A 113461-nucleotide genomic window follows, 5' to 3' on the forward strand; every position below is an offset into this window, starting at 1 on the left:
CACCACCCCCCAGGTCATCCGTTCGACAGGGGGGAACAGTCATGCCGGGCCCGGAGGCCAGCGGCCCTCTTGCAGGACCGCGAAGAACATAACGGGGCACGGGCTGAGCCTGGAGGGTCACACGGACTGCTCCTGAGGCTGTGCCGCGTGCGCGACCGCGGCTCGTGCCAGCGCCCGGACCATCGGGTGCGGGCGCGAGCCGTCGCCGGCCAGCTCCGGCTGGAACAGCGAGGCCAGGAAGAAGGGATGGCCGGGGAGTTCGGCGATCCGGACGTGTCCGTCGGCGTCGTGCCCGGAGAAGCGCAGACCGTGGGCGCGCAGGGTGCCGAGGTGCCGGGAGGGGCCGTAGGCGCAGAAGTAGCGCTCGACGGTCCGCTCCGAGCCGACGACCGCCTGGGCGAGCGTGCCCGGCTCGATGACGACCGTGCCCTCGTGGCCCACCAGCGAGCAGGCCAGCGGCTCGATGAGCGGGTCCTCGGCCTCGGGGTCGTTCTCCGCGTGCGCGGCGCGCGTCAGACCGCAGACGTTACGGGCGTACTCCAGCAGCGCGTGCTGGAAGCCGCCGCACGTGCCCAGGAACGGGACGCCCCGCACGCGCGCGGTACGGATCGCCGACAGGACGCCCGCCTCACTGCGGTACGGACTGCCCGGCACCACCCACACGGCGTCGAAGCCGTCCACCACGCCGTCCCCGGCCTCCTCGGACGGGAGCCAGTAGGCGTCCAGCACGAGCCGGTCGCGGGTGGCGAGGGCGTCGAGCAGGAGCGGGATGCGGGTGTGCGACGCGACGGTGGGGGAGCGGTCGCCGACCAGGGCGATCCGGGCGGTCGAGGCTGGGGTGTTCGTCATGGCGCTCATCCTGGGCGCGCCCCGAGGTTCACGTCCAACGATGATTTCTGCACTCTCGATAAGGGAAGCTGATGCGGTGCGCGATGCTGGCCCGCATGGATCCGCACCTGTTGCGCACGTACGTCACCGTCGCCCGCCTCGCCTCCTTCTCGGAGGCCGCACGCGAGCTGGGCTACACCCAGTCGGCGGTGTCCCAGCACATCGCGGCGCTCGAACAGGACCTGGGCCTGCCGCTGCTCACCCGCCGTCCCGTCGCGCCCACGCAGGCCGGTGAGCGGCTCCTCGAACACGCGGGTCCGCTGCTGCTGCGCCTGGACGCGGCTCGCGCCGACGTCCTGCGCATGGCGGCCACGCCGGCGCACGGCCTGACACTGGCGGCCACGCCGACCGCGCTCGGGCCGCGGGCCGTCGCCGCGCTCCCGGCCGCGGGCGTCACCCTGCGGGTGCTGGCCCGGGACGAGATCCCCGCGGCCGTCGCCACCGATGCGGCCGACCTGGGGCTGGTCGACGGCCTGGCCGCGCCCAGCGACCCACTGCGGCTGCCCGACGTGGCACCGCTGACCACGCACGGCGTGGCGGAGGAACCCCTCGGGGTGCTCCTGCCCGCCACGCACCCCCTGGCCCGGCGCCCCGGGCTGCGCCTGGGTGACCTGGCGGACGCCCGCTGGCTGGACGCGCCCGACGCGGGCCTGCCACTGAGCCAGCTGCGCGCCGCGAACGGCGGCCACGGCTTCCGCCCGGCACTGCGCTACGAGGGCACCGACGTCCGTACCCTCACCGCCCTGGCCGCCGCCGGCCACGGCCTGACCCTGCTGCCCCTCTCCACCGCCACCGCAGTGCCCGGCACGGCCGCGGTCCCGGTCACCGGCCCCCGGCTGGTGCACCGCACGGAACTGGTCCACACGGGCTCGCTGCGGGGCGCCGCGGCGGCTCTGGCGGAGGTGTTGCTCGAACAGGCGTGAGCTGGTGGGCGGTTCACGCCGGTCCGAGGCGGCGGGCTCGTGCCGGTCCGGGGCTGGGCCTGCGCATCCGCTCCCACCCGCCGTGCGCGCAGGCCCGTACACCGGTCCGAGGCGGCGGGCGGGCTCGGACCGGTGTACGGGCCGGTGGGCTTGCCCGGGCCCGAGGCCGCGGGCTCGCCGCGGCCGCACGCGACGGACCGCGAGGCCCCCCATAATCCCCCCGCCTCAGAGCTCACAGCGATCCCTATGGCTTCCCGTTCCTGACCACCGGTCAGTCTCACTCGTTCGTGGCTCGTCGCCCGCCAGTGCGCCGGGTAGAGCACCAGCCGGAGGCGATCCATGGAACACACTGCGTTGCGTCCCAAGCCGATGCCCGGTCAGGACCCCGGCGCTACAGCCGGTACCGCATCCGAACCCGCCCGGCGGTGCCCGCACGCCGCGCGGCGGCTCGGCCGGCGGCTCATGGGCGTGCTGCTGGTCGTGCTCGCCGCGCTGGTCCTGCTCCTGTCCGGGATCGGCCTGGGAACGGTGGGTGCCACCGTGATCGGCATGACCCGGCTCACCGACCTGCCGCGGCATTCGGCGCAGCCGGTCGGCCCGTCCCCTTCGGCACGCCCCAGCCCCTCCCCGTCGACCCCGCCGCCCGCGCCCGTCCGCGCGAGTCTCGGCCTGGAGGTCGCGGACGCCGGGAAACCGGGGGCGCTCGTCGTCGGCGTCCACATCCCCGGCCCGGGATTCGCGGCGGGCCTGGTCCGGGGCGACGTACTCCTCGCCTTCGGCACGACCCGTATCGACTCGGCCGCCGACCTCGTCCGCGCCGTCGCCGCCGCCCGCCCCGGTACGGCGGTCAAGCTGACGGTGCGCCACCGAAGCGGGGGCTATCAGCAGTTGACGGTCGTACCGGGTGTCGTCACGTGACCCCCTGGAAGCGGCTGGTGGTCACCAGCGGCGCGTCGACCCTGCCCCAGGCTCTCGGCTCCACTCGACCAGGGGAACCCCCAGCGTCCGCTCCCTTCGAGTCCTTAATGGCTTCTGCGAGTCCAAGCATTAGACATAACGGTCGAGCCATCGATATCCGTTGACAAGAATGCCCGGACGAAGACGGCGAACCGGCTCGCGCCGCCCCCGTCAGGCGGGCAGGATGCTGCCCGTAGTCCCTTCGCCGCCCCTGGAGGCCCGGATGACCGGCACCGCGCCCGCGCCCTTCACCGCCGACGACTACCAGGCCCGCATGGAGCGCGCCGCCCGGGCGGCCGCCGAGGCGGGACTCGCCGGGCTGCTGGTGGCGCCCGGCCCGGACCTGGTGTGGCTCACCGGCTACACGCCCACCGCCGTCACCGAACGCCTCACCCTGCTGGTCCTCGCCGCCGGGCAGGACCCCGTCCTCGTCGTCCCCACGCTGGAGGCCCCGGACGCCGAGAAGGCGGTCGGCGCGGCCGTCCTGACCCTGCGCGACTGGACCGACGGCAAGGACCCCTACGCCGCCACCGCCGCCCTCCTCGACGCCTCGGGCCGTTACGGCATCAGCGACAACGCCTGGGCCATGCACCTGCTGGGCCTGCAGAAGGCGCTGCCCGGCACCTCCTACGCCGCCCTCACCGAGGCCCTGCCGATGCTGCGCGCGGTGAAGGACGCGGCGGAACTCGACCTCCTCGCGGCCGCGGGAGCGGCCGCCGACAGGGCCTTCGAGGAGATCCGGAAGGTGCCCTTCGCCGGCCGCCGGGAGTCCGACGTCGCCGCCGACCTCGCCGACCTGCTGCGACGGTTCGGGCACTCCCAGGTCGACTTCACGATCGTCGCCTCCGGCCCGAACGGGGCCAACCCGCACCACGAGGTGGGCGACCGCGTCATCGAACGCGGCGACATGGTCGTCCTCGACTTCGGCGGCCTGAAGGACGGCTACGGCTCCGACACCTCCCGCACGGTCCACGTCGGCGAACCGACGGACGAGGAACGCCGCGTCCACGCCGTCGTGCGCGAGGCCCAGGAGGCGGGCTACCGGGCGGTGCGGCCCGGCGTCGCCTGCCAGGAGGTCGACCGGGCTGCCCGCGCCGTCATCGCGGAAGCCGGGTACGGCGAGTACTTCATCCACCGCACCGGGCACGGCATCGGCGTCACCACGCACGAGCCGCCGTACATGATCGAGGGCGAGGAACAGCCCCTTGTGCCCGGCATGTGCTTCTCCGTGGAACCCGGCATCTACCTGTCCGGCCGTTTCGGAGTGCGGATCGAGGACATCGTGACCGTGACCGAGGACGGCGGGCGGCGCCTGAACAACACCACCCGCGAGATGGTCATAGTGGAGTGAGCGGCCCCCGATGACCCCACCACGCCTCCCGAACGGCAACGGCGCGATCATGACCCAGGCACCGACACCCACCGCGGACACCGTCCGCCGGCTGGTCCGTTCCCTGCTCAAGGAGGGCAAGCAGAGCAAGGAGGGCAAGGAGGGCAAGGAGAGCCAGGCAGGCGGCAAGGCCGGCACAGGCGGCGCGGGCCGCAAGGGCGGTCCGGACACCGCCGCCGGACCCGACGTCCGGCCCGTCGCCGAGGACGCCGGGTACGCCACGTGGTGGGTCGGCACCCGCCACGTCCTGCGCCTCGCCCCCGACCGTGAGGCCGCCGCGCGCCAGCGCCGCGAACTGCGGCTGCGCGACCTGGTCCGCCCGCACGTCCCGGTCGCGGTGCCGACCAGCGTGGCGCACGGCGAGTGGGCGCCGGGACTGACCTACACGCTGGACACCAAGTTGCCCGGCGGCTCGGGGGAACGGCACGACGTGTCCGCCGTCGGCGAGGCCGACCTGGCCGGGCTGCTCACGGGGCTGCGCGAGGTGCCGGTCCGCCAGGCCGAGGCCCTCGGCGTGCCGCGCACCGCCCCGCGCTCCCTGGAGGGGCTGCGCCGGGCCGCCGTCCAGGCCGCCGAACGCCTCGCCGAGGCCGATGAGTTCGACCCCGTACGCCTGAACCAGCTCACCCCGCCGGCCGCGATCCAGCTCGCCGCCCAGCCGGGCGCGGCGGTCCTCGTCCACCACGCCCTCACCGGTGACCACCTCCTGGTCAGCGCCGACGGTCGGGTACGCGGCGTCCTCGGCTGGGCCGACGCGGTCGTCGGCGACCCCGCCGAGGACATCGCGGGCCTCGCCCTGGCCGTCGGCTCCCCGGCCGCCGTCCGCGCCGCCACCCTCGCCGGCTACGGCGCCCGCCCCTGCCTGCGCGGCCTGTGGCTGGCCCGCTGCGACACCGTCATCCATCTCGCCGAGGCCCTCGCGGGCCGCACCCCCGGCCCCCTGCCCGTCCTGCGCACCCACCTGCTCCGCGCCTGGGAGCCGATCCTGCTGGAACGCGTGACGGACCTGCGGGACGACGCCACGGACGACGCCCTGTGACGGGCCGGGTCCCGTGTCACTGCTGAACGTGTCCGCACCTGACCGGGCCCGGCCCCGTGCCCACCCCTGACCGGGTCCGGCCCCCTGCTCACTCCTTGACCGGGCCCGGCCCCCTGCTCACTCCTTGACCGGGCCCGGCCCCGTGGTCACTCCTGGACGAGCACCACACCCGACTCCCCGGGCACATGCAGCACGCCGTCCGCGTCCGGCGCTTCGACGGGCTCCCACGCGGCGAGCACGCGCGCGTGGGGGCCGCCCAAGGGGATGGCGGCCGGCTCCTCGCCGAGGTTCACCGCCACGACGACGTCCCCGCGCCGGAAGGCGAGCCAGCGTCCCTCCTCGTCATACGCCACCTTGGTGTCGGCGAGGTCGGGGTCGGTGAGGTCCGGCTGCTCGTGGCGCAGGGCGATGAGCCGCCGGTACCAGGCCAGCACGCGCGCGTGAGGCTCGCGCTCCGGCTCGGACCAGTCCAGGCAGGAACGGTCGCGGGTCGCCGGGTCCTGCGGGTCGGGTACGTCCTCCTCCTTCCAGCCGTGCGCGGCGAACTCTCGCCGCCGGCCGCGCCGTACCGCCTCCGCGAGCTCGGGATCCGTGTGGTCGGTGAAGAACTGCCAGGGCGTGCCCGCCGCCCACTCCTCGCCCATGAACAGCATCGGCGTGAAGGGAGCCGTCAACACCAGCGTCGCCGCGCAGGCCAGCAGGCCGGGGGAGACCAGGGCCGACAGCCGGTCGCCCTGCGCGCGGTTGCCGACCTGGTCGTGGGTCTGGCTGTAGCCGAGCAGCCGGTGCGCCGCCACGCGCGTACGGTCCAGGGGACGGCCGTGGCGCCGGCCCCGGAAGCTCGAGTACGTGCCGTCGTGGAAATAGCCGCCGGTGAGCGTCTTGGCGAGCGCGGCGAAGGGCGCCCGCGCGAAATCGGCGTAGTAGCCCTGTGACTCGCCGGTCAGCGCGGCGTGCAGCGCGTGGTGGAAGTCGTCGTTCCACTGCGCGTCCAGCCCGAAGCCGCCCTCCTCGCGCAGGGTGATGAGGCGCGGATCGTTCAGGTCCGACTCGGCGACCAGGAACAGCGGCCGGCCCACGTCGGCGGCCAGCACGTCCACGGCCGTCGCGAGCTCCTCCAGGAAGTGGTACGCGCGCGTGTCCGCCAGCGCGTGCACCGCGTCCAGGCGCAGCCCGTCGATCCGGTAGTCGCGCAGCCACGCCAGTGCGCTGCCGATCAGGTACGCGCGCACCTCGTCCGAGCCGGGCGCGTCCAGGTTGACCGCGGCGCCCCAGGGGGTGTGGTGGGTGTCCGTGAGGTAGGGCCCGAAGACGGGCAGGTAGTTGCCGGACGGCCCGAAGTGGTTGTGCACCACGTCGAGGACGACGCCGAGCCCGAGTTCGTGGGCCCGGTCGACGAAGCGTTTCAGCCCCTCGGGCCCGCCGTACGGCTCGTGCACGGCCCACAGCGACACCCCCTCGTAACCCCAGCCGTGCGTGCCGGGAAAGGGACACACCGGCATCAACTGGACGTGTGTGACGCCCAGTTCGGCGAGGTGGCCGAGCCGCTCGGCGGCCGCGTCGAAGGTGCCCTCGCGGGTGTACGTGCCCACGTGCAGCTCGTACAGGACCGCGCCCGGCAGCGGCCGCCCGGACCACTCGGCACGCCACGCGTACCGGTCGTGGTCCACGACCGCGCTCAGCCCGTCCGGGCCGTCCGGCTGCCGGCGCGAGCACGGATCGGGCAGGACCGGGCCGTCGCCCAGCGCGAAGCCGTACCGGGAGCCGTCGTGCGCCTCGGCCTCCCCTCGCCACCATCCCGCCCGTTCGGGATCGCGCTCCAACGCGCGCGTGATGCCGTCGCACTGGAGCGTGACACGGCCGGCCTGTGGTGCCCACACCTCGAACTGCACGGACGGTTCCCCTTCGTCTGCTCACCGTGATGTAGCCCGTCCATGCTTGCGTCAAACGCGATCAATCCGCTTTTGAATCTTCCCTTTTGCGGCAGGTGTCGCGGAGTGTGTCGCGTCCGGCCGCGCCGGGCACGCGCGTGTGGCCGCCGTTTTCCCGTTTTCTGGACACCCGGGGTTCACTGACCGACAATCACGAGCGTGACGTCGTCTTTCGAGTTCAACACGTACCCCGCGCGGCTGTCCGACGCGGAGCGCGACAGGGCGCTGAAGGTGCTCCGGGACGGCGTCGCCATGGGCCGGCTGTCCCACGACACGTTCATCCGCCGCATGGAGCTGGCGCTCGCCGCCCGCCGCGCGGACGAGCTCGCCGCGCTCACCGCCGACCTGCCCACGGAGGGCCGCTTCTCACGCGCGCTGTTCGGCACCGTCGAGGCGGTCTCCGGGTTCACGATACGGCTGCGCAGGGCATGGCAGGCCGAGCGGCTGCCCAAGCTGCTGCTGCCCCACCCGGCGAGCGGCCACCCGCTGCGCATCGGCCGCGACCCCGCCAGCGGGCTGCGCCTCACCCACGAGACGGTCTCCCGCGTGCACGCCGAACTCCGCCACCAGGGCGGCCTGTGGGTGCTGCGGGACCTCGGCTCGACCAACGGCACCACGGTCAACGGGCGGCGGGTCGTCGGCGCGGCCGTCGTCCGCGAGGGCGACCAGGTCGGCTTCGGGCGGGTGACGTACCGGCTCGCGACGCACTGAGCCGGACCGCGTCGGGCCGCGTCGGGCCGCGCCCAACTGAGCCGGACCTTAGCTCTGGCCTGGGCTTAACGTCGTGTGAGTGTGATCGGGTGGCTGAAATCCCTTTCCCCGCCGTGGTGTTGACGTACCACCGAACTCGTGACTGACTGTGCGTACACCATGCACACCAAGTGAACCGACGGCACCGCATCGTGGAGGTGTGCCCTGCCGCCCCTCCTGCGCTATCCGACCGTCGACGAGCTGGGCGCCCGGGCCGCCGCCCTGGTCGCCCGGCATCCTCGCAGCGCCCGGCTCCGCCGGGTCGGCACCTCCCGCGCGGGCACGCCGATGTGGCTGCTTTCCGTCGGCCACGGCAGCCGCCAGGCCCTGGTCGTCGCCGGACCGCACGCCAACGAACCCGTGGGCGGGGCCACCGTGCTCCGTCTGGCCGAGCGGGCCCTGGCCGACCCCCGGCTCACCGAGGGCGCCGACGCCACCTGGAACCTGCTGCTGTGCCTCGACCCCGACGGCCTGCGCCGCAACGAGGGCTGGCTGACCGGCCCGTACACCCTCGGCCGGTACTTCCGGAACTTCTTCAGGCCCGGCTTCCTGGAGCAGCCCGAATGGCTGCCCGAGGGAGCGGCCGCCGCCACGCTGCCGGAGACCCGCGCCCTGCTCGACCTCCAGGACGAACTGAAGCCCGTCCTGCAGTGCTCCCTGCACGGCGTCGACGTCGGCGGCGGCTTCGTCGAACTCACCCGCGACCTGCCCGGTCTCGCCCGGCGCCTCGCGCACACCGCGGCCCGCCTCGGCATCCCCCGCGAACTGGGCGCGTACGACGCCCTGTACTGGCCGGGCCTGGGACCCGCCGTCTACCGGATCCCGCCGCCGCGCCGGGGCGACCTCGCCGCGGCCATAACGGAGGCCGCCGTCGAGTCCACCTGGTTCCATCCGCACCGGCACGGCACCGTCACGGCGATCGTCGAGGCGCCCATGTGGGGCGTGGCGGCCGTGGCGGACGGCTCGCCGCCCGCCGACCGGGACGCGGTGCTGCGCGCCGTGAGCCGCGCGCTGCGCCACGACACCGGGCTCCTGCGGCGCCTCCTCGCCCGGCTCCGGCCCCACCTGGCCGCCGTACCCGACGCGGCGCGCCTGCTCGCACCGGTGGACGACTATTTACTGGTCTGCCCGGGGCTGGCCGACGCGTGGGACCCCGACACCGGGGACGGCTCGGCGCACCCCCTCCCGCCGCTGAGCACCGCCCATCTGGCCGCGCTGCGCATCGCCGGGCGGCGCCTGGCCCTGCGGACCGCGGGACTGCTGCACCAGCTCGTGACGCGCGCCGGCCACGACCCGGCCGGCGTGCTGCCGGAGCTGGACCGGCTCATCGACGCCTGGTGCGCCGACTACCGCGACGGCTGCGGGGCGCGCTGGATTCCGGTCGCACGCCAGTCCGAGTACCAGGTGCGGGTCGTGCTCGCCGCCTTCGAGCTGGCCGTGCGGGACACGCGCGCGTGCTCCCGTTCGGGTGAGCCGGGGTGGGGTTCCGGGGCCGCCGTGCCGATGCATCGGGAATGACGCACACCTCAGCGAAAGCGGTACGGGCCGGTCTGCTGGCGGCGGCCGTCCTCGTCGTCGCCTGCGCCACCCCCGCACAGGCGACCGCCCGGCACCCGGTCCCGGGCAACTGGCTCTTCCTCACGGTCACCCGGGGCGACGCCCCCTCCGCCGTCACCCACGGCACCCTGCTGGTCTGTGACCCGCCCCGCGGCCACACGCGAGCGGCCGACGCCTGCGCGGAGCTCGACGCGGCGGGCGGCGACATCGGAGGCATCCCGCCGAAGGACGGCTACTGCCCGATGGTCTACGCGCCGGTGACCGTGCACGCGCGCGGGCAGTGGCGCGGACGGCCGATCGCGTACCGGCAGCAGTTCCCGAACCCGTGCGTGATGGCGGCGCGGACGGGAACGGTGTTCGCGCTCGACGCCACCACCTGACCCCGGGCGGGGTGGCTCACAGCACCCCCTCGCGCGCGTGGAGCGCCGCCGCGACGACCGTGCGGGACTGGTGCTCGACCTGGTGTTCCAGGGGCACCCAGCGGGCGCGGAAGCGCTCGGCGAAGGCGTCGCTCCACAGCGCGACGAGCCGTTCGAGACGGGCCGCCGCGGCGTCGTCGGTCCGCCGCAGCACCCGCCGCAGCATGGCCGCCGCCCGCAGCGGCACCCGGCGCGCGAACGCGTCCACACTGCCGACGTACGCGCGCGTGCCGTCGGCGGGCGGGGTGTGGACCAGGTCCGCAGCCAGCCCCGGCGCCAGCTCCAGGCCCCACCTGGCGGCCCGCAGCAGCGGACCGTCGACACCCTCCAGCCGGGGCCGCGCGTCCTCGAGGACCTGCCGCACCTCCCGCGTGTCCCGCTCCAGCCGGTGCGCGAGCCGCCGGATCTCCGCGGCCGGGGCCGGATGCGACGCCGGGTCGCCACCAGGTCGCTCGCCCACATCGGCACCTCGACCACCGCGGTCAGGTCGCCGTACCGGTGGACGTGGTACCAGGTGCTGTGCCGCGGTTCGTCCGGCAGGCTCGGGTACGCCGGTCCGGCCTGGGGCGCGGGCATCACGTGCACCCCGGGCCCCGACGCGGGCCAGCCGGCGGCGTCCGCGGCGCCCGTCTCCACCGGGATGTGCAGCTGCGCCGCGGACTTGGCGAACGGTTCGGCGAGCCCGGGCACGTCCTTCGTCAACTGCACCCAGCTGCCGCCCACTTCGGTGCCGTGCAGGGACACCTGGAGATAGGGCCGCAGCTCGTCGATCACCCGCGTCAGGGCCCGGGTCTCGGGGCCGGCAGCTGGTCGGGTGGCAGCACGGACGGCGCCCACTCCGGCTGCTCCGGGCCCGCGGGCCGGAAGAAGCCGAGGTGGTGGTCGAACAGGCTGCGCGGCGACGGCGTCACATGCAGGCTCGCCCCGTCGGGGTCCGCGCACAGCAGGCAGTGCCAGGACGTGCCGTTCCGCAACTCCCGTTTCGCCAGAACCTGTTCGGCGACGGCGAGGAGGGTGCAGGCGCCGGTCGGCTCGTTGGCGTGCGCACCGGCCACCACCAGCACGGCGGGTCGGGCGCGACCCACCGACAGCAGGTACAGGGGCCTGCCCGCGCGGGACGAGCCCACCTGCCGCACCGTACACATGCCGGGCCGCTGAGCGGCCAACGCCCTGGCGGAGGCGACCAGTTCGGCCACCGTCGGATAGCACGCGGCTCCGCCAGCAGACTCACCCCCGTCACGTCCGCCCGACATCGCAACCCGCAGTACCCCATGGCCACGGTGCGGTGTCAAGGGGCGCGAGGGGGAGGCCCCAGGGGGCGCCACCTCGCCACGACCGACCTGATGGCCCGCCGCCTCACCGGCTAAGCCACCATCTCCCGCCGCGCCCCGACACCCGGGGATCAAACGCCGCCGTCGGCGACCCGCTCCAGCAACGCCACCGGCAGCCGCCCGAACAGATCCTCCACGCGCGTGTGCCCCGTGAACTCCCGCCCCGGATCCAGCACATCGGCCCACCGCCCCGGCGGCAGCGGCAGCCGCGTCTCCCGCCAGCCGCCCGCCTCCGTCAGCCGCAGCGACAGCCGCGTCACGGCCGTGAGCACCTCCCCGGAGCGCACGAACGACACGCAGTGCGCCGCCGCCGGCCCCTCGGCGGGCAGTGGCTCGTACGTCGCCGAGTCGCCGAAGACGTCGGGCCGCCGCGCGCGCAGGCCCAGCGCCGCCCGCGTCACGGCCTGCTTGTCCGCGGACGTCACGCCGGACGCCTCGGGCGGGAAGCGCACGGCCCGCCGGTTGTCGGGGTCCACCAGCGCCCGGTACTCGCCCTCCGTGCCCTGGTAGACGTCCGGGACGCCCGGCATCGTCAGATGCACCAGAGCCGCCCCCAGGACGTTGGCCCGGACGTGCGGCTCCAGCGCGTCCCGGAAAGCGGTCACCCGCTCGCCCGGCACCCCGCACGGCCCCGCCGCCACGAACCGCGCCACCGCCTCCTCGTACGGCGGCTCCTGCTCGGTCCAGCTCGTGTACAGCCCCGCCTCGCGCACGTGCTTCAGCAGCGCCCCCTGCACGCGTTCCTCGGCCGCCGGCCCGAGCCCGAACACCGTCTGCCAGGCCGCCCACGCCAGCTGCGCGTCCGGCACCCCCTCGCCGGTGCGGGTCACCTCCGCCAGGACGTCCGCCCAGCGGTCCGGGCACTCGGTGAGCACGTGCAGCGCCGCCCGCACGTCGGCACTGCGTTTGGTGTCGTGCGTGGACACGACCGTCCCCGTCACCGGCCAGTCCCGCTGCACGCGCGCGCAGTACGCGTGGAACTCCTCGGGGGACACCGCGGGACTGCCCGGGTTCCCGCCCACCTCGGTCGCCGACAGCAGCGGCACATAGCGGTAGAAGGCGGTGTCCTCCACGGACTTGGCGCGCAGCGCGGAAGCGGTCTGCGCGAACCGCGTCCGGAACTCCACGTGCGCCGGCTCGTCGCCGTACCGCCCGAGCACCAGGTCCCGTACGACGTCCACCGCACCGGCCTCCTCCGGGACGACGAAGGCGAGCCGGGCCTCGGCCGCGGCCTCCTCGGTGACCACGGAGGCCGCGTCGACGGAGGCGTACGGCCGGTAGACCTCCAGCCGCACCAGGAGCTCCTGCAGCGCGGTGCGCAGCGCCCAGGGCGCGCGGTCGCGCAGCGCGGGCTCCGGGGAGGTGGCGCACAGCCGGTTCGCCACCCGGGTCAGCCGGTCGACCTCGGCGGCCAGCTCGTGCGTGAGCACCTTGTACGCGGCCCGCCGTACGGTCGACTCCCACTCGCCGCCCCGGTCCGTCTGCGGGGCCGCGAACCGCCGGTACTGGCCCAGGAGCTCCCCGAGCCCGGCCGGGTCCGTGAACAGCCCGTCGACGTGCCGCAGGGCGTCGTAGCCGGTGGTGCCCGCGACCGGCCAGGAGGCCGGCAGGTGCTCGCCGTCGGACAGGATCTTCTCCACGACGGTCCAGCGGCCGCCGGTCGCCTCGTGCAGCCGCTGGAGATACCCGTCCGGGTCGGCGAGGCCGTCGGGGTGGTCGACGCGCAGCCCCTCGATCACCCCCTCGTGCAGCAGTCGCAGGATCTTCGCGTGGGTGGCCTCGAACACCTCCGGGTCCTCCACCCGCACCCCGATGAGCTCCGAGATGCTGAAGAACCTCCGGTAGTTGATCTCGGTGCGGGCCAGCCGCCACCACACCGGGCGGTACCACTGCGCGTCCAGCAGCTGCGGCAGCGGCAGGTCCCCGGTGCCCTCGCGCAGCGGGAAGGCGTGGTCGTAGTAGCGCAGGACGTCACCGTCGACCCGCAGCTCACCGATCACCTCGCCCAGCGGCCCGCCGAGCACGGGCAGCAGCACCTGGCCGTCCTGCGCCTCCCAGTCGATGTCGAACCACCGCGCGTACGGCGACTTCGGGCCCTCCCGCAGCACCTCCCACAGGGCGCGGTTGTGGCGCGGGGCCATCGCCATGTGGTTCGGGACGATGTCCACCACCAGGCCGAGCCCGTGCTCCCGCGCGGTGCGCGCCAGCGCCCGCAGCCCCTCCTCGCCGCCCAGCTCCTCGCGCACGCGCGCGTGGTCCACCACGTCGTAGCCGTGCAGCGAGCCCGGCACGGCCTCCAGGACGGGGGACAGGTGCAGGTGCGAGACGCCGAGCGAGGCCAGGTACGGCACCACCGCCGCCGCGGCCCCGAAGGGGAAGTCGGGCTGCAGCTGCAGCCGGTACGTGGCCGTGGGCACCGCCGGGTCAGGTCGCTCAGGTGTCATGGAAACGTACGTACCCGCCCCGCCGCCTTTCGTGTCATCGCCCGCGCCGGGCGCGCCACGCATCGCCCGGACGAGTGGCACCCCGGCCGCCACTCGTCCGGGCGGCCGGCGGCCCCGAAAAAGCCCTCCTACGCGCGCGTGGCCGATCCGCGCTCCACACGCGCGTGCACCCGCACGCGCCCTCCTAGACCGGCCGCTGGAGCACGGTCAGGCTCCGGTCCGTCAGGGTCAGCCGGTCCCCGGCCTGCACCTTCGGGCCCGTGCCCGGTGGCACGCCGTCCGCACGGGCCGTGTCCACCACCACCTGCCACTGCCGGCCGTGGTCGACCGGCACCACGAAGTCCAACGGCTTCGGGGAGGCGTTGAACATCAGCAGGAACGAGTCGTCGGTGATGCGCTCCCCGCGCGGCCCGGGCTCGGAGATCGCGTTGCCGTTGAGGAACACCGTCAGGGCCGACGCCTGCGCAGAGTCCCAGTCCCGCTGGGTCATCTCCCGGCCGTCCGGGGTGAACCAGGCGATGTCGGACAGATCATCATGCGTGCCCTCCACGGGACGGCCGTGGAAGAAGCGCCTCCGGCGGAAGACCGGGTGGTCCCTGCGCAGCCACACCATCGCGCGCGTGAAGGCCAGCAGCTCCCTGCGGAGGTCGCCCTCGGCCGCGTCCCCGGGGTCGTCGAGGTTCTCGGGCCAGTCGACCCAGGCCAGCTCGTTGTCCTGGCAGTAGGCGTTGTTGTTGCCGCGCTGCGTGCGCGCGAACTCGTCGCCGTGGCTGATCATCGGCACGCCCTGGGACAGCATCAGCGTCGCGATGAAGTTCCGCATCTGCCGCGCCCGCAGCCGCAGCACGTCCGGATCGTCGGTCTCGCCCTCGACACCGCAGTTCCAGGACCGGTTGTGGCTCTCGCCGTCCCGGTTGTCCTCGCCGTTGGCCTCGTTGCGCTTGTGGTTGTACGACACCAGGTCGTGCAGCGTGAACCCGTCGTGGCAGGTCACGAAGTTGATCGAGGCCAGCGGGCGCCGCCCGTCGTCCTGGTACAGGTCGGAGGAGCCGGTCAGCCGGGAGGCGAACTCCGCCAGCGTGCGCTGCTCGCCCCGCCACAGGTCCCGCACGGTGTCCCGGTACTTGCCGTTCCACTCGGTCCACAGCGGCGGGAAGTTCCCGACCTGGTAGCCGCCCTCGCCGACGTCCCACGGCTCGGCGATCAGCTTCACCTGGGAGACCACCGGGTCCTGCTGCACCAGGTCGAAGAACGACGACAGCCGGTCCACCTCGTGGAACTGCCGCGCCAGGGTCGCCGCCAGGTCGAAGCGGAACCCGTCGACGTGCATCTCGGTGACCCAGTACCGCAGCGAGTCCATGATCAGCTGCAGCACGTGCGGCGACCGCATGAGCAGGGAGTTCCCCGTCCCTGTCGTGTCCATGTAGTAACGGGGGTCGTCGGCCAGCCGGTAGTAGCGCGGGTTGTCGATGCCCTTGAAGGACAGCGTCGGGCCCAGGTGGTTGCCCTCGGCGGTGTGGTTGTAGACCACGTCGAGGATCACCTCGATCCCGGCCTCGTGCAGCGCCTTCACCGCCGACTTGAACTCCAGGACCTGCTGACCGCGGTCGCCCCAGGAGGCGTACGCGTTGTGCGGGGCGAAGAAACCGATCGTGTTGTAGCCCCAGTAGTTGTTCAGGCCCATGTCCACCAGGCGGTGGTCGTTCACGAACTGGTGCACCGGCATCAGCTCCAGCGCCGTGACCCCGAGCTCCGTGAGGTGCTCGATGATCGCCGGGTGCGCGAGGGCCGCGTAGGTGCCGCGTAGCTCCTCCGGCAGCCCCGGGTGCCGCATGGTGAGGCCCTTGACGTGGGCCTCGTAGATCACCGTGTGGTGGTACTCGGTGCGCGGCAGCCGGTCGTCGCCCCAGTCGAAGTACGGGTTCACCACGACCGACGTCATCGTGTGCGGCGCCGAGTCCAGGTCGTTGCGCTTGTCGGGTGCGTCGAAGTGGTAGCCGTACACCTCCTCACCCCAGCGGATCGAACCGCTGATCGCACGCGCGTACGGGTCGAGCAGCAGCTTCGCGGAGTTGCACCGCAGCCCGCGCTCCGGGGTGTAGGGCCCGTGCACCCGGAACCCGTACCGCTGCCCCGGCATGACGCCGGGCAGGTACGCGTGCCGGACGAACGCGTCGGACTCCCGCAGCTCGATCGCGGTCTCCGAGCCGTCGTCGTGCAGCAGACACAGCTCTACTCGGTCCGCGGCCTCCGTGAAGACCGCGAAGTTCGTGCCGGCGCCGTCGTACGTGGCACCGAGTGGATACGCCTCTCCAGGCCAGACCTGCATGGATACGACTCTTTCAGGTGTACGGCGCCGGTGGGGACGCCTTGGCCCCGAGTCTCCCCGAAAGTGATGGAACCACCTATGACTTACATCCCTCTTACCGAATGACCAGCGCATACGCGGTATGCCGAACTTTATGGGGCAAACACATACTCCCGGGGCTTGTGTGGGAGTAGGGGGAAGATGTGCGCACGATAGTGCACCGTCATCTGGGCAAGGTCATGGCGGGTGCGGCCATCGCGGTGGCCGGAACCGCCGTGATGATCGGCATCACCCTGCCGGGCACGGCGGGAGCCGACGACACGGGGAAGGCGGGCGGCCAGACCTCGCAGCAGGCCGCTCAGCGGACAGGGCAGGGCCAGGGGCAGGAACAGGGCCAGGTCGCGCCGGGGGTCGTCGAGCAGGCGCCCGAGCAGGGAGAGGAGGGCACGGGCCGCGACCCGCTCACCGACGACGAGGTCGAGCAGGTCGAGAAGATCGCCCTGAACCGGCAGCTGTTCAACGCCAGTGAGGACGTCGACGGGGACCGCGGCCCGCAGCGCCTCGGTGTCGACCTCGCCGAACCGGACGCGGACGAACTGGACGATCCGGACGCGCCGCGGCGCGCCGACGTGACGTTCTACGACTACAAGGACGACACGCTCGTCACGAAGACCGTGAACCTCGACACCGGAAAGGTCGAGGCGACGACCACCCAGCGCGGTGTCCAGCCGCCGCCGAGCCGCGCCGAGACCATCGAGGCCGCCGGGCTGCTGATCGCCGACCCGCTGGGCGCGGGGCTGAAGGCGGACTACAAGGACGCCACCGGCAAGGAGCTCACCTCCCCGGACCAGCTGCACGTCACCGGCGGGGTGTACAGGGCAGCCCCCGGTGCCCGGCCGGCCGTCCTCGCCCAGTGCGGCGAGCACCGCTGTCTGCGGCTGTTCACCAAGGTCAGGAACGGGCCGTGGATCGACACCCAGAACCTGGTGATCGACCTGAGCGCCCGCAAGGTCGCCGAGCTCGGCCGCTGAGCCGCCCTCCGTTCGCTTTTCCCACCTTCACCTCCTGCAAGGGAGCCACTTCTTCATGCGCACGAAGAGCTTTGTCGGCGGCCTCCGGCCGCGCAGCACCAGCCGGGTCCGCACGCGGACGGCGGTGGGCCTGTCCCTGGCCGCGCTGGCCGCCGGCGCGACGACCGGGACGGGGCCGGCCGTCGCCCAGCCCGAGGCGGCGCCCGCGCCGGCCGCCGGCTGCAGCGCGGCCTACCGCATCGAGCAGAAACTCACCGGCGGCACGACCTGGCGGATGTGCTGGCGCTACGACAGCATGGCCGGGCTCGTCCTGGAGGGCGTCTCCTACCAGCCGAAGGGCGAGCCGAAGCCGATCAAGGTCCTCACCAGCGCCAGACTCGGCCAGATCCACGTCCCCTACGACGACGGCCGGCGGGAGTACCACGACCTCACGGACGAGGGCTTCGCACAGGGGCTGGTGAACCTGGCGCCCGCCGAGTGCCCCGGCGGCACCATCAAAACGATCAAGGTCCGGGACGCCGACTACTCCGACACCCCGAACATCAAGGGCCTGTGCACCACCACGCGCGCGCGTGGACACGCGTACCGCATGCAGTCCGAGGAGAACTTCAGCAAGCGCTACCAGGCCCAGGGCAAGGACCTGCTCGTCTACACCGTCAACAAGGTCGGCTGGTACGAGTACATCACCGAGTGGCGTTTCCAGGACGACGGCGCGATCACCATGAACGTGGGCGCCACCGGCAGCCTCTCGCCCTCGGACTACGCCGCGGACGACGGCCACGGCTGGCCCATCGGCAAGGGCGCCAGGGCCAAGGCCACCAGCCACAGCCACAACGTGTTCTGGCGGCTCAACTTCGCCCTCGACGGCTCCTCCAAGAACCGGATCGAGCAGTACGACTCGAAGGTCAGCCCGCCCGCCCGCGGCCAGGAGGCCCCGACCAACAGGACCACCCGCACCAAGATCACCAAGGAACTCGCGGGCGACGCCCGGAACATGCGCTGGTGGCGCGTGGTCAGCGCCACCGGCAAGAACAAGGACGGGCACCCGCGGTCGTACGAGATCGTGCCCGGCGCCACCAGCAAGTACCCCGGCCGCGGCTTCACGAAGCACGACGTCTACTTCACCGAGTACAACAAATGCGAGCTGTTCGCCAGCCACAACACCCGCTGCGGGACCGGCCGCCCCGGCTCCCTCGACAAGTGGGCGAACGGGCAGAACCTCACACGCCCCGTGGCCTGGGTGAACATCGGTTTCCACCACATCGCGCGCGACGAGGACCAGCAGCCCATGCCCGTCCACTGGCAGGGCTTCTCCCTTGCGCCCCGCGACGTCACCGCTATGAATCCGCTCACTCCGAAGGAGCTCGCGGACGAGAACGGGCGCCTGGACGAAGGTAGTTGAGAACGACCCTGTCCATCGGGCTGCACCGCGCACCGCTCCCGGAGTACCCTTCCTTGATCGTTGAGACGGCGGGTGCTCGGGGGAGCGGAAGGCGGTGCGCGGGTGGGCTCGGGAGGGCTGGAGCTGCCCCCTGGTGACGAGGGTCACGAGGGGAACTCAGCGGACGTCCCGCCCGGTGCCGTGTCCCTGGCACGGCCGATGGACGCGGGCTCGATCGGTCCGGAACTGGACTGGGACGCCGACGCCTGGCGCGAGGTGCGCACCCGGGCCCAGCGGGCCGGCCGGGCCTACATCTGGCTGAACCTCGTCGAACAGCGGCTGCGCGCGGTCGTGGCCGCTGTTCTGCGCCCCGTCTACGAACCGGTGCACGGCGACGAATGGGTGGTCGCCGCCGCCGGGCCCGCCGGCCAGGAATGGGTGCAGCGCGCGGTCGCGGTCCGCGAGGTCAGCCGACGCAAGGGCTATCTCCTCGACCCGGCCGACGACAACGTCCTCAGCTTCCTCACCCTGCCGCAGCTGCGCGAACTGATGGTGCAGCACTGGCCGTGCTTCGAGCCGTACTTCGACGACCGCCGGGATGTCGAACTCGCCCTGGACGAGCTGGAGGTCACCCGGAACGTGGTCTCCCGCAACCGGGCCCTGTCCGAGGCCGTCCTCGCCCAGGCCGAGCGGGCCTCCGCACGGCTGCTGGAGATGCTCGGCGCGGGCGGTGACGTGCCCTCCGCGCGCCGGCTGCCCGTCGACGCCGTCGAGGACCTGGTAGGCGACCGGTACGCCGACGTCGTCGCCGTGCACCCCGACCGGGTCCGGCTGCTGCGCCAGTTCCCGGCCGAGGACATCTTCGGCGGCGCCCGCCGCCTCGACGCCCTCGGCATCGGGCTCAACCTGCTCGTGCAGAACTTCTCCGGGCGGCGCCTGGTACGCCTGGCCGAGTCCGGCTGCCGGGTACGGCTGCTGTTTCTGAACCCGGCCTCCAGCGCGGTCAAGCGGCGCGAGCGGGAACTCGGCATCAAGCGCGGCGAGCTCAGCCGCGCGGTCGAGATGAACATCCTGCACATGCGCCGGGTACGCGCAGCGCTGCGCGACCCGGGCGCCTTCGAGATCCAGGTCTACGACGAGACGCCCCGCTTCACCGCGTACCTCGTCGACGGCGACGGGGCCGACGGCATCGCGGTCGTGCAGAACCATCTGCGCCGGACGCGGGGCATGGAGGCGCCGGTTCTCGTCCTGCGGAACGGGAGCAAAGTCGTCAGGTCGGGCGAGATCGACGAAGGTGGCCTCTTCCCCACCTACCGCGAGGAGTTCGAGGTGATGTGGGCGGATTCGCGGCCGGTGTCGTGAACTGTCCCTTGTGCTGGGGTCGTCCCGGAACCTAAGCGGAACGGGTTCCTCTGATTGTCAGTGGCTCGTGGGAAGGTGGAGGCCACTGGGGGAACGCACCACCAAGAAGGGGGACCCGCCCATGGGCTGGCACCGGGAGCTGCTGATCGGCTTCGACCTGGAGACGACGGGGACCGATCCGCGCGAGGCGCGCATCGTCACGGGGGCCGTGATCGAGGTCAGGGCAGGAGAGCCGATGGGCCGCCGGGAATGGCTGGCCGATCCCGGAGTCCCCATCCCGGCGGACGCGGTGGCGGTCCATGGCATCAGCAACGAACGAGCGGCCACCGAGGGCCGCCCGGCCGACCAGGTGGCGGACGCGATCGCCGACGTCCTCGCCGCCCACTGGAAGACGGGCGTGCCGGTCGTCGCCTACAACGCGGCCTTCGACCTGACCCTGCTCTCCGCCGAGCTGCGCCGCTACGGACTGCCGTCCCTGCGCGACCGACTGGGCGGTGTGGACCCCGCCCCGGTCATCGACCCGTACACGATCGACCGCTCCGTCGACCGCTACCGCCGCGGCAAGCGCAACCTCGAAGCGGTCTGCGCCGAGTACGGCATCGCCCTCGACTCCGCCCACGACGCCACGGCCGACGCCCTCGCCGCGGCCCGCCTGGCCTGCGCGATAGCCGGCCGCCACCCCAAGATCGCATCCCTCGGCCCGGCGGAACTGCACCGCCGCCAGATCGAGTGGTACGCCGAGTGGGCGGCGGACTTCCAGAGCTTCCTGCGCCGCCGGGGAGAGGCCGACGCGGTGGTGGACGGGGCTTGGCCGCTGCGGGAGTTGGCGAACGAGCCGGTGTGACCGGCAGGCGGGGGGCGGTCGGCACTCGCCGGCCGGGGGGTTTCGTCGGCGCAACGGGCAGCCACCCCCCGCAGCGCCGAACTGCGCCACCCATCCGGCGTCGGCACCAGCGCCGAACTGCGTCACTCACCCGGTCTGTCGGCACCAGCGCCGAGACCAAGCCGGCCCGGTCTGAACAACCGCGCCTCAGAACGGAAACCACCGCACCGTCGCATCCCCGTTCCGCAACGACCCCACCCGCCGCTCGAACTCGGCCAGCGCCTTCGGATTGCTCGGCGCATGCTGGGCAACCCACGCGCAACTGGCCGTCTCCCGGGCGCCGCGCAGCACCGAGCACCCCTCCCACTCCCGCACGTCCCAGCCGTAGGCCTGCGTGAAGGACTCGTACGCCTCCGCCGGGAGCCCGTAGCGGTCACGGGAGAGGGCCATGACCACCAGGTCGTGCTCGCGCAGGTCGGCGGAGAAGGTCTCCAGGTCCACCAGGACCGGCCCGTCCGGACCGACGTGCGCATTGCGGGGCAGCGCGTCGCCGTGGATCGGCCCGGGCGGAAGGTGCGGCGTCAGGGCGGCGGCCGCCGCCGCGAAACCGTCACGGCGCTCGCGCAGATACGCCGCGTCCGCGGGGTCGATCGCGTCACCCGCGAGTCGCAGCCAGCGTTCCACACCGCCCAGCAGATCGCGGGGCGGCAGCTCGAAGGGAGGAGTGGGCAGTGCGTGGACGACCCGTAGCAGTTCGGCCAAATCCCGGGGCTCGGCCGGCCGTACCGGATCGGGCAGCCGGTGCCACACGGTCACCGGATGGCCGTCGACCAGCAGCGCCTCGGGCTCGGCGGCCCGCACCGCCGGCACACCCGCCTCGGCGAGCCACACCGCGATGGCCAGCTCACGCCGCGCCCGGGCCAGGAGTTCGGCGTCGCGGCCCACCTTGACGACCAGGTCACCGGCGGCGAACACCGCGTTCTCGCCCAGGGCGAGCAGCCGCGCGTCCCGTGCCGCACCGGGCAGCACCCCTGCCGCGGCCAGTACGTCTAGCGCCCGTGCCTCGTCCATCCGTCCGCCTCCGTGTCCGTACTCGTCCGTCCGTGCGCGGCCGCACGCGTTCCCGTCCGCCCGCACGAGCCGCCGTCGACCCGCCCGGGCGGGCGCGCGCAGCCGCCGTCGGGTTCCGGCCATCCGCCCGTCAGTGTCGCATTCGCACAGGTCGGACCGTGTGCGCGGTGCCTTGACGCGGCACACCGCCTTCACGACCATGACGTGGCCACTGGAGCCGTGCAAAGGGGCTGATTCCGTGACATCGGTGACCGAGGTGAGGCGACCGGCCGGGCGGGTGCCCGTCCCGGGCCGCCGGCGACGGGCCGTCGACCACGGTGCCTGGTTCCTGGTGCTGCCCGCCCTGCTCCCCATCCTGATCCTCAGCGTCGGGCCGCTGCTGTACGGGATTCTGCTGGCCTTCACCGACGCCCAGTCGGGCCGCACGGAGCCCACGCAGTGGATCGGCGGCCTCAACTTCCGGGACCTGCTGCACGACACGCTGTTCTGGGAGTCGTTCCGGATCGGGCTGGTGTGGGCGGTCGGGGTGACCGTGCCGCAGTTCCTGCTCGCGCTGGGCCTCGCCCTGCTGCTCAACCAGGACTTACGTCTGCGCTGGCTGGCCCGCGCGCTGGCGATCGTCCCCTGGGCGATGCCCGAGGTCGTGGTCGGCATCATGTGGCGGCTCGTCTACAACCCGGACGCGGGCATCCTCAACGAGACCCTGCGCGACCTCGGCCTGGGCGCCGGCCGCGACTGGCTCAGCGGCCTGGCGACCGCCCTGCCCGCCGTGATCGTGGTCGGCGTCTGGGCGGGCATGCCCCAGACGACGGTCGCCCTGCTCGCCGGGCTGCAGAACACCCCGCGTGAACTCCACGAGGCGGCCGCGGTCGACGGCGCCGGAGCCTGGCGCCGCTTCCGCACGGTCACCTGGCCCGCCCTCAGGCCGATCGCCCTCGCGATCACCGCCCTCAACCTGATCTGGAACTTCAACTCGTTCGCCCTGGTCTATGTGCTGACGAACGGCGGCCCCGGCGGCCGGACCCGCCTGCCGATGCTCTTCGCCTACGAGGAGGCCTTCCGTTACGGGCAGTTCGGCTACGCGGCGGCGATGGGCTGTGTGATGGTCGCCGTGATCTCGGTCCTGCTGGCCGTCTTCCTCGTCGGCCGCCTCAGGGGAGGTGACGAGGTGTGAGGACCGTTGTGAGGAGCACCGCGCGGACCAGTCCCGTCGCCCGCGTCGGCCAGTACGCCGCCCTGCTCGCCTACCTCGTCTTCCTCGCCTTCCCGTTCCTCTGGCTGGTCTCCACCGCGTTCAAGCCGCCGCGCGAGCTGGGCAGCCTGCACCCGACCTGGATCCCGAAGGACCCCACGCTCGCCAACTTCCGGCAGGCCTTCGACGAGCAGCCGCTGCTGCACGCCACGGCCAACTCCCTGCTGGCCGCGTTCGGGGCGGCGCTGATCGCCGTGGTGATCGCGACTCCGATGGCGTACGTCATGGCCCGGCACCGCACCCGGCTCGCGAAGGCGGCCACGGGGTGGGTGGTGGTCAGCCAGGCGTTCCCGTTCGTGCTGCTGATCATCCCGCTGTTCCTCGTCCTCAAGAACCTGCGGATGATCAACTCGCTGCCCGGTCTGGTCATGGTCTACGTCGTGTGGGCGCTGCCGTTCGCGCTGTGGATGCTCGCCGGGTACGTCCGCGCCGTACCGGTGGAGCTGGAGGAGGCCGCCGCCGTCGACGGGGCGGGGCGGCTGCGGACGCTGGTGTCCGTCACCGCGCCGCTGCTCGCCCCGGGGATCGCGGCGACGGGACTGTTCGCGTTCATCACGGCCTGGAACGAGTTCTTCTTCGCGCTCGTTCTGCTGAAGACACCGGAGAAGCAGACCCTGCCGGTCGTTCTCACGCACTTCATCGGCGCCGAGGGCGTCGCCGACCTCGGGCCGCTCGCGGCGGCGGCGTTCCTCGCGACGCTGCCCTCGCTGGTCGTCTTCGCGGTCATCCAGCGGCGGATCACGGGCGGCATGCTCGCCGGGGCGGTGAAGAGCTGATGCGTACCAGGCTGCTGACCATGACCGCCGTCGTCCTCCTACTGCTCGCGGGCTGCTCGTCCGATGGCGCGCGCGACGACGGCCGGATCACGCTGCGCTTCCAGTCGCTGGCCTGGCAGGAGGAGTCCGTCGAGGCCACCAAGGAGCTGGTGGCGGAGTGGAACGCCGCCCACCCGGACATCCGCGTCGAGTACGTCCAGGGCACCTGGGACAGCGTCCACGACCAGCTCCTCACCTCCTTCGAGGGCGGTGCGGCGCCCGACATCATCCACGACGCCTCGGACGACCTCGCGGACTTCGCCTACGGCGGCCACCTGGCCGACCTGACCGACCTGCTGTCCGAGCGACTCAAGTCCGATATTCCGCAACGCAGTTGGGAGACCACCACCTTCGGGGACGGCATCTACGGCGTCCCCTTCCTCCAGGAACCGCGCGTGCTCATCGCCAACGCGGCCCGGCTGAAGAAGTCGGGCGTGCGGATCCCCACGCCCGAACGGCCGTGGAGCTGGGCCGAGTTCCGCCAGGTGACGAAGCAGCTCAGCGGGAAGGGGACGTACGGCGTCGCCTGGCCGCTGAAGGAGCCCGTGTCCGCCACGCTCAACCTGTCGCTGACGGCGGGCGGCCGGCTCTTCCACCGGGGCGCGGACGGCAAGGTGAGGGTCCGCTTCGAGACGGTCGACGAGGTGGTGCCGCGGACCATCCACGACCAGGTCACCACCGACCGCAGCGCCTCGCCGTCGACGCTGGGCAGCGGCGGCTCCGACACCCTGCCCGGGTTCTTCGGCGGCCGGTACGCGATGGTGCCGCTCGGCTTCTCCTACCGTCAGCAGATCGTGCAGCAGGCGCCGAAGGGCTTCGACTGGCAGGTGCTGCCCGCCCCGGCCGGCGCCGGCGGACTCACCCAGGGCGTCAGCCCGCAGACGCTGTCCATCGCCGAGGACTGCCCGCACAAGAAGGAAGCCGCCGCCTTCCTCGACTTCCTGCTCCGGCCGCAGAACATGGTCCGCCTCGCCCTCGGCGACTGGATGCTGCCCACCGGCACCCGGGCACTGAAGGACCCGGCCCTGCGCACGGCCGAGCGCGGCTGGGCCACCGGCACCGCCCTCGCCGCCCACCTACGCCCGGCACCGGCGCAGACCGTACGCGGCTATCCGGAATGGAAGGACAAGGTGGCGACGCCCGCGTTCCAGGAGTACTACAGCGGGTCGATCGGACTCGGCGAACTACGCGAACGACTGGAGGAGGACGGGAACCTGGTACTCGCCCGCTACCAACGCTGAGGCCCCCGGCCTGGGTCGGCGCCTTCGGGTCCCCGTCACCGGGCCCAGCCCCGGACCGCGGGCCCAAGACCCCGGTCCCCGGCCCCCCAACCCATGCAAAAACCCGTTGTCCGCCCACCCCAGCCCCGCCTAACGTCCCTCCCATGGGAGCCTTCAACGCGATCTACATCTCCGGTCACGGCCGGGGCTGCACGTACGCCATGCGCATGCGCCGCGGCCCCGGTGCCCTGACCGGCCCGGGGATCGACGCCCGCTGACGGCACTGCCGCAAGGGCGCCTCTTTCACCGACGTACGCCGTGACACACAGGCACGCGGTCGACGCGTGCCCGCTCGGTGTGCCGTTCTCCTGTCTTCCGGTCGGGGCCTTCGTCTGCCCGTCACGCCCCTCACGGAAGACAAGGACCGCAGGCCATGGCCCGCTCCACCCGCCCCTCCCAGCGCGCTCGCGCGCTCTCGCAGAACTTCCTCGCCGACCGCACCGCCGCCCGCCACTTCGCGCGCCTCGCCGTCCCGCACGGCCGCCCGGTGCCGCTCCTGCTCGAAGTCGGCGCGGGGAAAGGCGCGTTGACCGAGACACTCGCCCCGCACTGCGGGGAACTGCACGCGTACGAGATCGACCCGCGGCTGGCAGCCGTGCTGCGCGGCCGCTTCTCCGACGCACCCCACGTCCGCGTCGTCGAAGGGGACTTCCTCGCCGCGCGACCACCGCGCACCCCGTTCTCCGTCGCGGGGAACGTGCCCTTCTCCCGCACCGCGGCTGTCGTCGACTGGTGCCTGCGCGCGCCCGCCCTCACCGACGCCACCTTCCTCACCCAGCTCGAGTACGCCCGCAAACGCACCGGGGACTACGGGAGGTGGACCCTGCTGACCGTCCTGACCTGGCCCCGCCACGAGTGGCGGCTGCTCGGCCGGGTCGGCCGGCACAGCTTCCGGCCCGTGCCGCGTGTCGACGCAGGCGTCCTGCGCATCGAGCGCCGCGGCATCCCGCTGCTCGACGCCGCCGCCCACCAGAGCTGGCGGCACCTCGTCGAGCTGGGCTTCTCGGGGGTCGGCGGCTCGCTGCACGCCTCCTTGCGCCGGGCCCACCCCAGGCGGCGGGTGGACGCGGCGTTCCGGGCCGCGCGCCTGGACCCCGGCGTTCTCGTGGGGGAGGTGCCACCGGGGCGGTGGCTGCGGCTGCACGAGGTGCTGACGTCGTAGGGGCTGACAACCGCCGTGCAACACCGCACGCGCGGTGCAACGCCTTGCACGCGCCGCGCACCCGCCATGCGCACAGGTCACCCAAAAGGAGTTGTACGAGACGTCTCGTCTCGTCTACTGTCGGGCCATGACCAGTCCCGCTCACATCGCCATGTTCTCCATCGCCGCCCACGGACACGTGAATCCGAGTCTCGAGGTGATCCGCGAGCTTGTCGCGCGCGGGCACCGGGTCACGTACGCGATCCCGCCCCTCTTCGCGGACAAGGTCGCCGCGACGGGAGCGGAGCCGAAGCCGTGGAACTCGACCCTGCCCTCGCCCGACGACGACCCGGAGGCCTGGGGGACGACGCTGCTGGACGACATGGAGCCGTTCCTCGACGACGCGATCCAGGCCCTGCCGCAACTGATCGCGGCGTACGAGGGGGACGAGCCGGACCTGGTGCTGCACGACATCACCTCGTATCCCGCCCGAGTCCTCGCCCACCGCTGGGGCGTGCCCGCGATCTCCCTGTCGCCGAACCTCGTCGCCTGGGAGGGGTACGAGGAGGAGGTCGCCGAACCGATGTGGGAGGAGCCGAAGAAGACCGAGCGCGGACGCGCCTACTACGCCCGCTTCCAGGCGTGGCTGGAGGAGAACGGGATCACCCGGCACCCGGATCCGTTCGTGGGCCGTCCCGCCCGCTCCCTCGTCCTGATGCCCAAGGCGTTGCAGCCGAACGCCGACCGGGTCGACGAGACCGTGCACACCTTCGTCGGCGCCTGCCACGGCGACCGCACCGCCGAGGGCGACTGGCAGCGGCCCGCCGGCGCCGAGAAGGTCGTGCTCGTGTCGCTGGGGTCGGCCTTCACCAAGCAGCCCGGCTTCTACCGGGAGTGTGTGAAGGCGTTCGGCGACCTGCCGGGCTGGCACACGGTGCTCCAGATCGGCAAGCACGTCGACCCGGCCGAGCTGGGGGACGTACCCGCGAACGTCGAAGTGCGGCCCTGGGTACCGCAGTTGGCGGTTCTCAAGCAGGCCGACCTGTTCGTCACCCACGCCGGCGCGGGCGGCAGCCAGGAGGGGCTGGCCACCGCCACACCGATGATCGCCGTACCGCAGGCCGCGGACCAGTTCGGCAACGCGGACATGCTCCAGGGCCTCGGTGTCGCCCGCCGCATCTCCACTCAGGAAGCGACGGCCGAGACCCTGCGCGAGGCGGCGCTCGCGCTCGTCGACGACCCCGAGGTCGCCCGCCGCCTGAAGGACATCCAGGCGGAGATGGCCGAGGAGGGCGGCACCCGGCGGGCGGCCGACCTCATCGAGGCCGAGCTCCCGGCCCGGGACGCGTAGCAGAGGGCCCGTTGGCTCCCCCGGGATGCCAACGGGCCCTCGTGCCACGGTGGTCAGACCCTCACGGGCTCACCCTCGTCGTCCCGCACCGGCGGCGCCACCGCCTCCGGTGCCTCGTCGTGCGTGAGGTCCGGCAGCCGGTGCAGCCACCTGGGCAGGTACCAGTTGCGCTCGCCGAGCAGTGCCATCACCGCCGGCAGCAGCACACCCCGGATGATCGTCGCGTCGATGAGCACCGCGGCCGCGAGACCGACACCCATCTGCTTCATGGACTGCATGGACAGCGTCCCGAAGATCGCGAACACGGCGACCATGATGACCGCGGCACTGGTCACGACCCCGGCCGTGGTGACCACCCCGTGCTGGATCGCGTCCTTCGTCGTACGGCCCCGCAGCCGCGCCTCACGGATCCGGGACACCACGAACACGTGGTAGTCCATCGACAGGCCGAACAGGATCACGAAGAGGAACAACGGCAGCCAGGTGATGATGGCGCCGACACCCTCCGCGCCCACCAGGGACGCGCCCCAGCCGTGCTGGAACACGGCGACGAGGATGCCGTACGCCGCGCCCACCGACAGCAGGTTGAGCACGATCGAGGTGATCGCGATCGTCAGCGAGCGGAACGACAGCAGCATCAGCAGGAAGGCGAAGACCACGACGAAGGCGAAGACCGGGATGACGGCTCCGGCCAGCTGGTCGTTGAAGTCCTTCGAGCCGGCGACCTGTCCGGTGATCGGCGCCTCGACGCCGTCGACCTTGCCGAGCGTGGCCGGACGCACCTCGTCGCGCAGCTTGTCCAGGCTCGCGCCCGACTTGTCGAGGTCGGAGCCGCCGACCAGCGGGACGTAGACGAAGGCGACGTTCTGCGCGTCGTGCAGCTTGATCTCGACCGGGCCGCGCGAGGCACCCGAACTGATCGCCCGCTCCCGGAAGTCGGCGAGCGCGGACTTCACCTCGGGCGCGTTGATGTCGTCGGCCTTGACGACCACCTCGGCCGGCTCGGAACCGCCCGGGAACGCCTCGTTGACCCGGTTGTACGTCTGCACGATGGGCAGCGAGTCGCCGAACTCCTGGTCCAGCGTGAGGTTCTGCGTCTTCATGCCGAGCGCGGGAGCCGCGACCGCCAGCAGCGCACCGGCCGCCACCGCGACGGAGAGCACCGGCCTGGCGAGCACGCCCCGCAGGACGGCCGTCCAGAACCGGCTCTCCCCGTTGCGGCCCGCCTTGCTCCGGCGCAGGAACGGGATACGGCCCTTCTCGACGCGCTCACCGAGCAGCGACAGCAGCGCGGGCAGGACGGTCACGGACCCGATCATGGCGACCGCCACGACCATCAGCGAGGCCAGACCCATCGCCTCGAACTCGGCGAGCCCGGTGAACAGCATGCCCGCCATCGCCACGCACACCGTGACCCCGGAGACGACGATCGCCCGGCCACTGGTCGCGGCGGCGATCCTCAGGGCCGTCTGCGCGTCCCGGCCGGCCTCGCGCTCCTCGCGCTCGCGGCGCAGATAGAACAGGCAGTAGTCCACGCCGACGGCCATACCGACCAGCAGCATCACGGAGTTCGCCGCGTCGGTCATCGGCACCACGTGGCTGACGACGCCCATCAGGCCCATCGTCGCCATGATCGCGGTGATCGCCAGCAGCACCGGCAGCAGGGCCGCCACCAGCGCGCCGAAGGCGATGAGCAGAATGCCGAGGGCCACCGGCACCGCCGAGTACTCGGCCTTCTTGAAGTCGTCCCCGAACGCGTCGTCGAACGTCTTCGTCATGCTGGCGCCGCCGATCTCCTCGATCCGCAGCGACTCGTGGTCTTTCTGGACCTCCTCCACGGCCTTCAGCACGGGCTCCACCCGCTCGCCCGCGGTGTCCGCCTCGCCGCGCATGTCGAACTGCACCAGCGCGCTGCGCCCGTCCTTGGAGATCGTGTCCGTCTCGTACGGCGTCGTCACGTCCGTGACCTCGCCGGTCTTCTCGACCGCCTGGACGACCGCCGTCACGGCGGCCCGGAACTCGGCGTCCGTGGCCTTCAGCCCGGCGTCCTTCGCCTGGATCAGGACGGTCTCACCGGCCGGTTCGTCGATGCCGGCGTCCTCGACGATCCTGGCGGCGGTGTGTGTCTCCCCCTTCAGCTGGTCGCTGTCCTTGACGTCGACCCGGCCCGCCGCCGAACCGAGCCCCATCGCCAGGACGACGAACAGCACCCAGAGCCGACGGCCGCCCATCGGTGCCGGGCGCTCCAGCCGCCGGCCCGCGCGGCGATGCCCCGCACCCGTGTTTCTCCGTTCCCCATGACGGGCTTGCCCCCTCGTATGCGGTGGCGGCCCCCTGCCGCCCCCTTTCGTTTCGAAGGTATGGGCCGAATAAAGGCATCTCATCGTGCTGCCCGGTGAGGTGCCTCGGCCGGAATTCATCCCCTCGGCCCTCGCGGCCTCACCACTGGGGAGGACAGCGGCCCCTTACATCTACCTGGCGGTCTCGGGGACGGAGCTCATCTGTGTCCTCGGGCAACCTTGTTGAATGAGTCACAGGTGCGTGTAGCGGTTGATCCACACCCCGCCGTTCGGCCAGAGTTTCGCCAGTCCGCCCACCGCGGACGCGCGGCCGTCGTGCCCGCCCCCACGGGGCACGACGGCCGCTTATCGTGTGCGGATGACGACGACGTACGCGGCGCTGCTGCGCGGAATCAACGTGGGCGGCAAGAAGCTGCCGATGGCCGGACTGCGCACCGTTCTCGAAGGCCTCGGCTACGACGACGTACGCACCTATCTGCAAAGCGGCCAGGCCGTGTTCGTACCGGACCACGGCGACGAGGAGTCCCTGGCCGCCGAGATCACGCACGCCATCGAGAAGCACGTCGGCTTCGGCGTCGACGTAATCGTCCGCGACCACGCCTACCTGAAGGCGATCGCCGAGTCCTGCCCGTTCCCGGCCGCCGACCTCGAGCCCAGGCAACTCCACGTCACCTACTTCTCCGCACCCGTCGACGCCGGCCGCTTCGCGGAGATCGACCAGGCCGCCTACCTCCCCGAGGAGTTTCGCCTCGGCGACCGCGCGCTGTACCTGTACGTCCCGAACGGCCTGGGCCGCTCCAAGCTCGCCGACCACCTCGCCAAGCCCCGCATCAACAAAGGGCTGATCGCCACCACCCGGAACTGGAACACGGTGGTCAAGCTGGTGGAGCTGACCGCGCCGTTCCCGCCCGGCGCACAGTGACCTGCCGTGCGTCGGCGTAGGTGGTGTACGAGGTGACCACGTCCGGCACGGTCAGCCGCGGGTCCTCGTACAGCCGTCGCCGCTCGTCGTCGGTGCCGGCCGCTGCGACCGCGTCGATCAGCGCCAAAGGTCAAGCCCGCCCCGGGGAAGAAGCCGTACAGGACTGTGCGAGGCTCCTCCCATGCGCTACATCATCATCGGAGCGGGGGCCGTCGGCGGTGTCGTCGGCGGGCGGCTGGCCCAGGCCGGGCACGAGGTGGTCCTGGTCGCGCGGGGCGCGCACCACGACGCGCTGCGGGAGCACGGGCTGCGCCTGCGGGTCCCGGAGGGCGAACTGACGTACCGGCTGCCGACGGTCGACGGGCCGGCCGCACTCGGTGAACTGCGCCCCGACGACGTCCTCGTCCTCGCCGTCAAGACACAGGACACCGAAGCGGCACTCCGGGCGTGGGGCCCGGCCCCGGTGGCGCACGGGACTACGGCCGCCATGGGGGTCTCCCCTGCTCGAGCGGAGTCGAGAGCTTGGGAGAGGCTGCCGCTGGTGTGCGTGCAGAACGGCGTGGAGAGCCAGCGCCTGGCCCTGCGCCGCTTCCGCCGGGTCTACGGCGTCTGCGTCTGGCTGCCCGCGACCCACGTGGAGCCGGGCGTCGTCCAAGCGGCCGGCGACCCGCTCACCGGCATCCTGCACCTCGGCCGCTACCCGCACGGCACGGACGACACCGCCCGGCTGATCGCCGCCGACCTGGAGACGGCGCGGTTCGAGGCCCCGGTCGTGCCGGACGTGGCGCGCTGGCAGTACGCCAAACTGCTCGCCAACCTCGCCAACGCCCTGGAGGCCGTCACCGGACCGCTCGACAGCGAGGAGGCCCAGGCCCTGTACGCGCGCGTGCGGGCCGAGGGCGAAGCGGTGCTCGACGCCGCCGGCATCCCCTACGTGAGCGCCCAGGAGCAGCAGGAGGTGCGCGGCGACAAGGTCCGCCTGGTGCCGCTGGACGGCGCCCCGCGCGGCGGGGGCTCCTCCTGGCAGTCCCTCAGCCGCGGCACCGGCACCATCGAGGCCGACTACCTCAACGGCGAGATCGTCCTCCTCGGCCGGCTGCACGGCGTCCCGACCCCGCTGAACGAACTGCTGCAGCACCTCGCGAACACCTTCGCCCGCGAGCGGCGGGCACCCGGCTCGATGCCGGTGGAGGAACTGGCGAGGCTGGCCGACGAAGCCGCCGCCACAGCCGGATTGGACCACTGAAAATCCACCGGATTGGGCCGGGACGCCATGCCACTCCCGCACTACCGTCACCGGCATGACGAACACCGCCGCGCCCACCCGCGTGGACCTCTCCTTCGACCCCGCCTGCCCCTTCGCCTGGATCACCTCCCGCTGGCTGCTGGAGGTCGAGCGCGAACGCCCGCTCGACCTCCGCTTCCACGTGATGAGCCTGCACCTGCACAACACGGGCAACGAACTGCCCGACCGGTACCGCGACCTGGTCGAACGGTCGATCGGCCCGGTGCGGGTGGCCGTGGCCGCCGCCGAACGCCACGGCGAGAAGATCCTGCGCGACCTGTACACCGCCTTCGGCACCCGCATCCACGAAGGCGACACCGACGACTTCGACACCGTGATCGCCGAGTCCCTCACCGAACTCGGCCTCCCCGGCGACCTCGCCGCCGCCGCGCACGACCCGTCGTACGACGCCGCCGTGCGCCGCAGCCACGAGGCCGGCGCGGAACCCGAGTCGGGCGGCTACGTGGGTACGCCGACCATCCACGTCGACGGAACGGTGTGGTTCGGCCCGGTTCTGCGGGCCATCCCCCGAGGGGAGACGGCGGCCCGGCTCTTCGACAGCTTCCGGGTGCTGGCCACCCACCCCGACTTCTTCGAACTGAAACGGACCCGCACGGGCGGGCTGCGCTTCGACTGAGCCGGACCCCCGGGACGGGCTGGCCCGCGGCAGGGCGCTCAGGCCCCGATCGCCGCCAGCACCGGCACCCGCGCCGCGTCGTACCGCTCCAGCAGTACCCGCGCCACCTCTGGCGCGGGACCGAGCACGTCGGCCAGGACGTCCGCCTCCGCCGCGCCCCGCGCGATGCGGTCCGGCAGGAAGCCGGGGGCCAGGACGTACGGGGCGACGGCGACACGCTCGCAGCCCCTCGCCCGCAGCTCCCGTACGGCATCCTCCGTACGCGGAAGGGATGCGGAGGCGAACGCAGGTCGCACGGCGCACCAACCGGTGTGCCGCCACTCCCGCGCGATATCAGCGATCACTGCGATCGCCTCCGGGTCGGTGGACCCCGCCGAGGCCAGCACGACCCCGGTCGAGGACTTGTCGGCAGGGCTCAGCCCCGCCTCGTACAGGCGGCGTTCCAGCGCCGACAGCAGCAGCGGGGACGGGCCCAGCACCTCCGCCTGGCGGATACGCAGCTGCGGTGGCGCGTCCGCGAGGACCGCCGGGATGTCCGCCTTCGCGTGGAACGCGCGCGTCAGCAGCAGGGGCAGGGCGACGACGTCACGGACGCCCTGCGTCGCCAGGGACCCCAGTACGCCCTGCGCGGACGGCACGTTGAAGTCCAGGAAGCCGGTTTCCACGCGCAGCCCCGGCCGCAGGGACCGTACCCGCCGTACCAGGGCGTGCACGGTCGCGGCATGGCGCGGGTCGCGGCTGCCGTGCGCGATGACGAGGAGAACCGGAGTCCGCATGCCGTGCCTCAGCTCCTCACCAGCAGGCCGCGGCTGCGCAGCACCCACCGCTCCAGCGGGCTGAAGATCAGCAGATCGATGGCGATGCCGACGATGAGGATGAGCAGGATGCCCTCGAACACCATGGCCATGTCGCTGGCGTTGCGGCCGTTCTCCAGCAGCTGACCGAGGCCGACGCCGAGATCGGGGAAGGACGCGATGATCTCCGCGGCCATCAGGGAGCGCCAGGAGAACGCCCAGCCCTGCTTCAGACCGGCGACGTAACCGGGCAGCGCGGCCGGCAGCACGATGTGCCAGGTGCCCTTCAGGCCGGTCGCGCCCATCGTGCGTCCCGCCCGGAGGAAGAGCGGGGGGACCTGGTCGACGCCGGAGACCAGGCCGTTGGCGATGGACGGGACCGCGCCGAGCAGGATCACCGCGTACATCATCTGGTTGTTCAGGCCCAGCCAGATCACGGCCGGCGGCACCCACGCCACCGACGGCAGCGACTGCAGGCCGGACAGGATCGGGCCGATCGCCGCGCGCACGAACTTCACCCGGGCCACCAGCAGCCCCAGCGGGGTGCCGATGAGCAGGGCGAAGCAGAAACCGAGCAGGCCGCGCGAGACGCTGGTCCAGATGTAGCCGAGCAGTTCGCCCTGCAGCCACGCCTGGTGGACGACGTCCCACACGGCGCCCGGCGAGGGCAGCTTGGTCGGATCGTCGACGACCTTGAAGGAGACCAGGGCCTGCCAGACCACCAGCACCAGCGCGATGGCGATGATCGGCGGCAGGATCTTCTCGACGAAGGTCTGCCGGAACGGCTTGCGGGTCTGCTGCCGCGTCTCCAGCGCGTCGAGGCCCGCCTCCAGACCGGCGAGATCGTTGCCGTCCTTGAGGTCCTTGGTGGTGGCCGTGGTGTCAGTGCTGGCCATGTCGGCGGATCTCCCCCCGCAGTTGTTCGGTGATCTCGACGGACAGCTCCGCCACCGCGGTGTCCTCGATGCGGCGCGGCTGCGGGATGTCGACCCTCCACTCGCGCGCGATGCGCCCCGGACGGGACGACAGCAGCACCACGCGCTGCGCGAGCCGGACCGCCTCGCGCACGTTGTGCGTGACGAAGAGGACGGACAGCTGTGTCTCGCGCCAGATGCGGGTGAGTTCGTCGTGGAGCACGTCGCGGGTGATGGCATCGAGGGCCGCGAACGGCTCGTCCATCAGCAGCAGCTTGCTCTCCTGGGCGAGCGCACGGGCCAGGGCGACGCGCTGGCGCATACCGCCGGACAACTCGTGCACCCGCTTGCCGTACGCGCCCTTCAGCCGGACGAGCTCCAGCAGCTCCTCGGCCCGCTCGCGCCGCTCGGTCTTCGCCACACCCCTGAGCTTCAGGGCGAGTTCGATGTTCTTGCCCGCGGTCAGCCACGGGAACAGGGCGTGCTCCTGGAACATCAGCGCGGGACGCCCGTCCGTGGTGATCTCGCCGGCGGTGGGCCGGTCGAGGCCCGCCACCAGGTTGAGCAGCGTGGACTTGCCGCAGCCCGAGGCCCCCAGGAGGGTGACGAACTCGCCGGGCGCGACATCGAGGCTGATGTCGTCCAGCACGAGCTGCCCTCCGGCGGGGCCCGCGAATGACTTCGAGACGTGCTCGATCCGCGCGGCGTGCGTGGCCGTCTCGGTGCCGTCGGCGGCCTTGGCGAGGGTCGTGGCCATGGTCGTCACCTCCTGGGACTGTTCGGATGCGGGCTCAACTGGCGCCGAGGCCAGCGTCGTCGACCGGGCGTGCGCCCTCGGCCTTCAGGACCTTGTTGAGGAGAGTGAGGTCGTAGATGCCGTCGAGGTCGGGCTTGTCGAGCAGACCCGCCTTGACGGCGTGCTCCGCCTCGGTGTTGAGGGTCGAGGCCAGCGGGTCGTCGGTGAACGTGATCGACTTCCACGCCGGGTCGAGGACATCGGCCGGCAGGGCCTTGCCGGAGTCGATCTCCAGCTGCTTGTTCGCCGCGGCCTTCGCCTCGTCCGGGTGGGCGTTGATCCACTTGTTGGTGTCGACGGAGGCCTTCAGCACGGCCTCGACGGCCTTCGGGTGCTCCTTGAGGAACTTCTGCGACACGATGATGTTCGTGATCACGAACTTCCCGTCGGGCCACAGCGAGGACTCGTCGAGCAGCACCTTGCCGCCCTCGGCGACCAGCTTCGACGCGGTCGGCTCCGGCACCCACGCGCCGTCGATGGACCCGGCCTTGTAGGCGTCCGGGGTGACCTTGTTGTCACTGCGGACGACCGTGACGTCGCCCTTGCCGCTCTGCGGGTCGACCTTCCAGCCCTGCTCGGCGGCCCAGTTGAGGAACGCCACGTCCTGCGTGTTGCCCAGCTGCGGGGTCGCGATCCGCTTGCCCCTGACGTCCTTCAGGGACGTGATCTTCTCCGGGTTCACCACCAGCTTCACCCCGCCGGAGGCCGAACCGCCGATGATGCGCAGGTTCTTGCCGTTCGACTTGGTGTAGCCGTTGATCGCGGGGGAGGGGCCGATCCAGCCGATGTCGATGGAACCGGAGTTCAGCGCCTCGATCTCGGAGGGACCGGCGTTGAAGACGGCGGGCTTGACCACGGTGGCCCCCAGCGCCTTCTGGAAGAAGCCCTTCTGCACGCCCACCAGCGCGGTTCCGTGGGTCAGGTTCCCGAAGTAGCCGATCCTCACGGAGTCGAGACCGTCGGTCTTCTTCGCCCCGGCGGCGACCTTGGCGGTGTCGCCGCCCTTGGCCTGGGAGCCGTATCCGCAGGCGGTGAGGGCGAGCAGAGGGAGGGCTGCTAGGGCCGCGAAGGTGCGGCGGAGGGCTTTGCTGGCAGGCACGGGAGGTGTTCCTCTCGTTGGCCCGGCGTCACGTTCTGTCAGGTCGTGGCCGGGAGGTCGGCAGGTCTGCGTCTACGGCGGTGGGGGGTGCGGGCGCGCGAGCGGTGCGCGGACGTCAGCGCACACATCGCGCGACTCCGCCCTGCCCGCTGCCGAGCGCACCGCTGCCGACGCGGCCGCCCTCCTTCGCGAACATCGAGTAGAAGTCGGGGGAGTTCATGGTCAGAAGTCCCACCCGTCGTCGTCGGCCTCGTCCTTCACCGGCTCCGGGGAGGCGAAGGACTCGCCGACCATGCCCGCGGTGAGCGTGGTGCCGTCGTTCGGGTCGATCAGGATGAACGATCCGGTGCGCCGCGAGTCGGCGTAGGAGTCGACCGGCAGCGGCTCGGCGGTACGGATCTTCACCCGGCCGATGTCGTTGGCGACGAGCTGTCCCGGGTGCGGGTGCAGGGACAGGTCGTCGAGGGTGAGCCGGGACGGGATGTCCTTGACGATCGCCTTGACCGTGCGGGTGCCGTGCTTGAGCAGCACCCGGTGACCGACCGTCAGCGGCTCGTCGGCCACGTGGCAGACGGTCGCCTCGATGTCCTGCGTGGTCGGCGGCGCGTCCTTGCTCGGCACGATCAGGTCGCCGCGCGAGATGTCGATGTCGTCCTCGAGGACCAGGGTCACCGACTGCGGGGTCCAGGCCACGTCCACCGGCTTGCCCAGCAGGTCGATGCCGGCGATCTTCGTGGCCCGGCCGGACGGCAGCACCGTCACCGAGTCGCCCACGCGGAACGTACCGGCCGCGATCTGGCCCGCGTAGCCCCGGTAGTCCGGATGCTCGGCGGTCTGCGGCCGGATCACGTACTGCACGGGCAGCCGGGCGTGGCAGTGCGCCAGGTCGTGGCTGACCGGGACGGTCTCCAGGTGCTCCAGCACGGTCGGGCCGCCGTACCAGTCCATGTTCGCGGACGGCTCCACCACGTTGTCCCCGGCGAGCGCCGAGATCGGGATCGCGGTGACCTCCGGGACGCCGAGCTCGGTGGCGTACGCCGTGAACTCCTCGGCGATCGCCGCGAACACCTTCTCCTCGTACCCGACGAGGTCCATCTTGTTGACGGCGAGGACGACGTGCGGGACGCGCAGCAGGGCGGCGATGGCGGCGTGCCGGCGGGTCTGCTCGACGACGCCGTTGCGGGCGTCGACGAGGATCACCGTCAGCTCGGCCGTCGAGGCGCCCGTGACCATGTTGCGCGTGTACTGCACATGGCCCGGCGTGTCGGCCAGGATGAACCGGCGGCGGGGCGTGGCGAAGTAGCGGTAGGCCACGTCGATGGTGATGCCCTGCTCCCGCTCGGCACGCAGACCGTCCGTCAGCAGCGCCAGGTCCGGGCCGTCCTGGCCACGGCTCGCGGAGACGCGCTGCACGGCCTCCAGCTGGTCGACGAGGACCGACTTGGAGTCGTGCAGAAGACGGCCGACGAGGGTGGACTTGCCGTCGTCGACGGAGCCGGCGGTGGCGAACCGCAGCAGGGTGGTGGCCGAGAGCTCCTCGGTCGTGATCGTGCTCATGCTTAGAAGTACCCCTCGCGCTTGCGGTCTTCCATCGCGGCCTCGGAGAGCTTGTCGTCGGCGCGGGTGGCGCCGCGCTCGGTGAGCCGGGAGGCGGCGATCTCCGTGATCACCTTCTCGATGGTGTCGGCGTCCGAGTCGACGGCACCCGTGCAGGACATGTCACCGACGGTGCGGTAGCGGACGAGCCGCTTCTCGACGACCTCGCCGTCCTTCGGCCCGCCCCACTCACCGGCGGTGAGCCACATGCCGCCCCGCTGGAACACCTCCCGCTCGTGCGCGAAGTAGATCTCGGGCAGCTCGATCTCCTCGCGGGCGATGTACTGCCACACGTCCAACTCGGTCCAGTTGGACAGCGGGAACACGCGCACGTGCTCACCGGGCGCGTGCCGGCCGTTGTACAGGTTCCACAGCTCGGGCCGCTGGCGGCGCGGGTCCCACTGCGAGAACTCGTCGCGCAGCGAGAACACCCGCTCCTTGGCCCGGGCCTTCTCCTCGTCGCGGCGCCCGCCGCCGAACACGGCGTCGAACTTCTCGCTCTGGATCTTCTCCGTCAGCGGCAGCGTCTGGAGCGGGTTGCGGGTCCCGTCCGGACGCTCCTTGAGCACTCCCCGGTCGATGTAGTCCTGCACGGAGGCGACATGCAGCCGCAGCCCGTGCTTGGCGACCGTGCGGTCCCGGTAGTCGATGACCTCGGGGAAGTTGTGCCCGGTGTCCACGTGCAGGAGCGCGAACGGCACCGGCGCCGGGGCGAAGGCCTTCAGCGCCAGGTGCAGCATGACGATGGAGTCCTTGCCGCCGGAGAACAGGATCACCGGGTTCTCGAACTCGCCCGCCACCTCGCGGAAGATGTGCACCGCCTCGGACTCGAGGGCGTCGAGGTGCGAGAGGGCGTACGGGCTGTCGGTCTCCTCGGACACGGTGGCGACGGTCGTCGTCATGCCAGTCCCCTTTCGCTGAGCAGGGCGTACACCGACGCCGCGGACTCCTGCACGGTCTGGTTCTGCGACTCGATCCGCAGATCGGGCGACTCGGGCTCCTCGTACGGGTCGTCGACCCCGGTGAGCCCCTTGAGCTCGCCCGCGGCCTGCTTGGCGTACAGGCCCTTCACGTCGCGCACCGAGCACACCTCGACCGGAGTGGCCACGTGCACCTCGATGTACGGCGTGCCGTTCGCCTGGTGGCGCTTGCGCACCGCCTCACGGCTGTCGGTGTACGGCGCGATGACCGGGACGAGGGCGAGAACGCCGTTGCGGGCGAGCAGTTCGGCGACGAAGCCGATGCGCTGCACGTTGGTGTGCCGGTCCTCGCGGGAGAAGCCGAGGCCCGCCGAGATGAACTCGCGGATCTCGTCGCCGTCGAGCACCTCGACGCGGTGGCCCTCCGCGCGGAGCCGGCCGGCCAGCTCGTACGCGATGGTGGTCTTGCCGGCGCTCGGCAGACCGGTGAGCCAGACGGTGGCTCCGCTCGTCACGTGGTTCTCCTGGGTCGCAGTGGTCGTCGCGTCCGGAACAGCGGTAGCAGCGGGAGCTGTGGACGCCGTGTGCGTGGCGGTGTTCGCCCGAGCGGCCTGCGCGGTCATGCGTGCAGCCCGCACTCGGTCTTGGCCCGGCCCGCCCAGCGGCCGGCGCGCGCGTCCTCGCCCGCCAGGACGCGGCGGGTGCAGGGGGCGCAGCCGACGGAGGCGTAGCCGTCCATCAGCAGCGGGTTGGTCAGCACACCGTGCTCGGCGACGTAGGCGTCCACGTCGTCCTGGGTCCAGCGGGCGATGGGGGAGATCTTGACCTTCTGGCGCTTGTCGTCCCAGCCGACGACCGGGGTGTTCGCCCGGGTCGGGGACTCGTCGCGGCGCAGGCCGGTCGCCCAGGCGAGGTAGCCCTTCAGGCCCTCCTCCAGCGGCTGGACCTTCCGGAGCTTGCAGCACAGGTCGGGGTCGCGGTCGTGCAGCTTCGGGCCGTACTGGGCGTCCTGCTCGGCGACCGTCTGCTTCGGCGTCAGCGTGATGACGTTGACGTCCATCACGGCCTCCACCGCGTCCCGCGTACCGATCGTCTCGGGGAAGTGGTAGCCGGTGTCGAGGAACACCACGTCGACGCCGGGCATCGCGCGGGAGGCGAGGTGGGCGACCACCGCGTCCTCCATCGACGAGGTCACGCAGAAGCGCTTGCCGAACGTCTCGGCGGCCCACTGGAGGATCTCCAGCGCGGTGGCGTCCTCCAGGTCGCGGCCCGCCTGCTCGGCGAGCGCCTTCAGATCCTCGGTCGAGCGCTCTTCCTGAATCGCGGTCATATCTGCTGTGCCCCTCCCGTGTCGGATCGCTGGAGCCCCCGGGCCAGCAGCCCGAGGAACTTCAGCTGAAAGGCTCGATTGCACGCCGCGCATTCCCACGCGCCATGGCCCTGCTCGCTCGGACGCAGGTCCTCGTCGCCGCAGTAGGGGCAGTAGAAGGGGGCCGCACGCTCCGTCATGACAGCGACTCCTCACTGGCACGCGCCGCCCAGGTGGCGAACCGCTCACCCTCCTCGCGCTCCGCCTGGAACCGCTTCAGGACGCGCTCCACATAGTCGGGCAGTTCCTCGGAGGTGACCTTCAGACCGCGCACCTTGCGGCCGAAGCCCGCCTCCAGGCCCAGCGCACCGCCCAGGTGCACCTGGAAGCCCTCGACCTGCTCGCCCTTGTCGTTGAGGACCAGCTGGCCCTTGAGACCGATGTCCGCGACCTGGATACGGGCGCAGGCGTTCGGGCAGCCGTTGATGTTGATGGTGATCGGCTCGTCGAACTCCGGGATCCGGCGCTCCAGTTCGTCGATGAGGGAGGAGCCGCGCGCCTTGGTCTCGACGATGGCGAGCTTGCAGTACTCGATGCCGGTGCAGGCCATCGTGCCGCGCCGGAACGGGGAGGGATTCGTCGTCAGGTCCAGCGCCTCCAGGCCCTCGACCAGCGAGTCGACCTGCGACTCCTCGACGTCCAGCACGATCATCTTCTGCTCGACGGTCGTACGGACCCGGCCCGAGCCGTGCGCCTCCGCCAGCTCGGCGATCTTCGTGAGGGTGGCGCCGTCGACACGGCCGACGCGCGGGGCGAAACCGACGTAGAAGCGGCCGTCCTTCTGCCGGTGCACGCCGACGTGGTCGCGCCAACGCTCCACGGGCTGGGCGGGCGCCGGGCCGTCGACGAGCTTGCGCTTGAGGTACTCGTCCTCCAGGACCTGCCGGAACTTCTCCGCGCCCCAGTCGGCGACCAGGAACTTCAGGCGGGCGCGCGTACGAAGGCGCCGGTAGCCGTAGTCGCGGAAGATCGAGATGACGCCCTCGTAGACGTCCGGGACCTCGTCCAGCGGCACCCAGGCGCCGAGCCGGACGCCGATCTTGGGGTTGGTGGACAGGCCGCCGCCGACCCACAGGTCGAAGCCGGGGCCGTGCTCGGGGTGGTTCACGCCGACGAACGCGACGTCGTTGATCTCGTGCGCCACGTCGAGCAGCGGCGAGCCGCTGATCGCCGACTTGAACTTGCGCGGCAGGTTCGAGAACGCCTTGTTGCCGATGATCCGGCGGTGGATCTCCTCGATGGCCGGGGTGCCGTCGATGATCTCGTCCGCGGCGATGCCGGCGACGGGCGAGCCGAGGATCACGCGGGGCGTGTCACCGCAGGCCTCGGTGGTGGACAGGCCGACCGCCTCCAGGCGGTCCCAGATCTCGGGCACGTCCTCGATCCGGATCCAGTGGTACTGGACGTTCTGCCGGTCGGTGATGTCGGCCGTGCCGCGCGCGAACTCCTGGGAGATCTCACCGATCACCCGCAGCTGCCGGGTGGTGAGCCGGCCGCCGTCGATACGGACGCGGAGCATGAAGTACTCGTCGTCCAGCTCCTCCGGCTCCAGGACCGCGGTCTTGCCGCCGTCGATGCCGGGCTTGCGCTGGGTGTACAGACCCCACCAGCGCATGCGGCCGCGCAGGTCGTTGGGGTCGATCGAGTCGAAACCCCGCTTGGAGTAGATCGTCTCAATGCGTGTCCGCACATTGAGACCGTCGTCGTCCTTCTTGAACTGCTCGTTGCCGTTGAGCGGGGTGAAGTGACCCGCGGCCCACTGACCCTCACCGCGGTGACGGCTCACCTTGCGGCGGGGAGTCGCGGCGGCAGGGTTCTGCGGGGTGGCGGCCATGGTGGATACGTCCTTCGGGACAGCGATGGGAAGGGGGCGGCGCGCAGCGCCGTCGATGAGGGGTGGCGGGCGGGAGGCTCTGACCTGCGCGTACGGGCGCATGGGCATACGTGCGCGTCATTGCGCAGGGAGGCTGTAGGGGGGTGTCGGGCGCTGCTGGATCCGTGGCCCGAGGCCACAGACGGATACGCTCAGCGCGCCGGACAGATGGCGCTGGACATGCGGCCGAGATCGACGTGCCGCCGACTCACCAAGGCAATTCCAGTTCCAGACATGACGGAAGCGTGTCATGGCGATCTGGACACAGTCCAGCTTCGTCCATCATGCGGACACCCTTGTCCCGGAATGTGGGACAAGGGTGGCGTTGGTCACATGCCGTGCAGGTGTCTTGTCCGTGCAGGTCAGCCGGGGGTCAGTCGGGGTACGCCCCGGGCCACGGGCCGGGTGCGGTCCCCTCGTGCTCCTCCTCGACCTTGGTGTCGAACAGCGTGAAGCCGCGGCGCTGGTAGTTCCCCATCGCGTGCTCGCCGTCCTTGCTGCACGTGTGCAGCCACACCCGCTTCGTCGGCGCCAGCTCGGGCCAGCGCTCCGCGAGGTCCCAGGCGCGGGCGGTGCCGTACGACAGCAGGTATCCGCCGATCCGCCGGCCCCGGAAGGCGGGGAGCAGCCCGAAGTAGACGATCTCCACGACCCCCTCGTCCTGCGCCTCCAGCTCCACGTACCCGGCGGGTGTGCCGCGGTCGTAGGCCACCCAGGTCTCCACCCCGGGCCGGTCCAGGTGCTCCAGCCATCGCGCGTACGTCCAGCTCAGCCGGTCGGTCCAGTGGATGTCACCGCCGACCGAGGCGTACAGGAAGCGGCTGAACTCGGGCGAGGGCACCTCGGAGCGGACGATCCGGACGTCCCCCTCGGGCGCGGCGGCCGGCACGAGGTCGGTCGGCGCGGTCTGCTCCAGGGACCAGGTGGTCACGGTGATGGTGGTCATGCCGGTCAGGGAACCACCCGGCCCGCAGATCTGTCGAACGGCTGTCCAGGGAACGGGCGGCCCGTCCAGGGGGCGAGAGGTCAGTCCGCGGAACGGTCGATCGAGTCCAGCGGCAGCGCGAAGAGCATCCGCCCGGACTGGGACCAGACCTCGCCGGTCTCCTCCCAGTAGGAGAGAGAGCCCGACTGTCCGCTCCAGCAGCGGCGGGTCTCGTCGGCGCCGCACTCCGTGGCCCGCGCGCCGCCGGTGTCCTGCCGCCACAGCGTGCCGTGCCCGTCCGGGGTGCGGGCGGCGCGGGCGAGGTACCAGGCCGAGCCGTACGACAGCACGCCCCGCACGTCGGCCGTCTTCGTCCGGTACGCCTCGACTGCCGGGGCGTGCCCGGTGCCGTCGGTGGTGAGCAGGCCGGAGCGGGCCGGGTCCGCGCTGAACTCGTAGCGCCACAGCCGGGTGGGCCGGTCGGCGTCCGCGGGCACCCGCTCGCCGGCGACCAGGCTGTCGGGTGCCGTGCTGCGGTCCAGGGAGATGCCGCCCAGCCGCGGGGCGTCCGCGCCGCCGGGCAGCCGGTAGGTGGCGACGGCGGGCAGGACGAACCGGGAGCCGCCCGCCGACCAGCCGGCGGACACCCGGCCGACGGCGGCGGCGTCGACGGTGGCGCGCTGGATCCGGTCCAGGTCGTACACATACAGGGCGTTCCGGTCGCCCGCACCGGCGGTGACCAGCAGCTTGTCCTGGTACCAGACCATGCCGGACACCGGCGAGACGAGCCCCCGGTAGTCGCGGCCTCCGTCGACGGGCACGGCGAGGAGCGCCGAGGCGGAGGTGAGGCGCGCCGGGTCGTTCGCGTCGACGAAGGCGACCGTGGCCAGGCCCCGGTCGATGGCCGATGCGCTGCGCGAGCCGGTCGGTGCGGCGTCGTCGGTCGTCCCGCTGTCGCCGCTGTCGTCCGCCGGGCCGTCGTCGTGGCTCCAGGCGGCCAGGATCACGCGGTTGCCGCCCCAGCGGCCGTCGTCGTCCGCGTCGCCGGAGGTGGTGACCGCGCCGGGCCGCCGGTCCTCGGTGTCGGCGGCGTCCCAGCAGTACGCGCGCGTGGCCGCCGGTTCGACGGGCAGGGCGTGCCTCTCGGCGGTGGAGCAGTCGGCCGCCTCGCGCAGGGGGCGGTCGGCGGCCGCCAGGACGGCACCGACCCCGACGGGCCGGCCCATCGCCGAGGCGAGCCGGTCGAGCCAGGGCCGCGGCACGCGGTCCTCGGTCAGCGCCAGGGCGGCGGTCTCGGCGGACCGGGTGAGCGGCTTGAGCGCCCCGGGATCGTCGGCGATCGTGGCCTGCGAGGCGCTGATCATGGTGGCGGCGGCGGTGAGTGCGAGGGCGGTCCCGGCCAGGGCAGCGCGCAGCGCCCTGCCCCGCCTGCGTCGGCGGTGTCTGCCGCGATGCTTCATCGATCCTCCCGAGGCGGGCCAACTGCGCCTGATGATCCGTGGGTTGACCAAGGAGTAGGTGGGGTGGCCCGTAAGGGGGATGCTACGGCAGGCGGGCGGGGCCCGGGACGAAGACTCCGCACATATGCGGAAGATGCCACCCTTCGCCACCCCGCACGCCAGGGTGTGACGGCACGCGCGTGTGCCGCTCGTCAGGGCATCCGGACGGAGGACGCCCGGTGCCCCAGCACCGCCGGTGCCGTCGAGTGGGGAAGCAGGTCCTGCGGCTGGTCGGGCAGGAGCACCTCGACCTCCGCGTCGTCGCGGAAACGATAGGGCCGGTGTTCCAGAAACGCCCCGAGGTACCGCCGCACCCTCGACATCTCCGCGCGCACCGTCACCGTGCGCGCCGGGTCGCCGAACACGTCCTCGGCCAGGCCCGCGGCACTGCGCCCGCAGCGGTGCACGGCCAGCAGATACAGCAACTCGGCGTGCCGGGGGCTCAGTTCGCGGCTCCAGGCGCCCGCGCTGCCGCCGACCCGCACCGACCAGCGGCGCGGCTGCCTCAGGTCCAGCACGATCCGGGCGGCGCCGTGCGGCCCGGGCTCGTCGGCGGGCCGTACCAGCCAACCGTCGGCCAGCGGCTCCACCGCGCACAGCCCGAGCGCCGGCAGCCGGCTCAGGCCGGCCGACAGCGACCCGGGCAGCGCGATCCGCTTCGTGTACGGCATCCCGGTCACCGCGGCGGTCCAGCCGTCCCCGTCCACCACAAGGGCGCGCCCGCCGAGTCGTGCCAGCACCGGCGCCGCCACCGCGCGCAGCCGCTCCAGCGACTCCACGTGCATCTCGCGCAGCCGCGCCTCGGCGAGCTTGGCCACCGAGTCCACCCAGGCGAGCGTGGCCGGGTGCATGGTCTGCACCGGCCCGCTGATGTCCACGACGCCGATCAGCCGGCCGTCCCGCGGATCCGTCAGGGGCGCTCCGGCGCAGGTCCAGGTGGTGTGCGAGCGCACGAAGTGCTCGGAGGCGAAGACCTGGACGGGCCGGCGCACCACCGCCGGAGTGCCCACGCCGTTGGTGCCGACGACGTCCTCCCGCCAGTCCGCGCCGAGTTCGAAACCGAGCCCGTCGGCCTTGCGCAGCACCGGCGCGCTGCCCTCCCGCCACAGCACCCGGCCCTCCTCGTCGGCGACCACCATGATGTGGTGGGCGACGTCCGCGACCGACAGCAGCCCCTCCCGCAGCACCGGCAGCACATGCCGCAGCACCGACGTCTCGCGCCGCCGCTGCACCTCCTCACGGGACAGCAACCCGGATCTGAAGTCGTGGTCCGGATCGACACCGCTGCGCAGCATCCGCTCCCAGGACTGGCCGATCACCGGGCGGGGCGCCACCGGCGCGCGCTGCCCGGAGAGGGTGGCGGAGCGGACCTCGCTGAGTACCCGGGCCGCCCGCGCCGTGTCGACGGCGGCGAGCTGCATCACGTTCATCTGCCCCCCGAAGTCCGTTCTGACTGTCCGTCTCATAGTGCCGTCTGCCCGGGACGCGTGCGCACAGTCAGCACACAGTCATCAGCAAGTTGCAACCCTTTGCAACCCTGGTGGTCGGCCCGGCCCTGGTTGAAACTTGAGCGACGCCGTCCTGAGCGGCGTTCACGGCTCTCACGGGCCAGTGCCGCGGGGGTGGTGCCGTGTCGGCGCAGCACCACCCCCGCACCCCGACGGACAGGCCGAACGCCGGGTCAGGAGACGGGCCGGGCCCGCTCCACCACCGAGGCCAGATCCAGCGTGTGGGGCAGCGTGCCGAAGGCCGCGCCGCCGTCGCCGCCCAGGCGGGCCGCGCAGAACGCGTCGGCGACCTCAGGGGGCGCGTACCGCACGAGCAGCGCGCCCTGGAGCACCAGCGCGAGCCGTTCCACGAGCCGCCGCGCGCGCCCCTCGACGCCTTCCAGATCGGCGAGTTCGGTCAGCAGGTTCTTGATGGCGCCGTCGAGGCGGTGGTCGGCGCCGCGCGCCTGCCCGACCTCCCGCAGATAGGCGTCCAGCGCCCGCGGTTCCCGCCGCAGTGCCCGCAGCACGTCCAGCGCCTGGACGTTGCCCGCGCCCTCCCAGATCGAGTTGAGCGGCGACTCGCGCACCAGCCGGGGCATCCCGGACTCTTCGACGTACCCGTTGCCGCCCAGGCACTCGGACGCCTCCACCGCGACCGGCGCGCAGCGCTTGGTCACCCAGTACTTGGCCGCCGGCACCGCGATCCGCAGCAGCGCCCGCTCCTGCTCGCCGCCGTCGTCGTACGCGGCGGCCAGCCGCAGCGCCAGCGTCGTCGCCGCCTCCGACTCGATCGCGAGATCGGCGAGGACGTTGCGCATCAGCGGCTTGTCGACGAGCTTCCCGCCGAACGCCTCGCGGTACGTGCAGTGGTGCACGGCCTGGGCGACGGCCTGCCGCATCAGCCCCGCCGAGCCCAGCACACAGTCCAGCCGGGTCGCCGCCACCATTTCGATGATGGTGCGCACCCCGCGCCCCTCCTCGCCGACCCGGCGCGCCCAGGTCCCGTCGAACTCGACCTCGGCGGAGGCGTTGGACCGGTTGCCCAGCTTGTCCTTGAGCCGCTGGATGAGGAACACGTTGCGCGAGCCGTCCGACAGCACCCTCGGCACCAGGAAGCACGTCAGCCCCTCCGGCGCCTGGGCGAGGACCAGGAACCCGTCCGACATCGGCGCCGAGCAGAACCACTTGTGCCCGGTCAGCTCGTACGTGCCCGCCTCGGCGAGCGGCCGGGCGGTCGTGGTGTTCGCGCGTACGTCGCTGCCGCCCTGCTTCTCCGTCATGCCCATCCCGAACAGCGCACCGGCCTTCTGGTGGGCGGGCCTGAGGCCACGGTCGTACACCGTCGACGTCAGCAGCGGCTCCCACTCGGCGGCCAGGTCCGGGTCCGTGCGCAGGGCGGGCACCGCCGCGTGCGTCATCGACAGCGGGCAGCCGTTGCCGGCCTCGACCTGGCTCCACACCAGGAAGGCGGCGGCCCGCCGCACATGCCCGCCCGGTCGTGTCCAGGCCGAGGTCAGACCGGCCGAGACGCCCTTGCCGAGCAGCCGGTGCCAGGCCGGATGGAAGTCGACCTCGTCGACGCGGTGGCCGAAGCGGTCGTGCGTGCGCAGCCGGGGCGGGTTCTCGTTGGCCTGCGCACCCCACTCCTGAGCCTGGAGGGAGCCGGAGGTCCGGCCGAGCGCCGACAGCTCCGCCAGGCCCTCGTCGAGCACGTCGGGGTCCAGGTGCCGTTCGACCGCCGCCACCAGGGCCCGGTCGGCGGTGAAGACGTCGTATCCGACCAGCGGCGGCGGCTGGTTCGTCACGGTGTGGGTGGTGCCTGCCATGTCTGCGAACCTACCCCGCGGTACGGCATGGGTCACCACGACAGGACGAGCAGACCTGAGGGTGAGTGCGACCAGGCACGACGGATACCTTTAGGGCGTGCAGCCAGCAAGTGAAACCCCCGACAGGCCTTCCGGCCGCCTCCACCGGGCCCGAGCCCTCTACCGGAACGTCTCCAAACGCAGGACCGCCTGGCTGTTGCTCAAGGACACCGTCAACTCCTGCATGGAGTACCGCATCCTGGGCCTGGCCGCCGAGGCCGCGTTCTTCACGCTGCTGTCCGTGCCGCCACTGCTGCTGAGCATGATCGGCCTGCTCGGCTACGTCGACGCCTGGACCGGCGCCGACACCATCGAGAGCCTGCAGACCAACATCCTGGAGGCCTCCCGCACGGTGCTCTCCGACCGGGGCGTCAGGGAGATCGCCGAGCCGATCCTGCGGGACGTGATCAAGGGCGGCCGGCCCGACGTCATCTCCATCGGCTTCCTGTTCGCCCTGTGGTCCGGCTCCCGCGCGGTGAACGTCTTCATCGACACCATCACCGTGATGTACGGCCTCGACGGCGTCCGCGGCATCGTCAAGACCCGCCTGCTCGCCTTCCTGCTGTTCATCGTGGCCCTGCTGATCGGCTCGGTCGCGCTGCCGCTGATGGTGGCCGGGCCGGACGCGGTGGTGCGGATCGTGCCGTGGTCGACGACGGTGGTCCAGGTCCTGTACTGGCCGGTCGTCATCCTGCTGTCGATCGCCTTCCTGACCACGCTGTACCACGTGTCCGTCCCCGTGCGCTCCCCGTGGATCGAGGACGTGCCGGGCGCGCTGGTCGCCCTCGGCATGTGGGTGCTCGGCAGCTTCCTGCTGCGGATCTACCTGACCAGCACGGTCGAGGGCCCGACCATCTACGGCTCGCTGGCCGCGCCCGTCGCCGTGCTGCTGTGGATCGGCGTGTCCGCGTTCGCCGTGCTCGTCGGGGCCGCCGTCAACGCCGCCATCGACCGGGTCTGGCCGGCCGCCGCCACGGCCGCGGCCCGCGAGGCCAACGAGCGGCTGCGGCAGGCGCAGGTCGCCGAGTACGTGGCCCGCGCCGCGGCCGCCGGGGAGGCCGACCCCGACATGCCCTCCGAGTTCCCCGAGCGCTGGTCGCGCTTCCTGCCGCCGGAGGACGTCACGGCGCGGCTGCGGACGCACGTCAAGAGCACGCATGCGAAAAGCGCGCATATGAAGGGTGCGCACATGAAGGACACGCAGGTGAAGAGCGCGCCGGGCAACGGGGGCGAGGAGCCGCCCGCCGAGCAGTGAGCGCCGGCGCTCAGCCCTTCCAGACGCCCTCCGCTGCCGTCTGGTGCGCGTAGTCCGTGAAGTCGCGCGGCTCGCGGCCGAGGACCTGCCGCACACCGTCCGACAGGTGGGCGTTGCGGCCGTCCAGGAGCTCCTCGAACAGCCCGACCAGCCAGTCCACCTCCTCGGGCGGCACCCCGAAGCCGAGCAGCCGCTCGCCATACGCGCGCGCGGGCACGGACCGGTACGTCAGCTCACGCCCCGTCGCCTTCGCGATCTCGGCGACGGCCTCGCCCCAGGTCAGCAGCCGGGGCCGGCTGCTGGACGTGCTGCCGCCCCTGATCACCTTCACCTCCGACGTGTGGGACTGCTCGCTCACGCCGTACCTCATGGCGGAGATCGTCCGCGACGAGCCGGGCCAGGAGGTCGTCCTGGACCGCCTGCTGGACCTGCTGGTGATCGCCGCACTGCGGGCCTGGTTCGCCCGCCCCGAGGCGGAGCCACCCGCCTGGTACCGGGCGCTGGCCGACCCGGTCGTGGGCCGGGTCCTGCGCCTGGTCCAGGACGACCCCGCCCACCCGTGGACGATCGCGGCGCTGGCCGCCAAGGCCGGGGTGTCCCGGGCGGCCCTGGCCCGCCGGTTCACCGAGTTCGTCGGCGAGCCCCCGATGGCGTACCTCACCGGCTGGCGACTGGCCCTGGCCGCCGACCGGCTGCGCGACACCGACGAATACGATCGGCGCGATCGCCCGCCAGCCGTGGCAGGCCGTATGCCTCCGTGGCAAGCCGTACGCCGCCGTGGAAAGCTGGCGTACATGTACGCGGAACGGGCGTCGCGGCTGGCAGGTGCCGTCGTGTGGACCAACACCCTGTCCGGGCCCGGCCCGGGCCGGGTGCTGCCCGACGGCTGCATGGACCTGCTGTGGCACGAGGGGCGGCTGCTGGTCGCGGGCCCCGACACGCGCGCGCACGTCACCGAGGGCGGTCCCACCACCTGGGCCGGTGTCCGCCTCTACCCCGGAACCGCGCCCGCCCTGCTCGGCGTACCCGCCCACGAACTGCGCGACCGCCGTGTGCCGCTCGCGGACCTGTGGCCCGCCTCGGACGTCCGGCGTCTCACCGCCCGCGTCGACGCGGCCCCCGACCCGGCGGCCGGCCTGGAGGAACTGGTGCTGCGGCGGGCGGCCGAGACCGACCCGCCCGACCCGCTGCTGCGGCAGGTCGTCTCGGGGCTGTCCGCCGGCCGCCCCGTCGCCGCGACGGCCGACGAACTCGGCCTCAGCGCCCGCCAGTTGCACCGCCGCTCCCTGGTGGCGTTCGGGTACGGCCCCAAGACGCTGGCCCGCGTGCTGCGGCTGCGACGGGCCCTCACGCTGGCCCGCTCGGGTGTGCCCTTCGCGGACACGGCGGTCCGGTCCGGTTACGCGGACCAGGCCCACCTGGCGCGGGACGTACGGGAGTTGACGGGACTGCGACTGCGGGACCTACTGGCCCGCTAGCGGCGCGAACGGGTCCACGCCGTTGCCGTCCGGGTCGTGCAGGGTGGCGTACCGCTGCCCCCAGAAGGCGTCCCAGGGCTTGAGCTCACCGTGGTACCCGGCGCCCACCAGCTCCTCGTACAGGGCGTCCACCTCACCGGGGCTGTCACACCGCAGGGCCAGCGAGGCCCGGCTCCCTCCGGAGGGCGGCTGCCACCCGGCGTGGAAGGACCGGACGGTCTCCTCGGTGTCGAGCAGCAGCCGCAGCCCGCCGGGCAGTTCGGCCTCGACGTGCGGCTGCTCCTCGGAGCCCTCGGGGAAGGCGAACCCGAGGCGACGGTAGAAGGTGACGGAGGCGGCCATGTCGGAGACGACCAGGCCGATGGCATCGAATCGTGCGGTCATGCGGCCACCGTAGGCAGGGCCGCGGCGGCCGGTCTTGAAGGAATCGGACAGGGCTTGATCGGACAGGGCTGTCCAGCAGCGGGGGAACGGTGTTCATCGCGGCGGAGGCTACGCCGGAGCCGGAGCGGGGCCGGAGCGGGTGGCTACGCCGTCCCGAAGTGGATGGTCCCGTCCTCGTCCATCGTCGGGTGCATCTTCATCGGGCCGTACTCGTCGACGTCCGAGGGCCGCGGCATCTCCGGACCGTCGGGGCCCATCCGGACCATGCGTTCGACGCGGCAGATCCGGAACAGACGGTCGTCGACGCGGTACTCGTCGGCGCGGTCGAGCGCCCGGTACTCCTCGGCGGCCTTCGCGTACCGGGCCTTCGTGGCGTCGTCGTACTGGTACAGCATCGCCCAGATCTCGGACATGCCGTTGTAGAGCAGGCGGCGGGCGTCGTGCGGGGTGGCCGTCAGGACGCCACGCGGCTGCCAGCCGTGCTCGTCGCGCTCGACCACCGCGAAGCCGGTCGGCAGCAGCACGACCTCCGGGTGCGTGGCCACCGCCCGCTCGGAGTCCGCCCGTACGCCGGAGGGGAAACGGGAACCCGTGTACGCGAAGTCGCGCAGCCCCATCTTCATGGCGCCCGCGAGCAGGCCGTCCGAGCGGGCCGGGTCGAGGGCGAAGCCGACGTCCGGGGACGGGGAGTCCTTCGCCCGCCTGTCCCACGACCGCTCCACCGGCTCCGGGTCGGTGGGCCGGGGCGGCTCCAGCCCGTCGTCGTTCATGCGCGCGAACTCGTCCCCGCGCACCACCCGGTAGCGCACCCCGCACGCCTCCACCTCGTTCACCGGCTCCCGCTCCAGCACCGACACGGCCGCCAGCAGTTCACGCCGGACGGCCGGGTCGTCGGTACCGTCCTTCGCGGTGAACCACAGGTGCGAGTTCAGCCCGTCCCGGGCCATCTGCGGCATGCCGTCCACCACCGGCTTCAGCAGCCGCCAGGCCGGCCCCTCGGCCGGATCCTGTGCGGCGATCCCGAAGACCGGCCCGCGCATCGCCAGGTAGGGATAACGCCGGGAGGCGTCCACCGCGTCGGCCTCCCGCACCCAGGCGGCGGGGTCGTCCCGGCGGACCAACTCTTCGTGGAGCGCGTGGATCTGTTGCTGCCAGTCATCGGTCATGCGCGCATTGTCACTCAACTGGCGGTGCAGGTGGGCGATTTCGGGAAGACGGTGAAGCGGTGGGGGAACCGGCGGGCACTCCGGGGGAGGAGGATCGGCGGATTCCCACCCTCGCCCAGCAGTCCGTCGGCGTGTACGGCGGCGACGGTTTCTCCGCGACGTACGTCCCAGAGCAGGGTGGCGGGCAGCTCCACCTGCGCGTCGACCGGGGCACGATGACCGCCGAGAGCTGTCCGCGGCAGCCGGTCGGCGGGGCGTCCGGGACGCGGACCACCTGCGAGCGCGACGGTGCGGCCTGGTACCGCAGCGGCGGCGGACAACGCGAGTACGCCGTGCCGAAGAAGGGCCATGCCGTACGCATCACCGGTGAAGGAGTCCAGCGCGACGTCCTGCGCCAGGCGGCCCGAGCCGTGCGCCGCCCGTCCGGTGCCGAACTCGACAGCCTCCTGCCGCCCGCCTCCGCCGCGACCGGGCCCGTCGAACGCGGCGACCTGCCTCCGGCCGGTGACGGAGCCCCCGACAACGACGCGGACGCCGGCGGGTGACGACCAGCGGTGATTCCGAAATTTTCGGGCCTGATCACTCCCCTGGGACTCCGCCCACCGTCGGCATAGGGTCGGCGGCATGGCGCCCCGACTCCTCGTCTACACCCGCACCACCGCCTACCGGCACGACTCGATACCCGCCGGGATCGCCGCCCTGCGCACCCTCGGCGCCTTCGAGACCGACGCCACCGAGGACCCCGCGGCCCTCGAAAAGCCCCTGGACGGGTACGCGGCCGTGGTCTTCCTCTCCACCAGCGGCGAGGTGCTGACCCCGGCCGGCCGGGAGCGGCTCGCGGCGTACGTCGAGTCGGGCGGCGGCTTCGTCGGCGTGCACGCGGCGGCCTGCACCGAGTACGACTGGCCGTACTACGGCGAACTCCTCGGCGCCCGCTTCGCCGGACACCCGCTCTACCAGCCCGGCAAGGCCCTCATCGAGGACCGCGACCACCCGGCGACCCGGCACCTGCCCGCCGTCTGGGACTTCACCGACGAGTGGTACGACTTCCGCACCAACCCCCGCGGCACCGTCCGCGTCCTCGCCCGCGCCGACGAGTCGTCGTACGACGGCGGCGCCATGGGCGACGACCATCCGCTGGTGTGGTGCCGCGCACAGGGCGCCGGCCGCGTCTTCTACACCGCCCTCGGCCACGCCCCGGAGGCGTACGAGGACCCCGACTTCCGGGCCCACCTGCGGGGCGGGATCAGCTGGGCGGCGGCCGTTTAGCGGACTTGGACGGGCCGTACGGCGACCGCGTCCACCTCGAACAGCATCCCCGGCAGTGCGAGGGAGGCGACGCCGCTCAGGGTCTGGGCCGGCAGCCGGTCACCGAAGCGTGCGTGGAGTTCCTTGCCGAGGACGTCCAGCTTGTCGAGGTCGTGGTCGACGATGAACGTACCGAGGCGGACGACGTGTTCGAAGCCGAGACCGACTCCCTCCAGCGCCGACCGCAGCCGGTCGAAGGCCAGTGCGACCTGGGTGGCGAAGTCGCCCGGCACCGGGGTACCGGTGTCGTCGGAGGCGTACTGGCCGCCGATGAAGACGAGTTCGCCGGGAGCCGAGACGGCGTGGCTGTAGCCGAACGGTGTCGGGTCGTGAAGGGTGGCCGGATTGGTGATCGTGCGCTCGTCGCGCGTCATGACCGGTACGTCCTTCCGTGGAGTACGGCCGCACTGGGGCGGCGGGGGACTCGGGCACTCACTCCCAACACCCCGTCGCCGCCTGCTCATTCCACCGGACCGGCCCACTCCGTCTGGGAGGGCGTGTTGGACCGCCGCACGCGGGGCTGCCGACGACCGCCGCCGACAGCCCCGGGCCTACCAGGTGCCGGGTCCCACGCACCAGGAACCCCGCGGACCCTCGAACGGACTGTCGGAGCAGGGCTCTTGGTGTTCCGGGCAGCGGCGCGCCGCCCGGCGCGGCTGGGGCACTCAGGCGCGCGGCGGGGCCGTGCTCGCCCGTTCGACCAGGCGGGTGGAGAGTTCGGTACGGGTGCCCTCGGGGCGGCTGCCGTCCATCATCCGCACCAGCAGACGCAACGCCGTGGCCGCCATCTCCGACAGCGGCTGGCGGACGGTGGTCAGGGCCGGGGTGACCCAGCGGGCCTCCGGCAGGTCGTCGAAACCGACCACGCTGATGTCGTCCGGGACCGTCAACGCCCGCTCGGCCAGCGCCTCGTACACCCCGAGCGCCATACGGTCCGAGCAGACGAACACGGCCGTCGGCGGCTCGGGCAGGTCGAGGAGTTCGCCCATGCGGCGGCGCGCCACCGCCTCGTCGAAACCGGCGTGCCGGACGTACTCGGCGCGGTGCCGCACACCCGCCGAGGCCAGGGCCGAGCGGTAACCGGCGACCCGCGCGCTGCTGCTCATGGTGTGCCGGTGACCGGCGACGACGGCGATCCGCTCGTGGCCCAGCGCCAGCAGATGCTCGGTCGCCGTCACCCCGCCCTGCCAGTTCGCCGCGCCCACCGACACCACCCCGGGCGGCGGTTCGAGGACCGGGTCGATCATCACGAACGGGATGCGGTGCTGCTCCAGCCAGGCGTACTGCGACTCGCTCAGCTCGGCCAGGCTGAACAGCACCCCGGACGAGCCGCGCGCGACCAGCTTGTCCAGCCAGCCGCGTTCCGGGCGCCCGCCCCGGCTCCGGGTCAGGGCCGCGGAGACGACGACCTCCAGGCCCGCGTCGTGCGCCGCCTCCTCCACGCCGTGCAGCACCGCACCCGGCCAGGAAGTCTCCAGCGAGTGCACGACGAGGTCGACGAGTCTGGGCGCCTTCGCCGCGTCGAAACGGGGTCTGCGGACGTAACCGAGCCGGTCCAGCGCCTCGGTGACACGCCGACGGGTCTCGGGTGCCACGTCCTCCCGCCCGTTGACGACCTTCGACGCGGTCGGCACGGACACACCCGCCTCGCGGGCCACGACCGCCAGCGTCGGACCGGCCGCCACGCTCGCACTCCCCGTACGGACCATCGGGAACCCACCTCTCCGGCCCGCCCGAGGGCCGTGGAAAGTTTCGACCAGCGCTGCCTTCCGCGGTCCAGGCGAACGAGCCGACCAGAATGACAGAAAGCGCTTCCTACTCTAGGTCTGGCTCAACACGGCGGGAAGTCAGAGGAATCCACGGGATTCCATCGGGCAAAACTTTCGAAACCTCGAACAGTCGGGAATCGATGCGATCAACCGCAGTGAGGCGGCTGATCAACCGCAGTGAGGCGGCCGATCAGCCTCAGTGACGCGGGCTGTGGTGCTCGCTCTAGGCTCGGCGCATGACGATCACGGTGCGGGCGGCAGCCGAGGCGGACCTGCCTGCGGTGCTGAGCCTCTACAGTGAGTTGAACCCGGACGACGCGCCGTTGCCCCGGGCGTTCGCGGACGCCATCTGGGCCGCCATATCCAGGCAGCAGGGACGGACCGTCCTGGTGGCCGAGACCGGTGGCGGCGTGGTCGGTACGGCGGACTGCGTGGTCCTGCCGAACCTCACCCGCGGCGGCCGGCCCATCCTCTTCGTGGAGAACGTCGTGGTGTCCGGCTCCTTCCAGCGGCGCGGCGTCGGACGTCGACTGATGGATGCGGCCGTGGAACTGGCCGAGTCGGCCGGCTGCTACAAGGCGCAGCTGCTGGCGGCCGACGACGCCTACGTCCACACCTTCTACGAAGCGTGCGGCTTCACGCCCCTGGCCCAGGGGTTCCGCCGTTACATCGCCCAGGCCCCGACACCGGATGCGGCTACGCCGGTCACGTCGGCGTACACGCCAGACGAAAGCCGGTGAAGTCCGCCGTCCACGCCGCGTCGACGAGATCCATCGCGTGGATGCCGACCAGTGTGCCGGTGAAGCGCAGGCGTGAGCCGTGGTCGTCGGACAGGTGGCTGATGTCCAGTGTGGGGCCGACTGTCGTCCGTATACCGTCTGCCGCGTACCAGAAACGAGCGGCGGTGCCGTCGACCGTGACACCGAGGGTGACCTTCGTCGTCCCGACGTCGACGACGGCGACCTGCCGCGCGGCCGACTCCTCGCGTTCCACCAGACTGAGCACCGTACGGCCCTCACCCCGCCACTGCTGTCCGCGCTGCGGCTCGCCCTCGGGCTCAGCCCAGGTCACGTCCAGACTGAGATAGGCCTCGGTGTTGTACCAGAGCACCAGTCCCGCGGCCTGGGTGAAGGTGGACGGCCGTGCCTCGACGGTGACCTCGGCCTCCGCGTGGTGCTCGGTGACGCGCCGCGCCAGCAGGCTGTGCGCCCAGCGCGACTCGGGACCGTGCCGGCCACGCAACCGGATCCAGCCCGGCCGGCTGCTCGTGTCCGCCCATGAGGGATCCACCGGTTCGCGCAGGGTGCTCCACGGCCACGACAGTCCCTCGGGCGGGATGTCCGACGACAGGGGCAGGGCTGACAGTGGCACGACTGCTGTCGGTACCTCGACCTCGACCGCGGGGTGCCGGCCCCCCTGCCGCAGCCGGGGCCAGCCGTCCGCGTCCCAGACGACCGCCTGGATCGCGGTCTCCCGGCCGAGGGTGCAGCGGCGGCCGTGCGGTGTGCGCAGGGGACGGGCCGTCAGATGGCTCAGCACCCACGTCCCGTCCGGCGTCTCGACCAGCTCCCCGTGCCCGGCCTTCTGCAACGGCACACCGGGGTCGTCCCGGGTGGTCAGCAGAGGGTGTTCGTCCAGCTCGTACGGGCCGGTCAGCGCACGGCCCCGCGCCACCCGCACCCCGTGCTCCCACCCCGTGCCGCCCTCGGCGAGGACCAGGTAGTACCAGCCGTCGCGGCGCAGCAGCTTCGGCCCCTCGACGAGCCGGTCGTGCTGGAGCAGCAGGTGGGTGTCACCGACGGGTGTCAGCGTGTCCCGGTCCAGTTCCGTGGCGACGATCCCGGCGAAGCGCTGTCCGCCCGGGCGGTGGTCGTTCTGGAGGTTGAGCAGCCACAGGCGGCCCGCCTCGTGGAAGAGGGCCGGGTCGAAACCGTGGCTCGCGACCCGGCGCGGAGCGCTCCACGTCCCGCTCACGTCCCTGGCCGTGGAGACGTACGTGTCCGCGTCGAAGTACGGCGTGCCCACGGAGCGCACGATGGAGTACGTCACCCAGAACCGTTCCCCGTCCCAGCTCAGCGACGGTGCCCAGATGCCGCCCGAGTCGGGCACACCGGCCAGCGAGTCGCCGGGGGCCGCGCCCCGGACGTGGCCCGCGTACTCCCAGTGGGCCAGGTCGCGGGAGCGGTGGATCGGGATGGTGGGGAACCACTCGAAGGAGCTCGTCGCCACGTAGTACCACTCGCCGACCCGCACCAGTGACGGGTCGGGGGCGAAGCCGCGCAGGACGGGATTGTGCAGGACGGTCACGTCGGGACTCCGGAAGGGTGGATCGCCGAAGGGTGGATCACCTGGGGGCCGCGGGGAGTCAGGGTCACCCGCGGCCACCAGGGAGTCGAGGACGGCGGAACCCGCGCGGGTGCCGTCACTTGAGCGCCCCCAGCGTCACCCCGGTCCGCCAGTACCTGCGCATCGCCACCATCATGATCGCCATCGGGATGATGGACAGCAGCGCGCCCGTCAGGACCAGACTCGTCACGTCGACACCCGACTCCAGGCGTTTGCCGGTCCAGTTGTACAGCCCCAGGTTGAGCGTCCAGTTCTCCTCGCCCCGCAGCACGGTCAGCGGGAGGAAGAAGGCGTTCCAGGTGTTGACGAAGGCGAGCAGGAACACCGTCGCGCCGCCCGTGGTCATCATCCGCAGCACGATGCTGAAGAAGATCCTCAGCTCACCGGCGCCGTCGATACGGGCCGCCTCCAGCAGTTCGAACGGGATCGTGGCCTCGGTGTAGACCTTGGCCAGATACACGCTGAAGGGGTTGATCAGGCAGGGGATCAGCATCGCCCAGGGGGTGTCGACCAGCCCGATCGCCGAGAACAGCAGGTACAGCGGCAGGGTGAGCAGGGCGATGGGGATGAGGAAGGAGCCCACCACGCAGGCGAACACCACGCCCCGGCCGGGGAAGTCGAAGCGGGCCAGGCCGTAGCCCGTGGCGAGGGCGACCAGGGTGCCGCCGAGCGAGCCGACACCGGCGTACAGGAACGAGTTGGCGGTCCACCGCAGGAAGATGCCGTCGTCGTAGGTGAAGACCTGCTGGACGTTGTCCCACAGGTGCCAGCCGGAGAACCACAGCCCGTTGCTCTGGTACAGGCCCACGCGGTCCTTGGTCGCGGCGACGATCAGCCACCACACCGGGAACAGGCTGTAGACGCTGGCCAGGACCAGACCGAGGAGGAGGAAACGCTGAGCGCCCCGGGAACGCGCGGCCGCGTCCGGCCGGGTGAGCCGCCGCACGGTGCCCGTGCGAGACGGCCCGGCGGCGGTTTCCACGCCGTTTTCCTTACGGTTTTCCGTCAGGGCCATCAGTCCGCCTCCCTCGAGGTCAGCCGGTAGAAGAGGAAGGACGCGACACCGAGGATCAGGGCGAGCAGCACCGACAGGGCCGCGGCGTAGTGGTAGTTGCCGGCGTTGAACGCCTGGTTGTAGATGATCATGATCGGGGTGAAGCTGTCGCTGACCGTCTGCGGGGTCACGTTCCGGAACAGCGCGGGCTCGTTGAAGATCTGCAGCATCTGGATGATCGACAGCAGCGCGGTCAGGACGAGTGCCCCGCGCACGAACGGGATCTTGATGCTCAGCGCGATCCGCCACTCCGAGGCGCCGTCCAGCCGCGCGGCCTCGAACAGCTCCCGGGGCACGCCCTGCAGGGCCGCGTAGATGATCACCATGTTGTAGCCGATGCCGTGCCAGGTCAGCAGGTTGCCGATGGCCGGCCACACCATGGAGGGCGCGAAGAAGTTCCAGTCGAACCCGAACAGGTCGCCGAGCGGCGTGAGAGGACCGACGTCGGGGCTGTACAGGTTGATCCACACGATGGCCGCGACCACCCCGGGGATCATGTACGGGACCAGCAGCAGGATCCGGAACCGGCCGGCGGCCCTCGCGGTGACCGCGTCCAGGAAGAGCGCCAGGACCAGGCTGATGAGCAGCATGAACGGGATCTGCACGCAGGCGAACAGCACGACCCTCAGGATCGAGGTCATGAACGCCGAGTCGGTCAGGCCCTGCTCGTAGTTGTCCAGCCCGACGAACTTCGTGGTCGCACCGCCGAGACCGAGCCCGGACTGCTGCTGCAGGAACAGCGACTGGTAGACCGCGTAGCCGATCGGCAGCAGGTAGAGGAAGAGGAAGCCGAGCTGGAAGGGCACCGTGAACGCGGCACCCTTCCAGCGCAGTGAGCGAATCATCGGGTCAGCCTCAGCCCTTGACGTTGATGCCGCGCTGCTTCAGGTCGTCGACCGTCCACTGCTGCATGTGCGCGAGCAGGTCGGTGACCTTCTGCTTCTTGCTGACGACCTTGGCCCACTCGTCCTGCATCTGCGTGAACATCGCGGTCCAGTTCGGGCCGAAGGTCCAGCCGGTCCTGATCGTGCTCAGGCTGTCGGTCACGACCTTCTTGGCCGGCTCGTAGTTCTTGCCGAGCAGCTTCTCGGAGATCGCCTCGGACACGTACGACTCGCTGTCGGCCAGCGCCGGCATCACACCGCTGCCGGTCTCCGGGCTCGCCATGGTCTTCACCGCCCCGGGGTCGGTGGACATCCACAGCGCCGCCTCTGCGGCCTGCTCCTTGTGCTTGCACTGCTCGCTCACCAGCGTCAGGTTGCCGCTCTGGTTGGTCCCGGCCGGGGTGCGCGGCGCCTCGCCCTCGAAGGCCGGCCACGGGGCGAGCGCCCAGTCGCCGAAGGACTTGGTGAAGTTCTGCACCATGCCGGACATCTGCCAGGTGGAGATCTGCCGGGTCGCCGTGCCGCCGTTGTCGTAATTGCGCTGCACGGCCGCGTAGTCGGCGAAGGAGAGCTTGGAGTTCAGGTCGTTGTCGATGATCTCCTGGATCACCTTGGCCGCCTTCAGGGTGCCCTCGTCCTGGAAGTTCACCTTCCAGGCGTTGCCCTCGATGCTGTACCAGTTGGCACCGGCCTGCATGGCGAGGACTTCCAGGGTGCTCGGGTCCTCACCGGCGTAGTTGGTGATCTTGATGTTGTGCTTCTTCAGCACCTTGCCCGCGGCGATGAAGTCGTCCCAGGTGGCGGGCGCCTTCAGGCCGTACTTCTCGAAGATGTCCGTGCGGTAGATGGTGAAGGCGGGCGCCGAGGCGGTGGGCACGCCGTAGACCTTGCCCTGGACCTGGCCGACCGCCCACGAGCCGGGGTTGAACTTGTCCTTGCTGGACTCGACGTACGGGGTGATGTCGGCGAGCGCGCCCTGCGAGACCCAGCTGGTGACGTACTCGCCGGTGTTCTGCAGCAGGCAGGGCGCGTTGCCGGCCTTGACGGCGTTCGTCAGCTGCTTCTGCATGGTCAGCTGGTCGGTCACCTTCGTGTACTTCAGCTTGACGTCCTTGTGCGAGGCGTTGAACGCCTTGACGACCGCCTCCTGGCCGTTCGCCCAGCCCCAGAAGTCGAGGGTGACGGGGCCGGACGGCTTGGACGCTTCGTCGCCCGAATCGGACCCGCCGCAGGCGGAGAGCAGACCGGTGAGCGCGATACCCGCGACGGCGGCGGAGGCGAACCTTCTCCGGGGGCTGAGGGAGTTCATCTGACCGTGATCCTTCGGAATAGGCGTTCTCAGAGTTCTCAGAACGACAGGACGGCGGCTCGGTGCTGGCCAGGAACGGCGGCCGGAAACCGTCGGCTCGCGGTTGCGGGGGGTAGGGCCAAGCAGAAGCTGTAGTAAGCGGTTGCTGGGACGGTAGGCGAGGCGTGCGCCCATATCAAGAGGTGCGGAAAAATTTGTTACGGCGGATCGTCCGTGAGGCGACGCGTCCGAGGAGTGTTCGGCGGGCCGCACAAAGTCGATGTCGCCGCAGGTCAGACGCCTGCCTGCGAGGGCCGGAGGAGTGCCGGGGCAGAAGGTCCGGCGACACGCGGGCGACCGCCCACGACGTGGTGAAACCGTTTACGTAACGATCGCAGCGCGTTACCCGCGCCGGGCGGGTGGCTGCACGGAGTTGCGGACGACGACATGGGTGCCCAGCACGAGATGCTCGCCGTCCCCGCTCCTGCGGCGGCCGGCACCGCCCTCGCGCCGGTCGGCCACCGCGCGCAGCGCGACCCGGCCCATCTCCTCGTACGGCACGTGCACGGTGGTGAGTTGGGGCGTGAGCTGGGAGGCGAGCGGAATGTCGTCGTAGCCGACGATCGAGACGTCCTCGGGCACCCGCAGGCCCGCCGCGCGCAGGGCCTGCATGGCGCCCGCGGCGACCACGTCGGTCCCGGCGAGCACGGCGGTGAAGTCCGGCGTTTCGCGCAGGGCCGCCTCGACGGCCTCGTAGCCGTGCTCGTAGTCGTACGGCCCGTGCCGCACCATGCCCGGGTCGAACGGCACCCCGTACGCCTCGAAGGCCCGCCGCGCTCCTCTCAACCGGCCCTGAGCGGTGCTGAGTTCGGCGTGCCCCGGCAGGACGAGAACGCGCCGGTGGCCGGCCGACAGCAGATGGCTGGCCATGGCGTAGGCGCCGCCCTCGTTGTCGTAGTCGACCGTCGTCGCCGGGACGTCGCCCTCCAGGGGCGGCCTGCCGACCAGGACGAGGTGCGAGCCGGCCGCGTCCAGGGAGCGGGCGAAACGGGCCATGCGCAGCTGGTACTCGTCGTAGTCGTAGGCGCCGCCGAGCAGCACCACCGCGGCGACTCCCTGCTGGCGCATGAGGTTGACCAGGGCCAGTTCGCGTTCGGGGTCGTCGCCGGTGGTGCCGACCAGGGAGAGCCAGCCGCGCAGCGTGGCGGCCCCCTCGACCCCCTTGGCGACGTGGGCGAACGCGGCGCCGGTGATGTTGTTGATGAGGATCGCGACCGTGGGCGTGCCGCCGCCGGCCAGGGAGCGGGCGTGGGCGTTGGTGACGTAGTCCAGGTCGCGGACGACCTTCATCACCTTGCGGCGCAGCTCCTCCGACACCGGATAGTTGCCGGACAGCACCCGCGAGACGCTGGCCACGGAGACACCCGCGCGTTCGGCCACGTCACGGATGGTCGCCCGCCCGGCGTCGCCCGGTGCCTTGCGCTGACTCACCGTTGCGGCTCCTTCGACGTAGTGGCCCGATCCCACCGGTGGCCGGGGCCCCGCCCCGCGCCGGTGCGGAAACCGTATCCCATCGTTACTCCAGCCTGGAGAGCCTGTGGACAACGGGGATCAGGCGACCCGGGCGAGATCCGCGTGCCGCACCTCGTGGACCGGCGGCAGGCCCGCGACCAGGCGTTCCAGCTCGTCGACGACGATGGCGCCGAGCCGTTCCAGCTCGTTGCCGAGCGAGCCGGCGATGTGCGGGGTGAGGAAGACGTTGGGCAGCTGGTACAGCGGGGAACCGGCGGGCAGCGGCTCGGGTTCGGTGACGTCGAGGACCGCGTGCAGCCGGCCGGAGACCAGCTCGTCGGTGAGTGCCTCGTGGTCGACCAGGGCACCGCGGGCGGTGTTGATCAGGACGCCGCCGTCCCGGATGAGGGAGAGCCGGTCGCGGTCGAGCATGTGATGGGTCTCGGGGATGACGGGGGCGTGCAGGCTCACGATGTCGCTGTGCCTGAGCAGGTCCTCCAGCGACAGCGGCTCGGCGCCGAGGGCGGCGGCCTCGGCGGGGGACACGTACGGGTCGTGCAGCAGGACGGTCAGGTCGAAGGGCCGCAGCAGTTCCAGCAGCCGACGGCCCACGCGGGAGGCGCCGATGACGCCGACGCGGCGGCCGAGGTTGCCGGTGGCGGCGGTCTCGGCGGGGCCCGGATAGGTGTGGCTGCGGCGGTAGCTCTCGCGGTGGTCGAAGGCGTCCTTGCCGCACAGCAGGATCATCGCGAGCGTGTACTCCGCGACCGGAACGGCGTTGCCGGTCACCGCGCTGGAGACGGTGACGCCGCGTTCCCACAGCGCCTCGCCGACCAGGGAGCGCACCGAGCCCGCGGCGTGCAGGACGGCACCCAGCTTGGGGGCCGCGGCCAGGACACCGGCGTCCAGGTGCGGACAGCCCCAGCCGGTGATCAGGAACTCGGCCGTGGCGAGGGTGTCGGCCGCGGCCGGATCGGCGAAGTCCCGTACGACGAGCGCGGGGTCGATGTCGGCCGTACGCCTCAGCCGGGCCATGAGCGGCGGAGGGAACAGCAGCGGAAGGTGCACCGGGTCCATCGCGAACACGGCCCGCGGCAGCTGGGGGCTGGGCATGACTCTCCTGGAGCAGTGGCGGAAACAAGCGGACGGAAACATTTTCAGAAAGCGCCTTCTACCGTAGATCCGGCAGGAAGCGGCGGTCAATCGACGCGCCGCCGCCGGTGTGCGGGCGGCTCGTTCACGGGTCAACGGACCGGGTGCGCCCACGTTGTGCAGGAGACGGACGGGTGGGGGCGGTGACGCGAGGGTGGGAGAGGGCGTCTGGGCCGGGCGCGTCGGGTCGGTGTCGCAGGGCCCGGATGGGCCTGCTCTAGAAATCGGTTACTGAGCTTTCGGTGCGTGGGGGAGGGCGGTGCGGTCGCCGGTGCCGACCCCGTGCCGACCCCTGCGCTGCCACCTGTGTCGTCCAGCGACCGGTTCGACAACCGGTTGCCGAATGATAGCCGCGCCTGACTCCTGTGAGCCCCTGGTTGCGGTGACCGGTCCGTGCCGCGTCACCTCATCCTCGCCCCTCGAATCCAGGACCTACCGACCGGTTCGTCCATGACGTCGACGTTACATCGACTTCTCGAAAGTTCGTCAAGGCTCTTGACGCGCCTATCGGACCGGAAGAAGCTCTGCCCCACACACAACAACCGGTTGCCAACGATGGGTTCCGGTCGATGCGCCGATCCTCGGCCGATATGTCGAACAGCAAGTTCAGGAGGTGGTGCGTTCATGCACCCACGTGCTGGTGCTGCCCTGAGCCGCCGCCGATTCCTCGCCCTCTCGGCGGCCGGCGCCGCGACCGGCGCGACGGCGCTGAGCGGTTGCGCGATGCGGGTGTCCAGCGGGATCAGCGGATCGGGCGAGACCATCACCGTGATGGTCAAGCCCGGGGAGATCACTCCGGATGACGTCAAGCAGGCCCACAGGGACCTCGGCATCAAGATCGTCCTGGTGAAGTACGACATCACCAAGCTGATCGCGATGATGACCACCGGCAGCCCGCCCGACCTGGTGCGCGGCGTCGGCGCCATCGACGCACCGTATTTCGCGGCGCGGAACGTGATGGAGGACCTGGACCCGTACTTCGCCACGAGCAGTGTTCTCAGGCCCGGCGACCTGGACCCGGTCAACGACCTGTGGCGTTACGACGGCCGGACCCAGGGCAGGGGCCCGCGCTACGGCATGGCGAAGGACTTCTCCCAGGACTCCATGTACTGGTACAACACCGCCCTGTTCGACAAGGCGGGCGTCGGCCTGCCCCCGGAGCTGGATCCGGTCACCTTCGAGGAGTGGCTGGAGAACGCGGGGCGCCTCACCCGGCGCAGGAACGGCCAGACGACCGTCTTCGGCGGCAGCTACAACGGCCTGATGAAGTCGAGCCTCCTCGCCTGCCTGACGGCGGCGGCCGGCGGCAGCCTCTTCACCGACGACTTCACCCGCGTCGACTTCACCACCCCCGAGGCCCGCAAGGCCCTGGGCTGGTACATCGACTACTGCAAGACCAGGGTCGGGCCGAGCCCCATCCAGCCCGATCCCAACACCTGGGACGGGCCCACGTACCAGGCGAACCGGATGGCCATGTCGAACGCGGGCTACTGGCTCGGCGGCCTGATCAACACCGACAGGAAGCTGGCGCAGGTGTCGCGCCTCGCCCCGGCCCCGGTCTTCGAGGGTGGCCCGCGGATCAGCCCCTGCCAGGGCGGCACCGGCCTGTGGATGCCGGCGAAGGCACGGAACAAGGACGCCGCGTGGCGGGTCTTCGAGTGGTTCTTCGGCGAGGGGCCGGCCAAGGCGCGTGCGTCCGGCGGCTGGGGCATCCCGACCCTGAAGTCGTTGCGCTCGATGATGCCGGCCCAGGAGGAGTACCAGAAGCGGGTGCTCAGGGTGCAGGAGGCCGAGCTGAAACACTTCTCGGTGATCTCCTTCACGCCGTACGCCACGGCGGACGCGCTCGACGCCCTCTTCAACCAGATCGCCCCGGCGGCGATGACCGGCCGGATATCCATCGACACGCTCGCCGGACGCCTCAGCTCCGCCATGAACGAGCAGCTCAAGCGCGGTAAGGAGCAGGTGGGATGACGACCGAGCAGATCACCTCCGTGGCCGGGCGGCCGGAAGCGCTCGCGGCCAGGGAACCGGTCCGGGTCGTGAACCGGCCGAGGACCTCCATGACCGCGCGCAGGCAACGGGCGTTCTACATGTTCACCGCGCCCTGGATCATCGGGTTCCTGCTGCTGACGATCGCCCCCATGGCGTACGCGCTGTGGCTCAGCTTCACCACCTTCGACGGCCTCTCGCCGCACTGGCGTTACGTCGGGCTGGACAACTACCGCGAGCTGTTCTCCGACCCGGTCACCTGGGACGCCCTGGGACGGGCCGGGCTGTTCGCGGTGACCTCGGTGCCCCTGTCGATCATCGCGGGGCTCGCACTCGCGGTCCTGGTCAACCGGCCGCTCAAGGCGCGCGGACTGTTCCGCACCCTGCTCTACCTCCCGGCCGTGGTGCCGCCGGTGGGCGCTGGCCTGGCGTTCAAGCAGCTCTTCGACCAGAACTCCGGCGCCACGAACGGCGTGCTGAACCTCTTCGGCATCGACGCTCTCGGCTGGCTGAACGACCCCTACGCCCGCTACGTGCTGCTGATGACGGTGCTGTGGACCGCCGGAAACATCATGATCATCTCGCTGGCGGGACTCCAGGACGTGCCCCGGGAACTGCACGAGGCGGCCCGCGTCGACGGTGCGAGCGCCTGGCGGACCTTCCGCAGCATCACCGTGCCGCTGCTGTCCCCCGTGCTGCTCTTCCAGACGGTGACCGGCGTGATCGCCTCGGTGCAGACCATCATGCCGCTGCTGCTGGCCCCCGACGGCACCACGGCCGGCGTCACCCTGGTCCCGCAGTCCAACTACCTCTACATGATGCACGTGTTCGCGCAGTACTTCGCGATCGGCCGCTATGGCTACGCCTCCGCGCTGCTGTGGGTGCTCTTCGTCCTGATCCTCGTCGCGACCGGCCTCATCTTCAGGTTCACGTCCGGCGTGGTGTTCTACAACGTCGATCCGGAGGCGAAGAAGTGACCGCCACCAGTGTTTCTCCCCCGTCCTCGGCGGCCTCCGGCCCCGTGAAGCTGCGGGTCGACCGCCTCGTCCTCTACACGGTCCTCGTCGTGATCACCGGGCTGTTCCTCGGCCCGTTCGGCTGGCTGGTCGTCTCCGGCCTCAAGACCCAGGCCGAACTGGCCTCCTCCCCGGTCCGCTGGCTGCCCGAGACCTTCCAGTGGCACAACTTCACCGACGCCTTCACCCAGATCGACTTCCTCGGCTACGCCCGCAACTCCCTGATCATCGCCCTCATCTACGCCGTCCTCGTCACCCTCAGCTCGGCCTGGGTCGGCTTCGGCTTCGCCCGCCTGGACGCGCCCGGCAAGAAGACCCTGTTCGGCATCCTGCTCGGCTCGATGATGCTGCCGCAGCTCATCACCCTGCTGCCGACCTACCTGATCTTCGCCAAGCTCGGCATGGTCGACACGTACTGGCCGTGGGTGCTGTGGGGCCTGTCCTCCGCGCCGTACCTGGTCTTCCTCTTCCGGCAATTCTTCGCCGGCCTGCCGCGCGAGCTGGAAGAGGCCGCGATCGTCGACGGCTGCGGCTACACCCGGATGTTCTGGCGGATCTTCCTGCCCCAGTCCTGGCCGGTGGTCTCCGCCAGTTTCGTGATCGCCTTCACCTGGACCTGGGGCGACTACATCGCCCCGCAGCTGCTGCTGTCCAGCGACCGTTCCACGCTGGCCGTCGCCGTCATGTCCGCCTACAACACCCCGGCCGGGCAGCCCGTCCCCGAGCTCCAGGCCGCGGCCTCCGTGATGTACGTCGTCCCCATCCTGCTGATCTTCCTGATCGCCCAGCGCGGCTTCGTCGCCGGGATGTCCACCTCCGGACTGAAGTAACCAACGCCCCTCATTTTCCTAAGGAACCTCACCATGAACGACACCCAGGGCACCGGACTGTCCCGGCGCACCGTCATCCAGGCCGCGGGTGCCGCCGCGGCGGCCTACACCCTGATCGGCACGGCGGCCGGCACCGCCACGGCGGCGGACGACAGACCGGAGGCCACCGACCGGCTGGTGATCCACCCCGTCCCGGGCTCGCTGCCGGTCAACACCACCTTCGTGGTCAAGGCCCGCACCCCCGGCGGCCAGTGGAAGCCGGTGCCGGTCCTGCGCGCCACCACGAAGACCATCAACGAGAAGACCGGTGCCGGCACCATCCGCGCCACCTCGGTCGCCAACCTCGACTTCACCGGCACGGTGGAAGTGCAGGTCACCTGGTCCAAGGGCACCATCCCCTCCGCGCGGATCCGCCCGCTGTCGTACGACATCCAGCACGAGGTCAGCGGCGACACCCTCACCTTCAGCCTCACCGAGCCGCGCAACCTCTCCATCGAGATCGACGGCGACATCTACGGCAACCTCCAACTGCACGCCAACCCCATCGAGAAGACCCGGCCCGAACAGGGCGACCCCGACGTCATCTACTTCGGCCCCGGCCTCCACACCCCCTCGGGCGGCGTGGTGAAGGTGCCCAGCGGCAAGACGGTGTACCTGGCCGGCGGCGCGGTGCTCAAGGCCCGCGTGGAGTTCGTCAACGTCGAGAACGCCCGCCTGCTCGGCCGGGGCATCATCTGGGACTCGGACGCCGCCACCCTGGTGGCGTTCTCGAAGAACATCGAGATCGACGGCATCCTCGCCCTCAACCCCAAGACGGGCTACTCCTGCACCATCGGCCAGTCGAAGCAGGTCACCGTCCGCAACCTGCACTCCTACAGCAGCGGCCAGTGGGGCGACGGCATCGACGTGTTCAGCAGCGAGGACGTCCTGATCGAGGGCGTGTGGATGCGCAACAGCGACGACTGCATCGCCATCTACGCCCACCGCTGGGACTACTACGGCGACTGCCGCAACGTCACCGTCCGCGACTCCACCCTGTGGGCCGATGTCGCCCACCCGGTGAACATGGGCACCCACGGCAACCCGGACAAGCCGGAGACCATCGAGAACATCGTCTTCAGCAACATCGACGTCCTCCAGCACCGCGAACCGCAGGTCCTCTACCAGGGCTGCTTCGCCCTCAACCCCGGCGACCGCAACCTCATCCGCAAGGTGCGCATCCAGGACGTCCGGGTGGAGGACTTCACCTGGGGCCAGCTGATCAACATGCGCGTCATGGCCAACCGCTACAACGCCGCACCCGGCCGCGGCATCCAGGACGTGTACGTCCGCAACCTCACGTACGACGGCACGCACGCCACCATGGCGGTCCTCACCGGCTACGACGCGGACCGCCCCATCAAGAACCTCACCTTCCAGAACCTGGCGATCAACGGCACGGTCATCTACGACAAGATGCGCAAGCCCGGCTGGTACCTGACCACCGACATGGTGCCGGCGTTCGCCAACGAGCACGTGCAGAACCTGCGCTTCCTGGACTCCGCCACCCCGGCCGCCACCGTGGCCCCGGAGATCACCAGCGCCGGCGAGGCCACCGCCACCGCACGCCAGGTCTTCAACCACCTCGTCACCGCGACCGCGCTGCCCACGTCCTTCGGCGCCGAGGGGCTGCCCAAGGGCCTGGAGTGCGACGAGAAGACCGGCCAGATCTCCGGCACCCCGCAGGTCCCCGGCACCTACCCGGTCACCGTCTCCGCCACGAACTCCGTGGGCACGGCGACCAAGTCCCTCACGCTCACCGTGCAGCACCCGTAACGAGGAGTCATCCGTGTTTCCCCTGAGCCGACGGTCGTTCCTCGGCGCGGCGGGGCTCACGGCCGTGGCCGGAGCCGGACTGCTGTCCGTCTCCGCCACGGCCGCCCGGGCCCGCACCGGCGGATCCGCGATCACCTTCCGGCACCCCGGTCTGCTGCACAGCGCCGCCGACCTGGCCCGCATGAAGGCCGCGGTCGCCGACAGACAGTCGCCGGTATACGACGGCTACCTGGCGTTCGCGGCCCACGCCCGCTCCCAGGCCACGTACACCATCCAGAACACCGGCCAGATCACCACCTGGGGCCGCGGCCCCACCAACTTCCAGAACCAGGCCGTCGCCGACTCGGCCGCCGCCTACCAGAACGCCCTGATGTGGTGCGTCACGGGCAACCGTGCCCATGCCGACAAGGCCCGTGACATCCTCAACGCCTGGTCGGCCTCCCTGACCGGGATCACCGGCGCCGACGGCCCGCTCGGCGCGGGGCTCCAGGCCTTCAAGTTCGTCAACGCGGCCGAGCTGCTGCGGCATACCGCATACGACGGATGGTCGACGGACGACATCGCCCGCTGCGAGGAGTCGTTCCTGCGCGTGTGGTACCCGGCGGTGTCCGGCTACATGCTGTACGCCAACGGCAACTGGGACCTGACGGCTCTTCAGACCGTCCTGGCCATCGGGGTGTTCTGCGAGGAGCCGACGCTCTTCGAGGACGCCCTGCGCTTCGCCGCGGCCGGCGCGGGCAACGGCAGCGTCCGCAACCGCATCGTCACCGACGCGGGCCAGGGCCAGGAGTCCGGCCGCGACCAGGGCCACGAACAGCTCGCGGCCGGCCTGCTCGCGGACGCCGCCCAGGTCGCCTGGAACCAGGGCGTCGACCTGTGGGGCCACGACGACAACCGCATCCTCGCCAACTTCGAGTACGCCGCCCGCTACAACCTCGGAGGCGACGTCCCCTTCGTCCCCGACCTCGACCGCACCGGCAAGTACGTCAAGCGGACGGTCTCGGCCATCGGGCGCGGCAATCTGCCGCCGATCTACGAGATGGCGTACGCGCACTACACCGGGGTCCGAGGCCTCGACGCCCCGTACACCAAGGCCGCCGTCTTCCGCGGCACCGGCGGCTCCCGTGTCGTCGAGGGCGGCAACGACGACCTGCCCAGCTGGGGCACCTTCACCTACGCCGGCACCAAGGCACCCGCGCCGACCGCTCCCACCGCACCGGCCGGGGTCACAGCGGTGGGCGACGACCGGGCCGTCACGGTGAGCTGGCTGCCCTCGGTGTGGGCGGACACTTACACGGTGCTGCGGGCCGAGGCCCCCGAGGGGCCGTACGAGCGGATCACCGAGGGCGTCGACGGAACATCGTATACAGACGACCGTGTGCGGTCGGGTCGCACCTTCTACTACACCGTCACCGCAACCAACTCCCACGGCACCAGCGGCAGTTCCGCCTGGGCGGCAGCCGCCGCAGGGCTCCCCGCCCCCTGGAAGACGCAGGACGTCGGCGACGTGAAGATCCCCGGCTCCGCCGTCTTCGACGGCGAACGGTTCCTGCTGGAGGCGTCCGGCACCGCCGACACCTACCGCCTCGCCCACCTGCCGCTACGCGGCGACGGCAGCGTCACCGCGCGCATCGTGTGGCCGCTCAGCTCCCAGTACTCCAAGATCGGCGTCACCCTGCGTGCCTCCCTCGACGCGGACGCGGCCCACGCCTCGATGCTGATCCAGGGGCTGCCACTGCATACCTGGAGCGGTGTGTGGACCGTGCGCCCGAAGGCAGAGGCGTCCCTCTCCGCGACCGGCAGCACGCCCGTGCCGCCCGCCCAGCAGGAGGCGATCACCGCGAAGGCGGCCTTCCCGATCTCCAACCTCGGCACGCTGCCCGAGTCGGCGACCCCGCTCGAGGCCCCGTACGTCGAGGGCGCGGGCGACGGCTACCGGCTGCGGATGCCGTACTGGGTCCGCGTCACCCGCAAGGGCACCCGCTGCACCGGCGCGATCTCCCCGGACGGCATCCGCTGGACCGAAGTCGGCTCCACCGACGTCGAGTTGGGGCACACCGCCTACGCGGGCCTGGCCCTCACCTCCTGCCTCGGCGTCGACCAGGACTACGCCGAGACCGGCACCGGCGCCTTCGACAACGTCGTCGTCGACTCCCCACTCGGCGAGGTCTGGTCCGTGCCCCGCCCCACCCGCACCGCCACCGACCTCAAGGCCTCGGCGGGCCCGGACGCCATCGAACTGTCCTGGACCGACCCGGACCCCGCGGCCCGCTACACGGTGCTGCGCTCCACCACCGGCCACGGCCCCTACGAGACGATCGCGACCGGCGTCGGCCCGGTCGGCTTCGGCACCCGCATACAGTATGCGGACGCCACCGGCACGCCCGGCACGACGTACCACTACGCCGTAGCCAAGACCAACCGCGGCGGACGCGGCCCGCTCTCCGACACCTCCGCCGCCCGGACGCCGACCCCGTCCCTGCCCCGACTCACCTCACCCACCACGGCGTTCGCCAACAAGGGAGTCCCCTTCCGCCACCTCCTGCGGGCCTCCCACGAGCCCGTCCGCTTCACCGCCGAGGGCCTGCCCGACGGCCTGCGTGTCGACCGGCGCACCGGCCTGATCTCCGGAACGCCCACCCGGACCGGCGCGTTCACCGTCACCACCACGGCGGGCAACGCGGCCGGCGACGCGACCGGCACCCTCACCATCACGGTCGGCACCCCGCCGCCCGCGCCCTGGACCTACGGCGACCTCGGCGACGTCGTCCTCGACGACCGCGCCTACGGCACCTTCGGCGTGGTCGCCGTCCGTACCCCCGGCAGCACCTCCCACGAGGACGGGACCTTCGTGGTGCGGGGCGCCGGAACCGACCTCACCGTCAACAACCAGGGCATGACCGGCCAGTTCGTCCGCCGGCCCGTCACCGGCGACTGCGAGATCACCGCCCGGCTGGTCTCCCGCAGCGGAGCCGGCGCCGACCGGGTGGGACTGCTGATGGCCAAGTCCCTGTCGCCGTTCGACCAGGCGGCCGGGGCCATCGTCACCGGCGGCACCACCGCGCAGCTCATGCTGCGTACAACCGTCGCCGGACGGTCGACCTTCACCGGCAACGGCACGGTCACCGCCCCCTGCCTGCTGCGGCTGAAGCGCACCGGGACCGCCTTCACCGCCTACGCCTCCACCGATGACGGCGTCAGCTGGACCCCCCTCGCCGCGGGAGACATCCCCGGCTTCGGCGACGCCCCCTACTACGTGGGCCTCGTGGTCTGCTCCCGCAGCCCCCTGGCCCGCAGCACCACCGAGTTCGACGAGGTGAGCATCACCCCCCTGTAATCCTCCGCGGATTGGAGATGCACCACATGAGCCGCACTTCCCCCCACACGCACCTCCGGACAACCGAACAGACACCCCAGATGAGCCGCCGCGGTCTGCTGAAGACCGCCGGCGGTCTCACCGCCGCCCTCGCCGTCGGCGGCGCCACGGCCGCGCTGACCGGCACCCCCGCCGGCGCGGCCCCCTCGACCTGGACCCACCCCGGGATGCTGCACAACTGGGGCGACATCAACCGCGCCAAGGTCAGGGTCGCCGCCGGCGACGACCCCTGGCTGTCCGGCTGGAGGAGGCTCACCGCCAACTCCCACTCCCAGTCCACCTGGACACCCAACCCGCAGGAAACCATCATCCGCGGCGGCACCGGCCAGAACTACGGCATCCTCTACAACGACATCCACGCCGCCTACCAGAACGCCCTGCGCTGGAAGGTCGGCGGCACCGAGGCCAACGCCCAGTGCGCCGCCCGCATCCTCAACGCCTGGTCAGCCACCCTGACGACCATCACCGGCAACGCCGACCGGTTCCTCGCCGCCGGCATCTACGGCTGGCAGTTCGCCAATGCGGCCGAACTGATGCGGGACTACCCGGCGTTCGACCTCGGTCGCTTCCAGCAGATGATGGCCAGGGTCTTCTACCCGCTCAACAACCAGTTCCTCACAGGCCACAACGACGCCTGCATCACCAACTACTGGGCGAACTGGGACCTGTGCACCATGGCCTCCATCCTCGCCATCGGCATCCTCAACGAGGACGCCGCCAAGTACGACCAGGCCGTCACGTACTTCAAGTCCGGCGCGGGCAACGGCTCCCTCCGCAACGCCGTCCCGTTCCTGTACCCCGGCGTCGAGGGCTACGACCTCGGCCAGTGGCAGGAGTCCGGCCGCGACCAGGGCCACACCGTCATGGGCATGGGCCAGATGGGCGCCCTCTGTGAGATGGCCTGGAACCAGGGGGAGGACCTCTACTCGTACGACGGCCGCCGCTTCATGAAGGCCGCCCAGTACGTCGCCAAGTACAACCTGGGCATGGACGTCCCCTACACCACCTACACCTGGGGCAGCGGACAGAACTGCGCCCAGCAGTCACAGACCGTCATCGGCTCCGGCTCCCGCGGCCAGGTCCGCCCGGTGTGGGCGATGCTCCACTACCACTACAACCGGCGTCTGTACCTCGACGACAAGTACATCGCCCAGATGTGCTTCTCGGTCGCCCCCGAGGGCGGCGGCGGTGACTACGGATCCACCAGCGGCGGCTACGACCAGCTGGGCTTCGGCACGCTGATGTACGCCAAATAGCCCTCATACGGTGCTCGTGCGCCGGAATACCCGGAGCCGGTGTGATGCTCTGGAGTTACCCGGTGCACGAGCGCGGCGAAGGGCTGGTGGGCGTATGACGGCAGGCCAGACGAACCCCGTGGTCAGCGACCAGACGGACCCCGTGGTCAAGACCCCCTACGGGGCCGTGCGCGGCAGATACGAGCACGGGATCGCCGTGTTCCGGGGCATCCCGTACGCGGCGCCCCCATTCGGTCCCCGGCGCTTCAGGCCGCCCGTGCCCCCGGAACCCTGGGACGGGGTGCGCGACGCGGGCACCTTCGGGCCGACGGCGCCCAAACCCCCGTACTCCGAGGCCTTCGCCCAGTACCTGTCCGACCCCGTCGTGCCCGGCGACGACTGCCTCAACCTCAACGTGTGGACACCACAGCCGGACCCGGGCGCCCGGCTCCCCGTCCTCGTCTGGCTGCACGGCGGCGCCCTGACCAGGGGCTCCTCCGCCGTGCCCGTGTACGACGGCCGCACCTTCGCCCGCGACGGCGTCGTGTTCGTGTCCGTCAACTACCGGCTGGGGGTGGAGGGCTACGGCCTGTTCCCCGACACCCCCGCCAACCCCGGGCTGCGCGACCAGATCGCCGCCCTGACCTGGGTGCACCAGGCGATCGAGGCCTTCGGCGGCGACCCCGGCCGGATCACCCTGGCCGGCCAGTCCGCCGGCGCCATCAGCACCGGTGCCCTCATCGCCGCCCCGCAGACCCAGGGCCTGGTCAGACGGGCGATCCTGCAGAGCGGGCCGCCCGAGGCAGCGGACCGGGACAAGGTACGGCGCATGGTGCGCCGCATGGCGACCCGGCTGAAGATCCCCGCCACCGCCGAGGCCTTCGCCGCCGTCGACCGCGACCTGCTGCTGCGCACCCAGGGCGAGGTGGGCAAGCTGAGCAGTCCGGTGCTCGGCGGACCCGCCTTCGGCATCGTCGTCGACGGCGACGTCGTCCCCCGCGACCCGCTGGAGGCACTCACCGACGGCGGGGCGGCCCCCGGCGTCGACCTGCTCATGGGTTGGACCCGCGACGAGTACCGGCTGTGGCTGGTGCCCGGCGGACTGCTCGAGCGCGTCGACCGGCTCGGCCCGGTCGCCCTGGCCGGTGCCATGGCCCGCTGCCGCTGCGGCAGCGACGTCCCGCGCGGCTACCGCGCCCTGCACCCCGAGGCGGGCACCGCCGAGATCGTCGGCCAGCTGGTCACCGACCACCTGCTCAGGATCCCGCTGCACCACCTGGCCGACGCCCGCACGGAGGCGTCGTACGTGTACGAGTTCGCCTGGCCCTCGAACCGTCCGGGCCTCGGCGCCTGCCACGCCCTCGAACTCGGCTTCGTCTTCGACACCGGGGACGTCCCCGAATCCCGCAAACTGGCCGGGGAGGGCGCCCCGCAGCAGCTCGCCGACGCCATGCACGGAGCCTGGGTGCGCTTCGCGGCGGACGGCGACCCGGGCTGGGAGCGCTGGGACGCGAGGCATCCGGTGCGGATCTTCGGCGATCGCCGACGGGAGGGTGGATCCGGTGGACCGGATACAGGTGACGGTGGGCTGGATACCGTCGGCGGTGTGCTGGATACCGTAGGCGACGAACCGTATACGGCGTACGGCCCGCGGGATCCCGAGCTCGCCCTGTGGGCGGTCGACGCCGTCACCCCTCCGGAATCCACACTCGCATCGGACCTGGCCGACGGTTCGCCCACACGCAGTGCGGAACTGCGGTCAGTGGTACGGCGGCTCCGTCGCTCCGGCGCACTCCGCCGGCACTGACCACCGTCACCGGGAAAGGGGCCCGGGCCGGGACAAGATCCCGACCCGGGTTTCAGCGGGCTCGGAGTGACTGGGCCAGGTTGAGGAACGCGGTCCAGGTGTCCGGGGTGACGGTGAGGTGGGGTGCTGTGGGGGTCTTGGAGTCACGGACGTGGATGGCGGTGGGGTGATAGGCGACTTCGAGGCAGGCGCCGCCCTCACCGCTGCTGTAGCTGGACTTGAACCACTCGTTTGCGGTGCCGCTCATCTCTCTCCCAGAAGCCGGTCCAACAGGTCCCTCGTGTCCTCGGCGTTGAGGGCCTGCGTTCGCAGCATCGCATACTTCTGGGTCAGGATCGCCACCTCGTCCGGGCTGGCGATCAAGGTGCTTCCGCGCTGCGTCTCGCTGTAGCCGAGCCGCTGATGTTCGGGGGTCTCCAGCAGGATGAACGGGCCTTCCAGTCCGGCGTGCGCGGTACGGCCCAGCGGCAGGATCTGCAACGTGATCCCGGGCAGGTCGGCGTACTCGCGCAGATGCCGCAACTGCTCGACGTACACGCGTCGTCCGCCCAAGTGGTCCCTGAGGGCGGCTTCCCAGATGACGAAGCTCGTGATCGGCGGCACCTTGCGGTGCAGGATCTCGCGTCGCTCGATGCGCTTGGCCACGAGCTGCTCGATCTCATCCTCGTCGTAGACCGGAACGCGGTTACGGAACACCGCCCGCGCATACCCCTCCGTCTGGAGCAGACCAGGCACCAGCAGACTCTCGTACCACGAGATGGCGATGGCCTCCCGCTCCTGATCCAGATACTCCTCCGCCCACAGCGGTACGAGATCCACCTCCGGCATGTGCTCCAGCGCGGCGGACAACGCCCCCTTGGTGCCGAGGAGTTCGTCGAGCTGCTCGGCGAGATCCGGCTTCAGTGGACGTCTGCCCTGCTCGATGGAGGCGATCTGCTCCTCGCCGACGACGAAGATCTGGCCCAGGGACTTCTGGGTGTGCCCGGCGGCCTGGCGGTAGAGGGCGAGCAGTGCGCCCACCATCCTCATCGCCGAGGCGTTCCTGCGTGACCGTCGTGACCGTGTCGTGGTGCTCATGCCGGTGCAACTCCCCACCCGCGCGCGTACGTTCACTGACGCGCACCCGTACAAACCAGATGTACGGGTGCGCGCTCTGTTTCATGATGACCACACAGAGTGACTCTGGTCACGTGAACACGGAAACTCCACCCTGGCCTCAACCCCCGTCCCCGCGTGAGCGGTTCTACCGCCGCGAACGCCAGTCCGTGCCGGCCGCGCGTGCGTTCGCGCGGGAGGCGCTCGTCGACTGGGGTGTGCGCGGGCGCGCGGACGATGTGCTGCTGTGCGTCAGCGAACTCGCGACCAACGCCCTGGTGCACGGCGTACCGCCCGGCCGCGGCTTCCTGCTGCGGGTGTTGCCGTACGGCGATGACGGCGGGGTGCGGATCGAGGTGCACGACAGCGGGGACGGCGTACCGGCCGTACCGCACACGGAAGTCCAGGAGCCGGGCGAGGGCGGGCGCGGGCTGCTGCTGGTGTCCGAGCTGGCGGACAAGTGGGGCGTGGGGGAGAGGGACCCCGGCAAGATCGTCTGGTGTGAGTTCGCGGGCCGGGGCATGTCGTGCGGAGAGCGGGATTGAAGACCTGCGATCCTCTTCACGGCCCGGGGGCGCCCGGCCCCCGATGCTCGTCGAACCGCTCAGGCCTGCCCCGCCCCCACCGAATCCCGCACCACCACATGCGTCCCCAGCAGCAGATGCTCGTCGGGGGCGTCGGGGGAGCGTTCCAGGGCCGTGCGGACGGCGAGGCGGCCCAGTTCCTCGTAGGGGACGTGGACCGTCGTCAGGGCGGGGTGCAGGTCGCGGGCGAAGGGGATGTCGTCGTAGCCGGCCAGAGAGACGTCGCCGGGTACGTCCAGGCCCGCCTCGTGCAGGGCGGTGAGCGCGCCCGCGGCGACCATGTCGGTGGCGGCGACCACCGCCGTGAACTCCAGCCCCTGCTTCAGCGCCTGCTGCATCAGGCGGTGGCCGGAGTCGCGGGTGAAGTCGCCGTGCAGCAGCAGCGCCGGGTCGGGTTCCAGGCCGCGGGCGCGGTGGGCGGCGAGGTAGCCGCGTTCGCGGCCCTGGGCCGTGGTGTGGTCCGGTTTGCCGCCGAGGAACAGTACGCGCCGGTGGCCCTGGGCGAGGACGTGGGCGACCAGGGTGTAGGCGCCGCCTTCGTTGTCGTACTCGATGACCGTCACCGGGGCGCCGGGGCCGAGCGGGGGCCGGCCGCACAGGACGAGGCGAGAGCCGGCCGACGCCAGGGCGTCCGCCATGCGGCGGGTGCGCTCACGGTACTCGGGAGTGTCGGCGGTGCCGCCGACCAGGATCACGGCGGCGGCCCGCTGGGCGCGCATCATCTCCACGAACTCCAGCTCGTGCCGGACGTCGCCCTCCGTGCTGCACACCAGGCACAGATGCCCGAGCCGGGTCGCCTCCCGTTCCACGCCGTGCGCCATGTGCGCGAACGACGGCCCGGTGATGTCCTCCAGCACGAACGCCAGCGTGGGTGTGCCGACGCCCGCGACCGCCTTCGCGCGCGCGTCGGCGACGTAGTCCAGGTCGCGCACCGCCCGCATCACACGCGCGCGGGTCGCCGCGCTCACCGGATACACCCCGCCGAGCACCCGCGACACCGTCGACGCCGACACCCCCGCGCGGGCCGCCACGTCCCGGATGGTGCTGCGGCCGACGTCCCCGCTCTTCCTCGTCATCCCTGCCTCGTCCCTCTCCCGGGCAGCGTGCCCGTCCCCCTGCGGGAACTGCGGCAACGCCATGGCAACCGGTTCCCAGTGCGGAGGCTAGCAGCGGGGGAGGGGCGGGGACGAGGGGAGGGGCCGGCGCCGACGACGCGGCTTTCTTCGCTCGCCGCGTCGTCGTCCCTCCTGCCCACGGCGGATGGGGCGCCCCTTCAGGATGCGCTGGGCTGGACCGGTTCCAGTTTGATGCTGAAGTGACGGAGGATCGGGGACTGGTCGACGATGCGGTAGCCGTGCACCGAGCTGGGGTCTTTGGCTATGTCCGCCAGCGTCTGGGCGACGTGGTCGTAGTGGCTGCGGGTGTAGACCCGGCGGGGCAGCGCCAGGCGCACGAGTTCGTAGGGCGCCGACTTGACGGGGTTGCCGTGTTCGTCTTCCTCGCCGAGGTAGAGGGATCCCAGTTCTGCTGAACGGATGCCTCCGCGGAGGTAGAGCTGGCAGGCCAGAGCGTGGCCGGGGTACTGGTGCGGGGGTATGTGGGGCAGGAGCCGCCCGGCGTTGAGGTAGAGGGCGTGCAGGCCGGCGGGTTCGACGATGTCGACGCCGGCGGCCCGGATGCGCTGGGCGAGGTGGTCGGCGATGTCGGCGCGCTCGGCGAGGTAGGCGGGCTCGGTGACCTCACGGAGTCCCTGGGCCATCATGTCGAGGTCGCGTCCGGCCAGGCCGCCGTAGGTGGCGAAGCCTTCGGTCGCGATGAGGAGGCGTTCGCATTTCTGGGCGAGTTCGGGGTCGTTGAGGCCGATGAAGCCGCCGATGTGGACGATGCCGTCCTTCTTGGCGCTCATGATGCACCCGTCGGCCAGACGGAAGGCTTCCTCGGCGACCTGGCGGGGGGTGCGGTCCTGGTAGCCGGGTTCGTGACGGGTCACCAGCCAGGCGTTCTCGGCGAACCGCGCGGCATCGAGGATCATGGGGACGCCGTGGCGGCGGCACAGGTCGGCGGTCCTCCGCAGGTTGTCCATGGACACCGGCTGCCCGCCTCCGCCGTTGTTGGTGATCGTCATCACCACCGCGGCCACGGGCTTGTCCTGCGCACTGGCCAGTGCGTGCTCGAGGGCCCGCAGGTCGATGTCGCCCTTGAAGGGGTGCCGGCTGTCCAGGTCCTTGGCCTCGGGGCACGGAAGATCGCGGGCCTGGCAGCCGGCCAGCTCCACATTGGCGCGGGTCGTGTCGAAGTGCGTGTTGGACAGGACGGTGCTGCCCGGTGTGAGGAGCGAGGAGAACAGGATGCGTTCCGCCGCGCGTCCTTGGTGGACGGGCAGGATGTGCGGGTAGCCGGTGAGCTCGCTGACCGTTTCGTGGAAACGGTAGAAAGAACGGGAGCCCGCATAGGACTCGTCGCCGTTCATGCCCGCTGCTAGCTGGGCGGCGGAGATGGCCCCGGTTCCCGAGTCGCTCAGCAGGTCGATGGTGACCTCGTCGGCCCGCAGGTCGAACAGGTTGTAGGAGACCCGTCGCAGGGCTTCCTCGCGCTGCCGGACGGTGGTGAGGGGGATGGGCTCGACGACCTTGATCCGGTACGGCTCCACTGGGTCCTTCCTTCTGACGTTCCGTGGATCACTGCGTGGATGGCTGGTGGGCGGACGTGGCCGGCCGGTCGCCGGCCGGGACATGGCCGGGCCGGTACGGCAGCGGGGGGCGCACCGCGTATGCCTCCGAGGAGACGTACGCGGTGACGCGGGGCCGTCGGCCGCGCTCATGGGCGAGGGCCAGGTAGGCGATCAGACCGACACCGTCGGAGAGCTGTCGCGTGGTGAGGGCGCCCAGGGCGCGGCTGAGGACCGAGGGGTCCATGCCGAAGTGGGTCAGCAGGACGCCGGCGCGGGCGAGGGCCTCCTCGTCGTCACGGACGTAGTCGCGGACCGGGATGTGCAGGGTGAAGCCGCTCGGCCGGCCGGTTTCGTTGTCGGTGAAGGAGTGGCAGGTCAGCGCCGGTCGCCTGCCCAGTGGCGCCTCGCGTTCACCGGCCGCCCCGGTGGGCGGGCGACTTCCCGCGGCGATGCGGAAGAAGGTGGTGACGTCTTCGGGCGCGGGGCCGGGCTCCGCGCGGTTCAGCGCGCAGGCTTCGTGTGGCCAGAGACGGGGGTGCTTGGTGTAGACCTTGACGCGGGGCGTCTCCCAGCTGCCGAGGTCCAGGGCGAGGAAGGGATACCCGGCCGCGGCGGGGAGCGCCGCGAACGCCTGCCGATGACCGAGCCGGTGCAGTGCCTCCCGCACCGTGGCGGCGGCCTGCTCGGGCCCGGACGCGGCGGGGTTGAGGTAGATCTTCACTCCGGGGACACCGCCGGGCCGTAACTCCAGCGCGTACCAGAGCGCCAGGGGTCCCTGGGCGGACGGGGGGAGGAACAGATCCTCCAACTTCTCGAGCTGGGCGGTGGAGAAGTCCCAGCGGCGGGCCATGTCCCGGATGACGCCGAGCCCTTGGCGTCCGTTGTCCGTCATGTCGTCGGCGGTGCAGCCGGGTTCCACCAGGACACGCAGTACGGGTGCGGCGTCCGGTCGGAAGGCCAGGGAGAACTCGACCGGCGTGTGGTCGTCGGAGATGAAGCTCGGCGAGGGAGGCGGCTGGGACAACGGGCGCCCGGACGCGTCCCCGAGGGAGTCGGCCAGGGTCTGTGCGTAGAGGGCGATGTCCGCGTCCTTCAGACCCACGACGGCGCCCAGCCGCCGCAGTTGGCCGGTGACATGGTCGCCGAGTGTGACGATGCCCGCGTCAGCTTCCGGTGCCTCGTTCACCGACGCCGTCCTCATCGGGTCTCCCGAAGCGCCGGGCGGCAAGACAGAGAGGGCGCGGGCGAGCCGGCGGCCCGAGCGGGGGCAAAAAGATACCCGCCGTCGGGGGCGGGTATCCGGCCGTGCGGCCTGTCTTTCTCGGCACGTATGAGGAAGATCTTCTTCTGGGCGGACGGGTGGTGAAACGACACGGCGGTGGGTTGCCGGACGGAAGCGGCAGCGGTGGCGTTCGGCTCCACTGTCTCTCCTTCAACTTGTGATGACTCAGACACCCTCCGCGGTCACTACCCCTGCGATTGAACGTTCATGCAGTCAGCGGTGGCGGCCGCCTGTTACCTGTGTCACCCCTTGCCTACATGCTGTTACGTCTTCAGCCAGGTGAGGAAGGAGCTCCACAGCCCACCACGTTCCTTGGCCGGAGCGGCCGCGGAGGTCGCCGGGGCCTGTGAGGCCTGCGGCGGCTGAGGCTGTGCGCCGCTCCGCGGCGCGGCGGGGGTGAAGCGGGCCGGCAGCTGAGCCAGCGCCCGGTTGAACGGGCCGGGGCGCCAGGTCAGGCTCTCCTCGGGGACCGCGAGTTCCACATCGGGCAGTTCGTTGAAGAGGTGCTCGATGGCTGCCAGAGTGATCAGCCGTGCGGGCTCCTTGGAGGGGCATGCGTGCGGCCCGGCGCTCCAGGCGAGGTGGGCCCGGTTACTGCCCTGCCCGGTCGCGGACCGTGCCGAGGCGGCGTTCGCGGCCTGGAAACTCACCAGCACCAGATCGCCGGCGGCGAGCTTCTCCCCGGCGAACTCCATGTCCCTGGCCGGGTAGTGGGGCGCGTAGTTGGACATCGGCGGGTTGTGCCACAGAGTGTCGTCGAGGGCTTCCTCCACCAGCCCGCTCTGCGCGTACCGGTCGTTGGTCAACAGCAGGTGGAGGGTGTTGGCGATGAGGTTGCGCAGTGGCTCCGCGCCGGCGCCGAGCAGCAGCACGAGCTGGTGGGCCATCTCCTGGTCGTCCAGCTGGGCCGGGTGCCGCATCAGCCACGACGTGACGTCGTCGCCCGGCCTGCCCCGCTTCAGCGCGACCAGTTCGCTCACAGCCTGGAAGAGCACCTGGTTGGCCTTCTCGGCGTTGATGCCGTCGAAGATGCCGGAGATGCCGAACATGACCCGGTCGCCGATCTCCGCGGGACACCCGAAGAGCTCGTTGAAGACGAACAGCGGAAGCTGCTTGGCGTAGTCGTTCAGCAGGTCGGCCGATCCGCGGGCGCTGAACTGGGAGATGAGATAACGAGCGATCCGGTCGACGTTCTCGCTCAACCGGTGGCTGTCGACCCGCGCGAAGCTCTCGGTGACGGCCTGGCGCAGCCGCAGATGCTCGGCGCCGTCGGAGAACATGCAGTTGGGCCGGTAGGCCAGCAGGGGCAGGACAGGGCTGTCCGGACTGATCCTGCCTTCGTTGAGATCCCGCCACCGGCGGGAGTCCTTACGGAACTCACCCGGATTCTGCAGCAGATCCAGCGCTGCCGCGTAGTCCGTCACCAGGGTCGCTTCCACACCCGGGGCCAGCTCGACGGGGGCCGTCGGGCCGTGGTGACGCATGTAGGCGTAGTAGGAGTGCGGATCGGCGGCGAACTCCGCGGTGTACAGGGGTATCCGCTGACCGCTGCCGTGGGCGGGGCAGCCGGGCGGCGGGACGGGGGTCGGTTCGCTGGTCATGCGTGCTCCAGAGCGGCGCGTTCGTGTAGGTAGCGAACGAGAGTGATCAACGCCTTCGCCGATGAGCTCTCGTCCCGTGCGTCGATGACGACGACCGGGGTGTCGGGCAGCAGGTCGAGCGCCTCACGCAGCGCCCCTTCGGTGCGGGCCGGCGAGCCGTCGAAGTGGTTGACCGCGATGGCGTAGGCCAGCCCGTACTGCTCGATCAGGTCGATGACGGCGAAGGAGTCCGCCAGCCGTTCCGGATCCACCAGAACCAGGGCTCCCAGGGCACCCCGGGCCATGTCCTCCCAGATCTGGACGAACCGTTGCTGCCCCGGTGTGCCGAACAGATAGAGCACGACCCGGTCGCTGATCGTCAGACGTCCGAAGTCCATGGCGACCGTGGTCGTGGTCTTGCCCTGCACTCCCTTGAGATCGTCGACCGCTTCCGCCACGCGTGTCATGTTCTCTTCGGTGGACAGCGGGGGAATCTCGGAGATCGTGCCGATGAAGGTCGTCTTGCCGACCGCGAAGTGCCCGACGACCAGGATCTTCACCGCGGTCTGCGCCGCGCCGCCCCGGACGTAGGCGCCCTCATCCAAAGTGCGCTTGGAGTCCATCAAGCACCTCCCGGAGCAGCTGTTCGTCGGCGAGACGCGCCCGGGGCACGGGCGCTCGGGTGATCAGATAGCCCCCCTCTGCCAGGGAACTGAGGAGGATCTTCAGGACACCCAGCGGCAGTTGGGTGTGACCGGCGATCTCGGCGACGGAGAGGTAGCCGCCGGAGCACATGTCCAGCAGCTGCTGTTCCTCGGGGGAGAGCCGGTTGGGACGCTGCCGCTGATCGCTGGCCGTTGTCACGAGAGTGATCAGGGAGAACTGATCCTCGGCGGGCAGATCACGCCCGCGTGTGATGACGTACGGCCGTACTAACTCAGCGGCTTCAGGCTCATCGGGAGTGTTGTCAGTCATGAGCGGTGGCCGAAGTCCTCGCGGGGTGATGTCGACAGTTCCTTGCCCAGCTGGCCGACCAGCTGCTGCATACGGAACGTGATGTCTGCCATGTCGATGTCGACTGCCGCCGAAACCGCCAGGTAGGCGCCCTCGCCGGCGGAGATCAGGAACACCCAGCCGCCGTCGAACTCCACCAGTGTCTGGCGCCACTGAAGGTTCTCACCATCACAGAAGAACCCCAGGGACCGGCTGAGTGACTGCACACCGCTCATCGCGGCGGCGACCGTGTCGGCCGTGTCCCGGCCGAGGTCCTTCGTACGGGCCATCAGCAGACCGTCGGCCGAGACCAGGACCGCATGCAGGGCCCCGGGAATCTCCAGAGCACTGTCCAGCATCCACGACAGGTCGTTGTTCACGAAGTCTCCGGTCCCTTACTTGCGTCTGCGTGGCTCGTTCGGCGCATCGCATCCAGCGGTGCCGCCCGGCCGGTCTCGGTACCCCGTTGAAAGGCGCCCATGATCGAGGCCGTCTCCTCGGTGGAGCGGGCGGGCGAGCGCTGCGTTCCCGGACCGCTCGGCACCACGGCCATGGGCCTCGGTTTGCGTCGGCGCTTGGGCAGCCCGTCGGCGGTCGTCCCCACGGCATCCGCGTCGGCCTCGCCCGAGCCCGCACCTGCCACGAGCGTCGCTGCCGGCTTCTTCGGCTCCGGCATGCTCGTCAGGAGCTCCTCCGGAAGCAGCACCACCGCGCGGACACCCCCGTAGGGGGAGGTGGAGTCGACGGACACGGTGAAGCCGTAGCGCTGACACAGCGCACCGATCACCGCGAAACCGAACTGCGGAGGGTTGCCGAGCCCGGAGACGCCCGCGGCCCGTTCGCCGGACAGCAGCTCCGCCGCCTTGGCCTTCTCCTCCTCGTTCATACCGACACCCGCGTCATCGACGACGACGCAGATGCCCTTGGGCACGGACCGGACGTTGATCTCGACCACGGTTTCCGGAGCGGAATAGCTCGTGGCGTTGTCCAGCAGTTCGGCCACGGCCAGGGCGATCGGCTCAACGGCCCGGCTGGTGATCGCGAAGTCGACCTGCGAGAGGATCTCGACCCGCTGGTAGTGGCGGATCCGCCCCTGCGCGCTGCGGATCACGTCGTAGACCGAAGCGGGCTGCCGCTGCCGACCGAGCCATCCCTCGCACAGGACGGCGATGGACTGAGCCCGCCTCCCGAACTGGGAGTTCATGTGGTCGATCTCCAGCAGATCCTGGAGTATCACCGAGTCCCCGTACTTAGCCTGCAGCTTGGAGATGACCAGCTGCTGCTCCGCGGCGAGGCCCTGCAGGGTCCGCATGGCGGACTTCAGTACCGTCTTCGTCGCTTCCTCGGCCCGCTCCTCGGCCTGCCGGACGATCTCCGCGTAGCCGCCCTGCAGCTCGGCATACGAGGACCTGAGCTCGTCGCTCCCCTTGCGTAACTTCTTTATCGCCTTCCGCTGGCGGATAATGACCGTGGCCGCGGCTGGGGCACCGGCAACGAGCGCCCAGACTGCCGGGTCCAGCATGTTCTGCGTCATATGACTCTCTTCAAGCGACTGAGGCCCAGTTGCTGAAAACTGCCCGCTCGCGTGACAGGCGGCAGTATGTGGTGGGCTCGCCACCATGGGCTGCCCCTTGCCGAAAGACGTCGTCTCACGGAGCTCGTGGCCCGGTCGGCAAGTGCCCGGATCATATCACCGGACTTAGTTGGCGTTTCGTCAAGTAGTGGGGCAGCGCCGGAACTTGGCGAAGATTCGGGTGTGGCCCGATGGAGAAGATGTGCACCGGCCGTTCCTCTCGTTGAACAGGCGGGAGGGAGGCGGCCGGGGCAATCGTAGGCGGTCGGCGCACGGCCGGGCTACACGGGCCTGCGGACGGGCAGGCCCGACCGCCCTGGGAGGCTTCCCTCCCGCCATATCCCGGGCATGCCGGACGTCCCGTGCTCCGGACGCCGCGCCGTCACGCAGAGCGACACGCCCGCGGTCCACTGCGTGGGGTCCACTGCGTGGGATCTACTGCGTGGGGACGCTGTCCCGCCATGACACCGGCCCCACTCCGGGCGTCGGCGCTCTCCCCTTCGTCCGGTCGGCTTCGTCCGGTCGGCGCCCGAGTTCGATGTGCGCGGGGGCCCGACCCGATGCAGGCTGAGGACATGCAGCGCAAGGGCGGCCGCCGTCGGGAGGGCGGGGAACGGGATGTGGAGGCCGTTCTCGACGAGCTGTACGTCACGCCGCCGTCCGCCTTCGTCTCCCGCCGTGAGGAGTTGGCCGCCGAGGCCAGGAAGGACGGCCGGGCCGACGACGCCCGCCGCATCCACTCCGCCCGCCGCCCCACTCTCGCGGCCTGGACCGCGAACCTGCTCTTCCGTTCCCGGCCGGAGGAGAGCCGGCGCTTCCTGGAACTGGGGCAGTCGCTGCGCGAGGCCTACCGCACGCTGGACGCCTCCGGCCTCAAGGAGCTGTCCGCGCGGCGGCGCCAGGTGGTCTCCGCCCTGTCCCGGCAGGCCGCCCAGCTGGCCGGTGCGGCCGGGCACCGGCCGTCGGGCGCGGTACAGGAGGAGGTCGAGTCGACCCTGCGTGCCGTGCTCGCCGATCCGGAAGCGGCGCAGCGGTGGGCCACCGGACGTCTGGAGAGTGCCCTCACGCCGCCGTCGGAGTTTCCCTCCGGTGCGACGTCGACCGCCGGTACAGCGAAACACCCGGCCCGGGCGCCGGCCCGTCCCCCGGAGAAGGGCCAAGTCGCCGAGCGACGCCGCCAACGGCAGGAGCGGCTCGCCCAGGCCAGGGAGGCGGCCGAGGCTGCCGCGCGGCGGCTTGGCGAGCAGCGTGAGCGGCAGGCCGAGGCCGAGGAATCCCTGCGGCGGGCACGCGACCGGCGGGAGCAGGCCCGGCAGCAGGTCGCCGCCGCCGAGGAAGAGCTGCGGCGGGCACGTGAGGAGCTCGAGCGAGCCGACCGCCATCAGCGCCAGGCGGAGGAGCACCACGCCACGGCCGCCGACGCACTCGCCCGCCTCGAACGGGAGGCCCGCGAGGCCGACCGGGAGGTCGAACGCCTCAGCGGCTCACGTGCCAGGTAGCCCACGGCGTCGGGCCCCCGCCGACGCCCCCGCGGTCCCTCGGTCTTGAAGTCGCGCCCCGGCCAGCGCCCTCGCGGTCCCTCGGTCCCTCGGTACCTCGGTACCTCGGTCCCGAAGTCACGCCCCGCCCACCACCCCCGCAAACCCCCGATCCCCAAGTCACGCCCCCGCCAACACCCCCGCAATCCCCGAGATCGCCTCCGGCCCCACCCGGCAGCACCCCCCGATCAGCCGCGCACCGGACTCCCGCCAGCCCTTCACCTGTTCGGCGCCGAAGGTGGACCGGCCCTCCCAGGCGCGCGCCTCGGCGTTCCAGGTCTCACCGCTGTTGGGGTAGACGACGACGGGCTTCCCGGTGACGCGGGCCGCGATCTCGATCGCGCGGTCCACGTCCTGCGGAGCACAGCAGTTGACGCCGACCGCGATCACTTCGTCCACGTCGGCGGCCAGGGCGAAGGCCTCCTCCAGCGGCTGGCCGGCACGCGTTCGCAGACCGTCGACGGTATACGAAAGCCAGGCCGGCACCCCGAACCCGCGCACCGCCCGCAGCAGCGCCGCCGCCTCGTCGGCGTCCGGGACTGTCTCCAGGGCGAGGACGTCGGGGCGGGCGGCGGCCAGCACCTCCATGCGGGGCCGGTGGAAGCGCTCCAGTTCGTCGACCGTGAGCCCGTAGCGACCCCGGTACTCGGAACCGTCCGCGAGCATCGCCCCGTACGGACCGACCGACGCGGCCACCCACAGCGGACGCGTCGTCCGCGCCCGCCGGGCCGCCTCGCGCGCCGACTCCACGCTCAGCGTGAGGAGTTCGGCCGCGCGCTCACGGTCGATCCCGCGCCCCGCGAAGCCCTCGAAGGTGGCCTGGTAGCTGGCGGTGATCGCCACGTCGGCGCCCGCCTCGAAGTAGGCGAGGTGCGCCTCGGTGACCGCCTCCGGCCGCTCGGCGAGCAGCCGCGCCGACCACAGGTCGTCACTCAGGTCGTGCCCGGCCGACTCGAGCTGGTTGGACATGCCGCCGTCGAGGACGACCGCCCCGGTGGCGAGGGCTTCGGCGAGGGTGATGGCGCTGGTCATGATGTCGACGGTAGTCGAGGCGGCGCGGGAAGCCACACCGCGCTGTGTCCAGTCCATGAGCAGGTTGCCCATTATGTGGGATAGTGGATCCGGGCCGCCTCCCATCCTCGGGCCCGGTCGTCTGACTCCGGCCACCGCTCTTCGGCCGACTCCACCAGCCAGCTCGTCTGGGAGAACTCAAAGACGGTCCGGCCGCACTCCTCCGGCTTCCACAGCGGATCTGGCGCAGTGGGTCCGGGAGGCAGCCTCGGCCGGACCGGGCTGAAGCCTGAAGTTCAACGTCTTGTTCGTGCTGGCCGGCGAAGGGGCACGATCCACGGCCGCCTCGTTAGCGAGTGCGGACCGCGCGGTGTAGCGTCGTTATCAGCAGTCGTGGTTCCGAAGTTCCGTTCGCCCGTGATCACGATCATGGGCGTTCTTGCTGTTCAGCGCCTCTCCGGACCAGGGCGATCACCTCCCGGGCCTGCAGGGTGCGAGCCCGGGTTTCCCTCGAAGGAGCAGGCCATGGCCAAGGGCACCGTGAAGTGGTTCAACAGCGAAAAGGGATTCGGTTTCATCGAGCAGGAGGGCGGCGGACCTGACGTCTTCGCCCACTACTCCAACATTGCCGCTCAGGGCTTCCGCGAGCTGCAGGAGGGGCAGAAAGTCGAGTTCGACATCACGCAGGGCCAGAAGGGACCGCAGGCGGAGAACATCCGACCGGCGTGACACAGTGCCCCGCAAGGCCGGATGGCAGGCCGCTGCCGACGCACCTACCAGGTGATCACGGCCTCAACGGACGTGTAGCGGCTGCCGAGGAACGGGCAGCCGCTACATACTGCGCCCAGGTGCCGTACGGGCACTTCACGTACCGACCACGAACCGTAACGAACGCGTACTGGCCCCGGATTTGCGTATTCACTGCGCATCCTCAGCCGATATCGCGCATCGACTCGCGGACCTTGGAAGCGGTGAAGGGACAGGTCAGCGGTCCTTGGCGAGAGCCACGAGTTCAGCGAAGAGGCCACCGGCGTTGACGAGGTCTTCGTACCGGCCCTGTTCGATGATCCGGCCGTGCTGCATGACCACGATCCTGTCTGCGAGACGGGTGTTCTCCAGCTGATGGGTGACCACGATGGTCATCCGCTCCGCTGCGATCCGCTTGATTTCCAGGAAGATCTGGTGCTCGCCGCGGGGGTCCATCTGAGAGGTCGGCTCGTCCAGAATGAGCAGGGGCGTGCGCCGGTACAGTGCGCGCCCGCAGGCCAGGCGCTGCCACTGGCCGCCGGACAGCTCAGCGCCACCGAAGAGCTCGCGTGCCAGGAGCGTGTCGAGCTGGTGGGGCAGTTTCTCGATGGCCTCGCGCATTCCGACGGCGTCGACGGCGTCCCACACGGGGCCGTCGTCGAAGGTCCGGGGCTGGCCGAGGGTGATGTTCTCCCGGGCGCGCAGGGGCCAGCAGGCGAAGTTCTGCGGGACCAGCGCGGTGCGCTTCCACACCGACTCGGGGTCGGCGTCGGCGAGATCGGTGCCGTCCCACACGACCTTGCCCTTGTCGGCGAGCAGGATGCCGGTGATGAGCTTGGTGAGGGTGGACTTGCCGGAGCCGTTCTCGCCGACGATGGCCAGGATCTCGCCGCGGCGCAGGGTGAGGGAGACGCCGCCCACGGCGGGCTCGTCCTTGCCGGGGTACTGGTACACGACCTCATCGAGATGGATCTCGTCCACCTGCTCCCGGATGGTCAGGTTGCCGCGCATGGGGGCTTGTTCGGCGGCGGTGTCGAGGAAGGACCGCATGTCGGCGAGGTAGAGGGAGGTGTGGAACAGGGCGGCGCCGTGGATGACGACCTGCGACAGCGCGGCGAGCGCGGTCTGGACGCCGACCACGGCGGTGGCGGCGACCGGTAGGCCGACTCGGCCGGTGGAGGCGAGCCAGGCGAGCGCCGCCCAGGTGAGCAGGAGGAACAGGCCGCCGAGAGCGGAGGTCGCCAGGACGATGCGGAGCATGCGCGGTGCCGCGGTCAGGGTGCGCTGGTCGATGCGTTCGGACAGGGCGCGGTACCAGTAGGTGAGGTAGCCGGTCATGCCATTGGCGCGGACCTCGTCGCCGTAGCGGGGGTAGGTGGCCCACCAGCGCATCATGCCGCGCACGTTGCGGTCGCCCACGTTGGCGTAGTGGGTCTCGTAGTCGATGCGGGCGGACAGCACGGCGCCGGCGCCGGCGGGGAGCACGGCGAGGAGCAGCAGCGGGAGCATCAGCCAGTGCAGTGCGGTGATCACACCGGCTGCGGCGATCATGCGGATGAGAGCCGACATGAACCGCTGGGCGTCCTTGACCATCATGGTGGTGCGGGTGACGCCGACCTCGGCGGCTTCCTGCCGGTCGGCGAAGCCGTCCCTTCCGTAGGCGGCGGCTTCGACGCGGCAGACCGCGGAGACGAGGGCGACATCGGCCTCGGTGACCAGGCGGGGGGTGATCCGGCCGTCGGCGTAGGAGGCGAGGGCGCTGCTGATCCGGCCAATCGCCGCCGCGGCCGTGACGACCGTGAGGGCGGGGAGGGCGGCGTGCAGGCGTTCGGTCACCGTGCCGGTACCGAGGAGGTGTGTCATGGCCTTCGCGGTGAATCCGAGGACGGCGGCGGCCGCAGTTCCGGTGAGGATCTGGCACGCGAGGAGCAGGACGACCCCGCGTCGGTCGACGGCCCATGCCATACGTGCTGTGTCGCCGAGTACGGACGGCAGACGGGCGCCCATCTTGCGGAAGTCTGCTTCTTCCAGCGGGTTCTTCCCGAACTTGCCCTCGTAGACGAGGGTGGCCGGTGGTGGGGGAGGAGGCGTGTCGGAGCTTTCGGCAGAGGCGGCGGTCAGGGGCACCTGCATCCCTCCTTGGGGTTGGCGCCGTGCCTGGACGGTCCGGCGGTGCCCGGCTCAACGAGGTTTGGAGCGAATCGAACACGCTCGATTCCGGTCGCTGGTGAGGCCCGGAAACTGGGGGCGCCGAACGTACGGTGGCGGTGCCGTAGGGCTTCCGGCGTGGCTGAGGTTGGCCGAAACGCCGACGTTTGTTGCAGGTGTGGCTGGTGGGTTTTGCAGTGCCAGGACGAGGGTCATGGTCGCTGGTCAGTCAGCCCCGTTTCCGTCCGGGCGTGGCGCGGGAGCGAAGGCGCGCGCCTGCGGCCCCTGCGCCGCCGCGGTGAGGAGGTGGTCGAACAGGAAGCCGTTCCCCGACTGTCCGACCCAGGAGTGGTCGACGGCGTCCGGGTGCAGTGAACGTGGCCCGGCGAGCACGCGGGCGAGGTCCGCGACCCGGAGCGCACGGTGGGACGGGCCGGTGTCCTGGGCACCGTCGGCTCGGCGCTCGTCCACCTCCTCGGCACCGTCGCCGTCTTCGGGCTGGTCCCGCACGCCGAACTCGTCGAATACGGCGCGCCGTTCGCCGACGCCGTCAACGCCACGACCGGCGGCGGCTGGGGCGGTACTGCGATCGCGCCGGTCGCCGTCGCCTCGATCACCGGCTGCCTCAACGGCTGGATCCTGCTGGCCGCGCAGATGCCGTACGCCGCCGCCCGCGACGGGCTCTTCCCGGCGCCGTTCGCGAAGGCCGGCAGGAGCGGGGTGCCCGGCTTCGGCGTCCTGGCCTGCGCGGTGCTCGGCACGGTCCTCATCGCCCTCAACTACCCGGCGGGGCCGGGCACCACCTTCCGCGTCCTCGTCCTGATCACCACGTTCACCGGCTGTGTGCCGTATCTCCTGTCGGCCGCCGCCCAGCTGTACTGGCTGGCCCGGCGGACCCGTAGCCGCGTCCGCCCGGCCGGTCCCGCCCGCGATCTGACCGTCGCCGTCCTCTCCTTCCGATCCAGCGCCCAACTCGCCGAGACCGCACGCCAGGGCGTCGGCATCCTCGGCCCCGACACCCCGGCCGCCACCCGCCTCGAGAACATCGCCCGCTTCGTCGACTTCGTCACCGAGAGCCTCATCCGCGCCGCGGAGCAGGCCCGCGAGGTCCTCCATACGAAAGCCGAAACGCCCTCAGGCGGCACCGCCGAGCCAGGGTCCGATCGCGGAAGACAGCCGTCCTCGCTTCGGCTTCGACGGACCCCCGTGCGAGCCGTCCTGACCGGCACCCGGCCCAGGGCCGTCATCCGTGCGACGCGTGCCGCCCCCTGCGGCGCCCACCGCGTCGCCGCTTGGTCGCCGGCACCGCGAGCCCGACCAGCAGCCCGACCGCCAGCACGTACGGCCACCAACCGAGCCCGCTGCCCGCCGTGTTCGCGCTGCGCGTGCGCGTGTCGCCCGCCGCGGCCCCGGAGGACGCCGTATCGCGGGCCGACGGCGCCGGGGGCGCGGCGGCCTTGAGCACCACGTCGTTGCCGTCGCCACCCCGGTAGGTGATGCGGTACGTGGTGTCGGCCAGCTTCAGTTTCGCGCCCTCCCGCAGGCCGGTGAACGCCCCGGACGTCCTCGAGCGCCCCGCGTGGTCCAGCACCGTGATTTCCCGGGCGGGATCCGTACCGGCGGCCGACACATCGAGGTCCCCGGCCAGCCGTACCGCGCCCGTCACCCTCAACGGCCTGTCCCGCAGCACCAGCGCGCCCTTCGCGCGCTGCGTGTAGTCGCCGGAGACGGTCGGACCGCCCGCGACCACGCCCTCGTTCGTGACCGCCCCCCGCACCGTGCCCCTGCCGGTCAGTGTGGTCGCCACGCGCAGCCCCGCCGTCCCCGCGTCCAGCCGCGCGCCCGCCGAGGTCAGGGTGATCGCCCGGCTGCGGGTGAGCGTCGCCCCGGAGCGCAGCGCCAGCGTGCCCTCGCGCACCGTCGTCGTCCCGGTGTACGTCACCGCCGGGCCCGTCAGCGTCGTCGTCGCGGCGCCGGACTGGACGAACGCCCCGGAGCCGCTCACCCGGGACAGCGACACCGGCGTCGACCGGTTCTGCACGACGAGCGTCCCGTCGTTCACCACCCGGCGGCGTGCCGAGCCCATCAGCAGGGAGCCGTCCCCGCGGCTCGACCCCAGCCGCAGCACCGCGCCCTTCTCCACGGTCGTCGAACCGTCGTAGTACTGCCGGGCCGCGAAGGTCACGTCGTTCCCGGGTGTCCCGGCGATCACGACGTCTCCGGCGCCGGGCGCGGCCAGCGTGTCGTGGAACCGTCCGCCGCCGATGGGGGCGCCCAGCGTCACCGGGCCGTCGTAGTCGAAGGTGAGCTCGGAACGGGAGCGTGCCGCCAACAGATTGATGTAGACGGTCTCCGCTGTACCAGGCATGAAGATCCTGTTCGTGGTGCCGTCGCCCCAGCGCACGTCGGCGCCCTTGATGTTGGTACCGCGCTTGTTGACGTTCTTGCGTGCGGGCGTCCAGTTCAGGGCGGGGTCGCTGAGCGAGGGGTCGGTGTCCCCGCCCCGGTCCGACCAGCTGTACTGGCCCGTCAGGATCACCTTGCCGCCCGGCCGGGACTGGACGTTGATGTCGCTGCCGTACTCGCGCTGGTAGAAGTCCATGCCCATGGTGACGGTCCGGCCCAGCGGGGTGTCCACGGTCCAGGTGCCCTGGTTGAGGACCTTGCGGACGTTCGGGAGCCCCGTCGCGTACTCGGGCCGGCCGGCGTTGACCTGCGTGCCGTTGTCGATCACCCCGGAGAAGGAGTGGGTGCCCGCCAGGTCCCACGTCCCCCACAGGAACCTCGGCTGGGTGATGAGCCCGGAGCCGCTGATCGTGCCCAGGTTGTAGGCGCTCTTCAGGGACAGCCGGAGCGTACCGTCGACCCGGATGTTGTCCTGGTTCAGCCGGAACGCCGGGGTGTTGTACGGGAAGTGGCCGATCAGCCCGGTCGTACCACCGTCGCCGTACTGGAGAGTGGCGCCCCGCTCGACCGTGACCGCCGGCGGGTCGGGGTCGGTCGTGGTGACGTACGGGTGGTTACCGCCGAGGACACTCACCTTCTGCCGCTGCCGGGACTTCGGCAGCGTGAAGTCGCTGTCCTCGGTGAGGACGAGCGTCCCGCTGCCGCGCACGGTGAGGGTGCCCTCGCCGCGGAAGACGCCGTCGTACGTCGTCGTCCCCGACGGGACGGTGACGACCGTGTCGCCGGTGAGTGTCACGTCCCGGTCGGCGAGCACATCGGCGGTGACGTCCCGGGGGCCGGCGGCCCGAGCCGGGGGAGCGGTGACCATGAAGGCGACCGCCGCCAGGGCGCCGACGGCCGCTGCTGTCCTGTGGAAATGGCTGTGCACATGAGCGGAGACGGGCCGGGCCGCCGCCGATAACAGAAAACCGCCGACAGCTTGTCACGCCGGACCCGTTGACCTCCCCGTGGCACGCCCTTACCTTTTCGGCGTTCGTAATGTCAGATGGCGTTCGCAGTATCGAACGTACCGAACATCCCTTTCCCGAGAGGCAGTCCGCATGAGCCGCGCCGACGACCTGCCCCACGTCCCGGGCCGCCGACTGGTGTTGAAGGGCGCCCTGGCCGCAGGCGCCCTGGCAGCCACCACCGCCACGGCCCACGCCGCCACCCCCGCCATCCCCGGCAAGCCCCCGAAGGCAGCCCCGTACGTGAACCCGCTCGTCCGCAACCGCGCCGACCCGCACATCACCCGCCACGTCGACGGCTGCTACTACTTCACGGCCACCGCCCCCGAGTACGACCGCATCATCCTGCGCCGCTCCCGCACCCTGAACGGCCTGGCCACCGCCGACGAGTCCGTCATCTGGCGGGCGCACCCCACCGGTGACATGGGCGCGCACATCTGGGCGCCGGAGATGCACCGCATCGGCGGCAAGTGGTACATCTACTTCGCCGCCGCGCCCGCCGAGGACGTGTGGCGCATCCGCATCTGGGTCCTGGAGAACGCCCACCCCAACCCCTTCAAGGGCACCTGGGTGGAGAAGGGCCAGGTCAAGACGGCCTGGGAGACCTTCTCCCTGGACGCCACCACGTTCACCCACCGTGGCACCCGCTACCTGTGCTGGGCCCAGCACGAGCCCGGCATGGGCAACAACACCGCCCTGTGGCTGTCCGAGATGGCCAACCCCTGGACCCTGAAGGGCCCGCAGGTCCGGCTTTCCACTCCCGAATACGACTGGGAGTGCATCGGCTTCAAGGTCAACGAGGGCCCCTACGCCCTCAAGCGCAACGGCCGCATCTTCCTGACGTACTCGGCCAGCGCCACCGACTCCAACTACTGCATGGGCCTGCTGACCGCCGACGCCGACAGCGATCTCATGGACCCCGCCAGCTGGGCCAAGTCGCCGAAGCCCGTCTTTACCAGCAACGACACCACCAAGCAGTACGGCCCCGGCCACAACTGCTTCACGGTCGCCGAGGACGGCCGCACCGACGTCCTCGTCTACCACGCCCGCCAGTACAAGGAGATCGTCGGCGACCCGCTGAACGACCCCAACCGCCACACCCGCATCCAGAAACTCGGCTGGAAGCCGGACGGCACCCCCGACTTCGGCATCCCCGTCGCCGACACCGCCCCCCAGGGGGTGTGAGATGAGACGCGCGTACGCGCTCCTCCTCGCGTTGTGCTGCGCGCTCGCCGGAGCTCTGGTGACCGCGGCCCCGGCGGGCGCCGCACCCCAGACGATCACCAACGGCACGCAGTTCAAGGACACTTCGGGCAACTCCGTCCACGCGCACGGCGGCGGCGTCCTCAAGGTCGGCTCGTACTACTACTGGTTCGGCGAGCACCGCAACGCCGACAACACCTTCCGGTACGTCGACGCCTACCGCTCCACCGACCTGAAGAACTGGGAGTTCCGCAACCACGTCCTGACCGAGGCCAGCGACCCGGAGCTGGCCACCGCCAACATCGAGCGGCCGAAGGTCATGTACAACGCGTCCACCGGCAAGTTCGTGATGTGGATGCACAAGGAGAACGGCACCGACTACAGCGAGGCCCGCGCCGCCGTCGCCGTCTCCGACACCGTCGACGGGAACTACACCTGGCGGGGCAGCTTCCGCCCGCTCGGCCAGCACATGTCCCGCGACATCACGGTCTTCACCGACACCGACGGCACCGGCTACATGGTCTCCGCCGCCCGCGAGAACTACGACCTGCACATCTACCGGCTCACCGCCGACTACACCGGCATCGCGAGCCTGGTCGCCAACCCCTGGCCCGGCGGGCACCGCGAGGCCCCGGCCCTCTTCAAGCGCGACGGCGTCTACTTCATGCTGACGTCGGGCGCCACCGGCTGGAACCCCAACCAGCAGCAGTACGCCACGGCCACCAGCCTCACCGGCCCCTGGTCGTCGATGCGCAACGTCGGCGACTCGACGACCTACGGCTCGCAGACCGCATACGTTCTACCGGTGCAGGGATCCTCGGGCACCTCGTACCTGTACATGGGCGACCGCTGGGGCAACTCCTTCGGCGGCACCGTCAACGACTCCCGCTACGTCTGGCTGCCGCTGACCTTCCCCAACTCGACGTCGATGTCCATGTCCTGGTCCCCGGAGATCACCGTCGACACGGCCGCGGGCACGGTCACCGGCACGAGCGCCACGTACAACACCCTCATCGCCCGGCACAGCAACCGGTGCGCCGACGTCACCAGTCAGTCCCAGTGGCCCGGCGCCCAGATCAAGCAGTACGACTGCAACGGCGGCGCCAACCAGAAGTACTGGTTCAAGTCCGTCGGCGGAGGCCACTACCAGCTGATGACCCGGCACAGCTCCCTGTGCGTCCAGGAGAACGCGAACACGGTCACGCAGGAGAGCTGCAACGCCTCGGCGACCGGCCAGCAGTGGTCGGTGACGACCACCGGTTCCTACGTGACCCTCAGGTCCCGCGCCACCGGGGAGTGCCTGGACGTGAACGGCGCGTCCACCGCCAACTCCGCCGCGATCATCACCTACACCTGCAACGGAGGGACCAACCAGCAGTGGACACGCGGTACCTGACGAGTACTCAGGCCAGCAGGTCGATCGCGTCGATCGAGGTGCCCGCGTTGAGATAGCCCGTCGACCCCGAGCCGCTCACGATGTCGATCCGCAGCACGTTGTACTGCCCGGTGTCCGTCTTCCAGGCGCTCGCCGGAACGCTGTACGTGAACGTGTGGTTGTTGCCCCGGTACGAACCGTTGGTCAGCGACCGGGTGTTCGGCTGCGTGGGCGGCGAGGGGATCGCGGACGTCCAGGTGTCGTTGACCGTGACCTGCGGCCGGCCGTTGGCGTAGGCGGTCGTCACCCCGATCCGCAGGGTGTGCGCGGCCGCCGCCTGGGCCGCCGTCAGCCGGAAGTACACCAGGATTCCGCTGTTGACGTCCTTCCAGAGGTAGCAGGGGAAAGCCGAGGTCTCGCTGCCGCTGCCGATCACCACGTTGCCGGTCCAGGACGCGGCCCGCACGTCGGACGGATGCGCGTACGTCATCAGGTCCGCGTTCTTGAAGCCGCTCGGCGTGCCGTTCCAGTCGCCGATCCGCCAGATGGCGCTCGCGTTCGCCGGGTCGTTCGAGGACGGGATCGCGAGCGTGTTGAGCGTGGTCGTCGCGCCCGCGGATACGGTCACCGATGTGGTGTATACAGCCAACTCGCCCTTGTAGACCGTCAGCGTGTACGTCCCCGGCAGCACGCCGCCGATGGAGAAGAAGCCGTCCGAGGCGCGCGCCGCACCCCAGTACTGCGCCGCCGGGTTGGCGAGCCCCACCGTGTACGGGTACGCCGTGTTCCATCCCGAGATCCCGACGCCCGAGACCTTGCCCCGGCCGCTCGCCGGCACGTACCCGGACAGGCCCAGCGAGTCCGCCCACGGCGTGGTCAGCGTCCCCGGGAAGAGCGACGAGGAGGGCGTGCCGCCGTCCGTGAAGGCGATGACGTACGGGCCCTGCAGACCGAAGCGCTCCGCCTCGGTCTGGTTCTGGCCGTAGTACAGGATCTCGTACAGGCCGCCGCCGTCCGCGCTCTGGTGCCGCAGCAGGGAGCGGTAGAACGGGCCGCCGGAGGCCTTCTCGTGGTTGCTGCGCACGATCCACAGGCCGACGCCGCCGGTGCGCCAGCCGATGTGGTCGTAGTCCATGACGCGCAGCTTCGAGTAGTGCTTCGAACGCGTCTGGCCGTCGGACTTCCGGAACACGTCCGAGGCCTCGATGGTGGTGGGCGCGTACGTGTAGGAGTCGGGCTCGTCGTTGGGGAACAGGCCCGCCTTGACGCGCAGGATGTAGCGGGTCGCCGAGACCGAGGTGTCGGCCTTGTCGGTCCACAGGTAGATGTTGTTCTCCGCCGCTGCGGGCCGCGTAGTAGTGCTTCAGGGTGCCGTAGGTGACCGAGACGAGGATCGTCGAACCCGACTGCCTGATGGTCACGGTGGAGGAGCCGAGGCCGGACTCGATGTGCGAGTTCCTGCCGCCGTAGCCCTGGTACTCCGTGCCCCGGTAGACCAGCGAGGTCAGGTCGCCGTTGGACTTGCCGACCTTGAAGACGAGTTGGGCGCCGGTGTCGACGGCGTAGTTCGAGCCGTCGTCGCTCCAGCCGAAGGCGGCGGCCGACGCGGACGGGGCGAGGGGACCGGCGAGGGTCGCGGAACCGGCTGCGGCGGCCGTCCCGAGCACGAAGGCACGGCGTCCGACCGGGCCTCCGGTCACGGATTCGGACATGGGGGTGCCCTCCTTCGGAGGTGTGGGGGTGCGGGGGCGTTGGGTTGCGGGGGGTGTCGGGGGTGGGGGTGCGGCGCGGGTGCCTGGCAGCGTGACAGTTGAATCGATTTCGCGAAAGAGCTTTCACAGGCCGGGACTTGGCAGTGTTGTGAAAAGCCGCAGAGGTCTAGAAAGCGCTTGCCAAACGCGATACGGTCCGGGGTCGGCCGAGGCACGACCAACGGAGGAGTCGCGCATGAGACGTTTCAACGCCGCCTTGCTGGCGGCGGTCACCCTGGGTGTCACCGCTCTGACGGCCGTGCCGGCCCAGGCCCACGGCGGGCGGCAGCCGCTCGGCATCGACAACTGCACCGCCACCGCCTGTCACTTCGACGTCCCGCCCGGCACGTACGACGTGCAGGTCCTCCTCGGCGGCGAAGCCGCGTCCAGCACGAGCATCGGCGGCGAGACCAGGCGGTCGCTGCTGGCGGAGACGGCCGTCCCGGCCGGTGAGCGCGTCGCCCGCAGCTTCACCGTGAACGTCCGCACCCCCGAGGGCGAACCCACCGGGCCCGACGGCGCCCCCGGCCTCGACCTGGCCCTCGGCGGTTCGGCCCCCGCACTGGCCGACATCAAGGTCAGCCCCGCCCGGCACGCCCGCCAGATCTTCCTGGTCGGCGACTCCACCGTCTGCGACCAGCCCGGCACCCCCTACGCCGGCTGGGGCCAGCAGCTGCCGCAGTACCTCCGCAAGGGCCTGTCCGTCGCCAACTACGCCGATTCCGGGGAGAGTACGGTCAGCTTTATGGGGAACCCGCGGCTGTGGGCGACCGTTCAGCCGTTGATCCGCCCCGGTGACCTGGTCCTGATCCAGCTCGCCCACAACGACAAGACGACCGACGAGACGACCTACCGCGCCAATCTGGAGGCACTGGTGGCGGGCGTGCGGGACAAGGGCGGGAAGCCGGTCCTGGTGACCCCGATCGTGCGGCGCTGGTTCAGCTCCGACGGCACCTTGAACAACAACACCGCCCTGCTGGTCAACGGCCTCGGCGTCGACCACCCGGCCGTCATCCGCTCCGTCGCTGCCGCCGGGGACGTCCCGCTGATCGACCTCACGGCGCGGACGAAGGCGCTGGTGGAGTCCCTGGGCGTGGAGGGCTCCAAGGCGCTGTACCTCTACAACGAGAAACGGGACAACACGCACACCTCCGTGCACGGCGCCACGGTCTACGCGGCCCTGGTGCGCGACGCGCTCGTGGCCGGGCATCTGGTGCCGGACGGCAAGGTGCGGGTGGGATAGACCCCTGGGGCGCCCCGACCGGAACCGGGGCGCTCCAGGTCTCCACCGGCCCCCGCCCCACAGCGCGACCAAGGACACCGCTGATGCACCTGCCCCCGGACGACCGCGTCCGCAGCCCCCGCACCGGCTACACCCGCGCCCACTGGGAGGCGGCCGCCGACGCCCTGCTCGCCGCCGTCGAGCCGTACGCGACCGACGACCGTGCGCTGTACCACCTGCCCGGGGACCGGACGAGCTGGTCCGGCCGCCTCTCCGACGGCCTGGAGGGCTACGCCCGCACCCTGCTGCTGGCGGCCTTCCGCCGCGACGAGAAGGCCCTGGCGCGGTACGCGGACGGCCTCGCGGCCGGCGTGTCCGGCGTCTGGCCCCGCATCGAGGACCGCGGCCAGCCGCTGGTGGAGGCGGCGTCGATCGCGCTCGCGCTGCGGCTGACGCGGGAGCTGTTGTGGGACCGGCTCGACGACGCCGTACGGCAGCGGGCCGCGGCCTGGCTCGGTGACGCGCTCACCGCCGACCCCTGGCCCTGCAACTGGGAGTTGTTCCCGGTCACGGTCGGCGGCTTCCTGGCGGAGATCGGCCACGAGGTGGACGCCTGCCGCGCGGCGATCGACCGCGGGCTGGAGCGCATCGAGCAGTGGTACGTCGGCGACGGCTGGTACACGGACGGCGACGGCCGGAAGTTCGACTACTACAACGGCTGGGCGATGCACCTGTATCCGGTGCTGCACGCGTGGCTGGCGGACGACAGTGAACTGCTGTCCGTATACGGTATGCGGCTGTCGGACCACCTTGCCGACTACGCCCGCCTGTTCGGCGGCGACGGCGCCCCGCTGCACCAGGGCCGTTCCCTCACCTACCGCTTTGCGACGACGGCCCCGCTCTGGCTCGGCGCGCTGACCGGGCACACGCCGCTCGCGCCCGGCGAGACCCGCCGCCTGGCCTCCGGGGCGCTGAAGTACTTCCTCGACCGGGGCGCCGTCGACGACCGGGGCCTGCTGACGCTCGGTTGGCACGGCCCCGACGAGACGGTGCTGCAGGGCTATTCGGGCCCCGCCTCCCCGTACTGGGCGAGCAAGGGCTTCCTCGGCCTGCTGCTGCCGCCGGAGCACGAGGTGTGGACGGTGCCCGAGGAGCCGGGCCCGGCGGAGCGCGCCGACGCGGTCACGCCGATCGCAGCCCCCAACTGGCTGCTGCAGTCGACCCGTTCGGACGGCCTGGTGCGCCTGCACAACCATGGCAGTGAGGACGTCCGCTACGACCCGTACTACACACGGTTCGGGTACTCCACGGTCACGCGGCCCCTGGAAGCGCCGCCCGACAACACCGTCACGGTCGGCGGGGATCCGCTCCGCACGGGCATCGTGCCGTTGGGGGTGGGGGAGGGCTGGGCGGCCTCCCGTCACACGCTCGGCTCCGGGGCCGAGGTGACGAGCCTGGTGGTGGCCGACGGGGCGGTGGAGGTGCGCGCCCATCTGGTGGCGGGTGCGGATCCCGGGACGCAGGTGTCCGTCACGGGCTGGGTGCCCCGGGACGGCGAGCGGGCCGAACTGGAGCCCGTCCTGGGGCTGTCGGGCACGTTCCCGTTGTCGGGCACGACCGGTGACGGGCCCACTCTGTTCGTGGCCCTGGCCCGCCTCACCGGGGAGACGGATCCCCCGCCCCTGCGGGAACTGGTCTCCGTGGAGCCGGCGGGGGCCTTCGGGCTGACGGTCCACTGGGCTTCCGGCCGGGCCGGGCGCTTCCGGTTCGGGGTGCCGGACGAGGGGCCGGCGGCATCTTCGTGGTCGGTGACGCCCCTGTGAGTGGGGCGTGAACTCGTGCCTCCCGGCCGCGGTCCTGGGTCGGGAGGCTGCCGCTCGACGCCAGGGAGAGGCCGAACGGACCACGTGTGCCACCCGGGCGGAGGAAATCCCACCGACGCCCTCCTCTTGGACGAGCTCCGGGCGGGCGGCTCACATGCGTGGCCGCCCTGTCATGGGCGAGCGGGCCGCACAGACCGCATATCTGATGGGGGACGTGTGTTCAGAGAGTCAGGGCTTACTCGATTGGAGGAAGAGGTTCAGACAACCGGTGGACCAGCCGTCTGCTACCTAGCAGAATGAAGGTATGAGCTTTGACGCCCCGCTCATGGCAGACCGGCCATTCATACAGCGGCGAGCAGGACCCTCGCAAACCGCGTGTCAACGGACAGATGGTGAGCGCGTGGGACCGTAGCAGATGGCCTAGTATCGGAAAGTCGGCAGCCCTGCCGACAAGTGGCGCACGGCCGCCTCGCCTTCTGTCGCGGGGCGCTCAGCAAGCCGAGCACAGGCATCGCTGGACACGCAGGTGAAAGGGCAGGCACGTGTCAGTATCCGAGGATCAGCAGGATCCGATCTACCAAGGTCACCGTCTCCGGAAGCGTTTGCGAGCGGCGCGCGAGAGCGCCGGTCTGACGCACACCGATGTGGCGGAGGCGCTGGAGTGGTCACCCTCGAAGATCAACAGGATCGAAACCGGCAAGGTGGGCCTGGCGATCACCGATGCCCGCGTGCTGCTTGAACTCTACGGTGTTACTGATGCCGAACACGTCCGCGAGATCACGGCAATGGCACGGGCCGCCCGGCGGCCGCCGTGGTGGGCGGCCTACCGAAACGTCGCCTCAGAAGAATTTCTGCGGTTCCTCAGCTACGAGTCGTCGGCCATCAGGATTCGCAACTTCCAGTCCAGCCTGATGCCGGGCCTTCTTCAGACGGAAGAGTACGCCAAGCAGGTCTTCAGCATGCCGGACGACAAGGTTAACGTGGAGGCGCTGCTGTCTCTGCGACTCGAGCGCCAGGACCGGATCGTCCGTGCTGGTGGTCCCGAACTCTTCTTCATCCTCGACGAGGCCGCGATCAGGCGCATCGTCGGCGGTGAGCAGACCATGAAGAACCAGTACGAAAAGCTGCTGACGCTGAATGAGATGGACAACGTCACGATCAAGGTGGCGCCGTTCACGGCCGGCCTGTACCCGCAGTTCCGTTCCCCGTATGTCCTGTTCCAGTTCCCCGAGGAGGAAGAGGACCTTGTGGCGTACCTGGAGAAGCCGGACGGGCAGCTCCTCCTGAGCGAGCGGTCGCCCTTCACGGGATTGGGCGCCAAGGAGCCCAGCGACTACCTGGACGACTTCTGGTACGTCGAAAAGCAGGTGGCGCTGGATCTGGATGAAGAATTCCTGTTCCGGGGCCTCGGATAAGAAACCGCAGGGGGGTGGTCATCTTGCAGCGGGCGGGCGGTACATCGAGTTACTCGCTCTTATCGGGTCGACGGAAATCGCTGCTGACAAAGCGGATGAATAACGTCCAGGACTCCAGGGGGACGGACAGTATTTCCCGGTCGGGGCGAGTAGAGTTTCTCACCATCACCCGCCCCCGGACGGCCACTTCCACGCAGTCTCCGTACTGCGCCGAAGCCGAACTCTTTCGCCATTGCAGACTTGACTTCCCCATGCTTCCGCGGCTCCCACCTCTGCTGGCACTGCGGCGTGATACGGGATTTCGTCACCCCAGGCGATTATGAATGATCCTGTTTCGCCTGCCAAGAGCATGTCGTGCCACGACATGTCATCCGATAGCGCCATAAGTGTCGCAAAACTGAATCAGCGGGAAAGAGTTGACTGAGAACGTTCGGCGAGTCTCAGACCTGCTGAAACAGCAAAGGGAGCCCCATCGGCCGAGCCGGCAAGCATCCGGCCGAGGACTCCCTCTGCGAAGCCACTCCGTTCACGCATTCCGGAAAGGTAGCTTCATCATGGAGTCTAGCGGTTCGCTGAGCGAGAGCCAGCCTGTCCGCGCCAAGCCGCAGAGCAACTGGGTCAAGTGGGCGCGCACGGCCGGTGCCCATGCGCTGAAGGGCGCATGCGGGGCGCTGGGTGCCGGTGCCATATCACTGCTCGTCTGGTGGATCCAGAACAGGTAGCCGCCGGCTGAGCCGGCGGCACGAGAGCGAAAGGAGCCCGCCCCGGGCGCTGAGCGGCACGCACGCTCCTCAGTGCCCGGAGCGGGGCGGCGGTCAGGCCACCGGAGCCATCTCCTCCTGCCTGGCCCTGGTCACCAGCGGCGTCGGTGCCGTGGCGGTCAGGACGCGGCGGTACACCGCCTCGTAGCCGGCCGCCATGGTGTCCGGCTGGAAGCGCTCGATGACGTGGTTGCGGCAGGCGCGCGGGTCGAGCGCGGCCACCGCCTCGACGGCGTCGGGCAGTTCGGCGACGTCGTCGCGGACCAGGCCGGTGACACCGTCGACGACGACCTCCGGTACGGAGCCGCGGCGCAGGGTGACCACGGGCGTGCCGCACACCATCGCCTCGATCATCACCATCCCGAAAGGTTCCTCCCACTGGAGCGGGAAGAGCAGGCAGCGGGCGCGGGCCAGCAGCTGCTTCTTGCGTTCGCCCGTGACCTCGCCGAGCCACTCCACGCCCGGGCCGAGGCGCGGCTTGATCTCGGTCTCGAAGTAGGCGTGTTCGGCGGGTTCGCTGCACTTGGCGGCCAGCTTGATCGGCCGGCCGGCGGCGAGGGCGGCGTCGATGGCCAGGTGCATGCCCTTGTCGGGGGTGCAGCGGCCCAGGAAGAAGACCCAGTCCTCCTTGTCGCGCCGGTAGGGGAAGTCGGTCGCGCGCAGCGCGTTGTGCACGGTGCCCGCCCAGTTGAGGTCGGGGGCCTGGGAGCGCTGCGACTCCGATATCGCCACCAGGTGGACACTGTCGCCCAACTGCCGGTAGTAGTCGCCGGGTTCGCCGTCCAGCGGGCCGTGGGTGGTGACCACGGTGGGAACGGTGCGGCCGCGCGCGAGGAGCGGTCCGGCGAGGGTGTGGTCGTGGATGACGTCGACGTCGAGGTCCTCGAGGATGCGGGCGGTGGCGGCGGTGTGCCAGACCTCGGGCAGCGGCTCGCCCAGCCGCTTGCCCTGCGGCACGTCGTAGGTGCGCAGCATGCGGCGGGCCCGGGTGCCGTTGCGGCCCGCGGCGATCAGGGTGACGTCATGGCCGCGCTCCATCAGCGCGTCGGTGAGGTCGGCGCACATCGCCTCGATCCCGCCGTAGCCGCGCGGCGGGAGCTCGAACCACGGCGGCGCGACCATGGCGATACGAAGCGGCCGGTCGGTCACGGGAGAAGCTCCTTTCCGGTCGCGCCCGCTGTTTGCGCGCACGGCACGACGACGCCGCGCCTCGGCGTGCCATGCCATGCCCGGAAACGGGGGCGTGGGGTGGGATGGCCGGCCACGGGCGCCGTCGGCCGTGGCGGCGGGTCACGGACGGCGCGGGGCACCGAAGCGGGGGTGCGCAGACCGTCCGGTGTTACGGGAAGGAAAGCCTGGTCAGGACTCGGGCGGTGGTGCCGTGCACGGGCAGGGTGCGTCGGTGACCCGGACGCCGGTCGGCAGTCCGGTGACCTCCACCGCGCCGTCCGCGCCGGCCGTGACGTGCACCCGGGCGGTTCCGACCGGCACGTCGGTCAGGCGGAGGGTGCCGAAGCGGGCGGGCAGCGCGGGCGCGAGCCGGACCCGGCCGTGCGGGACGCACACCTCGGCGCCCAGCAGCACCCGCAGCAGGTACAGGGGGGTGGCGGAGGCCCAGGCCTGCGGGGAGCAGGCCGCCGGGTACGGCACGGGCTGGGCGTACTCGGCGCGGTCGAAGCCGCACAGCAGCTCCGGCAGCCGTCCGCCGAAGGCCGCCGCGGCGTCCAGGACGGCCTCGGCGACGCGGCGGGCGTGGTCGGTGAAGCCGTAGCGCATCAGCCCGGCGGCGACGATGCCGCTGTCGTGCGGCCATACCGAGCCGTTGTGGTAGCTCATGGGGTTGTACGCGGCCATGGTGGTGGCCAGTGTGCGCACGCCCCAGCCGCTGAACAGCTCGGGGGAGAGCAGGAGTTCGGCGACCGCCGCCGCCTTGTCGGGGTCGGCGATGCCGGTCCACAGGCAGTGGCCCATGTTCGAGGCCAGCGCGTCCACCGGACGCTTCTCGCCGTCCAGGGCCTCGGCGTACCAGCCGCGTTCGGGCAGCCAGAAGCGTTCGTTGAAGCGGGACTTGAGCTTCCGCGCCTTCTCCCGCCACCGCGCGGCGCCCTCCGGGTCCCCGGTGTGCTCGGCGAGCAGCGCCCGCGCCCGGTAGGCGGCGTACACGTAGCCCTGGACCTCGGCGAGCGCGATGGGAGGCTCGGCGAGGCGGCCGTCGGCGCTGTTGACGCCGTCCCAGGAGTCCTTCCAGCCCTGGTTGGCCAGGCCCCGGTCGGTGGAGCGCCGGTACTCGACGAAGCCGTCGCCGTCGCGGTCGCCGTACTTCTCGACCCACTCCAGCGCCCGGTCGGCGTGCGGCAGCAACTCCCGTACGGCGTCCGGGTCGACGCCCCAGCGGCACAGTTCGCCGAGCAGCATCACGAACAGGGGGGTGGCGTCGACGGTGCCGTAGTAGACGGTGCCGCCGAGGGCGAGGGAGGCCTCGACGCCGAAGCGCAGCTCATGCGGGATCTTGCCGGGCTCCTCCTCGGTCACCGGGTCGGTCTTGGTGCCCTGGTGGTGGGCGAGCGTCTGGGCGGTGCCGAGGGCCAGCCCCGGGTCGAGGGGCAGCGACATCAGGGCGGTGACGATGGAGTCGCGGCCGAACAGCGCCATGAACCAGGGGGCACCGGCGGCGACGACGGGCGTGTCCGGCCGCACGGGGTCGAAGATGCGCAGGGCGCCGAGGTCCTGGCAGCTGCGGCGCAGCGTGAGCGCGAGCGACTCGTCGCCGACGCGGATCCGCGGCCCGGACTCCCGCCACTCGGTGGTCCGCACGGACGGACCGGCCTGCTCCACGGGCCGCTCCAGCGGGAACGAGGTCGGCGTCTCCACTCCGTCGGTCACCGGGGTGACCAGCACGGACGCCCGCCAGGTGCCGCGCGGCGGCACCACGGCCCGGAAGGTGAGCTGGCCGGGGGAGCAGATGGCGTCCTCGGCGACGATCCGCACCCCGCGGCTCTCGCCGCGCCACTGGCGGCTCATGGCCAGCACTCCGTCGCCGTAGTCGACGCCGTACTGGCCGCGCGGCCTGACCCGGCCCTCCTTGACCTCGAACAGGTCGGCGAAGTCGGCGTCGGCGCGCAGGGTGAGCACACAGGCGGCGGCCTCGTTGCCGAGGTTGCGCAGCACCAGGTCCTCGCGCATGCCGGCGCCGACGAACCGGCGCCGCTCGACGAGGACGGTGGCCTCGCTGTGCCCGGGACGCGGCCGGGCCCGGCCGAGGAACAGGGCCTCGTACGGCTCCTGCGCGATGACGGAGAGCGGGTCGACCTCCTCGTCGTCCAGCCGCAGTTGCCAGACGGACAGGATGCGGGTGTCGCGGTGGAAGAGTCCCTGGGGAGTGCCGGGTGCGAGATCCCCGCCCCGCTCTGACAGGCAGAACGACGATCCCTCGATCAACGTCACCGAGTCGCCGCCGCCCTGCGTCGCCTCCCCGGCGAACGTCCAGCCCTCGCCCATCGATCACCTCGCACCTGAGCACAAAACCCGAGAGAAGACGGTCGATCGGACATTTCTTATACGACGTAACTCAACTTTTCTGCAAGTGGCCGCATGGCATTGCGGAGTGCCCGCCGCTGAGACCGATACCCAACGCGTCGGCGACCCGCTCCGCGAACTCCTCCGGATGCTCGACGGCCCCGACGTGTCCGCCCGGGAACTCGGCGAAACCGCTGCCCGTGCGGTCGGCGAGGAACGCGGCCGTACGGTGGAGCAGTTGCCCGCGCGAGCCGGCGCCGGCGCCCACGGTGAGGCGGGAGGAGAGGGCACGCAGGGCGGCCACGTCCGGTGCGTACGCGGTGAACGGGCGCACGACGTGGGCGCGGAAGACGGTCATCGGGCTGGACAACTCCTCGTCGGAGGAGGGAGGTTGGCCCACCTCGTCGAGCAGCGCCCGCCGCCGGCGTGTTCCGTCGGGCAGTACGCCCACGACCGGCGGCTCGTGCGCGATCACGTGGCGCAGCCGTTCGGGGTGCCGGGCGAGCAGGTCGAGGGCCGCGATACCGCCGGAGCTCATGCCGAGGACGTACGCCGACGCGCCGTCGGCGAGGACGGCGTCGAGCACGCGGTACGCGCCCGCGCTCCAGTCCGCCACGCGCTGGTCGGCGACCGGCAGACCGAGCCGGCCGTGCGCGAGACCGAGGGGGTCGTACGTCACCACGGTGAACCGGCCGCACAGGGCGTCCGTCATCCGGTCCAGGCCCATGGGGTGCCCGGCGCCGCCGGGGACGACCAGGAGCACCGGCCCGCTGCCGCGGACGTCGTAGTGGAGGTCAGTCATCGGTCCTCTTCTCCTCGCGGGGCCAGTTCTCCAGCGCGATGTGCAGGGCGTCGATCGCCTTGTCCCAGGACGCCCGGACGTCGCGGGGGGCGCCGAAGCCGCCGGCGGCCTCCAGGGCGCAGTAGCCGTGGAAGGTGGCGCGCAACAGGCGTACGGCGTCGGTGAGGTCGGGTTCCGTCAGGCCGTAGGCGCGGAGCATGCCGTAGGTGATCTCGGCGGTGCGGCGCAGGGCGGGGGAGTCGGCGACCAGGTCCTGGTCGAGGCGGATCTGGGTCGCTGCGTACCGCCCGGGCCGGGTGAGCGCGTACTCCCGGTAGGCACCGGCGAACGCGGCCAGGGCGTCCTTCCCGGCCCGGCCGGCGACCGCCGCCGCGATCTCGTCGATCAGCTCGCCGCCGGCCAGCAGCGCCATGCGGGTGCGCAGGTCCTGGAGGTTGCGGACGTGCGCGTACAGGCTCGCGTCCTTCACACCGAAGCGGCGCGCCAGCGCCGAGAGGGTGACGTTCTCCAAGCCGGCCTCGTCGGCGAGGTCGGCGGCGGCCGCGACGAGACGGTCGGCGGTGAGCCCGGCGCGGGGCATGGTGGGACCTCCAGAAACCTAGGGTACCTAGGAAGCAGCCTAGTGTATGAAGGGTCTAGGGTGTCCGGCGTGCGGGTGGGAAGTGAACAGACGCGGCTGGTGGTGCTGCGCGGCAACAGCGCGTCGGGGAAGTCGTCGGTCGCGGCCGGGCTGCGCGACCGGTTCGGGCGGGGCCTGGCCATGGTCGGCCAGGACAACCTGCGCCGGATCGTCCTGCGCGAGCGCGACCGGCCCGGGGCGGCGAACATCGGCCTGATCGACACGGTCGCCCGCTACGCCCTGGACGCCGGCTACCACGTCGTCGTCGAGGGCATCCTCTACGCCGGCCACTACGGCGACACGCTCGCCCGGCTGCGCGCCGACCACCGTGGACGGACGTACGGCTACTACCTGGACGTGCCGTTCGAGGAGACCCTCGCCCGGCACACCACCAAGCCCCAGGCGGACGAGTACGGAGAGGCCGAACTGCGCGACTGGTACCGGCCGCTCGATCTGCTGCCCGGTGGTGCCGAGACCGTGATCGGGCCCGGCAGCTCCCTCACGGAGGCGGTCGACCGCATCGTGCGCGAGACGGGGCTGGGCGGCCTGCCCGCGCGGCAGTGAGCCGAGAACATCACTCCTTGGCCATGGCCCGCAGGGCCTCCGCCTCCGGAGTGCCGGGGGCGGCCGTGTGGACGAGGAGGGACACGTCGGGGTCCTGCGGGAAGTGGGTGATCCCGGGCGCTGGACGAGGTCGTCCCGCCCACGCCCGTGCCGCCGGAGCGGCGGGTGGGCACCCGCCGCTTCGAACTCACCTGGGGTGCGACCCGCGCCACCCCCTCCGGCCCGCTCGGCTTCGTCACTCGCACCGGGTCCGGGCCCGACGCCCTGCGGTTCGGCCTGTGGAGCGAGTTCGTCACGGGGCAGGTCGCCCTGTCGGAGACGACGGCCCCGGCCCCGGCGGAGTGAGGGGTGCCCGGGAGATCAGCGGATCGGTGCGTACAGCACGCCCAGCTTGTCGACCTCGTCGCCCGAGCGGCCGGTGAAGCCGACGATCCGCCAGCCGGACGGTGCCGTGAAGGTGACCGCGTCCGAGGTCGGTGTGCCGGCCGTCAGGGTGCGGCCCCGGTCCGTCGTGAACGCCGCCGAGAACAGCCGCGTGCGCCCGTCCTTCTGACCCTTCGTCAGCTTTGCGGAGGTGAGGTGCTCGCCGGCGGCGAGGGTCAGGGAGGTCGCCGTGCCGCCCGTGCCGCCGTGGGCCAGGGTCGTACCGCCGTCGTGGGTGAGCGACACCGCGTCGAGGCGGGTGCCGCCGCGCAGGGTCAGCGTGCGGGGCGCGGGGGGCGCCGGCAGGTCGTCCGCGTCGTTGAACGCCGTGCCGTGCGGGCCGCCGAAGAAGTCACTCGCGCGCAGCGAGGAGTTGAGGGTGTAGGAGAAGTCGACGGTGTGCGGGAAGTGGTCGGACAGGTGCTTGCCGTCGGAGCGGAGGAAGGACTCCCACACGTTGTCGTAGCGGGTGGCCTTCAGATCCACCAGCCTGCTGCCCCGGTACAGGACCTTGTCCACGACCTCGCAGTCGTTCGTCGGCGCCGCCGCGTCGCAGACCAGGGCGTCGCCGCCCTGCGCGGGCGGCGTGCCGCCCTTGACCAGGTCCACCCACGGGTCCTTCAGGCCGTTGGCGTCGATCAGCGTGCGGATGTTGTCGCCCGTGCGCGTGTACCGCGTGTTCGTGTCGCCCATGACGATCACCGCGTTGCCCGCGGAGTGCGCCCGGATGAAGTCGGAGAGCTGCTGGATGTTGGCGCGGCGGGCGGCGAGCGCCGCGTCGTCCGCGTCGGCGTTGGTGTGGACGTTGTACAGGTCCACGAACACGCCCTCGGCCAGCCGGACCCGGGCGAGCGAGAAGCCCTTCGGGGTCAGGCAGTTCGTGCCCGTGCAGGCGTTCCACCTGACCCGCTGGAAGTCCTCGAAGGGAACGTCCGACAGGGTGTTGAGGCCGTCGCCGATCCCCGCCCCGCCGCTGGTCGGCGTGCGGTGCGGGTGGGTGTCGTGGGCGTACAGGGAGGCGTGGTAGTTGAAGTCCTCCTGCACGTTCACGAGGTCGTACGGGCTGAGCCGCTGCCCGATCAGCGGGGTGTTGGTCTCCGGGTCGCTGTCGCCGAGGCCGAGGGGCAGACCCGCGATGTTGTAGGTCAGGACGTTGAACGAGCCGGAGGTCGCGGCGGCGGCGGGCGGCGCGCCGGTGGTGGCGAGGCCGGTGAGGGCCAGGGTGGCGGCCGCGAGGGTGCCGATCAGTCTTCTCATGGCGGGGGGTGTCTCCGGTGGGAGGGAGGCAGAAGATGAACGGTGCTCAGATTCACTGTCAACCAGTGTGACCCACAAGGTCAGTTGGGGAAACAGTGAGAGGCGAGTCGATCCGCCGTGTCCGGGGCATCCGGTGATCACCCCACGGTCGTTCAAGGTTCATGTTTCGCCTCGATCCTCCACACGCGGCGTGGTCGCGCCGCGGAAGGCAGCCGCGGCAGGCAGCGGCATCCAGGAGGCGCTTCATGGGACACGGGCACACGCAGGGCGGACATCACCACCCCCACAGCCACGGGCACGACCACGGGCACGAGACGGCACAGGCCCTGCCCGCCGCCTTCGACACCTCCGTGCCCGACGAGGCCCTGACCCCCGAGCAGCGCTCGCGCCGCTCCCTGCTGCGCCGCGCCGGCCTGCTCGGCGCGGGCCTGGCGGCCGGCAGCGTCCTCGGCCAGGCGGCGCCCGCCGCGGCCACGCCCGCGCAGGGCACCCACGGTCGCCGCACGGGCGGCTTCCTGTGGCTGGCCGGTGACCACCACATCCACACCCAGTACAGCAGCGACGGCAAGTACCGCGTCGTCGACCAGGTCCGCCAGGGCGCCAAGCACGGCATGGACTGGCTGGTCATCACCGACCACGGCAACGTCACCCACGCCAGGATCGGCGTCGAGAAGGTCAACCCGGACATCCGCGAGGCCCGGGCCGCGTACGAGGACACCCTCGTCTTCCAGGGCCTGGAGTGGAACATCCCGGCGGCCGAACACGGCACGGTCTTCGTCCACCCGGGCAGGAACGAGGTCGCGGTCCTCAAGCAGTTCGAAACCGACTACGACGGCAGTGTGCAGGGCGCCGGCGACTCCACGCCCGCCAACGAGGCCCTCGCCGTCGCGGGCCTGGCCTTCCTCCACGACCAGGTGAAGCGGCGCAAGGTCAAGGACGCGCTGATGCTCGCCAACCACCCGGCGCGGCGCGGCGTCGACTCCCCGCACGAGATCCGCGCCTGGCGCGACGCGACCCCCGCGGGCCACCGGATCGCCGTCGGCTTCGAGGGCGCCCCGGGCCACCAGGCCGCCGGCCTGCCCGCGCCGCTCGGCATGGCCCGCGCCCGCGGCATCTACGACAACAACCCGAGCGCCAACTCCTTCCCCGGCTACCCGCTGGAGTCCTACCGCACCTGGGGCGGCTTCGACTGGATGACCGCCACCGTCGGCGGCCTGTGGGACAGCCTCCTCGCCGAGGGCAAGCCCTGGTGGATCACCGCCAACTCCGACTCCCACCAGGTCTACGCCGACACCGCCGTACGCGGCCCGGGCGGCGACTTCACCGCCAACGGCCGCTACGAGGACCCGGTCTACGGCGGCAAGATCGACATCACGCAGGGCGACTACTGGCCGGGCCAGTACAGCCGCACCCACGTCGGCGCCGACGGCTTCTCCTACGCCGCCGTCATGGACGGCATCCGCGCCGGCCGCATCTGGGTCGACCACGGGCAGCTCATCAGCGCCCTCGACGTCCGCGTCGCCGGCGGCGGCCGCTGGGCCCCCCTGGGCGGCGCGCTGCATGTGCGCAAGGGCACGCACGTCGCGCTGACCGCCCACGTGGCCCTGGCCGGCGGCCCCAACTGGGCGGGGTTCGTACCCACGTTGGCCCGCGTGGACGTCATCCAGGGCGATGTTACGGGCGAGGTGCGGGACAAGGACACCTTCACCGCCCCCACCGCCAAGGTCGTCACGTCGTACGAGGTGAACAAGTCGACCGGCACGGTCCGGCTCACCTACGACCTCGGCCGCGTCGACCGGCCCGTCTACGTGCGGCTGCGCGGCACCGACGGCAACCGCAGCGCCGTCGGCGCGATGGGCGCCGCCGTCGACCCGGCGGGCCCGGCCCTGGACGTCGTCGGCGACGCCGACCCGTGGCGGGACCTGTGGTTCTACTCCAACCCGGTGTGGGTGCTGCCCTCGTGACGACCCTGACGGCCCTGAGGGCCCCGACGGCCCCGATGGCCCTGACGGTGGACGCGGGGCTGCGGGACCTGCGCGCGGCCGACCACCTGCTGCACACGCTGGCAGCCGAACTCGCCTTGCCCGAGGGTGTGTTCGGCTGCACGCACCTGGTGCGCGGAGACCGGCCGCGCGTGGCCCTGTCCCTCACCCTGCCGTCGGAGCCGCTCCTGCGCACCGCCCGGGAGCGGCTGGCGGAGCGGGGGCACGAGGTGACAGCCGGTCTTCCGGACGCGGCGGGCCGCGCGGTGCTCTACCCGGGCGTCGCCTCGCTCACCGGCACGCTGACGGTCGCGGACGTGCTGGCGCGCTCCGCGATCGACCGCGTGACCGTCCTGGGCGCGCAGGACCGACCCGCTCCCGGGACAAGGCTGGTGACGCGCGGGCACGTACGCCCGGTGTGGCACGACGGCGCACTCGTCCTGGCCGCCATGCCCGCCGCGGGCGGCGCACTCGTCCCCTTCGAGGTCCCGGACCCCACGCCGTGCTGCGCGGACCACTGACGTGCCCGCGGCGCCCGCTCCCGACTCAGTCCCGCGGGCGGAGCAGGCGCAGATCGTCACCCCAGGAGTCCAGGACCCGGTCGTGGCCGGCCCGGCGAGCCGCCGCTTCGATCCGTGCGAACAGCGAGCGCTGGGTGGCCGGATCGCCGTCGGCCAGGAGGCGGCGCAGGACCGGCAGGAGCCGCCCGGCGTCCCAC

General features: G+C 71.4%; 94 protein-coding genes and 7 pseudogenes (1 of these 101 cut by a window edge). 46 read left to right on the forward strand and 55 right to left on the reverse strand.

Translation table 11 applies throughout. From position 1 onward, the window contains the following. Positions 1–117 precede the first annotated feature (117 nt). Positions 118–849 carry a CTP synthase C-terminal region-related (seleno)protein gene (locus ACYVMZ_RS13575; RefSeq protein WP_461079122.1) on the reverse strand — a complete coding sequence of 244 codons (732 nt, stop codon included), beginning with the start codon at positions 847–849 and terminating at the stop codon, positions 118–120. 95 nt (positions 850–944) lie between these two features. Here ACYVMZ_RS13575 and ACYVMZ_RS13580 point away from each other — a divergent pair, with 95 nt between their 5' ends. The 4 genes from ACYVMZ_RS13580 (at position 945) to ACYVMZ_RS13595 (ending at position 5197) form a co-directional block, all read left to right on the forward strand. Continuing rightward, complete coding sequence (locus ACYVMZ_RS13580; RefSeq protein ID WP_461079124.1) at positions 945–1811, forward strand: LysR family transcriptional regulator; 867 nt, start codon at positions 945–947, stop codon at positions 1809–1811. Positions 1812–2150: 339 nt separating this feature from the next. Continuing rightward, entirely contained in the window at positions 2151–2729 is a 579-nt protein-coding gene (locus tag ACYVMZ_RS13585; RefSeq protein ID WP_461079126.1) for a PDZ domain-containing protein, read from the forward strand. A 262-nt stretch (positions 2730–2991) separates the two neighbouring features. Beyond that, positions 2992–4119: an aminopeptidase P family protein gene (locus tag ACYVMZ_RS13590; RefSeq protein ID WP_461079128.1), complete on the forward strand. Its 1128-nt coding sequence runs from the start codon at positions 2992–2994 to the stop codon at positions 4117–4119. 49 nt (positions 4120–4168) lie between these two features. After that, positions 4169–5197, forward strand: coding sequence for an aminoglycoside phosphotransferase family protein (locus tag ACYVMZ_RS13595; RefSeq protein WP_461079567.1), 1029 nt, complete (start codon positions 4169–4171; stop codon positions 5195–5197). A 146-nt stretch (positions 5198–5343) separates the two neighbouring features. Here the strand turns inward: ACYVMZ_RS13595 and treZ are convergent, their stop codons facing one another. Then, entirely contained in the window at positions 5344–7089 is a 1746-nt protein-coding gene (treZ, locus tag ACYVMZ_RS13600; protein WP_461079130.1) for a malto-oligosyltrehalose trehalohydrolase, read from the reverse strand. A gap of 198 nt (positions 7090–7287) precedes the next feature. Here treZ and ACYVMZ_RS13605 point away from each other — a divergent pair, with 198 nt between their 5' ends. The 3 genes from ACYVMZ_RS13605 (at position 7288) to ACYVMZ_RS13615 (ending at position 9815) form a co-directional block, all read left to right on the forward strand. Continuing rightward, positions 7288–7839: an FHA domain-containing protein gene (locus ACYVMZ_RS13605; RefSeq protein WP_461079132.1), complete on the forward strand. Its 552-nt coding sequence runs from the start codon at positions 7288–7290 to the stop codon at positions 7837–7839. A 204-nt stretch (positions 7840–8043) separates the two neighbouring features. After that, a complete protein-coding gene (locus ACYVMZ_RS13610) occupies positions 8044–9396 on the forward strand; it encodes a M14 family zinc carboxypeptidase (protein ID WP_461079569.1) in 1353 nt (450 codons plus the stop codon). Further along, positions 9393–9815, forward strand: coding sequence for an SSI family serine proteinase inhibitor (locus tag ACYVMZ_RS13615; protein ID WP_461079134.1), 423 nt, complete (start codon positions 9393–9395; stop codon positions 9813–9815). Before ACYVMZ_RS13610 ends, ACYVMZ_RS13615 begins: the two co-directional genes overlap by 4 nt. Before the next feature lie 16 nt (positions 9816–9831). Here the strand turns inward: ACYVMZ_RS13615 and ACYVMZ_RS13620 are convergent. The 3 genes and pseudogenes from ACYVMZ_RS13620 to glgX form a co-directional block, all read right to left on the reverse strand. Beyond that, positions 9832–10999: pseudogene (locus tag ACYVMZ_RS13620) on the reverse strand (M14 family zinc carboxypeptidase). Between the two features lie 257 nt (positions 11000–11256). Further along, positions 11257–13629 (reverse strand): malto-oligosyltrehalose synthase, encoded by a 2373-nt coding sequence (treY, locus tag ACYVMZ_RS13625; RefSeq protein ID WP_461079136.1) that lies wholly within the window; start codon positions 13627–13629, stop codon positions 11257–11259. A gap of 184 nt (positions 13630–13813) precedes the next feature. Next, positions 13814–15958 (reverse strand): glycogen debranching protein GlgX, encoded by a 2145-nt coding sequence (gene glgX / locus ACYVMZ_RS13630; protein ID WP_461079138.1) that lies wholly within the window; start codon positions 15956–15958, stop codon positions 13814–13816. Between the two features lie 182 nt (positions 15959–16140). Here glgX and ACYVMZ_RS13635 point away from each other — a divergent pair, with 182 nt between their 5' ends. The 4 genes from ACYVMZ_RS13635 to ACYVMZ_RS13650 all read left to right on the forward strand — a co-directional run bounded on the left by ACYVMZ_RS13635 (position 16141) and on the right by ACYVMZ_RS13650 (position 20555). Further along, on the forward strand, positions 16141–16968 hold the full coding sequence (locus tag ACYVMZ_RS13635) for a Tat pathway signal sequence domain protein (RefSeq protein ID WP_461079140.1): 828 nt from the start codon (positions 16141–16143) through the stop codon (positions 16966–16968). Between the two features lie 55 nt (positions 16969–17023). Continuing rightward, on the forward strand, positions 17024–18370 hold the full coding sequence (locus ACYVMZ_RS13640) for a copper amine oxidase (protein ID WP_461079142.1): 1347 nt from the start codon (positions 17024–17026) through the stop codon (positions 18368–18370). Positions 18371–18472: 102 nt separating this feature from the next. Next, positions 18473–19711, forward strand: a complete 1239-nt coding sequence (locus tag ACYVMZ_RS13645) for an SAV2148 family HEPN domain-containing protein (protein WP_461079144.1) — start codon at positions 18473–18475, stop codon at positions 19709–19711. A 121-nt stretch (positions 19712–19832) separates the two neighbouring features. Then, positions 19833–20555 carry an exonuclease domain-containing protein gene (locus tag ACYVMZ_RS13650; protein ID WP_461079146.1) on the forward strand — a complete coding sequence of 241 codons (723 nt, stop codon included), beginning with the start codon at positions 19833–19835 and terminating at the stop codon, positions 20553–20555. 186 nt (positions 20556–20741) lie between these two features. On the opposite strand, the gene ACYVMZ_RS13655 is transcribed toward ACYVMZ_RS13650, so the two are convergent. Then, positions 20742–21605 carry a phosphotransferase enzyme family protein gene (locus ACYVMZ_RS13655; protein WP_461079148.1) on the reverse strand — a complete coding sequence of 288 codons (864 nt, stop codon included), beginning with the start codon at positions 21603–21605 and terminating at the stop codon, positions 20742–20744. Between the two features lie 238 nt (positions 21606–21843). On the opposite strand from ACYVMZ_RS13655, the gene ACYVMZ_RS13660 reads away from it, so the two are divergent. The 5 genes from ACYVMZ_RS13660 to ACYVMZ_RS13680 all read left to right on the forward strand — a co-directional run bounded on the left by ACYVMZ_RS13660 (position 21844) and on the right by ACYVMZ_RS13680 (position 27444). Beyond that, positions 21844–22779 (forward strand): carbohydrate ABC transporter permease, encoded by a 936-nt coding sequence (locus tag ACYVMZ_RS13660; protein WP_461079150.1) that lies wholly within the window; start codon positions 21844–21846, stop codon positions 22777–22779. 8 nt (positions 22780–22787) lie between these two features. Beyond that, positions 22788–23633 (forward strand): carbohydrate ABC transporter permease, encoded by an 846-nt coding sequence (locus tag ACYVMZ_RS13665; protein WP_461079152.1) that lies wholly within the window; start codon positions 22788–22790, stop codon positions 23631–23633. After that, entirely contained in the window at positions 23633–24913 is a 1281-nt protein-coding gene (locus tag ACYVMZ_RS13670) for an ABC transporter substrate-binding protein (protein WP_461079154.1), read from the forward strand. The genes ACYVMZ_RS13665 and ACYVMZ_RS13670 overlap by 1 nt, the downstream gene beginning before the upstream one ends. A gap of 412 nt (positions 24914–25325) precedes the next feature. Further along, on the forward strand, positions 25326–26114 hold the full coding sequence (gene erm(O), locus ACYVMZ_RS13675) for a 23S rRNA (adenine(2058)-N(6))-methyltransferase Erm(O) (RefSeq protein ID WP_461079156.1): 789 nt from the start codon (positions 25326–25328) through the stop codon (positions 26112–26114). A 127-nt stretch (positions 26115–26241) separates the two neighbouring features. Beyond that, on the forward strand, positions 26242–27444 hold the full coding sequence (locus tag ACYVMZ_RS13680; RefSeq protein WP_461079158.1) for a glycosyltransferase: 1203 nt from the start codon (positions 26242–26244) through the stop codon (positions 27442–27444). 53 nt (positions 27445–27497) lie between these two features. Here ACYVMZ_RS13680 and ACYVMZ_RS13685 read toward each other — a convergent pair. Beyond that, a pseudogene (locus tag ACYVMZ_RS13685) lies at positions 27498–29743 on the reverse strand (MMPL family transporter). 359 nt (positions 29744–30102) lie between these two features. On the opposite strand from ACYVMZ_RS13685, the gene ACYVMZ_RS13690 reads away from it, so the two are divergent. From ACYVMZ_RS13690 to ACYVMZ_RS13700, 3 genes are all read left to right on the forward strand, one after another. Further along, positions 30103–30666, forward strand: a complete 564-nt coding sequence (locus ACYVMZ_RS13690) for a DUF1697 domain-containing protein (RefSeq protein WP_461079160.1) — start codon at positions 30103–30105, stop codon at positions 30664–30666. A 181-nt stretch (positions 30667–30847) separates the two neighbouring features. Further along, positions 30848–31912, forward strand: coding sequence for a ketopantoate reductase family protein (locus ACYVMZ_RS13695; protein WP_461079162.1), 1065 nt, complete (start codon positions 30848–30850; stop codon positions 31910–31912). 55 nt (positions 31913–31967) lie between these two features. Further along, on the forward strand, positions 31968–32588 hold the full coding sequence (locus ACYVMZ_RS13700) for a mycothiol-dependent nitroreductase Rv2466c family protein (protein WP_461079164.1): 621 nt from the start codon (positions 31968–31970) through the stop codon (positions 32586–32588). Positions 32589–32626: 38 nt separating this feature from the next. Here ACYVMZ_RS13700 and ACYVMZ_RS13705 read toward each other — a convergent pair whose 3' ends face one another. From ACYVMZ_RS13705 to ACYVMZ_RS13775, 15 genes are all read right to left on the reverse strand, one after another. Further along, on the reverse strand, positions 32627–33364 hold the full coding sequence (locus tag ACYVMZ_RS13705) for a sirohydrochlorin chelatase (protein ID WP_461079166.1): 738 nt from the start codon (positions 33362–33364) through the stop codon (positions 32627–32629). A gap of 8 nt (positions 33365–33372) precedes the next feature. Continuing rightward, positions 33373–34278 carry an ABC transporter permease gene (locus ACYVMZ_RS13710; protein WP_461079168.1) on the reverse strand — a complete coding sequence of 302 codons (906 nt, stop codon included), beginning with the start codon at positions 34276–34278 and terminating at the stop codon, positions 33373–33375. Beyond that, complete coding sequence (locus ACYVMZ_RS13715; protein ID WP_461079170.1) at positions 34265–35053, reverse strand: ABC transporter ATP-binding protein; 789 nt, start codon at positions 35051–35053, stop codon at positions 34265–34267. Before ACYVMZ_RS13715 ends, ACYVMZ_RS13710 begins: the two co-directional genes overlap by 14 nt. A gap of 34 nt (positions 35054–35087) precedes the next feature. Continuing rightward, the gene (locus ACYVMZ_RS13720) at positions 35088–36191 is read right to left on the reverse strand and encodes an aliphatic sulfonate ABC transporter substrate-binding protein (RefSeq protein WP_461079172.1); all 1104 of its coding nucleotides are present in this window, start codon (positions 36189–36191) and stop codon (positions 35088–35090) included. Positions 36192–36413: 222 nt separating this feature from the next. After that, complete coding sequence (locus tag ACYVMZ_RS13725; protein ID WP_461079174.1) at positions 36414–37748, reverse strand: sulfate adenylyltransferase subunit 1; 1335 nt, start codon at positions 37746–37748, stop codon at positions 36414–36416. A gap of 2 nt (positions 37749–37750) precedes the next feature. Next, positions 37751–38689: a sulfate adenylyltransferase subunit CysD gene (gene cysD, locus ACYVMZ_RS13730; protein ID WP_461079176.1), complete on the reverse strand. Its 939-nt coding sequence runs from the start codon at positions 38687–38689 to the stop codon at positions 37751–37753. After that, positions 38686–39222, reverse strand: coding sequence for an adenylyl-sulfate kinase (gene cysC / locus ACYVMZ_RS13735; protein WP_461079178.1), 537 nt, complete (start codon positions 39220–39222; stop codon positions 38686–38688). The genes cysD and cysC overlap by 4 nt, the downstream gene beginning before the upstream one ends. A gap of 104 nt (positions 39223–39326) precedes the next feature. Next, the gene (locus ACYVMZ_RS13740; RefSeq protein WP_461079180.1) at positions 39327–40037 is read right to left on the reverse strand and encodes a phosphoadenylyl-sulfate reductase; all 711 of its coding nucleotides are present in this window, start codon (positions 40035–40037) and stop codon (positions 39327–39329) included. Beyond that, complete coding sequence (locus ACYVMZ_RS13745; RefSeq protein WP_461079182.1) at positions 40034–40216, reverse strand: hypothetical protein; 183 nt, start codon at positions 40214–40216, stop codon at positions 40034–40036. Before ACYVMZ_RS13745 ends, ACYVMZ_RS13740 begins: the two co-directional genes overlap by 4 nt. After that, positions 40213–41910, reverse strand: a complete 1698-nt coding sequence (locus ACYVMZ_RS13750; RefSeq protein ID WP_461079184.1) for a nitrite/sulfite reductase — start codon at positions 41908–41910, stop codon at positions 40213–40215. The genes ACYVMZ_RS13745 and ACYVMZ_RS13750 overlap by 4 nt, the downstream gene beginning before the upstream one ends. Positions 41911–42101: 191 nt before the next feature. Beyond that, the gene (locus ACYVMZ_RS13755; RefSeq protein WP_310591794.1) at positions 42102–42185 is read right to left on the reverse strand and encodes a putative leader peptide; all 84 of its coding nucleotides are present in this window, start codon (positions 42183–42185) and stop codon (positions 42102–42104) included. A gap of 137 nt (positions 42186–42322) precedes the next feature. Further along, a complete protein-coding gene (locus ACYVMZ_RS13760) occupies positions 42323–42895 on the reverse strand; it encodes a GNAT family N-acetyltransferase (RefSeq protein ID WP_461079186.1) in 573 nt (190 codons plus the stop codon). 80 nt (positions 42896–42975) lie between these two features. Beyond that, on the reverse strand, positions 42976–44334 hold the full coding sequence (locus ACYVMZ_RS13765; protein WP_461079188.1) for a hypothetical protein: 1359 nt from the start codon (positions 44332–44334) through the stop codon (positions 42976–42978). Positions 44335–44525: 191 nt separating this feature from the next. Continuing rightward, positions 44526–45803: a GAF domain-containing protein gene (locus ACYVMZ_RS13770; protein WP_461079190.1), complete on the reverse strand. Its 1278-nt coding sequence runs from the start codon at positions 45801–45803 to the stop codon at positions 44526–44528. Positions 45804–46054: 251 nt separating this feature from the next. Beyond that, positions 46055–47689, reverse strand: coding sequence for an acyl-CoA dehydrogenase family protein (locus ACYVMZ_RS13775; protein ID WP_461079192.1), 1635 nt, complete (start codon positions 47687–47689; stop codon positions 46055–46057). 97 nt (positions 47690–47786) lie between these two features. Between ACYVMZ_RS13775 and ACYVMZ_RS13780 the strand changes: the two genes are divergently transcribed. Further along, entirely contained in the window at positions 47787–48983 is a 1197-nt protein-coding gene (locus ACYVMZ_RS13780) for a YihY/virulence factor BrkB family protein (protein WP_461079194.1), read from the forward strand. Between the two features lie 10 nt (positions 48984–48993). Here the strand turns inward: ACYVMZ_RS13780 and ACYVMZ_RS13785 are convergent. Continuing rightward, positions 48994–49281: pseudogene (locus ACYVMZ_RS13785) on the reverse strand (NmrA family transcriptional regulator); the annotation flags it as partial. Here ACYVMZ_RS13785 and ACYVMZ_RS13790 point away from each other — a divergent pair. Continuing rightward, positions 49238–49387, forward strand: a pseudogene (locus ACYVMZ_RS13790) (hypothetical protein); the annotation flags it as partial. The pseudogenes ACYVMZ_RS13785 and ACYVMZ_RS13790 sit on opposite strands and share 44 nt — an antisense overlap. Before the next feature lie 390 nt (positions 49388–49777). Then, positions 49778–50461 carry a helix-turn-helix domain-containing protein gene (locus ACYVMZ_RS13795; RefSeq protein WP_461079571.1) on the forward strand — a complete coding sequence of 228 codons (684 nt, stop codon included), beginning with the start codon at positions 49778–49780 and terminating at the stop codon, positions 50459–50461. On the opposite strand, the gene ACYVMZ_RS13800 is transcribed toward ACYVMZ_RS13795, so the two are convergent. Both ACYVMZ_RS13800 and ACYVMZ_RS13805 read right to left on the reverse strand, forming a co-directional pair. Beyond that, positions 50447–50845 carry a VOC family protein gene (locus ACYVMZ_RS13800; RefSeq protein ID WP_461079196.1) on the reverse strand — a complete coding sequence of 133 codons (399 nt, stop codon included), beginning with the start codon at positions 50843–50845 and terminating at the stop codon, positions 50447–50449. The genes ACYVMZ_RS13795 and ACYVMZ_RS13800 overlap by 15 nt on opposite strands. 143 nt (positions 50846–50988) lie before the next feature. Continuing rightward, complete coding sequence (locus tag ACYVMZ_RS13805; RefSeq protein ID WP_461079198.1) at positions 50989–52011, reverse strand: DUF5954 family protein; 1023 nt, start codon at positions 52009–52011, stop codon at positions 50989–50991. Positions 52012–52070: 59 nt separating this feature from the next. Between ACYVMZ_RS13805 and ACYVMZ_RS13810 the strand changes: the two genes are divergently transcribed. Together ACYVMZ_RS13810 and ACYVMZ_RS13815 are read left to right on the forward strand one after the other, a co-directional pair. Beyond that, the gene (locus tag ACYVMZ_RS13810) at positions 52071–52556 is read left to right on the forward strand and encodes a hypothetical protein (protein WP_461079200.1); all 486 of its coding nucleotides are present in this window, start codon (positions 52071–52073) and stop codon (positions 52554–52556) included. A 79-nt stretch (positions 52557–52635) separates the two neighbouring features. Further along, positions 52636–53280 (forward strand): ThuA domain-containing protein, encoded by a 645-nt coding sequence (locus tag ACYVMZ_RS13815; RefSeq protein WP_461079202.1) that lies wholly within the window; start codon positions 52636–52638, stop codon positions 53278–53280. Here ACYVMZ_RS13815 and ACYVMZ_RS13820 read toward each other — a convergent pair. Both ACYVMZ_RS13820 and ACYVMZ_RS13825 read right to left on the reverse strand, forming a co-directional pair. Beyond that, positions 53277–53693, reverse strand: a complete 417-nt coding sequence (locus ACYVMZ_RS13820; RefSeq protein ID WP_461079204.1) for a RidA family protein — start codon at positions 53691–53693, stop codon at positions 53277–53279. The two genes, ACYVMZ_RS13815 and ACYVMZ_RS13820, sit on opposite strands and share 4 nt — an antisense overlap. A gap of 291 nt (positions 53694–53984) precedes the next feature. After that, positions 53985–55028 (reverse strand): LacI family DNA-binding transcriptional regulator, encoded by a 1044-nt coding sequence (locus ACYVMZ_RS13825; protein WP_461079206.1) that lies wholly within the window; start codon positions 55026–55028, stop codon positions 53985–53987. 296 nt (positions 55029–55324) lie between these two features. On the opposite strand from ACYVMZ_RS13825, the gene ACYVMZ_RS13830 reads away from it, so the two are divergent. Then, complete coding sequence (locus tag ACYVMZ_RS13830; RefSeq protein ID WP_461079208.1) at positions 55325–55828, forward strand: GNAT family N-acetyltransferase; 504 nt, start codon at positions 55325–55327, stop codon at positions 55826–55828. Here the strand turns inward: ACYVMZ_RS13830 and ACYVMZ_RS13835 are convergent. The 6 genes from ACYVMZ_RS13835 to ACYVMZ_RS13860 form a co-directional block, all read right to left on the reverse strand. Then, entirely contained in the window at positions 55794–57395 is a 1602-nt protein-coding gene (locus ACYVMZ_RS13835; protein WP_461079210.1) for a family 43 glycosylhydrolase, read from the reverse strand. The two genes, ACYVMZ_RS13830 and ACYVMZ_RS13835, sit on opposite strands and share 35 nt — an antisense overlap. Positions 57396–57510: 115 nt before the next feature. Beyond that, complete coding sequence (locus ACYVMZ_RS13840; RefSeq protein ID WP_461079212.1) at positions 57511–58449, reverse strand: carbohydrate ABC transporter permease; 939 nt, start codon at positions 58447–58449, stop codon at positions 57511–57513. After that, positions 58449–59333 (reverse strand): carbohydrate ABC transporter permease, encoded by an 885-nt coding sequence (locus ACYVMZ_RS13845; RefSeq protein ID WP_461079214.1) that lies wholly within the window; start codon positions 59331–59333, stop codon positions 58449–58451. The genes ACYVMZ_RS13840 and ACYVMZ_RS13845 overlap by 1 nt, the downstream gene beginning before the upstream one ends. A 10-nt stretch (positions 59334–59343) precedes the next feature. Beyond that, positions 59344–60681: an ABC transporter substrate-binding protein gene (locus tag ACYVMZ_RS13850; protein WP_461079216.1), complete on the reverse strand. Its 1338-nt coding sequence runs from the start codon at positions 60679–60681 to the stop codon at positions 59344–59346. Positions 60682–61062: 381 nt separating this feature from the next. Continuing rightward, entirely contained in the window at positions 61063–62151 is a 1089-nt protein-coding gene (locus ACYVMZ_RS13855) for a LacI family DNA-binding transcriptional regulator (RefSeq protein ID WP_461079218.1), read from the reverse strand. A 120-nt stretch (positions 62152–62271) separates the two neighbouring features. Then, the gene (locus tag ACYVMZ_RS13860; protein WP_461079220.1) at positions 62272–63285 is read right to left on the reverse strand and encodes a hydroxyacid dehydrogenase; all 1014 of its coding nucleotides are present in this window, start codon (positions 63283–63285) and stop codon (positions 62272–62274) included. A gap of 663 nt (positions 63286–63948) precedes the next feature. On the opposite strand from ACYVMZ_RS13860, the gene ACYVMZ_RS13865 reads away from it, so the two are divergent. From ACYVMZ_RS13865 to ACYVMZ_RS13895, 7 genes and pseudogenes are all read left to right on the forward strand, one after another. Next, positions 63949–65298 (forward strand): extracellular solute-binding protein, encoded by a 1350-nt coding sequence (locus ACYVMZ_RS13865; protein WP_461079222.1) that lies wholly within the window; start codon positions 63949–63951, stop codon positions 65296–65298. Beyond that, complete coding sequence (locus tag ACYVMZ_RS13870; RefSeq protein WP_461079224.1) at positions 65295–66293, forward strand: carbohydrate ABC transporter permease; 999 nt, start codon at positions 65295–65297, stop codon at positions 66291–66293. Before ACYVMZ_RS13865 ends, ACYVMZ_RS13870 begins: the two co-directional genes overlap by 4 nt. Continuing rightward, entirely contained in the window at positions 66290–67162 is an 873-nt protein-coding gene (locus tag ACYVMZ_RS13875) for a carbohydrate ABC transporter permease (RefSeq protein ID WP_461079226.1), read from the forward strand. Before ACYVMZ_RS13870 ends, ACYVMZ_RS13875 begins: the two co-directional genes overlap by 4 nt. Before the next feature lie 33 nt (positions 67163–67195). After that, a complete protein-coding gene (locus ACYVMZ_RS13880) occupies positions 67196–68977 on the forward strand; it encodes a putative Ig domain-containing protein (protein ID WP_461079228.1) in 1782 nt (593 codons plus the stop codon). A gap of 13 nt (positions 68978–68990) precedes the next feature. Next, the gene (locus ACYVMZ_RS13885; protein ID WP_461079230.1) at positions 68991–72314 is read left to right on the forward strand and encodes an alginate lyase family protein; all 3324 of its coding nucleotides are present in this window, start codon (positions 68991–68993) and stop codon (positions 72312–72314) included. Positions 72315–72340: 26 nt separating this feature from the next. Beyond that, positions 72341–73609 (forward strand): alginate lyase family protein, encoded by a 1269-nt coding sequence (locus ACYVMZ_RS13890; RefSeq protein ID WP_461079232.1) that lies wholly within the window; start codon positions 72341–72343, stop codon positions 73607–73609. A gap of 94 nt (positions 73610–73703) precedes the next feature. Then, positions 73704–75023: pseudogene (locus ACYVMZ_RS13895) on the forward strand (carboxylesterase/lipase family protein); the annotation flags it as partial. Positions 75024–75276: 253 nt separating this feature from the next. Here the strand turns inward: ACYVMZ_RS13895 and ACYVMZ_RS13900 are convergent. Genes ACYVMZ_RS13900 through ACYVMZ_RS13910 form a run of 3 tightly spaced genes read right to left on the reverse strand, consistent with a single transcriptional unit; the run spans position 75277 to position 76472 of the window. Continuing rightward, positions 75277–75405, reverse strand: a complete 129-nt coding sequence (locus tag ACYVMZ_RS13900) for a hypothetical protein (RefSeq protein WP_461079234.1) — start codon at positions 75403–75405, stop codon at positions 75277–75279. A 42-nt stretch (positions 75406–75447) separates the two neighbouring features. Beyond that, positions 75448–75642: a DUF397 domain-containing protein gene (locus ACYVMZ_RS13905; RefSeq protein ID WP_461079236.1), complete on the reverse strand. Its 195-nt coding sequence runs from the start codon at positions 75640–75642 to the stop codon at positions 75448–75450. Further along, complete coding sequence (locus ACYVMZ_RS13910) at positions 75639–76472, reverse strand: helix-turn-helix domain-containing protein (protein ID WP_461079238.1); 834 nt, start codon at positions 76470–76472, stop codon at positions 75639–75641. The genes ACYVMZ_RS13905 and ACYVMZ_RS13910 overlap by 4 nt, the downstream gene beginning before the upstream one ends. Positions 76473–76558: 86 nt before the next feature. Here ACYVMZ_RS13910 and ACYVMZ_RS13915 point away from each other — a divergent pair, with 86 nt between their 5' ends. Further along, entirely contained in the window at positions 76559–77035 is a 477-nt protein-coding gene (locus tag ACYVMZ_RS13915) for an ATP-binding protein (protein WP_461079573.1), read from the forward strand. Between the two features lie 59 nt (positions 77036–77094). Here the strand turns inward: ACYVMZ_RS13915 and ACYVMZ_RS13920 are convergent, their stop codons facing one another. The 8 genes from ACYVMZ_RS13920 to ACYVMZ_RS13955 form a co-directional block, all read right to left on the reverse strand. Beyond that, positions 77095–78150 (reverse strand): LacI family DNA-binding transcriptional regulator, encoded by a 1056-nt coding sequence (locus tag ACYVMZ_RS13920; RefSeq protein ID WP_461079240.1) that lies wholly within the window; start codon positions 78148–78150, stop codon positions 77095–77097. Between the two features lie 197 nt (positions 78151–78347). After that, positions 78348–79724 (reverse strand): tryptophanase, encoded by a 1377-nt coding sequence (locus ACYVMZ_RS13925; RefSeq protein WP_461079242.1) that lies wholly within the window; start codon positions 79722–79724, stop codon positions 78348–78350. Positions 79725–79752: 28 nt separating this feature from the next. Beyond that, on the reverse strand, positions 79753–80931 hold the full coding sequence (locus ACYVMZ_RS13930; protein ID WP_461079244.1) for a tryptophan dimethylallyltransferase family protein: 1179 nt from the start codon (positions 80929–80931) through the stop codon (positions 79753–79755). A gap of 359 nt (positions 80932–81290) precedes the next feature. Next, positions 81291–82628, reverse strand: a complete 1338-nt coding sequence (locus ACYVMZ_RS13935) for a cytochrome P450 (RefSeq protein WP_461079246.1) — start codon at positions 82626–82628, stop codon at positions 81291–81293. Beyond that, a complete protein-coding gene (locus ACYVMZ_RS13940; RefSeq protein WP_461079248.1) occupies positions 82625–83230 on the reverse strand; it encodes a GTP-binding protein in 606 nt (201 codons plus the stop codon). The genes ACYVMZ_RS13935 and ACYVMZ_RS13940 overlap by 4 nt, the downstream gene beginning before the upstream one ends. Next, complete coding sequence (locus tag ACYVMZ_RS13945) at positions 83205–83582, reverse strand: DUF742 domain-containing protein (RefSeq protein WP_461079250.1); 378 nt, start codon at positions 83580–83582, stop codon at positions 83205–83207. The genes ACYVMZ_RS13940 and ACYVMZ_RS13945 overlap by 26 nt, the downstream gene beginning before the upstream one ends. Beyond that, positions 83579–83980 (reverse strand): roadblock/LC7 domain-containing protein, encoded by a 402-nt coding sequence (locus ACYVMZ_RS13950; RefSeq protein ID WP_461079252.1) that lies wholly within the window; start codon positions 83978–83980, stop codon positions 83579–83581. Before ACYVMZ_RS13950 ends, ACYVMZ_RS13945 begins: the two co-directional genes overlap by 4 nt. Then, positions 83977–85134, reverse strand: coding sequence for a sensor histidine kinase (locus ACYVMZ_RS13955; protein WP_461079254.1), 1158 nt, complete (start codon positions 85132–85134; stop codon positions 83977–83979). The genes ACYVMZ_RS13950 and ACYVMZ_RS13955 overlap by 4 nt, the downstream gene beginning before the upstream one ends. Before the next feature lie 614 nt (positions 85135–85748). Between ACYVMZ_RS13955 and ACYVMZ_RS13960 the strand changes: the two genes are divergently transcribed. After that, positions 85749–86672 carry a hypothetical protein gene (locus ACYVMZ_RS13960; RefSeq protein WP_461079256.1) on the forward strand — a complete coding sequence of 308 codons (924 nt, stop codon included), beginning with the start codon at positions 85749–85751 and terminating at the stop codon, positions 86670–86672. A 159-nt stretch (positions 86673–86831) separates the two neighbouring features. Here the strand turns inward: ACYVMZ_RS13960 and mmuM are convergent, their stop codons facing one another. Next, entirely contained in the window at positions 86832–87743 is a 912-nt protein-coding gene (gene mmuM / locus ACYVMZ_RS13965; protein ID WP_461079258.1) for a homocysteine S-methyltransferase, read from the reverse strand. A gap of 504 nt (positions 87744–88247) precedes the next feature. Here mmuM and ACYVMZ_RS13970 point away from each other — a divergent pair. Continuing rightward, positions 88248–88451 (forward strand): cold-shock protein, encoded by a 204-nt coding sequence (locus ACYVMZ_RS13970; RefSeq protein WP_461079260.1) that lies wholly within the window; start codon positions 88248–88250, stop codon positions 88449–88451. A 255-nt stretch (positions 88452–88706) separates the two neighbouring features. On the opposite strand, the gene ACYVMZ_RS13975 is transcribed toward ACYVMZ_RS13970, so the two are convergent. Next, positions 88707–90590: an ATP-binding cassette domain-containing protein gene (locus ACYVMZ_RS13975; protein WP_461079575.1), complete on the reverse strand. Its 1884-nt coding sequence runs from the start codon at positions 90588–90590 to the stop codon at positions 88707–88709. A 432-nt stretch (positions 90591–91022) separates the two neighbouring features. On the opposite strand from ACYVMZ_RS13975, the pseudogene ACYVMZ_RS13980 reads away from it, so the two are divergent. Further along, positions 91023–91784: pseudogene (locus ACYVMZ_RS13980) on the forward strand (APC family permease); the annotation flags it as partial. Positions 91785–91860: 76 nt separating this feature from the next. Here ACYVMZ_RS13980 and ACYVMZ_RS13985 read toward each other — a convergent pair. Then, entirely contained in the window at positions 91861–93891 is a 2031-nt protein-coding gene (locus ACYVMZ_RS13985) for an autotransporter-associated beta strand repeat-containing protein (protein WP_461079577.1), read from the reverse strand. Positions 93892–94123: 232 nt separating this feature from the next. On the opposite strand from ACYVMZ_RS13985, the gene ACYVMZ_RS13990 reads away from it, so the two are divergent. Both ACYVMZ_RS13990 and ACYVMZ_RS13995 read left to right on the forward strand, forming a co-directional pair. After that, on the forward strand, positions 94124–95215 hold the full coding sequence (locus tag ACYVMZ_RS13990; protein ID WP_461079262.1) for a glycoside hydrolase family 43 protein: 1092 nt from the start codon (positions 94124–94126) through the stop codon (positions 95213–95215). Between the two features lies 1 nt (position 95216). Then, the gene (locus ACYVMZ_RS13995; RefSeq protein WP_461079264.1) at positions 95217–96629 is read left to right on the forward strand and encodes an RICIN domain-containing protein; all 1413 of its coding nucleotides are present in this window, start codon (positions 95217–95219) and stop codon (positions 96627–96629) included. A gap of 7 nt (positions 96630–96636) precedes the next feature. Here ACYVMZ_RS13995 and ACYVMZ_RS14000 read toward each other — a convergent pair. Beyond that, positions 96637–98320 (reverse strand): annotated as a pseudogene (locus ACYVMZ_RS14000) (rhamnogalacturonan lyase B N-terminal domain-containing protein). A gap of 235 nt (positions 98321–98555) precedes the next feature. Here ACYVMZ_RS14000 and ACYVMZ_RS14005 point away from each other — a divergent pair. The 3 genes from ACYVMZ_RS14005 (at position 98556) to ACYVMZ_RS14015 (ending at position 102819) form a co-directional block, all read left to right on the forward strand. After that, a complete protein-coding gene (locus tag ACYVMZ_RS14005) occupies positions 98556–99602 on the forward strand; it encodes a rhamnogalacturonan acetylesterase (RefSeq protein WP_461079266.1) in 1047 nt (348 codons plus the stop codon). Between the two features lie 83 nt (positions 99603–99685). Further along, positions 99686–101404: a DUF2264 domain-containing protein gene (locus tag ACYVMZ_RS14010; RefSeq protein WP_461079268.1), complete on the forward strand. Its 1719-nt coding sequence runs from the start codon at positions 99686–99688 to the stop codon at positions 101402–101404. A gap of 542 nt (positions 101405–101946) precedes the next feature. After that, positions 101947–102819: a helix-turn-helix domain-containing protein gene (locus ACYVMZ_RS14015; RefSeq protein ID WP_461079270.1), complete on the forward strand. Its 873-nt coding sequence runs from the start codon at positions 101947–101949 to the stop codon at positions 102817–102819. A 49-nt stretch (positions 102820–102868) separates the two neighbouring features. Here ACYVMZ_RS14015 and ACYVMZ_RS14020 read toward each other — a convergent pair whose 3' ends face one another. Further along, positions 102869–103072: a DUF397 domain-containing protein gene (locus tag ACYVMZ_RS14020; protein WP_461079272.1), complete on the reverse strand. Its 204-nt coding sequence runs from the start codon at positions 103070–103072 to the stop codon at positions 102869–102871. A 301-nt stretch (positions 103073–103373) separates the two neighbouring features. On the opposite strand from ACYVMZ_RS14020, the gene ACYVMZ_RS14025 reads away from it, so the two are divergent. Then, a complete protein-coding gene (locus ACYVMZ_RS14025) occupies positions 103374–103541 on the forward strand; it encodes a hypothetical protein (protein WP_461079274.1) in 168 nt (55 codons plus the stop codon). A gap of 93 nt (positions 103542–103634) precedes the next feature. Here ACYVMZ_RS14025 and ACYVMZ_RS14030 read toward each other — a convergent pair whose 3' ends face one another. From ACYVMZ_RS14030 to ACYVMZ_RS14045, 4 genes are all read right to left on the reverse strand, one after another. Further along, positions 103635–104729, reverse strand: coding sequence for a glycosyltransferase family 4 protein (locus ACYVMZ_RS14030; protein ID WP_461079276.1), 1095 nt, complete (start codon positions 104727–104729; stop codon positions 103635–103637). 210 nt (positions 104730–104939) lie between these two features. Next, positions 104940–107078 (reverse strand): amylo-alpha-1,6-glucosidase, encoded by a 2139-nt coding sequence (locus ACYVMZ_RS14035; protein ID WP_461079278.1) that lies wholly within the window; start codon positions 107076–107078, stop codon positions 104940–104942. Between the two features lie 70 nt (positions 107079–107148). Beyond that, the gene (locus tag ACYVMZ_RS14040) at positions 107149–107898 is read right to left on the reverse strand and encodes an alpha/beta fold hydrolase (protein WP_461079280.1); all 750 of its coding nucleotides are present in this window, start codon (positions 107896–107898) and stop codon (positions 107149–107151) included. Then, positions 107891–108478, reverse strand: coding sequence for a TetR/AcrR family transcriptional regulator (locus tag ACYVMZ_RS14045; RefSeq protein WP_461079282.1), 588 nt, complete (start codon positions 108476–108478; stop codon positions 107891–107893). The genes ACYVMZ_RS14040 and ACYVMZ_RS14045 overlap by 8 nt, the downstream gene beginning before the upstream one ends. 60 nt (positions 108479–108538) lie before the next feature. Here ACYVMZ_RS14045 and ACYVMZ_RS14050 point away from each other — a divergent pair, with 60 nt between their 5' ends. Next, complete coding sequence (locus tag ACYVMZ_RS14050; RefSeq protein WP_461079284.1) at positions 108539–109081, forward strand: P-loop NTPase family protein; 543 nt, start codon at positions 108539–108541, stop codon at positions 109079–109081. A 165-nt stretch (positions 109082–109246) separates the two neighbouring features. After that, the gene (locus ACYVMZ_RS14055; protein ID WP_461079286.1) at positions 109247–109426 is read left to right on the forward strand and encodes a hypothetical protein; all 180 of its coding nucleotides are present in this window, start codon (positions 109247–109249) and stop codon (positions 109424–109426) included. Positions 109427–109441: 15 nt separating this feature from the next. On the opposite strand, the gene ACYVMZ_RS14060 is transcribed toward ACYVMZ_RS14055, so the two are convergent. Further along, complete coding sequence (locus tag ACYVMZ_RS14060; RefSeq protein ID WP_461079288.1) at positions 109442–110761, reverse strand: jacalin-like lectin; 1320 nt, start codon at positions 110759–110761, stop codon at positions 109442–109444. 245 nt (positions 110762–111006) lie between these two features. On the opposite strand from ACYVMZ_RS14060, the gene ACYVMZ_RS14065 reads away from it, so the two are divergent. Both ACYVMZ_RS14065 and ACYVMZ_RS14070 read left to right on the forward strand, forming a co-directional pair. Further along, positions 111007–112725, forward strand: coding sequence for a PHP domain-containing protein (locus tag ACYVMZ_RS14065; RefSeq protein WP_461079290.1), 1719 nt, complete (start codon positions 111007–111009; stop codon positions 112723–112725). Positions 112726–112760: 35 nt separating this feature from the next. Then, positions 112761–113264 carry a hypothetical protein gene (locus ACYVMZ_RS14070; RefSeq protein WP_461079579.1) on the forward strand — a complete coding sequence of 168 codons (504 nt, stop codon included), beginning with the start codon at positions 112761–112763 and terminating at the stop codon, positions 113262–113264. 25 nt (positions 113265–113289) lie between these two features. Here the strand turns inward: ACYVMZ_RS14070 and ACYVMZ_RS14075 are convergent, their stop codons facing one another. Beyond that, positions 113290–113461, reverse strand: the end of a protein-coding gene (locus ACYVMZ_RS14075; RefSeq protein ID WP_461079292.1) for a hypothetical protein. The gene runs 629 nt beyond the window's last position; 172 of the gene's 801 nt are visible here — the last part of the coding sequence; its start codon lies beyond the right edge, outside the window — the gene reads right to left on this strand; its stop codon occupies positions 113290–113292.

This window comes from Streptomyces deserti, from assembly GCF_054782695.1.

What these genes read in the sequence shown, in the direction of transcription:
- ACYVMZ_RS13750 (WP_461079184.1), bottom strand. Translation starts at nt 41,910, where the DNA reads ATGGCCGCCACCCCGCAGAACCCTGCCGCCGCGACTCCCCGCCGCAAG.
- ACYVMZ_RS13700 (WP_461079164.1), top strand. Translation starts at nt 31,968, where the DNA reads ATGACGAACACCGCCGCGCCCACCCGCGTGGACCTCTCCTTCGACCCC.
- ACYVMZ_RS13825 (WP_461079206.1), bottom strand. Translation starts at nt 55,028, where the DNA reads ATGGTCCGTACGGGGAGTGCGAGCGTGGCGGCCGGTCCGACGCTGGCG.
- ACYVMZ_RS14060 (WP_461079288.1), bottom strand. Translation starts at nt 110,761, where the DNA reads ATGAGAAGACTGATCGGCACCCTCGCGGCCGCCACCCTGGCCCTCACC.
- ACYVMZ_RS13990 (WP_461079262.1), top strand. Translation starts at nt 94,124, where the DNA reads ATGAGCCGCGCCGACGACCTGCCCCACGTCCCGGGCCGCCGACTGGTG.
- ACYVMZ_RS13640 (WP_461079142.1), top strand. Translation starts at nt 17,024, where the DNA reads ATGCGCACGAAGAGCTTTGTCGGCGGCCTCCGGCCGCGCAGCACCAGC.
- ACYVMZ_RS13995 (WP_461079264.1), top strand. Translation starts at nt 95,217, where the DNA reads ATGAGACGCGCGTACGCGCTCCTCCTCGCGTTGTGCTGCGCGCTCGCC.
- ACYVMZ_RS13740 (WP_461079180.1), bottom strand. Translation starts at nt 40,037, where the DNA reads ATGACCGCGATTCAGGAAGAGCGCTCGACCGAGGATCTGAAGGCGCTC.
- ACYVMZ_RS13690 (WP_461079160.1), top strand. Translation starts at nt 30,103, where the DNA reads ATGACGACGACGTACGCGGCGCTGCTGCGCGGAATCAACGTGGGCGGC.
- ACYVMZ_RS13800 (WP_461079196.1), bottom strand. Translation starts at nt 50,845, where the DNA reads ATGACCGCACGATTCGATGCCATCGGCCTGGTCGTCTCCGACATGGCC.
- ACYVMZ_RS14070 (WP_461079579.1), top strand. Translation starts at nt 112,761, where the DNA reads ATGGCCCTGACGGTGGACGCGGGGCTGCGGGACCTGCGCGCGGCCGAC.
- ACYVMZ_RS14035 (WP_461079278.1), bottom strand. Translation starts at nt 107,078, where the DNA reads ATGGGCGAGGGCTGGACGTTCGCCGGGGAGGCGACGCAGGGCGGCGGC.
- ACYVMZ_RS13695 (WP_461079162.1), top strand. Translation starts at nt 30,848, where the DNA reads ATGCGCTACATCATCATCGGAGCGGGGGCCGTCGGCGGTGTCGTCGGC.
- ACYVMZ_RS13580 (WP_461079124.1), top strand. Translation starts at nt 945, where the DNA reads ATGGATCCGCACCTGTTGCGCACGTACGTCACCGTCGCCCGCCTCGCC.
- ACYVMZ_RS13970 (WP_461079260.1), top strand. Translation starts at nt 88,248, where the DNA reads ATGGCCAAGGGCACCGTGAAGTGGTTCAACAGCGAAAAGGGATTCGGT.
- glgX (WP_461079138.1), bottom strand. Translation starts at nt 15,958, where the DNA reads ATGCAGGTCTGGCCTGGAGAGGCGTATCCACTCGGTGCCACGTACGAC.
- ACYVMZ_RS13765 (WP_461079188.1), bottom strand. Translation starts at nt 44,334, where the DNA reads ATGAAGCATCGCGGCAGACACCGCCGACGCAGGCGGGGCAGGGCGCTG.
- mmuM (WP_461079258.1), bottom strand. Translation starts at nt 87,743, where the DNA reads ATGACCAGCGCCATCACCCTCGCCGAAGCCCTCGCCACCGGGGCGGTC.
- ACYVMZ_RS13915 (WP_461079573.1), top strand. Translation starts at nt 76,559, where the DNA reads ATGACCACACAGAGTGACTCTGGTCACGTGAACACGGAAACTCCACCC.
- ACYVMZ_RS13590 (WP_461079128.1), top strand. Translation starts at nt 2,992, where the DNA reads ATGACCGGCACCGCGCCCGCGCCCTTCACCGCCGACGACTACCAGGCC.
- ACYVMZ_RS13615 (WP_461079134.1), top strand. Translation starts at nt 9,393, where the DNA reads ATGACGCACACCTCAGCGAAAGCGGTACGGGCCGGTCTGCTGGCGGCG.
- ACYVMZ_RS13940 (WP_461079248.1), bottom strand. Translation starts at nt 83,230, where the DNA reads ATGGACTCCAAGCGCACTTTGGATGAGGGCGCCTACGTCCGGGGCGGC.
- ACYVMZ_RS13850 (WP_461079216.1), bottom strand. Translation starts at nt 60,681, where the DNA reads ATGAACTCCCTCAGCCCCCGGAGAAGGTTCGCCTCCGCCGCCGTCGCG.
- ACYVMZ_RS13705 (WP_461079166.1), bottom strand. Translation starts at nt 33,364, where the DNA reads ATGCGGACTCCGGTTCTCCTCGTCATCGCGCACGGCAGCCGCGACCCG.
- ACYVMZ_RS13860 (WP_461079220.1), bottom strand. Translation starts at nt 63,285, where the DNA reads ATGCCCAGCCCCCAGCTGCCGCGGGCCGTGTTCGCGATGGACCCGGTG.
- ACYVMZ_RS13985 (WP_461079577.1), bottom strand. Translation starts at nt 93,891, where the DNA reads ATGGTCACCGCTCCCCCGGCTCGGGCCGCCGGCCCCCGGGACGTCACC.
- ACYVMZ_RS13840 (WP_461079212.1), bottom strand. Translation starts at nt 58,449, where the DNA reads ATGGCCCTGACGGAAAACCGTAAGGAAAACGGCGTGGAAACCGCCGCC.
- ACYVMZ_RS13575 (WP_461079122.1), bottom strand. Translation starts at nt 849, where the DNA reads ATGACGAACACCCCAGCCTCGACCGCCCGGATCGCCCTGGTCGGCGAC.
- ACYVMZ_RS13820 (WP_461079204.1), bottom strand. Translation starts at nt 53,693, where the DNA reads ATGACGCGCGACGAGCGCACGATCACCAATCCGGCCACCCTTCACGAC.
- ACYVMZ_RS14040 (WP_461079280.1), bottom strand. Translation starts at nt 107,898, where the DNA reads ATGACTGACCTCCACTACGACGTCCGCGGCAGCGGGCCGGTGCTCCTG.
- ACYVMZ_RS14045 (WP_461079282.1), bottom strand. Translation starts at nt 108,478, where the DNA reads ATGCCCCGCGCCGGGCTCACCGCCGACCGTCTCGTCGCGGCCGCCGCC.
- ACYVMZ_RS13910 (WP_461079238.1), bottom strand. Translation starts at nt 76,472, where the DNA reads ATGAGCACCACGACACGGTCACGACGGTCACGCAGGAACGCCTCGGCG.
- ACYVMZ_RS13805 (WP_461079198.1), bottom strand. Translation starts at nt 52,011, where the DNA reads ATGACCGATGACTGGCAGCAACAGATCCACGCGCTCCACGAAGAGTTG.
- ACYVMZ_RS13755 (WP_310591794.1), bottom strand. Translation starts at nt 42,185, where the DNA reads ATGTCTGGAACTGGAATTGCCTTGGTGAGTCGGCGGCACGTCGATCTC.
- ACYVMZ_RS13880 (WP_461079228.1), top strand. Translation starts at nt 67,196, where the DNA reads ATGAACGACACCCAGGGCACCGGACTGTCCCGGCGCACCGTCATCCAG.
- ACYVMZ_RS13585 (WP_461079126.1), top strand. Translation starts at nt 2,151, where the DNA reads ATGGAACACACTGCGTTGCGTCCCAAGCCGATGCCCGGTCAGGACCCC.
- ACYVMZ_RS13745 (WP_461079182.1), bottom strand. Translation starts at nt 40,216, where the DNA reads ATGACGGAGCGTGCGGCCCCCTTCTACTGCCCCTACTGCGGCGACGAG.
- ACYVMZ_RS13815 (WP_461079202.1), top strand. Translation starts at nt 52,636, where the DNA reads ATGGCGCCCCGACTCCTCGTCTACACCCGCACCACCGCCTACCGGCAC.
- ACYVMZ_RS13795 (WP_461079571.1), top strand. Translation starts at nt 49,778, where the DNA reads ATGTACGCGGAACGGGCGTCGCGGCTGGCAGGTGCCGTCGTGTGGACC.
- ACYVMZ_RS13905 (WP_461079236.1), bottom strand. Translation starts at nt 75,642, where the DNA reads ATGAGCGGCACCGCAAACGAGTGGTTCAAGTCCAGCTACAGCAGCGGT.
- ACYVMZ_RS13650 (WP_461079146.1), top strand. Translation starts at nt 19,833, where the DNA reads ATGGGCTGGCACCGGGAGCTGCTGATCGGCTTCGACCTGGAGACGACG.
- ACYVMZ_RS14025 (WP_461079274.1), top strand. Translation starts at nt 103,374, where the DNA reads ATGGAGTCTAGCGGTTCGCTGAGCGAGAGCCAGCCTGTCCGCGCCAAG.
- ACYVMZ_RS13775 (WP_461079192.1), bottom strand. Translation starts at nt 47,689, where the DNA reads ATGGCAGGCACCACCCACACCGTGACGAACCAGCCGCCGCCGCTGGTC.
- ACYVMZ_RS13760 (WP_461079186.1), bottom strand. Translation starts at nt 42,895, where the DNA reads ATGACCACCATCACCGTGACCACCTGGTCCCTGGAGCAGACCGCGCCG.
- ACYVMZ_RS13935 (WP_461079246.1), bottom strand. Translation starts at nt 82,628, where the DNA reads ATGACCAGCGAACCGACCCCCGTCCCGCCGCCCGGCTGCCCCGCCCAC.
- ACYVMZ_RS13595 (WP_461079567.1), top strand. Translation starts at nt 4,169, where the DNA reads ATGACCCAGGCACCGACACCCACCGCGGACACCGTCCGCCGGCTGGTC.
- ACYVMZ_RS13870 (WP_461079224.1), top strand. Translation starts at nt 65,295, where the DNA reads ATGACGACCGAGCAGATCACCTCCGTGGCCGGGCGGCCGGAAGCGCTC.
- ACYVMZ_RS13865 (WP_461079222.1), top strand. Translation starts at nt 63,949, where the DNA reads ATGCACCCACGTGCTGGTGCTGCCCTGAGCCGCCGCCGATTCCTCGCC.
- ACYVMZ_RS13680 (WP_461079158.1), top strand. Translation starts at nt 26,242, where the DNA reads ATGACCAGTCCCGCTCACATCGCCATGTTCTCCATCGCCGCCCACGGA.
- ACYVMZ_RS13945 (WP_461079250.1), bottom strand. Translation starts at nt 83,582, where the DNA reads ATGACTGACAACACTCCCGATGAGCCTGAAGCCGCTGAGTTAGTACGG.
- ACYVMZ_RS13710 (WP_461079168.1), bottom strand. Translation starts at nt 34,278, where the DNA reads ATGGCCAGCACTGACACCACGGCCACCACCAAGGACCTCAAGGACGGC.
- ACYVMZ_RS14005 (WP_461079266.1), top strand. Translation starts at nt 98,556, where the DNA reads ATGAGACGTTTCAACGCCGCCTTGCTGGCGGCGGTCACCCTGGGTGTC.
- ACYVMZ_RS13955 (WP_461079254.1), bottom strand. Translation starts at nt 85,134, where the DNA reads ATGACGCAGAACATGCTGGACCCGGCAGTCTGGGCGCTCGTTGCCGGT.
- ACYVMZ_RS14020 (WP_461079272.1), bottom strand. Translation starts at nt 103,072, where the DNA reads ATGGGGAAGTCAAGTCTGCAATGGCGAAAGAGTTCGGCTTCGGCGCAG.
- ACYVMZ_RS13920 (WP_461079240.1), bottom strand. Translation starts at nt 78,150, where the DNA reads ATGACGAGGAAGAGCGGGGACGTCGGCCGCAGCACCATCCGGGACGTG.
- ACYVMZ_RS13960 (WP_461079256.1), top strand. Translation starts at nt 85,749, where the DNA reads ATGCAGCGCAAGGGCGGCCGCCGTCGGGAGGGCGGGGAACGGGATGTG.
- ACYVMZ_RS13725 (WP_461079174.1), bottom strand. Translation starts at nt 37,748, where the DNA reads ATGAGCACGATCACGACCGAGGAGCTCTCGGCCACCACCCTGCTGCGG.
- ACYVMZ_RS13655 (WP_461079148.1), bottom strand. Translation starts at nt 21,605, where the DNA reads ATGGACGAGGCACGGGCGCTAGACGTACTGGCCGCGGCAGGGGTGCTG.
- ACYVMZ_RS13670 (WP_461079154.1), top strand. Translation starts at nt 23,633, where the DNA reads ATGCGTACCAGGCTGCTGACCATGACCGCCGTCGTCCTCCTACTGCTC.
- ACYVMZ_RS13770 (WP_461079190.1), bottom strand. Translation starts at nt 45,803, where the DNA reads ATGAACGTGATGCAGCTCGCCGCCGTCGACACGGCGCGGGCGGCCCGG.
- ACYVMZ_RS14065 (WP_461079290.1), top strand. Translation starts at nt 111,007, where the DNA reads ATGGGACACGGGCACACGCAGGGCGGACATCACCACCCCCACAGCCAC.
- ACYVMZ_RS14010 (WP_461079268.1), top strand. Translation starts at nt 99,686, where the DNA reads ATGCACCTGCCCCCGGACGACCGCGTCCGCAGCCCCCGCACCGGCTAC.
- ACYVMZ_RS13830 (WP_461079208.1), top strand. Translation starts at nt 55,325, where the DNA reads ATGACGATCACGGTGCGGGCGGCAGCCGAGGCGGACCTGCCTGCGGTG.
- ACYVMZ_RS13845 (WP_461079214.1), bottom strand. Translation starts at nt 59,333, where the DNA reads ATGATTCGCTCACTGCGCTGGAAGGGTGCCGCGTTCACGGTGCCCTTC.
- cysD (WP_461079176.1), bottom strand. Translation starts at nt 38,689, where the DNA reads ATGACGACGACCGTCGCCACCGTGTCCGAGGAGACCGACAGCCCGTAC.
- ACYVMZ_RS13715 (WP_461079170.1), bottom strand. Translation starts at nt 35,053, where the DNA reads ATGGCCACGACCCTCGCCAAGGCCGCCGACGGCACCGAGACGGCCACG.
- treY (WP_461079136.1), bottom strand. Translation starts at nt 13,629, where the DNA reads ATGACACCTGAGCGACCTGACCCGGCGGTGCCCACGGCCACGTACCGG.
- ACYVMZ_RS13890 (WP_461079232.1), top strand. Translation starts at nt 72,341, where the DNA reads ATGAGCCGCACTTCCCCCCACACGCACCTCCGGACAACCGAACAGACA.